Annotated in this window: 84 protein-coding genes and 1 pseudogene (2 of these 85 running past the window's edge); 51 read left to right on the top strand and 34 right to left on the bottom strand. The window is 71.6% G+C overall.

Translation table 11 applies throughout. The annotated features are described in order from the left end of the window. Both WMF11_RS29320 and WMF11_RS29315 read right to left on the bottom strand, forming a co-directional pair. Positions 1-539 carry the 5' portion of a hypothetical protein gene (locus tag WMF11_RS29320; RefSeq protein WP_437973039.1) on the bottom strand. Its footprint begins 292 nt before the window's first position, so the window shows 539 of its 831 coding nt (coding positions 1-539); its start codon is at positions 537-539; its stop codon lies beyond the left edge, outside the window. A gap of 651 nt (positions 540-1,190) precedes the next feature. Next, complete coding sequence (locus WMF11_RS29315; protein WP_437973038.1) at positions 1,191-2,264, bottom strand: GDSL-type esterase/lipase family protein; 1,074 nt, start codon at positions 2,262-2,264, stop codon at positions 1,191-1,193. A gap of 948 nt (positions 2,265-3,212) precedes the next feature. Between WMF11_RS29315 and WMF11_RS29310 the strand changes: the two genes are divergently transcribed. The 4 genes from WMF11_RS29310 to WMF11_RS29295 are packed head-to-tail and all read left to right on the top strand — an operon-like array spanning position 3,213 to position 7,148. Next, on the top strand, positions 3,213-3,944 hold the full coding sequence (locus WMF11_RS29310; RefSeq protein ID WP_437973037.1) for a sensor histidine kinase: 732 nt from the start codon (positions 3,213-3,215) through the stop codon (positions 3,942-3,944). Continuing rightward, positions 3,941-4,849 carry a hypothetical protein gene (locus tag WMF11_RS29305; RefSeq protein WP_437973036.1) on the top strand — a complete coding sequence of 303 codons (909 nt, stop codon included), beginning with the start codon at positions 3,941-3,943 and terminating at the stop codon, positions 4,847-4,849. The genes WMF11_RS29310 and WMF11_RS29305 overlap by 4 nt, the downstream gene beginning before the upstream one ends. After that, a complete protein-coding gene (locus WMF11_RS29300; RefSeq protein WP_437973035.1) occupies positions 4,846-6,381 on the top strand; it encodes a sensor histidine kinase in 1,536 nt (511 codons plus the stop codon). Before WMF11_RS29305 ends, WMF11_RS29300 begins: the two co-directional genes overlap by 4 nt. Positions 6,382-6,395: 14 nt before the next feature. Then, on the top strand, positions 6,396-7,148 hold the full coding sequence (locus tag WMF11_RS29295) for a response regulator (protein WP_437973034.1): 753 nt from the start codon (positions 6,396-6,398) through the stop codon (positions 7,146-7,148). Positions 7,149-7,172: 24 nt separating this feature from the next. On the opposite strand, the gene WMF11_RS29290 is transcribed toward WMF11_RS29295, so the two are convergent. From WMF11_RS29290 to WMF11_RS29280, 3 genes are all read right to left on the bottom strand, one after another. Next, positions 7,173-9,872, bottom strand: coding sequence for a protein kinase domain-containing protein (locus WMF11_RS29290; protein WP_437973033.1), 2,700 nt, complete (start codon positions 9,870-9,872; stop codon positions 7,173-7,175). A gap of 131 nt (positions 9,873-10,003) precedes the next feature. Next, the gene (locus tag WMF11_RS29285; protein ID WP_437973032.1) at positions 10,004-10,690 is read right to left on the bottom strand and encodes an N-acetyltransferase family protein; all 687 of its coding nucleotides are present in this window, start codon (positions 10,688-10,690) and stop codon (positions 10,004-10,006) included. Between the two features lie 109 nt (positions 10,691-10,799). Continuing rightward, positions 10,800-11,336, bottom strand: coding sequence for a GNAT family N-acetyltransferase (locus tag WMF11_RS29280; RefSeq protein ID WP_437973031.1), 537 nt, complete (start codon positions 11,334-11,336; stop codon positions 10,800-10,802). A gap of 280 nt (positions 11,337-11,616) precedes the next feature. On the opposite strand from WMF11_RS29280, the gene WMF11_RS29275 reads away from it, so the two are divergent. Next, positions 11,617-12,060: a hypothetical protein gene (locus WMF11_RS29275; protein ID WP_437973030.1), complete on the top strand. Its 444-nt coding sequence runs from the start codon at positions 11,617-11,619 to the stop codon at positions 12,058-12,060. A gap of 56 nt (positions 12,061-12,116) precedes the next feature. After that, positions 12,117-12,728, top strand: a complete 612-nt coding sequence (locus tag WMF11_RS29270; protein ID WP_437973029.1) for an antibiotic biosynthesis monooxygenase family protein — start codon at positions 12,117-12,119, stop codon at positions 12,726-12,728. An 84-nt stretch (positions 12,729-12,812) separates the two neighbouring features. On the opposite strand, the gene WMF11_RS29265 is transcribed toward WMF11_RS29270, so the two are convergent. Further along, positions 12,813-13,673 carry a PAS domain-containing protein gene (locus WMF11_RS29265; protein ID WP_437541770.1) on the bottom strand — a complete coding sequence of 287 codons (861 nt, stop codon included), beginning with the start codon at positions 13,671-13,673 and terminating at the stop codon, positions 12,813-12,815. Between the two features lie 747 nt (positions 13,674-14,420). Between WMF11_RS29265 and WMF11_RS29260 the strand changes: the two genes are divergently transcribed. From WMF11_RS29260 to WMF11_RS29200, 13 genes are all read left to right on the top strand, one after another. Next, positions 14,421-15,662 carry an enolase C-terminal domain-like protein gene (locus WMF11_RS29260; RefSeq protein ID WP_437902544.1) on the top strand — a complete coding sequence of 414 codons (1,242 nt, stop codon included), beginning with the start codon at positions 14,421-14,423 and terminating at the stop codon, positions 15,660-15,662. Beyond that, a complete protein-coding gene (locus tag WMF11_RS29255; protein WP_437973028.1) occupies positions 15,659-16,777 on the top strand; it encodes a hypothetical protein in 1,119 nt (372 codons plus the stop codon). The genes WMF11_RS29260 and WMF11_RS29255 overlap by 4 nt, the downstream gene beginning before the upstream one ends. After that, positions 16,774-17,547 carry an SDR family NAD(P)-dependent oxidoreductase gene (locus WMF11_RS29250; RefSeq protein WP_437902542.1) on the top strand — a complete coding sequence of 258 codons (774 nt, stop codon included), beginning with the start codon at positions 16,774-16,776 and terminating at the stop codon, positions 17,545-17,547. The genes WMF11_RS29255 and WMF11_RS29250 overlap by 4 nt, the downstream gene beginning before the upstream one ends. Continuing rightward, a complete protein-coding gene (locus tag WMF11_RS29245) occupies positions 17,544-19,208 on the top strand; it encodes an MFS transporter (protein WP_437973027.1) in 1,665 nt (554 codons plus the stop codon). Before WMF11_RS29250 ends, WMF11_RS29245 begins: the two co-directional genes overlap by 4 nt. Positions 19,209-19,317: 109 nt before the next feature. Next, the gene (locus WMF11_RS29240) at positions 19,318-20,415 is read left to right on the top strand and encodes a PfkB family carbohydrate kinase (RefSeq protein ID WP_437973026.1); all 1,098 of its coding nucleotides are present in this window, start codon (positions 19,318-19,320) and stop codon (positions 20,413-20,415) included. Next, the gene (locus tag WMF11_RS29235; RefSeq protein ID WP_437973025.1) at positions 20,412-21,053 is read left to right on the top strand and encodes a bifunctional 4-hydroxy-2-oxoglutarate aldolase/2-dehydro-3-deoxy-phosphogluconate aldolase; all 642 of its coding nucleotides are present in this window, start codon (positions 20,412-20,414) and stop codon (positions 21,051-21,053) included. The genes WMF11_RS29240 and WMF11_RS29235 overlap by 4 nt, the downstream gene beginning before the upstream one ends. A gap of 179 nt (positions 21,054-21,232) precedes the next feature. Then, positions 21,233-22,693, top strand: coding sequence for a hypothetical protein (locus WMF11_RS29230; RefSeq protein WP_437902538.1), 1,461 nt, complete (start codon positions 21,233-21,235; stop codon positions 22,691-22,693). Positions 22,694-22,898: 205 nt separating this feature from the next. Then, positions 22,899-23,693, top strand: a complete 795-nt coding sequence (locus WMF11_RS29225) for a mobilization protein (RefSeq protein ID WP_437902537.1) — start codon at positions 22,899-22,901, stop codon at positions 23,691-23,693. A gap of 81 nt (positions 23,694-23,774) precedes the next feature. Continuing rightward, positions 23,775-24,704 (top strand): type I pantothenate kinase, encoded by a 930-nt coding sequence (coaA, locus tag WMF11_RS29220; RefSeq protein ID WP_437902536.1) that lies wholly within the window; start codon positions 23,775-23,777, stop codon positions 24,702-24,704. Between the two features lie 119 nt (positions 24,705-24,823). Further along, a complete protein-coding gene (locus WMF11_RS29215; protein WP_437973024.1) occupies positions 24,824-25,678 on the top strand; it encodes a hypothetical protein in 855 nt (284 codons plus the stop codon). Between the two features lie 126 nt (positions 25,679-25,804). Then, on the top strand, positions 25,805-27,124 hold the full coding sequence (locus WMF11_RS29210) for a cytochrome P450 (RefSeq protein ID WP_437973023.1): 1,320 nt from the start codon (positions 25,805-25,807) through the stop codon (positions 27,122-27,124). Between the two features lie 473 nt (positions 27,125-27,597). Beyond that, the gene (locus WMF11_RS29205; RefSeq protein WP_437973022.1) at positions 27,598-28,047 is read left to right on the top strand and encodes a hypothetical protein; all 450 of its coding nucleotides are present in this window, start codon (positions 27,598-27,600) and stop codon (positions 28,045-28,047) included. A gap of 45 nt (positions 28,048-28,092) precedes the next feature. Continuing rightward, positions 28,093-28,680, top strand: coding sequence for a hypothetical protein (locus WMF11_RS29200; RefSeq protein ID WP_437973021.1), 588 nt, complete (start codon positions 28,093-28,095; stop codon positions 28,678-28,680). 65 nt (positions 28,681-28,745) lie between these two features. Here WMF11_RS29200 and WMF11_RS29195 read toward each other — a convergent pair whose 3' ends face one another. Further along, entirely contained in the window at positions 28,746-29,828 is a 1,083-nt protein-coding gene (locus WMF11_RS29195; protein WP_437902531.1) for an AraC family transcriptional regulator, read from the bottom strand. A 308-nt stretch (positions 29,829-30,136) separates the two neighbouring features. Here WMF11_RS29195 and dauA point away from each other — a divergent pair, with 308 nt between their 5' ends. Beyond that, positions 30,137-31,930 carry a C4-dicarboxylic acid transporter DauA gene (dauA, locus tag WMF11_RS29190; protein ID WP_437973020.1) on the top strand — a complete coding sequence of 598 codons (1,794 nt, stop codon included), beginning with the start codon at positions 30,137-30,139 and terminating at the stop codon, positions 31,928-31,930. 81 nt (positions 31,931-32,011) lie between these two features. Here dauA and WMF11_RS29185 read toward each other — a convergent pair whose 3' ends face one another. Further along, on the bottom strand, positions 32,012-33,274 hold the full coding sequence (locus tag WMF11_RS29185) for an RNA polymerase sigma factor (protein ID WP_437973019.1): 1,263 nt from the start codon (positions 33,272-33,274) through the stop codon (positions 32,012-32,014). After that, positions 33,274-33,666 carry a YciI family protein gene (locus WMF11_RS29180; protein WP_437902525.1) on the bottom strand — a complete coding sequence of 131 codons (393 nt, stop codon included), beginning with the start codon at positions 33,664-33,666 and terminating at the stop codon, positions 33,274-33,276. The genes WMF11_RS29185 and WMF11_RS29180 overlap by 1 nt, the downstream gene beginning before the upstream one ends. A gap of 511 nt (positions 33,667-34,177) precedes the next feature. Here WMF11_RS29180 and WMF11_RS29175 point away from each other — a divergent pair. Both WMF11_RS29175 and WMF11_RS29170 read left to right on the top strand, forming a co-directional pair. Next, positions 34,178-35,110 (top strand): DUF2935 domain-containing protein, encoded by a 933-nt coding sequence (locus tag WMF11_RS29175; protein ID WP_437541732.1) that lies wholly within the window; start codon positions 34,178-34,180, stop codon positions 35,108-35,110. A 163-nt stretch (positions 35,111-35,273) separates the two neighbouring features. Next, positions 35,274-35,639: a DUF4180 domain-containing protein gene (locus WMF11_RS29170; protein ID WP_437973018.1), complete on the top strand. Its 366-nt coding sequence runs from the start codon at positions 35,274-35,276 to the stop codon at positions 35,637-35,639. A gap of 228 nt (positions 35,640-35,867) precedes the next feature. Here the strand turns inward: WMF11_RS29170 and WMF11_RS29165 are convergent, their stop codons facing one another. After that, positions 35,868-36,068: a DUF6289 family protein gene (locus WMF11_RS29165; protein ID WP_437707920.1), complete on the bottom strand. Its 201-nt coding sequence runs from the start codon at positions 36,066-36,068 to the stop codon at positions 35,868-35,870. A 432-nt stretch (positions 36,069-36,500) separates the two neighbouring features. Between WMF11_RS29165 and WMF11_RS29160 the strand changes: the two genes are divergently transcribed. Next, entirely contained in the window at positions 36,501-40,388 is a 3,888-nt protein-coding gene (locus WMF11_RS29160; protein ID WP_437973017.1) for an ATP-binding protein, read from the top strand. Positions 40,389-40,444: 56 nt separating this feature from the next. Here the strand turns inward: WMF11_RS29160 and WMF11_RS29155 are convergent, their stop codons facing one another. The 3 genes from WMF11_RS29155 to WMF11_RS29145 form a co-directional block, all read right to left on the bottom strand. Next, on the bottom strand, positions 40,445-40,948 hold the full coding sequence (locus WMF11_RS29155) for an SRPBCC family protein (protein ID WP_437973016.1): 504 nt from the start codon (positions 40,946-40,948) through the stop codon (positions 40,445-40,447). A gap of 41 nt (positions 40,949-40,989) precedes the next feature. After that, on the bottom strand, positions 40,990-41,406 hold the full coding sequence (locus WMF11_RS29150) for a VOC family protein (protein WP_437902515.1): 417 nt from the start codon (positions 41,404-41,406) through the stop codon (positions 40,990-40,992). A 164-nt stretch (positions 41,407-41,570) separates the two neighbouring features. Next, on the bottom strand, positions 41,571-42,521 hold the full coding sequence (locus WMF11_RS29145) for a sigma-70 family RNA polymerase sigma factor (protein WP_437902513.1): 951 nt from the start codon (positions 42,519-42,521) through the stop codon (positions 41,571-41,573). Positions 42,522-42,647: 126 nt separating this feature from the next. Here WMF11_RS29145 and WMF11_RS29140 point away from each other — a divergent pair, with 126 nt between their 5' ends. After that, positions 42,648-44,249, top strand: coding sequence for a serine/threonine protein kinase (locus WMF11_RS29140; protein ID WP_437973015.1), 1,602 nt, complete (start codon positions 42,648-42,650; stop codon positions 44,247-44,249). Positions 44,250-44,378: 129 nt separating this feature from the next. Then, positions 44,379-45,362, top strand: coding sequence for a serine/threonine-protein kinase (locus tag WMF11_RS29135; RefSeq protein ID WP_437973014.1), 984 nt, complete (start codon positions 44,379-44,381; stop codon positions 45,360-45,362). A 49-nt stretch (positions 45,363-45,411) separates the two neighbouring features. Here WMF11_RS29135 and WMF11_RS29130 read toward each other — a convergent pair whose 3' ends face one another. Together WMF11_RS29130 and WMF11_RS29125 are read right to left on the bottom strand one after the other, a co-directional pair. Beyond that, complete coding sequence (locus tag WMF11_RS29130) at positions 45,412-46,452, bottom strand: serine/threonine-protein kinase (RefSeq protein WP_437973013.1); 1,041 nt, start codon at positions 46,450-46,452, stop codon at positions 45,412-45,414. Between the two features lie 535 nt (positions 46,453-46,987). Further along, on the bottom strand, positions 46,988-48,457 hold the full coding sequence (locus WMF11_RS29125; RefSeq protein WP_437973012.1) for a serine/threonine protein kinase: 1,470 nt from the start codon (positions 48,455-48,457) through the stop codon (positions 46,988-46,990). Between the two features lie 357 nt (positions 48,458-48,814). On the opposite strand from WMF11_RS29125, the gene WMF11_RS29120 reads away from it, so the two are divergent. The 7 genes from WMF11_RS29120 to WMF11_RS29090 all read left to right on the top strand — a co-directional run bounded on the left by WMF11_RS29120 (position 48,815) and on the right by WMF11_RS29090 (position 57,160). Further along, a complete protein-coding gene (locus WMF11_RS29120) occupies positions 48,815-50,140 on the top strand; it encodes a flavohemoglobin expression-modulating QEGLA motif protein (protein WP_437973011.1) in 1,326 nt (441 codons plus the stop codon). A 158-nt stretch (positions 50,141-50,298) separates the two neighbouring features. After that, positions 50,299-50,979, top strand: a complete 681-nt coding sequence (locus tag WMF11_RS29115; protein ID WP_437973010.1) for a hypothetical protein — start codon at positions 50,299-50,301, stop codon at positions 50,977-50,979. A 790-nt stretch (positions 50,980-51,769) separates the two neighbouring features. Next, positions 51,770-51,979 (top strand): hypothetical protein, encoded by a 210-nt coding sequence (locus tag WMF11_RS29110; RefSeq protein WP_437902505.1) that lies wholly within the window; start codon positions 51,770-51,772, stop codon positions 51,977-51,979. Between the two features lie 268 nt (positions 51,980-52,247). Further along, a complete protein-coding gene (locus WMF11_RS29105) occupies positions 52,248-52,982 on the top strand; it encodes a ferredoxin--NADP reductase (RefSeq protein WP_437902504.1) in 735 nt (244 codons plus the stop codon). A gap of 202 nt (positions 52,983-53,184) precedes the next feature. Continuing rightward, positions 53,185-55,890 carry a valine--tRNA ligase gene (gene valS / locus WMF11_RS29100; protein WP_437973009.1) on the top strand — a complete coding sequence of 902 codons (2,706 nt, stop codon included), beginning with the start codon at positions 53,185-53,187 and terminating at the stop codon, positions 55,888-55,890. A 209-nt stretch (positions 55,891-56,099) separates the two neighbouring features. Beyond that, the gene (locus tag WMF11_RS29095; RefSeq protein ID WP_437973008.1) at positions 56,100-56,846 is read left to right on the top strand and encodes a hypothetical protein; all 747 of its coding nucleotides are present in this window, start codon (positions 56,100-56,102) and stop codon (positions 56,844-56,846) included. Next, on the top strand, positions 56,819-57,160 hold the full coding sequence (locus WMF11_RS29090) for a hypothetical protein (RefSeq protein ID WP_437973007.1): 342 nt from the start codon (positions 56,819-56,821) through the stop codon (positions 57,158-57,160). Before WMF11_RS29095 ends, WMF11_RS29090 begins: the two co-directional genes overlap by 28 nt. 342 nt (positions 57,161-57,502) lie before the next feature. Here WMF11_RS29090 and WMF11_RS29085 read toward each other — a convergent pair whose 3' ends face one another. From WMF11_RS29085 to WMF11_RS29075, 3 genes are all read right to left on the bottom strand, one after another. Beyond that, a complete protein-coding gene (locus WMF11_RS29085; RefSeq protein WP_437973006.1) occupies positions 57,503-57,670 on the bottom strand; it encodes a hypothetical protein in 168 nt (55 codons plus the stop codon). 72 nt (positions 57,671-57,742) lie between these two features. Continuing rightward, positions 57,743-59,095, bottom strand: a complete 1,353-nt coding sequence (locus WMF11_RS29080) for a DUF2254 domain-containing protein (RefSeq protein WP_437973005.1) — start codon at positions 59,093-59,095, stop codon at positions 57,743-57,745. Positions 59,096-59,902: 807 nt separating this feature from the next. Continuing rightward, complete coding sequence (locus tag WMF11_RS29075; RefSeq protein WP_437973004.1) at positions 59,903-61,699, bottom strand: hypothetical protein; 1,797 nt, start codon at positions 61,697-61,699, stop codon at positions 59,903-59,905. Between the two features lie 809 nt (positions 61,700-62,508). On the opposite strand from WMF11_RS29075, the gene WMF11_RS29070 reads away from it, so the two are divergent. Beyond that, the gene (locus WMF11_RS29070) at positions 62,509-62,862 is read left to right on the top strand and encodes a hypothetical protein (protein WP_437973003.1); all 354 of its coding nucleotides are present in this window, start codon (positions 62,509-62,511) and stop codon (positions 62,860-62,862) included. Between the two features lie 112 nt (positions 62,863-62,974). Here WMF11_RS29070 and WMF11_RS29065 read toward each other — a convergent pair whose 3' ends face one another. Continuing rightward, a complete protein-coding gene (locus WMF11_RS29065) occupies positions 62,975-63,340 on the bottom strand; it encodes a hypothetical protein (protein ID WP_437979425.1) in 366 nt (121 codons plus the stop codon). A 20-nt stretch (positions 63,341-63,360) separates the two neighbouring features. Then, positions 63,361-63,866 (bottom strand): annotated as a pseudogene (locus WMF11_RS29060) (ATP-binding protein); the annotation flags it as partial. Positions 63,867-64,148: 282 nt separating this feature from the next. Here WMF11_RS29060 and WMF11_RS29055 point away from each other — a divergent pair. The 3 genes from WMF11_RS29055 to WMF11_RS29045 all read left to right on the top strand — a co-directional run bounded on the left by WMF11_RS29055 (position 64,149) and on the right by WMF11_RS29045 (position 71,688). After that, positions 64,149-64,646 carry a WD40 repeat domain-containing protein gene (locus tag WMF11_RS29055; protein ID WP_437973002.1) on the top strand — a complete coding sequence of 166 codons (498 nt, stop codon included), beginning with the start codon at positions 64,149-64,151 and terminating at the stop codon, positions 64,644-64,646. Next, complete coding sequence (locus WMF11_RS29050; RefSeq protein WP_437973001.1) at positions 64,595-67,558, top strand: caspase family protein; 2,964 nt, start codon at positions 64,595-64,597, stop codon at positions 67,556-67,558. Before WMF11_RS29055 ends, WMF11_RS29050 begins: the two co-directional genes overlap by 52 nt. Before the next feature lie 254 nt (positions 67,559-67,812). Next, positions 67,813-71,688, top strand: a complete 3,876-nt coding sequence (locus tag WMF11_RS29045; protein WP_437973000.1) for a protein kinase domain-containing protein — start codon at positions 67,813-67,815, stop codon at positions 71,686-71,688. 99 nt (positions 71,689-71,787) lie between these two features. On the opposite strand, the gene WMF11_RS29040 is transcribed toward WMF11_RS29045, so the two are convergent. Further along, positions 71,788-72,579, bottom strand: coding sequence for an OmpA family protein (locus tag WMF11_RS29040; RefSeq protein WP_012237759.1), 792 nt, complete (start codon positions 72,577-72,579; stop codon positions 71,788-71,790). An 835-nt stretch (positions 72,580-73,414) separates the two neighbouring features. Between WMF11_RS29040 and WMF11_RS29035 the strand changes: the two genes are divergently transcribed. The 3 genes from WMF11_RS29035 (at position 73,415) to alaS (ending at position 79,644) form a co-directional block, all read left to right on the top strand. Further along, positions 73,415-75,622 carry a TIGR04551 family protein gene (locus WMF11_RS29035; protein ID WP_437972999.1) on the top strand — a complete coding sequence of 736 codons (2,208 nt, stop codon included), beginning with the start codon at positions 73,415-73,417 and terminating at the stop codon, positions 75,620-75,622. Between the two features lie 264 nt (positions 75,623-75,886). Continuing rightward, on the top strand, positions 75,887-76,726 hold the full coding sequence (locus WMF11_RS29030) for a HEAT repeat domain-containing protein (protein ID WP_437972998.1): 840 nt from the start codon (positions 75,887-75,889) through the stop codon (positions 76,724-76,726). Between the two features lie 161 nt (positions 76,727-76,887). Further along, positions 76,888-79,644, top strand: a complete 2,757-nt coding sequence (gene alaS, locus WMF11_RS29025; RefSeq protein ID WP_437972997.1) for an alanine--tRNA ligase — start codon at positions 76,888-76,890, stop codon at positions 79,642-79,644. 33 nt (positions 79,645-79,677) lie between these two features. Here alaS and WMF11_RS29020 read toward each other — a convergent pair whose 3' ends face one another. Next, positions 79,678-80,070 carry a hypothetical protein gene (locus WMF11_RS29020; protein WP_437972996.1) on the bottom strand — a complete coding sequence of 131 codons (393 nt, stop codon included), beginning with the start codon at positions 80,068-80,070 and terminating at the stop codon, positions 79,678-79,680. Positions 80,071-80,944: 874 nt separating this feature from the next. On the opposite strand from WMF11_RS29020, the gene WMF11_RS29015 reads away from it, so the two are divergent. The 3 genes from WMF11_RS29015 (at position 80,945) to WMF11_RS29005 (ending at position 85,598) form a co-directional block, all read left to right on the top strand. Further along, positions 80,945-82,861, top strand: a complete 1,917-nt coding sequence (locus tag WMF11_RS29015) for an HTH domain-containing protein (RefSeq protein WP_437972995.1) — start codon at positions 80,945-80,947, stop codon at positions 82,859-82,861. Between the two features lie 197 nt (positions 82,862-83,058). Beyond that, positions 83,059-83,946, top strand: a complete 888-nt coding sequence (locus tag WMF11_RS29010) for a LolA family protein (RefSeq protein WP_437541669.1) — start codon at positions 83,059-83,061, stop codon at positions 83,944-83,946. Between the two features lie 161 nt (positions 83,947-84,107). Then, entirely contained in the window at positions 84,108-85,598 is a 1,491-nt protein-coding gene (locus WMF11_RS29005) for a serine/threonine-protein kinase (protein WP_437972994.1), read from the top strand. 30 nt (positions 85,599-85,628) lie between these two features. On the opposite strand, the gene WMF11_RS29000 is transcribed toward WMF11_RS29005, so the two are convergent. Both WMF11_RS29000 and WMF11_RS28995 read right to left on the bottom strand, forming a co-directional pair. After that, positions 85,629-86,423: a glycerophosphodiester phosphodiesterase gene (locus WMF11_RS29000; RefSeq protein ID WP_437972993.1), complete on the bottom strand. Its 795-nt coding sequence runs from the start codon at positions 86,421-86,423 to the stop codon at positions 85,629-85,631. Then, positions 86,420-87,424 carry a hypothetical protein gene (locus WMF11_RS28995; protein ID WP_437972992.1) on the bottom strand — a complete coding sequence of 335 codons (1,005 nt, stop codon included), beginning with the start codon at positions 87,422-87,424 and terminating at the stop codon, positions 86,420-86,422. Before WMF11_RS28995 ends, WMF11_RS29000 begins: the two co-directional genes overlap by 4 nt. A 79-nt stretch (positions 87,425-87,503) precedes the next feature. On the opposite strand from WMF11_RS28995, the gene WMF11_RS28990 reads away from it, so the two are divergent. The 5 genes from WMF11_RS28990 to WMF11_RS28970 all read left to right on the top strand — a co-directional run bounded on the left by WMF11_RS28990 (position 87,504) and on the right by WMF11_RS28970 (position 95,175). Further along, positions 87,504-88,253 (top strand): hypothetical protein, encoded by a 750-nt coding sequence (locus tag WMF11_RS28990; protein WP_437972991.1) that lies wholly within the window; start codon positions 87,504-87,506, stop codon positions 88,251-88,253. A 96-nt stretch (positions 88,254-88,349) separates the two neighbouring features. Beyond that, positions 88,350-89,321: a DNA-processing protein DprA gene (locus tag WMF11_RS28985; RefSeq protein WP_437972990.1), complete on the top strand. Its 972-nt coding sequence runs from the start codon at positions 88,350-88,352 to the stop codon at positions 89,319-89,321. Positions 89,322-89,448: 127 nt separating this feature from the next. Beyond that, a complete protein-coding gene (topA, locus tag WMF11_RS28980; protein ID WP_437972989.1) occupies positions 89,449-92,043 on the top strand; it encodes a type I DNA topoisomerase in 2,595 nt (864 codons plus the stop codon). A 34-nt stretch (positions 92,044-92,077) separates the two neighbouring features. Then, positions 92,078-93,529 carry a methylenetetrahydrofolate--tRNA-(uracil(54)-C(5))-methyltransferase (FADH(2)-oxidizing) TrmFO gene (trmFO, locus tag WMF11_RS28975; RefSeq protein WP_437972988.1) on the top strand — a complete coding sequence of 484 codons (1,452 nt, stop codon included), beginning with the start codon at positions 92,078-92,080 and terminating at the stop codon, positions 93,527-93,529. A 158-nt stretch (positions 93,530-93,687) separates the two neighbouring features. Further along, positions 93,688-95,175 carry a DUF2330 domain-containing protein gene (locus WMF11_RS28970; RefSeq protein ID WP_437972987.1) on the top strand — a complete coding sequence of 496 codons (1,488 nt, stop codon included), beginning with the start codon at positions 93,688-93,690 and terminating at the stop codon, positions 95,173-95,175. Between the two features lie 7 nt (positions 95,176-95,182). Here the strand turns inward: WMF11_RS28970 and WMF11_RS28965 are convergent, their stop codons facing one another. Then, the gene (locus tag WMF11_RS28965) at positions 95,183-95,668 is read right to left on the bottom strand and encodes a DUF421 domain-containing protein (RefSeq protein ID WP_437972986.1); all 486 of its coding nucleotides are present in this window, start codon (positions 95,666-95,668) and stop codon (positions 95,183-95,185) included. A gap of 7 nt (positions 95,669-95,675) precedes the next feature. Then, on the bottom strand, positions 95,676-96,155 hold the full coding sequence (locus WMF11_RS28960; RefSeq protein WP_437972985.1) for a hypothetical protein: 480 nt from the start codon (positions 96,153-96,155) through the stop codon (positions 95,676-95,678). 457 nt (positions 96,156-96,612) lie between these two features. Between WMF11_RS28960 and WMF11_RS28955 the strand changes: the two genes are divergently transcribed. Further along, on the top strand, positions 96,613-97,731 hold the full coding sequence (locus WMF11_RS28955) for a phospholipase D-like domain-containing protein (RefSeq protein WP_437972984.1): 1,119 nt from the start codon (positions 96,613-96,615) through the stop codon (positions 97,729-97,731). Positions 97,732-97,914: 183 nt separating this feature from the next. Here WMF11_RS28955 and WMF11_RS28950 read toward each other — a convergent pair whose 3' ends face one another. The 4 genes from WMF11_RS28950 to WMF11_RS28935 form a co-directional block, all read right to left on the bottom strand. Next, positions 97,915-99,819: a serine/threonine-protein kinase gene (locus WMF11_RS28950; protein WP_437972983.1), complete on the bottom strand. Its 1,905-nt coding sequence runs from the start codon at positions 99,817-99,819 to the stop codon at positions 97,915-97,917. Between the two features lie 184 nt (positions 99,820-100,003). Continuing rightward, on the bottom strand, positions 100,004-100,411 hold the full coding sequence (locus tag WMF11_RS28945) for a hypothetical protein (protein WP_437902480.1): 408 nt from the start codon (positions 100,409-100,411) through the stop codon (positions 100,004-100,006). A 384-nt stretch (positions 100,412-100,795) separates the two neighbouring features. Beyond that, positions 100,796-105,826, bottom strand: a complete 5,031-nt coding sequence (locus WMF11_RS28940) for a HAMP domain-containing protein (protein ID WP_437972982.1) — start codon at positions 105,824-105,826, stop codon at positions 100,796-100,798. A gap of 532 nt (positions 105,827-106,358) precedes the next feature. After that, complete coding sequence (locus WMF11_RS28935) at positions 106,359-106,955, bottom strand: hypothetical protein (protein WP_437902478.1); 597 nt, start codon at positions 106,953-106,955, stop codon at positions 106,359-106,361. A gap of 418 nt (positions 106,956-107,373) precedes the next feature. Between WMF11_RS28935 and WMF11_RS28930 the strand changes: the two genes are divergently transcribed. Together WMF11_RS28930 and WMF11_RS28925 are read left to right on the top strand one after the other, a co-directional pair. Next, complete coding sequence (locus WMF11_RS28930) at positions 107,374-108,555, top strand: mechanosensitive ion channel family protein (protein WP_437972981.1); 1,182 nt, start codon at positions 107,374-107,376, stop codon at positions 108,553-108,555. Positions 108,556-108,974: 419 nt separating this feature from the next. Next, on the top strand, positions 108,975-110,099 hold the full coding sequence (locus tag WMF11_RS28925) for a CBS domain-containing protein (protein WP_437972980.1): 1,125 nt from the start codon (positions 108,975-108,977) through the stop codon (positions 110,097-110,099). Positions 110,100-110,367: 268 nt separating this feature from the next. On the opposite strand, the gene WMF11_RS28920 is transcribed toward WMF11_RS28925, so the two are convergent. The 4 genes from WMF11_RS28920 to WMF11_RS28905 all read right to left on the bottom strand — a co-directional run bounded on the left by WMF11_RS28920 (position 110,368) and on the right by WMF11_RS28905 (position 115,024). Next, positions 110,368-110,916, bottom strand: coding sequence for a hypothetical protein (locus WMF11_RS28920; RefSeq protein ID WP_012237734.1), 549 nt, complete (start codon positions 110,914-110,916; stop codon positions 110,368-110,370). Between the two features lie 10 nt (positions 110,917-110,926). After that, a complete protein-coding gene (locus WMF11_RS28915) occupies positions 110,927-111,421 on the bottom strand; it encodes a YtxH domain-containing protein (RefSeq protein WP_437541630.1) in 495 nt (164 codons plus the stop codon). 358 nt (positions 111,422-111,779) lie between these two features. After that, on the bottom strand, positions 111,780-112,352 hold the full coding sequence (locus WMF11_RS28910) for an OmpA family protein (protein WP_437541628.1): 573 nt from the start codon (positions 112,350-112,352) through the stop codon (positions 111,780-111,782). Positions 112,353-112,480: 128 nt separating this feature from the next. Then, positions 112,481-115,024: a PAS domain S-box protein gene (locus WMF11_RS28905; RefSeq protein WP_437972979.1), complete on the bottom strand. Its 2,544-nt coding sequence runs from the start codon at positions 115,022-115,024 to the stop codon at positions 112,481-112,483. Between the two features lie 280 nt (positions 115,025-115,304). Here WMF11_RS28905 and WMF11_RS28900 point away from each other — a divergent pair, with 280 nt between their 5' ends. Next, positions 115,305-115,343, top strand: partial view of a hypothetical protein gene (locus WMF11_RS28900; RefSeq protein ID WP_437902473.1) — the start only. 468 nt of this gene lie beyond the right edge of the window; the window shows 39 of its 507 coding nt (coding positions 1-39); it begins with the start codon at positions 115,305-115,307; its stop codon lies beyond the right edge, outside the window.

The following is a 115,343-nucleotide window of genomic DNA, read 5'->3' as shown; positions in this document are numbered from 1 at the left end:
ATCTCCCAGGGTTCGGGGCCCTCGCTGCCCCGGAAAGGGGTTACGTCGCCGGGCATCATGGTGATGGCGTACGGGCCGTCTCCCGTGAGCTCCAGGTGGCCGCACTGGGCCTGGATCTTGGCATGGATGAGCGAATCCCCCAGCGGTCCCAGGGACCCTCGAAACCCGAGGAGCACCTGGCTCTCCGGGCACCGGTCCATGGCAGGGGTGGCCGTACCGGGGCTGCCGCGCAGCTCGGTGTAGGTCTGCTCCACGACGTCGACGCCTGTCGGCGCCGGGCACGGCTCCCCGTCGCACTCGCCGCCGCCGCCCGCGCCGCCCGCCTCACCGCCGCCGCCCGCGCCGCCTGCCTCACCGCCGCCGCCCGCCTCACCGCCGTCGCCGCCCGACCCGCCACCCCCATCGCCAGGCGGGGCGCCGCCTCCTCCGCTCGCGCCCACGCCGTCGAAGGTCAGGCTGCCGATACCCGAGATCGCGTTGCATCCGGCGAGGACAAGACCGGAGATCAACGCGGAGAGGCCGAGCAGATGGCGCGTCACCGAGATCAAGTACTCGATCCGCGGCCGGACCGGTAGCAGGTCGCCCGAATGCCGCTTGGCCCTCGATCGCGGTGGGCTCGGCCGCGACATCGACGCCTGTCCAGACCCGATGGTCACCCCATGTGCGCGGGCCGGCTCGCACGTCCGAGAATGACGACCGATGGAGCGCTGAAAGGCAACGGAGCCGAATAGGATTCGGTTCGATGATCCGACAGGTCTTCGGCGCCTCTCGTGGAAGCTCGGAGAGAAGGCGACGAGGAAGTTCTCCTTCGCGACCGTGAGCGCCGACGGTGCGATCGTCGCGACCTACGGCGTAGACTCCGTCGCCAGCGTCTTCGACGCGCGTACCGGCAAACGACTTCACGATCTGAGCGAGCGGCGCCAAGCTCCCGCAGGGCTCCAAACGCCCGTAGCAGCCTTTACTTCCGGCGATACACAGGCTGAATCATCCCCTCGAGTTTTTCGGAGAGATTCACGGGGAGGCGGGGAGACGGGGAGTGAAATCCCATGAATCTCCCCGTCTCCCCGCCTCCCTGTTCAATTTCTTTTTCTCGCTGAAGTGCCAACAACAAAAGGAGGGGATTCGTCAGGTTCCGAGGGGGCCCGCGCCGCGAGGGCGGCGCGGCTCTGGCCGGCGCGCGCCGGCGCGGATCACTCGAGGTACGCGGCCAGGCCGAGCTTCTGATCGCGGACGGCGCCGGCCATGACCTTCGCGATCTGCTCCGCGCCGGAGCGCGAGAAGTGGGTGTGATCATCGCAGAAGAACTCGCCTACGGGGCCGCTTGTCGTCGCGCTCACGTCGCCCCCGGGGACAGGGCAGAAGCCCAGGGTGTTGTAAAGCGCAATGCTGAGCTCGTGCAGGTCGATGACCGGCACGCCGTACTCCTTGCCCGCCTCGTGGGTCGCGGTCACGTAGCCGCCGCGCGTCCCCCGGGCCGTGCTCCCGTTGCAGGAGATCGCGCTCACGGGGGTCACGAACACGGGCTGGGCGCCTCGCTCCTCCGCGGCGCGGGCCATCATCCCGTAGCTCGACTTGAAGGCGTCGAGCCCCACGTGCCGATCGCACGTGCGCGAGCCGTCGTTGATGCCGAACTGGATGAACAGATAATCGCCCCGCTTCATGCCGTCGAGCATCTGGACCCACCTGGCCTGCAGCACGGGCTCGCCGCTCGCGTCGCGCGCGAGCTCGCACTCGCCCGCGCTATCCATGGTGGTCTGCACGTTGTAGAGCCACGTGCGCACGCTGCGGCCGCCGACGGCGCTGTTCACCACGGTGACCCGGTCGTCGAAGAGCGCCGCGAACTGGCCGCCCCAGCCCGCCGGGCAGGGGGTCTGTCCGTTGGCGACCGTGGAGTCCCCCGCGATCCAGATCGTGATGTCCTGCGGCGGCCCCGCGCCGCCCGCGCCGCCGTCGCCCGCGCCGCCGCTGCCGCTCGGCCCACCTGCAGATCCCGCCGAGCCTCCCGAGCCGGCGGGCGCGTCGCCCCCGGCCCCCGCGCCGCCCGTGGAGCCGGCCGAGATCGCGGTGCTGCCCGCGCTCGCGCTCGAGCTGCTCCCTTCCGGTTGCGAGCTCCCGCCGGCGCCGCCCGTCCCCCCGCCTCCGCCGGCGCCGCCCGGGGCCGCCTCCGGATCAGGGGAGCAGGCGGCGGTGAGCAGCGCGAGACAGCACACCCGGGCAAGCATCCGGCCGCGCGCGCGCACGGCCGATCGAACGTTCCAGTCCATGAACATGCCTTTCCTCCAGTCACGACACGAGCATCAGCCCATCCACGCCGGATGGCGCTGGCCCTTCGCCTCCCGGTCCCGCAGGCCGCCAGGGCACGCTCGGTCGAGGTGCCGGGCCGGCGGCACGACGGGCGCGCGCCGATGCGGGCGCAGGGCGCGCCGCGAGCGGCAAGGCAACGCCGGCGAGGCGAGCGGCGGGGATGACGGGGGGCGAGCACGGCTCGCGTCACTGTGTCGGGAACGGCTCCCAACCAATCACGGACAGGAGTTTTTTTTCGGATCTGCGTGCCGGGATGCGCTCCGGCGCACGCCCATCGCAAATTTGAAGCGGTGGCAGAATCGAGGTCGACGCGAGCGCCCGGCGCGAGCGCGCCCGCCTGTCCACCCAGCGCACCGACGCCACGCCCGTGGAGAGGAGACGCGCGGCGGTTCGTTCACGACACACGGCGATGTCCGGCGACGGATTGGCCAGCTGGCTTGGCGACCGAGGCCATCACGGTGATGCAGGGCAGGGCAGGGCAGCGGAGCGCAAGGAGCATGAGGGCGGAAGGTGGACGGAAATCCTTTGAACGGAGATGTGCTGTGGAGGGCATTACTATGCCGTTGACTGACACAAACTTTGTCACGTATGTTTATCAAGGGTGACGCTGATTGAGGGCTGGCGTCGCACCAGACGTGCAGACGTGCAGACGTGCAAACGTGACCAATGGCACGGATCGGCCAGGCGTGCTCCTGTGCGCCCGCGAGGCAGCGGCGCGAGGCTCGGGCGCGCGATGGCCCCAGGGGGACGGCGCTTGTGTCAGTGTCTTTAAGAACTCATTCCAGGCTCTCGCACGGTCGAGACGACGGCGGCGCCGGCGCGATGGTGCAGAGAAGGGTTCGAGTGCTCCTCGCTGGCGGCGACGGGCGAGCCGCGCCGCGCGCGAGGGCCGAGGAGCGAGGATCAGCATGAACAGCTGGGATCCCCTGGGTGCGGCGGAGCAGGCCGCGGTCGCGGACGAGATCCTGTCCGTCCTGCGTCACGACCTGCGCAACCGCTTTGCGATCGTCCGGAATGCGTCGTTCTACATCAAGCGGAAGGTCGCGCGCGACGCGGCCTACACGGCGGATCCGAGGATCGAGGAGTTCTTCGGGATCATCGACGAGGAGGTGGTCGCGGCGAGCGCGCGGCTCGAGGAGTCGGTCGACGCCGCGAGGCTCTTCACCCGCAGGAGCGTGTGCGTGAGCGCGGCGGGCTGCGTGCGCCGCGCGGCGGCGTGCGCGCGCATCGGCGCGTCCGGGGCCCGCATCGTCCTCTCGGCTCAGGACGGCGAGGTCGAGGCGGACCCGATCGAGCTCGCCGTCGCGGTGCGGTGCCTGATCGAGAGCGCCGTGGTGTCGACGCCCGAGGACGGCGTGGTCACGGTTCGGGGCACCTCGAGCGCCGCGCGGTACTGCATCGAGGTCACGGACGCGGCGATTGTCCCCTGCGAGGCGGACAGCGAGGCGATCCTGCGGCCGTTCACCACGACCAAGCCGGGGCACTCCGGCCTGGGGCTGAACATCGCGAGGCGGGTCGCCCGTCGCTACAGCGGGTCGCTCGCCGTCGAGCCTCGGGCGCACGGCTCGTCGGTCGTCATCGCGCTGCCGCTCGCCGCCGCGCCGGCGCTCCGCGACGCCGGATCGGAGCCGGCGCCGTGAGCGTGGGCGGTCCGCCCGCAGGGCGCGCGCCGGCGGCCCGGGAGCCAGCGGCCGGGCCGTCCGCGCGGCGGGCGCGCCCCCGGGCCTCGCTGGTCTCGCTCCTGGTCGCGTCGACGGCGGCCGCGCCCGCGGAGCCGGAGCGGACGGAGGCAGAGGACGAGGCGGCGCGGCCGCCGATCGAGGAGCTGTTCCTCGGCGAGACGGCCTTTCCGCAGGAGGCGCTCGAGCTGCAGATCACGAGCGCGCCGAGGTGGGAACGCGACGGGCGCCATGTCGGCTTCCGCATCCCGCTGCTGCTGGAGCTCGGGATCACCGATCGCCTGCAGCTCGGGGGAGAGCTCCCCCTGGAGCTCGCGCGCCAGGACAGCGGCGTCGTGGCCGGGCTCGGCTCTGTCGAGCTGGAGGCCCTGTACAACCTCGTCAACGAGCGGGGGCTCGGGCTCGCGCTGTCCGCGGGGCTCGGGGCCGGGTTCCCCGCCGGCGCGCGCGAGCTCGGCGCGCCGGGTTACGCGCTGGAGCCGTTCGTGAGCCTCGACAAGGCGATCGGGCGCGTGCACGTGGGCATCTCCGCGTCGGCCGAGATCCGGCTCCCGGCCGCCGGGAGCGACGCGCGCGAGGACATCGAGCTCAGCCCTGGCGCCTCGCTGGGTGTGATCCTGCCGCTCGGCGACGTGGTGCCGACCCTCGAGCTCGCCGCAGAGATCGAAGACACGACGTCGCTGCTCCTCGCGCCCGGCGTGCTCTGGCACCCGGCGCCCGGCCTGGAGCTCGGCGCCGCGCTCGAGCTCGGCCTCGCGGGGGAGGCCCCCGACGCCGGGCTCATGCTCCTCGTCACGAGGGAGATCGAGCTCGCGGGCGACGGCGACGACCACGTGAAGCACGCAAGCAGGAGCCGCTCCCCATGAGCATTCGAGCCACACTGGCCGCCATCTTCGGCGTCGCGCTCGCGGCGGTCCTCGTCGCCGGCGGCGCCTTCTACTTCGCCATCGCGGAGATGCTCGTCTTTCAGCGGCGCGCCGAGACGTCCTACGAGGACCTGAAGCTGCACGTCACCCTCGCCAGCCACGCCAGCCGCTACATGAACGAGGCGGTCAAGTCGGTGCTCCACGGCAGCGTCAGCGAGGAGCTCGCGAGCGCGGCCGAGGCCACGGTGCGCGATCTCGACGCCATCGAGGCGCGCAAGAGGGCGATGATCGCCGACGAGGAGATCAGGGAGAGCGACGAGGAATCGACGGAGGAGATCGAGCACATCCGCTTCATGCGAGAGAGCTTTGCGCGGATCGTCGAGGGCGTGGCGGCCACGACCCACGTCGAGCGCGAGCGCACGAACGAGCGACACGAGATGTTCGTGCGGCTCTCCGACCGCGAGTACAAGGCGGGGTTCCTCCCGCACCTCGGCGCGGCCGTGCACGACGCGGAGCGCGACGTGGCCAGGATCCTCGACGACGAGCGCCACCTCCGGGCGCGGGTGGCGTTGCTCGGCGCGGCGGCGACCGGCGGCGCGCTGCTCGTCCTCGTCGTGCTGCTCGGGCGGCTCCTCCGCTCGGTGGACCGCGGCTTCAACGCGCTGCTCGACGGCTCCCGGCGGATCGCCCAGGGGGATCTCGGGCTGCGCCTCTCGGTGCTCGATGAGCACGAGTTCGGCCGCATGAGCGCGGCGTTCAACGAGATGGCCTCCAGCCTCCGCGACGCCCAGGAGGCCAGGATGCGCATGGAGAAGCTCGCGGCGGTGGGGCAGCTCGCGGCGAGCGTCGGGCACGACCTGAGGAACCCGCTGGGCGCCGTCCGGAACGCGAACCATTACCTCAAGAAGCGCATCGCAGGGACCGAGCTCGGCGCGGAGCCCCGCGTGGCGCAGTTCCTCTCGATCATCGAGAAGGAGCTCGCCGCGTGCGCCAAGATCATCGGCAACCTGCTCGACTTCGCGCGCGAGCGGCGGCCGCGCTTCGCGGCGTGCGCGCTGAGGCCCCTCGTGGACGACGCCATCTCGGTCGTCGAGATCCCGCCGCGCGTGCGCGTCGACAACGACGTGCCGGACACGCTCCCCGTCGTGGAGATCGACAAGGACCAGTTCCGGCAGGTGCTCGTGAACCTGATCCAGAACGCGGCCGAGGCGATCCCGGCCGAGCGCGAGGGGCGCGTGCGCATCGCCGCGGAGCGGACGGGCGACGGGGTGACGCTCTCGGTCGCCGACGACGGGACGGGCATCTCCGAGGAGACGCTCGCGCGGATCTTCGAGCCGCTGTTCAGCACCAAGCTGAAGGGGACGGGCCTCGGCCTGGCGATCAGCGCCGGGATCGTGGAGCGGCACGGCGGCACGATCGAGGCGACGAGCTCGCTCGGCAACGGCACGACCTTCGTCGTGCGGCTGCCGGTGCGCGAGGAGCTTGAGGCCGCCGAGCCAGCGCTGACGCCGACCGGAACTCAGGGCGTATGACGGGGGGGCAAGCCATGCAGGTGCAGGAGGCCGCGCAGCGGGGCAAGCGGGTGCTCGTGATCGACGACGAGGAGGGCATGCGCATCACGCTCGCCGCCAGCCTCGAGCTCGAGGGCTACGAGGTGGTGGAGGCGAAAGACGGCATCCACGCGCTCGAGCTCGTCCGGCAGCAGGCGTTCACGCTGGTCATCAGCGACATCCGCATGCCCGGGCTCAACGGCGTCGAGACGTTCCGGGAGCTCAAGAGGATCCAGCCGGAGCTCACCGTCGTGCTGATGACCGCGTTCGCGCTCGAGCGGCTCATCGAGGAGGCGATCGCCGAGGGGGTGTACACGGTGATCCACAAGCCGTTCTCGATGGACCACCTCGCGCGCATCGTCGCTCGCGCGGTGGACTCGCCCGCCGTCCTCGTGGTGGACGACATCCCGAAGGTCGCCGACTCGATCGTGGCGGTGCTCCGGGCCGCGGGGCTGTCGGCCCTCGCCGTCCACGATGGGCGGGCCGCCGTCCAGTACGTCGTCGAGCGGGGCATCGACGTCTGCGTGCTCGATCTCGTCATGCCCGATCAGGACGGCGTGACGACGTGCGCGCAGATGCGGGGGCTGAAGAAGCGCGTCACGGTGATCGCCATGACCGGCCACGCGGTCCCGGAGATGGTCAGCGCGATCATGACCAAGGGCGGGTACGCGTGCCTGCACAAGCCGTTCGACGCGCGCGAGCTCATCCACACGATCGCCCGCGCACGCGGGGACGCGGCGCAGGGATGACGGCGACGTCGCGCCGGCGTCGGCTCAGGTAGCGCTCGGCCAGCTGGCCAGCTCGGCCGCGCGCAGGTGCTGCTCCGCGGCGCGCGCGGGGTCGTCGCCCCGCGCGAAGTGGTCGGCCAGCACCCTCGGATCCTGCTCGCCGGCCTCGAGCAGCCACTCGCCGGCGAGCCGGTGGCCGAGCGCCCGGTCGCGATCCGTCAGCATCGCGTAGGCCCCCTCCCGCAAGAGCGGGTGGCAGAAGGCGATCTCCTCCTCGCCCGCGAACCGGGAGCTCGGCCGGCGCTCGATGATCTCGCGCTCGACCAGCTCGTCCCACGCGTCGCGCTCGCTCGTCCCCGACGTCCCGGCGCCGAGCAACGCGCGCACGCCGCCCACCCAGGCGACCTCCCCGAAGACGCTCGCCGCCCGCAGCTGCCGCCGCGCTTCGGGCCCGAGCGCCGCGAGGCGCGCCTCCGCCATGCCCAGCACCGTCTCCGGCAGCGCGCCGCCGCGCCCTTCCGAAAGGGCGCGGATGAGCTCTTCGAGATAGAAGGCATTGCCCCCGGCCCGCTGGATGAGCGCGGAGATATCCCCGGGCGCGAGCTGCCTGCCCGCGCCGCCGAGCGCGCTCCGCACGAGCTGCTCGGCCGCGCGGGCAGGCAGCTCGCGCAACCGGAGCTCCGAGAGGCCCCGGTCGGCCCAGAGCCTCGGGAAGACCGCGTGAACCTCGGGCCGGGCGAAGGCGAGCACCGCGTACGGCCGGTCGCCGAGCTCCCGCAGCGCCCGGTCGAAGATCCCCATCGAGGGCGCGTCCCCCCAGTGGAGATCCTCGAGCACGACGAGCACGGGGCGCGCGGCCGTCACGGCGCGCGCGTAGTCGAGGTACGCGCGCTGGATCCCCTCGGCCATCAGCGCCGGATTGTGCCGCGCGGCCCGCAGCGCCGGCAGGCCCTCGTCGGGGAGGGCAGCGACGCCGAGCAGCTCGCCAAGGAACCCGCCCACCCGGAGCCCTTCCTCGCCCGAGAAGAGCGGCGCGAGGGCCTGCGCGAGCTTCCGTCGCCGCGCGTCGACGGCCTCGCCCGCGGCGATCCCGAGCGCGGCCCGCAGCGATCCGGCGAGCATCGCGAACGCGGCGCCCGTGCCGATGGAGTCGCCGCGGGCGACGCTCAGGCTCACGTCGGGGTGGCGCTGGCGCAGCACCTCGACGGCCTCGTGGCGCAGGCGCGATTTGCCCATGCCCGCCGCGGCGGTCACCAGCGCCACCGCGGCGCGCCGCTCGGCGAAGCTCTCGTCGACGAGGTCGAGCAGGTGGCGCAGCTCCCGCTCGCGCCCGACGTGGGGGCTCGGCTTGCCCAGGAGCTTGCGCGGCCCCTCGCCGATCTCGCGCTCGGCCTTGAGCCAGGAGAGCCCGCCCCGCTCCACGACCTCGAAGCGCACGTCGAGCAGGGCGCGCGTCACCGCGTCGATGTGGACCCCCTCGCGCCGGCTCTCCGCGCGGCCGGGCGCGGCGGCCTCGTCCAGCAGGGCGGCCGCCCTGTCCAGCACCTCGCTGAGCGGCGATCGACCCGCCGGCTCGCCCCACCCCGTCACCAGCACGACCGCCGCGCCGGGGAGCTGCGCGCAGATCTCGAGCGCGCAGCGCGCCACGAGCGCCGCCTGGTCGGTCGCGCCGCCCGCGCTCACCACGAGCGTCACCACCATCCCGTCGCCGAGCTCCTCCACCTGCGCGCTCAGCGGCATGGCCGCGCGGCGCACCACGGCGAGCGTGTTCGGCGGTGACGCGTGCAGATCGAGCGACTCTGTCGACTCGAAGAACGAGGCTTGCGCCGGCCGGACCGCCACCATCGAGACCAGACGCTTCTCGCCCGTGGTGATGACGGCGCCGGGAAGGGGGGCCGAGGACACCTTGCTCCTCGTCCAGGCGCCGAGCGTGTCCAGGGTGCGCGCCACGGCCGCGCCGTCCTCCGGCCGCGCCGAGGGATCCTTGGCCAGCATCTGCGCGACGAGCTCGTCGAGCGCGTGGGGCACGTCGGGCCGCAGCTCCCTCGCCCTCGGCGGCTCCTCCAGGAGCAGCTTCCACACGAGCGCCATCGGGTGTTGCTTGCGGAACGCCGGCTTCCCGGTGAGGCACTCGTAGAGCACGCATCCGAGCGAGAAGATGTCCGCGCGCGCGTCCAGGCTGTCCCGCTCGCCCCGCGCCTGCTCCGGGGCCATGTAGCCCAGCGTGCCCAGCACCGCCTCCGTCCGCGTCAGCCGCTTCGAGGCGTCGGCCAGCTGCGCGATGCCGAAGTCGAGGAGCTTGACCCGATCGAGCGCGCCTTCGACCAGGAAGAGGTTGCTGGGCTTGATGTCGCGGTGCACGATCCCGCGCGCGTGCGCCGCGCCGAGCGCGTCTGCCACCGTCCTCACGAGGGCGATCGACTCGTCGATGCGCAGCTCCTGCCGCGCCAGCCGATCCGAGAGGCTCTCGCCGGAGAGCCACTCCATCGCGAGGTACAGCTCCCCCGTCGGCGCCATGCCGTGCGTCGCGTAGCGCACGATGTGGGGGTGCTCCAGCCGGGAGAGCGTCTCTGCCTCGCGGAGAAAGCGCGCCTGCGCGCGCGCGTCCGCCGCCTTGCGCAGCAGCTTGACGGCGACCACCGTCCCGCTCGAGCGATCGAAGGCCCGGTAAACGGTGCCCATGCCTCCGGATCCGGCGATCTCCGCCAGCTCGAAGCGGCCGTCCAGCAGCCTGCCAGGCAGCATGCGCGTGAAGGATGCACTCTCATTGGAGCGTGAGGCAAGGCGGACGAACGGCGTGACCGTGCCGTGACGCCCGCGCGGGGTGCGAAGGCGAGCCCAGCCGGTCTGTCGGGAGGCAGGGTTGTCTCGATGCGTTATGTCGTCGGGTCGGCGCCCGATCCGCGCCGGACCTGCTCCAGCAGGAGCGGCATCGCGCCGGTGCCGGCCGCGAGGAGGCGCTCGTCGAGCGTGGCCAGGCCGCAGCGGTACTCATAGACCCTGAGGTGCGCCTCGTTGTGAAAATACCTGAGGTTCAGGCCGGGGCCCGTGGCGGCGTCGATATCCATGGCGACGATGCGGAACCCTGCTTTCAGCTTGGCGATGAGCACCGCGTTGTTGCCAGGGGCGTGCTCGCTGACCACGTAGTCGAAGCCGAGCTCTCGCGTGTACGCGAGGACCCGGCGGAGGAACTCCCGGTACAGGCCGCGCCGGCGGTAGTCGGGGTGAATGACCGAGTGCCACATCCGGTAGGTCTCCGCGTCCCGCTGGTGGCCCGAGAACATGGCCACGACCGCCTCGCCGTCGCGCACCGCCCAGAAGTCTGCGAGGCTGTGGGCTCCCTCCGACGCCGTGAGGCGGGCCCGGGCGCGCTCCCCCTCCTCGCCGGACAGCGCCTGGAGGTTGAAGAAGACCTCGGGCGGGAAATGGCGGAGCAGCTCGGCTTTGTGCAGCGCCCAGTAGGCCTCGCCGTCGGCGAGGCGCTCGAGCGGGTAGAGGCCTGCGAGCGGCTCGCCGAAGTGCTTCTGTCGAATCGGAACGACCCAGTCCCACGCGGTGCTCATGGATCGAGCCCTATCATGGCGGCTCGCTCCCCCCAAGAGGGCTGTTCGCGGAGGCGCTCAGTCCGTTCGAAGGCCCGATCGCGGCGTGGACCGCGTTGGACAGGAGCCGTTACGAAGCGCTGTCGCCGCGATCGAGGTCGAGCCGCATGGCGCAGCGCTGCGCCGGATCGAGGCCCTGGCGCGCCTCGTTCTCGAGGATCTGCGCGAGCCGCGGGGACGCCTCGGCCGGCGACAGCTCGCGGAAGCCCATGGAGGCGTAGAACGGCCCATTCCAGGGGACGGTCCGGAAGGTGGTCAGGGTCAGCGCCTTCAGCCTCGCGGCCCGCGCCCACGCGATGACGTGGGCGAGCAGGCGTCGCCCCAGCCCTTGCCCCTGGCGGTCGAGGACGACGTCGATCTCGCGGATGTGGAGCTCCTCCCCGGCCGCCTCGGCGCCCAGGAACGCGATCGGCTCGCCGGCGCCGTCGTCCATCACCCAGAGCGTCCCGGCCCGGAGCGCGCCGCGCCAGCCCTCCGCCGGCGTCACGTTCGCCAGGGCCTCGACGTCGAGGTCCGTTCCCCGGAACGCGTCGCTCGCCGAGCGCTCGATCTCGGGCAGGTGAGGCAGGTCGGACTCGACGGCAGGTCGGATGAACGTTGATGTCATCGGGGCTGCGCAGGCTAGAGCAACGATCCCGTTGAAGCCCGGAGAAATTTCACAGGGAGGCGAGGAGGCGGGGAGGAAGAAAAAATGAAACTCTTTCTCTTGCCGTCTCTCGCTCCCCGCCTCCTCGCCTCCCTGTGAAATTTCTGCTTTTTGGCCGTCGCGGACGAAAGAGCGGCGTCGATTGAACGTTCCGCGCGCGTCCGGGAACCGAGGTCCATCCAGTCACGCCGCGGCGCCCCCCACGGAGGGAGGCCCGAGGCGTGCTCGCAAGGAGTCACAGATGACGCTCGTCTCCTCGGCCCGCGCGGCGGCGCGGAGCTCCGCGCCGCGATCCGCCCGGCGCCGGCTCGTGAAGCCGCTGCTCGGCCTCACGGTCTTCGCGGCGCTCTTCGTCGTGCTCGCGTGGCGGCTCGACACGCCTTCTGTGGCCGCCGGGCCGCTCGACGCGGCGGCCGGGAACCCGCTCGGCCAGCTCTCCCGCGGCGCCGCCGACCGGGCGCCCATCGCCGGCCTGGTCGAGGAGCGACTTCCGGCCGGCTCGTACACCTATGTCGCCGTGCGCACCGGCGAGAGCCTCACATGGGCTGTCACCGTCGGCGACGCGCCGCCGCCCGGCACCCCGGTGCAGGTGCGGAGCATGGGTCGCAAGGCGAATTTCCACTCACGCCGCCTCGCGCGGACGTTCCCGGACCTCGTCTTCGGGATCGTCTCGCGCGCTGACTGAGCCCCCGACAACGGACAGAGCCTCCGGCAACGGACAGAGCAGAGAGGACCATGACCATGACGACACGTGGATTCGACCAGATGCCGAGCGCGACGATCGCGCGATCCTCGGGCGCGCTCGCCGCCGCCGTCATCGCGGCGCTCGGCGCGATCCTGTCGGGGTGCAGCTCCGATTCCGGCGGGAAGACGACCGACCCTCCCCTCCCGGAGTGCACGGGGGGCGTGCTCGAAGCCGATCTGGAAGCAGAGCCGCTGAGCGGGCCCGGCGTCGATCCGGAGACCGGGAAGCTCCGGCCGCCTCCGGAGGGGTCGTCGTACACGGTCAGCGCGACGTACGGGGTCCCACGGCCGGGCGACGCCGTGATGGAGCGATACGTGCCGATCTTCGGGGCGATCCAGGCGCAGCTCGCGTCGCAGCCCGGCCTCCTGGCCCTCCAGCTGGGCACGTCGCCGTCCTGCGGCTCCGGGCGCACGCTGGCCGTGTGGGCCTCGACCGACGCGATGTACGAGTTCGTCATGAGCCCGGCCCACCTCGCGGGGATCGACGCCGCGAACGAGCTGCTCGAGCCCACCTATGTCGTCACCCACTGGGAGACGGCCGAGGCCGATGGCATCACGCTGGCCGACTCGGTCCGTCGCATCCGGGCGCTCGACGCTCCGGCGCCATGAGCCGGCGCGGCGGCGGCCTCGCCCTGCGTTCTCCGGCGACGCCCGCGCCCGGCGACGCCTGCGCCGGCGGGGCATGCCCCGGGCTCAGCGGGCGGCCGCGCGCTGCGTGCTGAGGCGGCTCATCGCGTAGGCGAGCCCGCTCTGGAGCGTGCCTTGCGTGGTGATCCGGCCGAAGTCGATGCCCAGCCCGACGAGCGTCCTGGCGATCTCCGGGCCGATGCCCACCATCACGCTCCGGCAGCCGAGCAGCTCTGCCGCCTGCACGGCGCGCACCAGGTGGCGCGCCACGGCGGAGTCGATCACCGGCACGCCGGTGATGTCGAGGATCACGAACTCCGCGCGCCGCTGCCCGATGGCCGCGAGCAGGCTCTCCAGCGCCTGGGCCGCGCGCCGATCGCTCATCTCGCCGACCAGCGGGATGAGCAGGATCCCCTCCCAGACCTGGATGACCGGCATGGCCACCCGATCGAGCAGCTCGGCCTGCATCTGGATGATGGCGCGCTGCTCGCGGTTCTCGGCCGCCATCCGCTCGGCCTCCATGTGCCGCTGCTTCAGGTCGGTGATGTCCGTGATGAGCCCGCACAGGCCGACCACCTCCCCCTGCGCGTTCTTCATGGGGAACTTGCGGGTCCAGATCGTGCGCGCCACCCCGTCCGAGCCCGTGGCGCTCTCCTCGTTCTCGCTCGGCTCACCCGAGTTGAAGACGGCGTCGTCGTAGCTCCAGAAGACCTCGGCCTGCTCCTTCGGCCAGTAGTCCGGGTCGCTGCGGCCGATCAGATCGTCGTAGCGCTGCCCGATCAACCTGCAGAAGCCCGGGTTGCAGGCGATCCAGCGATGTTGCCGATCCTTGACGAAGATGGGATCCGGGATGGTGTCGATCACGAGCTGGAGCAGCCCGAAGGTCTTCCAGTCCGAGACGTCGATGCAGCGGAGTGTGAACGCCATTCAGCCAATCCCATCTCCCCCGACCCCGACCAGTCTCCCTTTATCAGCCATCGTGGATGGCCATGCAAGGGCAGAAATGCGGCGGATCACCGCGGAGACCGGGAGACGTGCGCCCCGCTTCAGGGAGCGCCTGAGTGTGCCTCGCCTTGCTAACTGCCGCTACATGATGAAGCGAGGGTTCGACGCGAACCGCGCGAACTCGATTTTACTTCGTCTGCCTCGTCTGCCTCGTCTGCCTCGTCTGCCTCGTCTGCCTCGTCTGCCTCGTCTGTTTCCGCGCTCGTCGCGCGCCGAGGGGCGACCCTGCCGGCGTCCTCTCGCGGGTCTCCTCGCCGGCAGCAAGCCGGAGGGGGGCGGCGACCTCCGCGCCCACCTCCCGCGCTTCACCGGCGAGAACCGAGAGAAGAACCCCGGCGTGGCTCCGGCGTGACAGCGCGGCGCGGCAGCGACCTCGGCGCGCCCTCCCGGAGGTCCCCCGCGGCGTCGTCGACGAGATCGAGCTCTCCGTCCAGATTCGACCGCGAGGCGTGATCACTCGGGCACCGTCCGGGAATTCATCGGGGCCGTACGGCAGGCCTCCGCGCAAGCAAGGCCTGCACCTAGAGAACTCACCACCTTGCCGATTCATTCCCCGTATTCTGCACGAAGAAGATCGAGCGAGGCGCGCCGAGGCAGGTGTCCCTGCTCCGGTGGGATGCCTTTGTTGAGGCACATTGGACCGCTGGGGCCCCTGGAGTCCCGTCCCGCATGAAAATCGTCGACATCCGCGCCACCACCGTCACCGTGCCGCTAGAAGCGCCCCTGCGTCACGCCAACGGCTGTCACTGGGGTCGCTTCGTGCGCACGATCGTCGAGATCGAGGCGGATAACGGGCTGATCGGCCTCGGTGAGATGGGCGGCGGCGGCGAGTCGGCCGAGGCCGTGTTCCGGGCGATGAAGGGCTACCTCGTCGGCCACGATCCCGCCCGCCTCGAGGAGATGCGGTTCAAGATCGCGAACCCGACGGCCTCTCTTTATAACAACCGCACCCAGGTCCTCGCCGCGCTGGAGTTCGCGTGCCTCGACCTGCTCGGACAGGCCTTCGGCGTGCCGGTCCACGATCTCCTCGGCGGCAAGCTGCAGGACGAGGTGCCGTTCGCGTCCTATCTCTTCTTCCGCTACCCGAACGCCGACGGGTCAGGCGAGGTGCGGACGCCAACGCAGCTCGTCGAGCAGGCGAAGGCGCTGAAGAAGACGCACGGGTTCACCTCGCACAAGCTCAAGGGCGGCGTGTTCCACCCGGACTACGAGCTCGAGTGTTACCGCGCGGTCGCCGCCGCCGTGGGCAAGGATCGCGTCCGCTTCGATCCGAACGCGGTCTGGTCGACGGAGCAGGGAATCCGCTTCGGGCAGGCGATCGAGGACCTGAACAACGACTACCTCGAGGACCCGGTCTTCGGCCTCCACGCGATGCGGCGCACCCGCGAGAAGGTGCGGATGCCGCTCGCGACGAACACCGTGGTCGTGGGCTTCGAGCAGCTCGCCGCGAACGTCCTCGACACGGCAGTGGACGTCATCCTTCTCGACACGACGTTCTGGGGCGGCATCCGGCCGTGCGTGAAGGCGGCGGGGATCTGCGAGACGTTCGGCCTCGGCGTCGCCGTCCACTCCTCGGGCGAGCTCGGCGTGCAGCTCGCGACGATGCTGCACCTCGGTGCCGTCATCCCGAACCTCTCGTTCGCCGCCGACGCGCACTATCACCACCTGCGCGACGACGTGATCCAGGGAGGCCCGCTCCCGTACCGGAACGGCCGTATCCGCGTCCCCGCCGGTCCCGGCCTGGGCGTCCGCCTCGATCGCGAGAAGCTCGCTCACTACGCCGAGGAGTACCGCCGGCTGGGCTCTTATCCGTACGACAAGGACCCGCTGCGGCCGGCCTGGTGCGCGACCGTGCCGAACGACCGCTGGGCCGATCCGAAGGACGACCGAATCCCCGAGGTGCCGAGATGACCCTCGCCGAGCGCGTGGCCGCGGCCGTCGACGCCGCGCCCATCATCGATCTTCACACCCACCTCTTCGCGCCCCAGTTCCCCGCGCTGAACCTCTGGGGCGTCGACGAGCTCCTCACGTACCATTACCTCGTCGCCGAGGCCCTGCGCGCCGAGCCGAAGGTCACGCCGGAGGCGTTCTTCGCGCTCGACAAGAAGGCGCAGGCCGATCTCGTGTGGGCATCGCTCTTCGTCCGCCGATCGCCGCTGTCCGAGGCCACCGCGGGCGTCGCGACGGTGCTCGCCGCGTTCGGGCTCGACCCCGCCGCGCCGGATCTTCGCGAGGCCCGCGCCTTCTTCGCCGAGCGCCGGGTCGAGGATCACCTCGAGGGCGTGCTGCGGCTCTCGGGCGTGAGCGCGCTCGCGATGACGAACGATCCGACCGACCCGGTGGAGCGCGCGATCTGGGACTCGGGCGTCACGCCCGATCCTCGGTTTTACACGGCGCTGCGCCTCGATCGGCTCATCCACACAAGCGATCTCGCGCCCGAGCTCGAGCGGTGGATCGCCCGCATGCGGCCGCGCTACCTGGCGATCTCGGTCAACGAGGTCTCCGCGCCGCCCCGGGCCGTGCTGGACGCGTGCCGCGATCACGGGCTGCCGTTCGCCATGATGATCGGCGTCCGGCGCGCGGTGAACCCCCGCCTCGGCGTGGCCGGCGACGGGGTGAGCACGGTCGACCTGACCCCGCTCGAGCGGCTCGCCGCGGAGAACCCCGACGTGCGCTTCCTCGTCACGACGCTCGCGCGCGAGAACACGCACCCTCTCTGCGTCGTGGCGCGCAAGTTCGCCAACGTCCTGCCGTTCGGCTGCTGGTGGTTCATGAACAACCCGAGCCTCATCGAGGAGACGACGATGATGCGCCTGGAGATGCTCGGGCCGACCTTCGTGCCGCAGCACTCCGACGCGCGCGTCCTCGATCAGCTGATCTACAAGTGGCGCCACTCGCGGCGGTCGATCGCTTCAGCGCTGACCCGGCGCTACGGGGCGATGCCCGTCCCGCCGACCGACGCGCAGATCGAGCGCGACGCGCAGGCGCTCCTCGGGGGCATCGCGAAGGACTGGCTGGGAGCATGACGAACCGTTTCGACATCTCGGGCCGCACGGCCGTCGTGGTCGGTGGCACCTCGGGTATCGGGCGCGCGATCGCCCTCGGCCTCGCCGAGGCGGGCGCCCACACCGTCGCCACGGGCACCCGCGCGGACCGCGTGCAGGCGGTCGCCGCCGAGATCCGCGAGCGGGGCGTCCGCTCGATCGAGGCGGCGTGCGACGTCAGCGATCGCGCGACGCTCGACGCCCTGCGCGACCGCGTGCTCGAGGCGTTCGGCGGCGTCGACATCCTCGTCAACTGCGCCGGTCGGACCTTCCGGAAGCCCACCGCCGAGGTGGGAGAGGCCGAGTGGGGCAGCTTGCTCGACACGAACGTCACTGGCATGCTGCGCGCCTGCCAGGCCTTTTATGGCCCGTTGAAGGACAGCGGCCGGGGCCGCATCGTCAACATCGCCTCGCTGTCGAGCTTCGTCGCGTTCCACGAGGTCGCGGCCTACGGAGCGTCGAAGGCGGCCGTGCTGGCGCTCACGCGGAGCCTCGGCGCCGAGTGGGCGAAGCACGGTATCCGGACGAACGCGCTCGTGCCTGGCGTGTTCGTGACGGACCTCAACCGCGCCCTGCTCAACGGTACGCCGCGCGGGCAGGAGCTGCTCGCTCGCACGCCCCTCGGCCGCTTCGGCGACACGCAGGAGCTGGTCGGAGCGGCCGTCTTTCTCTGCTCTGACGCGGTGAGCTTCATCACCGGTACGAGCATCACAGTCGACGGTGGATTCCTCGCCTCCGGGGTGAACCAATGACCGCAGCGTCTCCCGTGGCCCCGGCGACCGCGGGCGTGATGTCCCGCACGCGCTGGACCATCTGCGCGCTCCTCTTCTTCGCGACGACGATCAACTACCTCGATCGGCAGCTGTTCTCCCTGCTGATCCCGTTCTTCGAGAACGAGCTGCGCCTCGGGCCGACGGACCTCGCGCTCATCAACGTGAGCTTCCTGCTCTCCTACGGCTTCGGCATGGTGTTCGTCGGTCGCTGGATCGACCGCGTCGGGCCGCGCAAGGGGCTCAGCGCGACGTTCCTGCTCTGGAACATCGCCTCGGCCGGTCACGCCATCGTCGGCAGCTTCGCCGGCTTCGCCGGGATCCGCTTCCTGCTCGGGGTCGGCGAGGCCGGCAACTTCCCCGCCGCCGTCCGCACCGTGGCCGAGTGGTTCCCCAAGAAGGAGAGGGCGCTCGCGACCGGGCTGTTCAACTGCGGCTCCAACGTCGGCGCCATCCTGGCCCCGCTCCTGGCGGTGCGCATCGCGGAGGCGTACGGATGGCGGACCTGCTTCCTCATCCTGGGCGGCGTCGGCGTCGTGTGGATCTTCTTCTGGACGCGGCTCTACCGGCGGCCCGAGGAGCACCCGAAGGTGTCGCCCGAGGAACTCGCGCACATCCGCTCCGACCCGAAGGAGGCGACTGAGGCCCTCGGCGTCGGCGAGGTGTTCGGGATGCGGCCCGTCTACGCGGTCGCGGCGGCGAAGTTCTTCACCGACGCGCCGTGGTGGTTCTACCTCACCTGGCTACCGAAGTTCCTTGTCAGCGAGTTCAACCTGAAGCCGACCTTCATGGCCTACGCCATCCCGGTCGTGTTCCTCGTGGCGGACGGCGGCGCGATCGGCGGCGGCTGGCTGTCCTCCAGGCTCATCGCGAGCGGCCGCTCGGTCGGCACGGCGCGGAAGCTCGCGATGCTCGCGTGTGCGCTCTCCGCGGTGCCCGTCATGTCCGTCGGGCTCCTCGTCGATGTCCCGAGCGTCGCGGGCATCCCCACGATCTACGTCGCGGTCGCGATCCTGTCGCTCGCCGCGGCAGCGCACCAGGGCTGGAGCAGCAACCTCTACACGCTCGTCTCGGATGCCCTCCCGCGCCCGGCGATGGCCACGGTGGTCGGCGTCATGACCGCGTTCGGCGTCGCCGGCGGGGCGCTCTTCCAGATCTTCGTCGGCTGGGCGCTCACGGCCACGGGCTCGTACGCCCTGCCGTTCCTGCTCGCGGGGACGCTGTACCTCGTCGGCCTGCTCGCGCTGCACATCATCCTGCCGCGCGTCGAGCCGGTCGCGCCGAAGCGGCGCGTGCCGAACGCGGCGATCGTCGCCGGCGGCCTGGTGATGCTCGCCAGCATCGCGGGGCTGCAATTCGCCCTCAACCGTCCTGCGTACACCTCTGTCGACCAGTACCGGGCGACGCGGCCGGCCCAGCTGAAAGCGACGGGCGCGCCGGTCGAGGGCCCCGCCGCCCACGTGGGCTGGATGGACGCGCGCTGGTACCTCTGGCCGACGGCCGCGGGGACCAAGGCGGAGCTCGTCAAGTTCGACCGCGATGGGCGACCCATCGTCGAGGGGAAGGGCGCCGCCGCCAAGGGCTACACAGGCCCGTCCGCCGCGGAGGTCGAGTCGTCCCGCGCGCCAGGAGGCGATCGGTAATCACCTCCATCGGCCCGCCGCATCGCATCTCCGCGATGGCGGCGGCCCCTTGAACCCTGCTTGTCCAAGAGCTCGTCCGCCACGCGGCCTGTGCCACTGCAAGGTATCCATGTCCTTCACGCTCCGTGATCCTTCCACCTGCCGCTGGGATCTCGTGTCCCTCGGCGAGGTCATGCTGCGCCTCGATCCCGGCGACGGGCGGATCTCCACCGCCCGCAGCTTCCAGGCCTGGGAGGGGGGCGGCGAGTACAACGTCGCCCGCGGCATGCGCCGCTGTTTCCGGCTCAGGTCGGCCATCGTGACCGCCCTCGCGGACAACCCCGTCGGCCGCCTGCTCGAAGATCTGATGCTGCAGGGCGGCGTGGATCTCACGCACGTTCGCTGGGCGACGCACGACGGCGTGGGGCGCCTCGTGCGCAACGGCCTGAACTTCACCGAGCGGGGCTTCGGCATTCGCGGGGCGGTCGGCCTCTCGGACCGTGGTCACACGGCCGCGTCTCAGCTGAAGCCCGGCGAGATCGACTGGGATACGATCTTCGGCGCCCAGGGGGCGCGGTGGTTCCACACCGGCGGTATCTTCGCCGCGCTCTCCGAGAGCACGCCTTCCGTGGCGAAGGAGGCGATGGAGGCGGCCAGGCGGCACGGCGTCGTCGTCTCCTACGATCTCAACTACCGTCCGTCGCTCTGGAAGTCGATCGGTGGTCAGGCCCGCGCGCAGGAGGTCAATCGAGCGCTCGCGCCGTACGTCGATGTGATGCTGGGCAACGAGGAGGATTTCACGGCTGCCCTGGGCTTCGAGGTCGAGGGCGTCGGCGAGGGGCACGCCAACCTGCGCGTCGGCGCGTTCGAGAGCATGATCGAGCGCGTCATCGGGGTGTTTCCGAACATCCAGGCGGTGGCGACGACGCTCCGTGTGGCGACCTCGGCGACGCGCAACGACTGGAGCGCGGTGCTGTACCACGGCGGCCAGCTCTACAAGGCGCCCGAGCGCAAGGACCTGGAGATCTTCGATCGCGTGGGCGGCGGCGACTCGTTCGCCTCGGGGCTCATCTACGGCTTCTTGATGGGCAAGGGGCCGCAGTGGGCTGTCGATTGCGGCGCGGCGCACGGGGCGCTCGCGATGACGACGCCCGGCGACACGACGATGGCGACCCTCGATGAAGTGCTCAAGGCGATGAAGCTGGGCACGGCCCGGGTGGACCGATGAACAAGCAATTCGTGCTCGAGTGGATCGCGCGCGGGCGCATCGTCCCTGTGGTGCGCGCCGGCTCGGCCGACGAGGCGCTGCAGGCGGTCGAGGCCCTCCTCGAGGGGGGGATCGACGTGCTCGAGATCACGATGACCGTGCCCGGCGCGGTCGAGGTCGTGCGCGAGGTCGCCGCGCGCCACGGCGAGCGGGCGCTGGTCGGCGCGGGCACGGTGCTCGACGCCCGCACCGCCGAGGCCTGTGTGGAGGCCGGGGCGCGCTTCGTGGTCAGCCCTGCGCTCGACGAGGCGACCGTGAGGGCCTGCGTCGCGATGAACGTCGTCCACGCTCCCGGCGCGCTCACGCCCACCGAGGTCGTGGCGGCGCACCGCGCGGGCGGAGACGTCGTGAAGGTGTTCCCGTGCGACGCCCTCGGCGGCGCCTCGTACCTCAAGGCGCTCAAGGCGCCTCTGCCCCAACTCCCGCTCATGCCCACGGGCGGCGTGACGCTAGAGAACGTGGGCACCTTCTTCGCGGCGGGCGCGGTGGCGGTCGGCGTCGGCGGCAACCTCGTGGATCTCAAGCTCCTGCGCGACGGGCGGCGCGACGAGCTCGTCGCCCGCGCCCGCGCGTTCTGCGACGCGGGCCGCGCATCCTGAGGAATCGCGCAGGCGGCGCGAACGCCGTTTGACGCCTCGACGCCGGCCGCTCCGCCGGGGAGACGGCTGCGGCGCCCGGGCCGCGATCCGCGCGGTGCGACGTGAAGCTTTGTTGAACTCACCATCTGCGGCGTTTGCAGGGGATTCCTGGCGCCATGGATAACCCAGGGGCTTCGAACATGAATCAATCGAAGGTTGCGAACCTAGTCGGTGCGTCGATTTTCTTCGTGGCGGCGGTCGCGCACGCCCAGGCTCCCCCGCCGGCGCCGGACACGGCCGCTCCGCAGGCCGCTGCGCCGGCCCCGCCGGCGGACGCGCAGGCGCCGACCACGCCGCCTGCGGACGTGGCTGCTCCGGCGGCGCGGCCGGCGGAGGCCGTCAAGCCGGCCTCCAAGGATCCTGTTCCGGTGACCTCCAAGTGGAAGGCCACGATCTACGGGATGGCGGAGTTCGACATCATGCACGACACCACCGAGAGCTTCGGGGAGTCGGTGGGGGCCACGGTCATCCAGCGCGAGGACACCTACGCCGGCTCGCACGGCCGCACGCACTTCACGGCGCGGAACTCCAGGTTCGGCGTCAGGGTGAACGCGCCCGAGGTGTCCGGGATCAAGACAACGGCCGTGCTGGAGCTCGACTTCTTCGGCAATCAGCCGCCCACCGTCTCCGAGGCCTCGCTGGTGAGCAGCGGCACCTTCCGCCTGCGTCAGGCCCACATCAAGGTCGAGTCGGACTACGTCGATCTGCTGATTGGACAGGGCTATCACCTGTTCGGGTGGCAGCCGTTCTTCTTCCCGGCCACGACGTCCTTCTTCCCGGTGATGAACCAGGTCTTCGGGAGGATGCCGCAGCTGCGCGTCGGCCACAACTTCAAGTCGGACGCCGCCAACGTGGAGATCGCCGCTGCCGTCCTCAAGCCGCCGCAGCGCGACTCCGAGGTGCCGGACATGCAGGCGGGGTTGCGCATCGGCGTCAACGGCTGGAAGGGAATCCACACGCTCGGCGCCGGCGGGATGTTGCACGACCCGCTGTCGATCGGCGTCTCGGGCGTGTTCCGCCATCTCAGGGTCAACGAGCACTCCGCGACCCCGCGCGAGCTGCGCTCGGCCAACGGCTACGGGCTCTCGGTCGACGCGATGATCCCGATCATCCCGGCCAAGGCGCTGGACGACGCCGGGAACGCGCTGACGTTGACCGGCTCGTTCTTCTCGGGCACGGGCATCGCGGACATCGTCGGCGTCGCGAGCAACGTGCCGCACCCGCCGCTCCCCGAGGAGGGAGCTGTCTATACGCCGAACATCGACAACGGCCTCGTCGTGTACGACGCGAACAACAGGCTGAAGACGATCGGCTGGACGGGGTTCATGGTCGGGCTCCAGTACTATCTGCCGCCGTCGGGGCGCTTCTCCGTCTCCGGCAATTACACCCAGGGCTCGAACGACCGGGTGACCGAGGAGAACGGCTATGGCGCGCTCCGCACGGCCTACCACGAGTCGCGCTACATCGACGGCAACCTGTTCGCCGACATCACGCCGGCCATCCGCGCGGGCCTCTCGTTCCAGTACTCGGAGCAGACCTTCGCGGACGACGTGACCGCGACCAACGAGCGCATCAAGCTGTCCCTCTACAGCTTCTTCTGAGCGACGGCGCTGGGCGACCCAGGTCGCGTTGGATCCGCACGCTCTCGCGCGACGCCTTCGCGAGCCAGGTCGCGGAGGCGGTGCTCGTGCCGCTCGACCCCGATCGCGTCGCCTCGACGTCGCGCCACCGGCGCATAGCGACGGCGGAGCGCCATTGCAACGAATGGCTTGACTTCCGCGACATGGTGGCCGAAGGGGGAGGTGCATGAGTACTGTACATTTTGTGGGCGGCGAGAAAGGTGGCGTCGGCAAGAGCGTGGTCGCTCGGCTGCTGGCGCAGCTATTCATCGACCGAGCGCTTCCATTCGTGGCGCTCGATGCGGATCTGTCGCATGGCGCGCTCCGCCGTTACTACGCGGACTACACGCAGCGCGTGGATCTCGAGCAGCTCGATAGCGCCGATCAGATCCTGGACAGCGCGCTCGGCGGCGATCGCGCGGTCCTCGTCGACCTGCCTGCGCAGAGCCACCGGGCTCTCGAGCGCTGGATCGAGTCGACCGACGTCCTCAACTGCGCGCGGGAAATGGGCGTCCAGCTCGTGTCCTGGCACGTCACCGACGGCGGCTTCGATTCGGTGTCCCACCTCGAGCGGGTCCTCGCGGCGCCGGGCGACGGGCTGCAGCAACTCGTGGTGAAGAACCAAGGTCGCTCGAGGGACTTCAGTCAGCTCGACGCGTCACCCGCGTACCAACGCCTGCTCGAGCGCGGCGGGCAAACCGTGACATTGCCCGAGCTCGACGCGTCGGTGATGTACAAGATCGACCGTTTCGGTTCGAGCTTCTGGGCCGCCATCAACACGAGCGAGGGGCCGCAAGCGCTGTCCGTCCTGGAGCGTCGCCGCGCCAAGCTCTGGTTGGAACGCGCGCAGGCTGCGCTGGAGGCAGCGGGCAACTGGCGGCCGGCGACGGAGCACGCCTCTGCCGTGGTCGTGCCGCAACATCCCGAGTCGGCGCAACAGCAGCTCGAATCGGCCGCGAGCAGCGAGCGGGTCACGACCTGACCAAGGCGCCGGGGCTCGCTCCCGCGCGCGAGATTGCTTCGGATCGCACGCTCGGGAGCGTACACTCGGCTCCGACCCATCATGGACGCCGCCTCCACGACGTACGAGGTCTTCGCCGCTGCGCAGTGGGGTTGCCTGCGCGCGGCCACGCCGCTCACCCTCACCGAGGCCGACCTCGTGGTCTTGCGGGGCCTCAATGATCGGCTCTCGCTCGACGAGGTCGCGACGATCTACTTGCCGCTCTCGCGGCTGCTCAACCTGCACGTAGGCGCGGCGCAGGAGCTCCGCCGCGTGAAGGACACCTTCCTTGGCCGCCCCATCGCGCGGCGGCCTTTCGTGATCGGCATTGCCGGGTCGGTCGCGGTGGGCAAGAGCACGACCGCCCGGGTGCTGCAAGCGCTGCTCGCGCGATGGCCTGACCACCCGCGGGTGGACCTGGTGACCACCGACGGCTTCCTGTACCCCAACGCGGTGCTCGCCTCGCGCGGCGGCCTGCACCGCAAGGGGTTTCCCGAGAGCTACGATCTCGGGCGGCTGGTGAAGTTCCTCGCCGACCTCGAGGCGGGCGTCGAAGCGATCGACGTGCCGGTCTACTCGCACGCCACCTACGACGTGATCGACGGGAAGGTGCAGACCGTGAGGCAGCCCGACGTCGTGATCCTCGAGGGCCTGAACGTGCTGCAGGGCCCCGACCGTGCCGCGGCGATCGCCGTCAGCGACTTCTTCGACATCGGGATCTATGTCCACGCGGACGAGGCCGACATCGAGCGATGGTACATCGAGCGCTTCTTCGCGCTGCGGGCCACGGCCTTTCGTGACCCCTCCTCGTATTTCCACCGTTATGCGGCGATGGGGGACGACGAGGCGCGCGCCTTCGCGTTGCAGGTCTGGCGCACGATCAACGGTCCCAACCTGACCGAGAACATCCTGCCGACGAGGGCGCGCGCCGACGTCGTGCTGGAGAAGGGACCCGACCACGCCGTGCGCGCCGTGTGGCTCCGCCGGCTCTGATGTAGAGGTTCACGGCCGGCGCAGGGCGTCTGTCGTGTCCAGGTCCACGCGCTTTCCGTCGGTGGCGTCTTGACACCGCTGTCGACGACGACGGCCGTGAACTGTTGTATGCTGTCTTTATGGACTGGAAAGAGAGCTGTCGCTCCCGCCTCCGCGAGCACGTCGACCAGCACGGCGACATCGCTCCTCCATGGGAGCGCTTCCCCGACTACGAGCGCTACACGATCGGCTGGCGCATGGGCTCCGGTGAAGACTGGCTGGGGATGTGGGGCGTCTTTCTCGAACAGCTCGCGCCGGACCGCGAAACACGCGTCGCCTACCTGCGGCGCCACCCTCCGGCGCCGATCACCTGGGCAGAGGCCGTTCACAAGGTCTTGCACCCGACGGATGAACGGGCAGATGGCGAGGACGGCGACGAGGAGGACGGCGACGAGGAGGACCCGATCGCGGCGGCCTCCCGTCGATCGGCGCTCCTGGAGCAGGGGCTCATCGCGGTCGACGTCTCCTTCACCATCTGGCTCAGCCAGCAGAATGGCGTGCGTTGGCCGTGGGAATCGTACGAGACGCCCGAGAAGGCGGCCCGCTACAACACCCGCGAGCTCTGGTTCTGGTCGCGCCAGGTCGCCGAGCTCCGGAGACGCGACGGGTGGACGCCTCCCGCCGTACCGGAGGGTTGGCGAGCATGCGCGACCGCGCTCGCGAGCGGTGACGCAGGTCCGATCGCGCCTCGCGACGGGCTCCTTTCGCTGGCGCGACTGCTCTGCGCCGGGGACGTCAAGGCGCCCTGGCAGCTCGGCCTGGAGCTAGCCGACTTCGCCGACTCGTTCGAGGACGACATGGGTTATGTCGACGCGTTTCGCTTGTGGGGAATGTCCGCCTTCGACGACGCCCACCAGCTGCGTCGCTACCTTGAGGCCACCCGAGCGCCGCCGGGCTGGGAGGCCTGGATCGCGGAACAATTCCCCGTGGATTGAGCGGCGGAACCGGTCTGGCCGGCTCGACCTGGGCCCGCCGACCTGAGAGATCCCCTCATTGCGCTGTCACTTCAGCGGAAAATTGAACAGAGAGGCGGGAGGCCGGGAGACTGGTATCCTCCGCCGATGCTCACCTTACCGCCGGGGCCGCGCAGCCAGCTATGGAGCCTGATCGGCTATCTCCGGGACCCCATCGGCTGCATGGTGCCACTCGCGCGGAAGTACGGAGATCCCTTCTCGTTTCCTGGCAAACCCCCGATGGTGTGCACCGGGGATCCCGCGGGCATCAAGGCCATCTACACGGCGGAGACGGACTCGTTCGCCCCTCTGTCGAAGGACATGGCGGTGTTCCTCGGCCGCACCTCGCTTCTCCTGATCGACGGCGCCGAGCACCGCCGGCTGCGCAAGCTCATGATGCCGCCGTTCCATGGCGCGCGCATGCGTGCCTACGGCGAGGCGATATGCCGCCTGGCCGAGCGGCACACAGCGGGCTGGAGGCCGGATCAGCAGGTCATGGCGTACGAGGTCGCGCAGCAGATCTCGCTCGACGTGATTCTGCAGGCCGTCTTCGGCGTGAGCGAGCCGGCGCGCAAGGCAGGGCTCGCAGGCCTGCTGCTGGAGCTCATCAACGGGTTCTCTCCGCTCATCGTGCTCCTCCCATCGTTGCGGCGCCAGCTCGGTGGGGTCGGTCCCTTCGCGGCGTTCCTGCGGCGGCAGCGCCTCCTGCACGAGCAGCTCCGCACGCTCATCGCGGCGGCGCGCGCGGCCGGGCCACGCGAGGACATCCTGAGCCTGCTGGTCGAGGCGCGCGACGAAGACGGCCAGCCCATGACCGACGAGGAGGTCATGGATCAGCTGATCTTGCTGGTGATCGCCGGGCACGAGACAACGGCGATCTCGATCGCGTGGGCCCTCTATGCGTTGCACCGGCCCGAGAACGCCGCCGCCGTCGAGCGGCTTCGCGCCGAGCTGTGGGCGCTCGGGCCCGGCCCGGAGGCAGAGAAGCTCGACAAGCAGCCGTACCTCGACGCCGTATGCCACGAGACGCTGCGGCGCTTTCCGCTTGCGCCGGCGCCGAGCCCGCGAAGGCTGCTGCGTCCGCTTGAGCTGATGGGTTACACATTGCCAGCTGGCGTGGGTGTGAGCGTGGCCATCGGCGTCGCGCACTTCCGCGAGGACCTCTACCCGGAGCCACTGCGCTTCCGTCCCGAGCGTTTTCTCGAGCGCAAGTTCACGCCCTTCGAGTTCATGCCGTTCGGCGGCGGGGCGAGGCGCTGTCTTGGCGCGGCGCTGGCCGGCTATGAGATGCGGCTGGTGCTTGGCACGATCCTGCGGCGCTTCCGGCTGCGGCTCGCGTCGCTGCGACCCGACACAGGGAAGGTGCGCGCGGCCAACGTCGGGCCGGCGCACGGTGTGAGGATGATCGTCGAGGAGCGGCTGGCGTAGGTCCCCGGAGTGGACCGGGCGGCTCGGCCCCAACCTGGGTCGGGCCGGCCAACCTGCGGCTCGGCCCCAACCTGGGTCGGCGGCTCGGCCCCAACCTGGGTCGGGTCGGCCAACCTGCGGCTCGGCCCAACCTGGGTCGGCGGCTCGGCCCCAACCTGGGTCGGGGCTCGGCCAACCTGCGGCTCGGCCCCAACCTGGGTCGGCGGCTCGGCCCCATGGGTCGGCGGCTCGGCCCCAACCTGGGTCGGGCCGGCCAACCTGGGTCGGGCTGGGCAACCTGGGTCGGGTCGGCTGCCAACCTGGGTCGGGCTGGGCAACCTGGGTCGGGTCGGCCAGGGTCGGCCAACCTGGGTCGGGTCGGCCAGGGTCGGCCAACCTGGGTCGGGCCGGCGGCCGGCGGCGTGGCCGAGCGGGCCAACAACTTGGCCGTACGGGCAAAGGCCGGCGCCGGCCGCGGCGCGTAGCTTCCCGGCATGCTGCTCGCCGCGCATCGCACCTCGCGCTTCCTCCAGACCCGCGCCCTCGTGGCCGCTGCCCTGCTGCTCGGGCTCGTGGCCGCCGGCGGTTCGCTCGCAGTCCACGCCGCCGCGCATCCTGGGACGCACGCTGACCGGAACGTCGCCGGAGACGCTCCGCCCGGCAGCCCGCTCGGCGACCTATCGAGATCCCTCGGCGACCTGGCGCCCGTGGTCGGCGTCGTCGAGGAGCGGCTCGCGGCAGGCAGTTACACCTACCTCGCCGTGCGGCCGGACGGCGGCAGCCCGATGTGGGCCGTGACCCTGGGCGGCGGACAGCCGGTGGGCGCGCGCGTCTCGGTCAGGAGCTTCGGCCGGCGCACGGAGTTCGCGTCTCGCCGCCTGCAGCGGACCTTCCCCGTTCTCGTCTTCGGCGTGGTCTCGCCCGTGCGCGCGGACGAACGCTGATTCGCGCCCGACAACATCACCTTTTTTCCTGTCATGAGGTTCATCATGGTTCGAATTGACTTTTCCCTCTCTCGCGTCGCGCTTGTCCCGCTCCTCGTCGCGGTCGCCGCCTTCGTCCCGGCGTGCGGCGCGGACGACGGGACACCGAGCAACCCGGGCGGCGGCTCGGGCACGCAGACCGCCGCCTCCGAGTTCACGTGCACAGATGACGATCTGCAGAGCTCGCCGTTCGGCGGACCCGGGTTCGCGGACGGCGCGCTCACGGGCGCCGCGCAGGACTCCTATGTTGCCTCGTCGACCCTGCTCTGGATGAAGCCCGACGCGGCGGCGCAGCAGAGGTTCGGCGAGCTGATGGGGCCCATCCTCGCCCAGCTGCCTACGCAGGAAGGGCTGATCGGCTTCACGCTCGGAACCTCGGCGAAGTGCGGCTATGCGAGGACCATCACGGTGTGGAAGGACGAAGAGGCGATGGGGAAGTTCGTGATGTCGGACGCCCACCTCTCGGCGATGAGCGCGGCGAGCGCGGTCAGCGTCCACGGCGTCGTGACCCAGTGGACCGTCGGCGCGGGTGATCTCCCGATGTCGTGGGAAGCGGCGAGAGCGAAGGTCGCCGCCGCCGAGATATCGTACTGAGGCCGGGCGCGCTGTGGACGGCCGCGGCCCGAGGCCTCGGGCCAGGCGGGCCATCGCCCCGGCGGTCAGCCGTCGTCCGCCGCGCGGTCCACGCCCGCTGCGGCGCGGCGCCCCGGGGCGCCGCGCGCCTCCTCACGGAACCGGCCGGGCGTCCTCCCGGACCAGCGCTTGAAGGCCCGCGCGAAGGCCGTCACCTCCGAGAACCCCAGCAGAAAGGCGATCTCCGACATCGACGTGTCGCTCTCGCGGAGCAGCTCCTCGGCGGTCTGACGGCGCACGTCGCCGACGATCTGCCGCAGCGTCGTCCCCTCGTCCTCGAGGTGCCGCCGCAGCGTGCGCTCGCTCGTCCCGAGCCGCCGCGCGATGGCGGTCGCCGACGGCTCGCCCGAGGCGAGCAGGTGCGCGATGACGTCACGCACCCGATCGGACTTGGGCGACGCGTCGGCGACGCGACGGCGGCGCAGCTCCTCCGCGTGCTGGTGGAAGAACGCGCTCAGGGCCGGGTTCGCGTCGCGAGGCACGAGGTCCAGCAACGACGGTGGGAAGGCAAAGCCATCGCGGGGCGCGTCGAACTCGACAGGGCAGCGGAAGAAGTCCCGGTGCGCGGCGAGATCGCGCGGCGCGGGGTGGCGGAAGCTGACCCGGAGCGGCGAGAACTCGACGCCGGCGCACTGGCGGAAGCAACGGATGTACACCGCCAGGCTGTGCTCGGTCGCGACGCGCGCGCCCAGCGTGAAGCGGGGCGAGCGGTGCATCTCCGCGAACGGAGCGTCCCGGTCCGTCGTGGTATCGGTCACCCAGCGCGGTGTATCCTGCAGGAGCACCATGTAGCGGTCGACACGGTCGAGCGACTCACGGGCGCTCGCGCTCGTCATGACCGCGAAGCCCATGACGTGCATCTCCTCCATGCGCGTCCGCGCGGCGAGGCGGATGGGCGCCCCGGGATCGTCGAGCGCGCGTACCATGTGCGCCCACAGGGCGTCGAGCGACGTCACCGGTATGCGGCTGTCCGCGTCGGTCAGCGATTCGGCGGAGACGCCGGCGACCTCGAAAAGATCGCCGTGGCGGAGGCCGCGAGAGGCGGCATACGAGATCAGCCGGCCGACGATGGCCATGGACACCGTGGGCCGCGACGGGGAAGACGGCATGCCCGAGCGAGTCTATCACCCGCCGTGGACCGCGAGACGAGCGGGGTGAGCTGGGTGAGCACAGCGCTCGCCGAGCGCCCGTGATACGGCACGACGGCGACGGGCTCGACGACCGCGTCAAGTTGTCACTATGGCCATGACGCAATGAATTCATGGCGACAACCTGTCGTAAACACGGTTCGAGCCCGCGGTCCGCCATGAAACGGCGCGCATCGAGCGATCAACAGAGGACATCGTCGCGTGGCACCGATGTTGCTCAACACATCCGATGTTGCTCGACATCCACGAGCTTCGATGGAGGTGTGACGATGACGTTGAGGTCCGAGCGCGTCGCTGCAGCGATTGATCGGCCGGGCCAGGGCGGCGAAGCGCCCCGGCCGCCCACCTCGCAGCCTGCTCCGGCGCGGCGTCGGATCCCGGTGGCGTCGGCGCTCCGGCGCTGCCTTGGCAACGGGTACGGCCTCGGGGATCTCCAGGCCGACCTCCTGGCGGGCACCGTGGTCGGCGTCGTGGCGCTCCCTCTCTCCATGGCCCTCGCCATCGCGGTGGGGGCTCCTCCTCAGCACGGGCTCTACACGGCGATCGTGGCCGGCGCGCTGGTGGCGCTGCTGGGCGGCTGCAAGTTCCAGGTCACCGGCCCGACGGCGGCCTTCGTGGTGATCCTCGCGCCCATCGTGGCGGAGCACGGGCTGTCCGGGCTGATGACGGCGGGGCTCCTGGCCGGCGTGCTGCTCGTGATCATGGGGCTCGTGCGGCTCGGCCGGCTCATCGAATTCATCCCGTACCCGGTGACCACGGGCTTCACCGCCGGGATCGCCACCGTGATCGCGACGCTCCAGGTGAAGGACGTCCTGGGCCTCCAGGCCGGGCCGCTCCCGGAGCACTACACCGCCAAGGTGGCGGCCTTGTGGGCCGCGCGCGGGACGGCCGACCTCTTCGAGCTGGCGGTCGCCGCCTCGACGCTCGCCCTGCTCTTGCTCGTCCCCCGCGTCATCAAGAAGGTGCCGGCGCCCCTCATCGCCATCACCGCCGTGTCGCTCGCCGCGGTGGCCGTCGACGCGGTTTACCCCGCGTTCTCCGTGGCGACGATCGGCAGCCGCTTTCGCGTCACCGTCGGCGGCGTGGAGATCGCCGGGATCCCGTCGATCCTCCCGACGCCCTCGCTGCCGTGGGGCGATGGGCTCTCGCTCGAGCTCGTGAGGGAGCTGCTCCCCGCCGCCTTCGCGATCGCCATGCTCGGCGCCATCGAATCGCTGCTGTCGGCGGTCATCGCCGACGGCATGACAGGGACCAAGCACGATCCGGACTCCGAGCTCATCGGCCTCGGTATCGGGAACATCGTTGCGCCGATCTTCGGCGGCATCGCGGCGACAGGAGCGCTCGCGCGGACGGCCACGAACATCCGGGCTGGCGCGCGCTCTCCGATCGCGTCCGTGACGCACGCCGCCGTCGTCCTCCTGTCGATCCTCGTCTTCGCCCCGCTCGTGGCCTACGTCCCCATGGCGTCGCTGGCGGCGCTGCTGCTGCTCGTCGCGTGGAACATGTCCGAGCTCCACCATTTCATCCGTATCGTGAGGCTCGCGCCGAGGAGCGATGTGTTCGTGCTCCTGACCTGTTATGGGCTCACCGTCATCCTGGACATGGTGATCGCGGTGTCGGCCGGCGTGATCCTCGCCGCCGTCCTCTTCATGCGCCGGATGGCCGAGCTGACAGGGAGCCGGACGGTGCTGGACGCCGCCGGCGGTTCCAGCGAAGTCGAGCTCCCGAGGCGGGTCGCCCTCTACGAGATCAACGGCCCGCTGTTCTTCGGCGCCGCCCAGAAGGCGATGGCGGCGCTGCACGCCATCCGCGGGGACAGCTACGAGGTGATGATCCTCGACCTTGGCAAGGTGCCTATTATCGACAGCACGGGGTTCGTCGCCCTCGAGAACGCGCTCGACGGGCTCGCGCGGCGCCAGAAGGCGGTGATCCTGGCCGGTCCGTTGCCCAGGCCGCGCGAGATCTTCGACAAGGCGCGCCTCCAGGAGCGGGCGCAGCGCGTGTACGTCGCGGAGGATCTGGCGGCGGCGCTCCGCCTCGCCGGCGAGCTGGTGAACGGCTGAGCGCTCGCTGCCGGCAGGTCCGCGGCATCGCTCCTCTCTCGCCGGACACCTCTGCGGCCTCTGCGCGCGCCGCGCGGCTCGCTACTTCAGCGTGTCGCTCAGCCGGGCCGCCTGCGTCGCCAGGTAGCTCTGCTCCGGGATGCTCGTCGTGCGGCTGGCCGCGCGCCTGTAGTGCGCGATCGCCGCCGCGCGATCGCCGGCCCGCTCCAGCAGGTGCGCGCGGGCGGCGTCGAGGCGGTGGTGACCCGAGAGGCGCGCGTCGGCGTCGAGCGCGTCCAGCAGATCGAGCCCCGCCCGAGGGCCGTGCACCATGGCGGTCGCGATCGCGTGGCTCAGCGCCACCATCGGGTTGTCGGACATCCGCATCAGCACGCCGTACAGCGCCAGGATCTGCGGCCAGTCCGTGTCCTCGGCCCGCGCTGCCTCGTCGTGCACCGCCGCGATCGCGGCTTGCAGCTGGTAGGCGCCGATCGAGCCCCTGCACAGCGCCGCCGTGACGAGCGCGACGCCCTCGGCGATCGCCCGCTGATCCCACAGGCCCCGATCCTGCTCCGCGAGCGGGATCAGCTCGCCCAGAGGCCCGGTCCGCGCCGCGCGCCGCGCGTCGGTCAGGAGCATGAGCGCGAGGAGGCCCGCGACCTCGCCGTCGTCCGGGAGGAGCGCGTGCACGGCGCGCGTCAGGCGGATCGCCTCGCCCGACAGATCGTCGCGGTGCAGCGCGGGGCCGGAGCTCGAGGTGTAGCCCTCGTTGAAGATCAGGTAGAGCACGTGCAGGACGGCGCCGAGGCGCTCCGCGCGCGCCTCGGGCGTCGGCCGCTCGAACGGCACGCCGGACGCCTTGATGCTCTGCTTCGCCCGGCTGATCCGCTGCGCCATGGTCGCCTCCGGGACCAGGAACGCCCTTGCGATCTCGGCCGTCGTCAGGCCGCCCACGGCGCGCAGGGTCAGCGCGATCGCGGACGGCGTGGAGAGCGCGGGGTGGCAGCACATGAACAGCAAGGTGAGCGTGTCGTCCTCGAGCGCCGCCTCGTCGCTGTCGGCGGCGAGGGCGATCTGCAGCTCGGGCGGCACGAGGCTGACCACGATCGCCTCGCGGCGGCGGCGCGCCGCCTCGCTCCGGACGTGATCGGCGATGCGCCGCGACGCCACGTGGATCAGCCAGGCGCGCGGCTCGTCGGGCACGCCCTCGCGGGGCCACTGCGTGGCCGCCGCGATCAGCGCCTCCTGGACCGCGTCCTCGGCGGCGCCGAAATCTCGGAATCGCCGCATGACGGCGCCGAGCACCTGCGGCGCGAGATCGCGCAGCAGGCGCTCGGCCGTGGCGCCCTGGGACGGAGAGGTCACTAGAGATCGCTGGGCGGCGCGCTCATCACCTCGCGCACCTCGATCCCCATGTTGAGCGGCGCGCCGCCGGGGCCGGGCGCGGCGGACGCCTGCGCGGCGATCTCGTACGCGCGCTCGGGGCTCTCGACGTCCACGATCCAGTACCCGGCGAGGAACTCCTTGGTCTCCGGGAACACCCCGTCGGTGATCGGCGCGCCGTCCTTGCCGGCGCGCACGAGCTTGGCCTGGTCGGGCCCCGCCAGGCCCTCGGCCGCCACGAGCTCGCCCGACGCGCTGAGCTTCCTGTGGAAGCTCTTCATGAACGCGATGTGCGCCTGGAAGTCCTTCTGCTGCCAGTTGGCGACCTGGTACGGCCCCCCGCTCGGGGTGTTCATCATCAGGATGTACTTCATGATCGGCTCCTTCTCTTCGCTCTCGCCCCGGGATCGGGCGCGCGTTCGTGGGGTTGTCGGAGCCGAGGGCGGGTCCTCGACATCCCGGGCGACGATAGCGAAGAAATCCGAACCCCGACACGGCGGACGGCCGCGTGTAGGTACAGGTGCGTCTGCGGCGCCCGCGGGAGGTGTGCAGGTCTGTCGTCGCGAGCGTGTGTCCTCCGCGGTGTGATGTGTTCCGTGGTCGCAGATGGTCGGTAGAGGAGGGGGAATGTGTGTCATCTTCGCAGGCCGCCGATCGCAGGGCGGCCCATCACGGGCGGATTCCGCGGATGACGTCCGGCGCGCCCCCACGCGACCTCTCTGCCGACGAAGCGCTCGGGCGTGGTGATTCTGCGCGTCGCCGGCCGTCGTGATCGGTGAGGCGCGCGCAGGCGGACCGCCCTGCGAGTCGACTCCTTGGCTCAGGCGCGGGACATGCACCCTCGCGCTCCGATTCTCACGGATGCATGAACCTGGAGGAGCGTCGATGGAGAAGCGTGTTCCGCAAGGGAAACTTGGACGCCGGCAATTCGCCGGCGGCGCGATGGCCACCGCGGGTGTCTCGCTGCTCGCCACACCGAGCCTCGCGCTGCCCGACAAGAGCTACGCGGTGTGCGAGTCGATCGGGCCCCTCGCCCTCCCGGCAGGGGCCGCCTATACGCCCGGCATCTCCGTGGACCAGCGCTCGAGGAAGCCGGTCTTCCTGCCCGGGCCGGGCGCCGGCTATGCAGCGCACGCCGTCTCGGAGGTCCTCTTCTGGACGGACCAGCTGATGGAACATGCGTTGTTCATCACGCTGCTCATGCCCGGCGATCACCTCCGCGGGCCCCGGGACGAGGCGCGGCAGTACCAGAACCTCTTCGCCAGGCACTTCCTTGCGGCGCGCGACCGGGGGTATGGCGATTACGGGATCTCCTCGCTCCTCGCCTCGACGCGGTCGAGCGTCCAGCGCTTCATCGAGTACAAGCGCCGCATGCAGCGCGCGCAGGAGAGCGGCGCGCTCCGGAGCCTCGTCTGGCCGCTCTTCTTCGACCACATCGCGCGGGAGGCCGAGCGCTTCGTCGCCCGGCTCGATCGGCTCGCGTACGGCGACATCTCGCTCCAGAGCGACGAGGTCTCGGCGTTCTGGACGACGATCATGGCGGATCACCTCGAGTTCATCGCGCACCTGCTCGACCCGCAGGAGCGCGCGCTCATCGATCAGGCGACCGCGCGCGCCGGGCAGCTGTACCAGGCGCACGCGTTCCGCGTCGACAGCGGGCAGCTCGCGACGATGGCCGACGAGGTCATCGACTTCAAGTCGGCCGCGGAGCAGGGGATCGAGACGGGGCAGATCAAGAGCATCATCGATCCGGCGCTCGCCGATCACGTGCTCCGCGAGGCGGTGAGGTTCTCCGACGAGGTCAGGCGCGCGCAGTGACGAATGACGCCCTGGGCGCCGCGCGGCGGGGGCGAGCCTGGCCCCTGCTCCTGCGCGCCGCGCGATGCCTGTACAGCGGCCGCGCGTCGGGATACTCCTGGTCGCGGGTCGAGCGGAGCTCTCCGCCGAGCCCGCGGCGCAGAGGCCGTGTCGGAGGGATGCCATGGATCTGACGGTGGTCGACGAGGGGGGTGTGCAGTTCGTGGAAGGTCCGCCGGGCCACCGGCTCATGGCGAGCGTCCGCGACGTCGACCGCGTGATCGAGGCCTGTTTCTCGGGCGGCGTGCAGTGTGCGCTCCTCCACCCGGCGAACCTGACGGCGGCCTTCTTCGACCTCAGCTCAGGGGAGGCTGGGGAGATCCTGCAGAAGCTAAGAAACTACTGGATCCGGCTCGCGGTGGTGTGCCCCCCGGGGGCCGCTGATTTCAGCAGCCGGTTCGGGGAGGTGGTGGCCGAGGAGCGCCGCGGCCAGCATTTCGGCGTGTTCGAGGCGCGTGACGCCGCGATCGCGTGGCTCGGCCAGACGTAGCCATGGCGGCCTGGCCGACAGCGCCTCTTGCGCCATCGACGCTTGTTCATGCCGACCCGAAGCATCCCCCGAATCTTCGGGGAAATTCACAGGGAGGCGGGGAGACGGGGAGAAGATTCCAACCAATCTCCCCGTCTCCCCGCCTCCCTGTTCAATTCCTCTCGCAAGCTGAACGATCGTGGCCGGCGATCGCCATCGAGCCGGCCGTCCGTCACCGGCGCGCTTCCCTCAGCGAGGGGGCGGGGTGCAGGTGAAGCACCCGCCGCACTCGTAGTGCTGCGTCGTGGTGCCCCACGCGATCCGGTTGTTGCAGCAGTCGCGGCCGTACTGGCCGACGACGGTGGTGTAGCTCTCGTCGCTGTAATACGTGCAATTCCCCCCGGGCGCCGCCTCGCTCGAGGGGACCAGCAGGGCAGTGGTACCCAACATCGCTGCGCCTGCCGTCAGGGCAGCGAAGAAGTACCGAACGCGGGCAGCAGGGCTGAGACGACGCATGGACGCTCCTCTTGCAATGGGAGGCCAGTTTTGGCCTCCGAAGTTATGCGAGGCAGCTTAGACCGCTTGCTCGGCTCGAGCAAGCGGTCCAGCCGGAGTGTCCTTTGCGGAGCTCTGCAAAGTTTCATTCGGCCGTGGGAGGAGGCGAGCTCGTGAGCGCGGTTCACGAAGGCAAGAGAGGCATCCCGCCCCGAGGCCCGTGGAGTGATTGCGGTGTCAAGGAAATTCAGTCGCCCCGATGGGGCTGGGCCGGCAACTCGACGCGGTACGCATCGAGAACGGCGTTGAGACGAGCAGGCGATCGTACCCAAGGTGCAGCGCCGAGGATGGCTGGACTCGGCCGTGGTAGAAAAGCAGGTGTCCCCCATGACGAGGCAGCGCATCGGCCAGCGCGACAGCGTCGAGGAGCGAACCGGCGCGGACCGCGGCGAGGAAGCGAGCGCCGGGGCTGTGCCGGATCCGGCCTGCGGGGCCCTCTCGGGCGGCGGCGAGATGGGGGCGCTGATGCGCTCGATCGACTGGTCGCAGACGGCGCTGGGCCCGGTCGAGGCATGGCCCCAGTCGCTGCGGACGGCGCTGTCCATCTTGCTCTCGTCCGAACACCCCATGTTCCTCTGGTGGGGTCGGGAGCTCATTCAGTTTTACAACGACGCCTACCGCCCGATCCTCGGATCCACGAAGCACCCGGCCGCCTTGGGCCAGGCGGGCCCCGAGTGCTGGAAGGAGATCTGGGGGATCCTCGAGCCGATGATCGAGAAGGTCTTCGCGGGAGGGGCCACCTACGTCCGCGATGGCCTGCTCGTCGTCGATCGGCACGGCTTCATGGAGGAGTGCTACTTCAGCTACGGTCAGAGCCCCATCCGGGACGAGAGGGGCGCTGTCGCGGGCATCCTCGTCGCGTGCTCCGAGAGCACAGGCTACATCCTTGGACAGCGACGGCTGCAGGTCCTCGGGGCGCTGGCGGCGAGGGCGGCTGACGCCAGGAGCGTTCAGGACGTCTGTCGGGTGATGATGGAGACCCTGGCAGAGGCCGGGCGGGACGTGCCGTTCGCCCTGATCTATCTCGTGGACGACGACGGCTCGCCCGCCCGACTCGCAGGGACCGTCGGGCTCGACCCGAGGCACGCGGCGGCGCCGGCGGCGGTGGAGCTCGGCGCGGCGGCCGGCGCGGTGTGGCCGCTGCACCGCGCGCTGCGCGGGGACGTGGAGGTGGATCTGTCGGAGCTGCCCGCGCGCGTCGGCCCCCTCCCGGGGGGCCCGTGGCCGGACGCCGCTCGCCAGGCGGTGGTGCTGCCGCTCCCCCGCGCCGGCGCTGGAGGCCGCCCGGGCGGGTTTCTCGTCGCGGGCGCCAGCCCCCGGCTGGTGCTGGACGACGACTACCGCCGCTTCCTGCGGCTCCTGGCCGGCCACGGCGCGGCGGCCCTGCAGAACGCCCGGGCCAGCGAGGAGGAGCGGCGCAGGCTGGACGCGCTCGCGGAGCTCGACCGCGCCAAGACGGTGTTCTTCAGCAACATCAGCCACGAGTTCCGCACGCCGCTCACGCTGATCCTGGGCCCCGTCGAGGACGGCCTCTCGGACGCCGAGCACCCCTTGCCCGCGCCGCAGCGCGACCGCCTCGCGATCATCTACCGCAACAGCCTCCGGCTCCTCCGGCTCGTCAACACGCTGCTCGACTTCTCGCGCATCGAGGCGGGCCGCATCCGGGCCAGCTACCAGCCCACCGATCTCGGCTCCTTCACCGCGGAGCTCGCGAGCTCGTTCCGCTCGCTCATGGATCGGGCCGGCCTCGCCCTCACGGTGGAGTGCGCGCCCCTCTCCGAGCCGGCCTACGTCGACCGCGAGCTCTGGGAGAAGATCGTGCTCAACCTCATCTCGAACGCCTTCAAGTTCACCTTCTCGGGGGGCGTCCGGGTGACGCTGGAGGAGACCGGGGGGCGGATCGTCCTGTCGGTCGAGGACACGGGCACCGGCATTCCGGAGGAGGAGCTGCCGCGCGTGTTCGATCGGTTCTACCGCGTCGAGGGGGCCAGGGGCCGCAGCTACGAGGGCAGCGGCATCGGCCTCGCGCTCGTGCGAGAGCTCGCGAAGCTCCACGGCGGCAGCGTGGCCGTGGAGAGCCGCCTCGGCGCGGGCAGCCGCTTCTCGGTCGCGATCCCGCTCGGGAAGGCGCACCTGCCCGCGGATCGCATCGACCTCGCCCCCGCGCCGGCCGCGGAGGGGCGCGGCGCTGCGCCCTTCCTCGACGAGGCCGCGCAGTGGGAACGCGACGTGCGAGCGCCGGACGCCGTGCTGGCGGAGGAGCGCCCGGCCCCGAAGCGGCCGGGGCACATCCTCGTCGCGGACGACAACGCGGACATGCGCGACTATGTGCAGCGGCTGCTCCTCGCCGAGCGGTGGACGGTGGAGGCCGTGGCCGACGGTCAGGCCGCGCTGGAGAGCGCCCGCGCCCACGTCCCGGACCTCGTGCTCACCGACGTGATGATGCCGCGGCTCGACGGCTTCGGCCTGCTCAGGGCGCTGCGCGCCGACGAGCGCACCCGCGGCGTCGCCGTGATGATGCTCTCCGCGCGCGCGGGCGAGGAGGTGCGCGTCGACAGCCTCGGGGCCGGCGCCGACGACTTCCTCGTGAAGCCGTTCTCCGCGCGGGAGCTCCTCGCGCGGGTCCGCATCCACGTCGAGCTCGCGCGCCGGCGGCGGGAAGCCGAGGGGCAGCGCCAGTACCTGAACGACCTCTTCATGCAGGCCCCGGGGCCCATCGCGATCCTCCGCGGGCCGGAGCACGTCTTCGAGGTGGTCAATCCGCTCTACCAGCAGCTCGTCGGCGGACGAGCGCGCGTGGGCATGCCCATCCTGGACGCCCTGCCCGAGCTCGAGGGGCAATCCATCCCGGCTCTCCTGGACACCGTGTTCCGCACCGGCGAGCCCTTCGTGGGAAAGGAGCTCGCCGTGCGGCTCGACCGCCAGGGCACTGGCACGACGGAGGAGCGCTTCTTCAACTTCGTCTTCCAGCCGATGCGCGATCGCGACGGGGCGATCGAGGGCATCTTCGTGTTCGCCTTCGAGGTGACCGACCAGGTGAGCGCCCGCCGGCGCGTCGAGGCGCTCGTCGAGGCGCTGAGGCTCGCCGATCAGCGCAAGGACGAGTTCCTCGCGACGCTCGCGCACGAGCTCCGCAACCCCCTGGCCGCCATCAGCCTGTCGCTCACGCTGCTCGGCGATCTGACGGGCGAGGCGCCCAGATCGGCGCGCTACCGCGAGATCGCCCGGCGGCAGGTGGGCAACCTGGTGCGCCTGGTGGACGATCTGCTCGACGTGTCGCGCATCACGCGCGGCACGGTGGAGCTGCGCCTGGAGGACGTCGATCTCGCGGCGGCGGTGCGGAACGCCGCCGCCGCGGCGCGCGCGGCCGTGGAGGCGCGGCGCCACGCGCTCTCGGTCGAGGTCGGGCCGGGGGACTTCGGCATGCGGGCCGACGCCACGCGGCTGGAGCAGGTGGTCACGAACCTCCTGACGAACGCCGCGAAGTACACGCCGCCGGAGGGAGCCATCTCGGTGCGGCTGACCCGCGAGGCGCCGGGCGCCGCGCCCGAGGCCGTGCTGCGGGTGCGCGACACGGGCCGCGGCATCCCGGCGGCGATGCTCGAGAGGGTGTTCGAGCTCTTCACGCAGGTCGAGCAGACCATCGACCGCGGCACGGGCGGGCTCGGCCTCGGGCTCACGCTGGTGCGGCGGCTGGTGGAGATGCACGGCGGCAGCGTCGTCGCGGAGAGCGCCGGACCGGGCCAGGGCAGCGAGTTCATCGTGCGCCTTCCGCTCGGCCGGGGCGCGGCGCCGCCGCTCGCGCCCGGCGCCGAGCCGCCCGCCGCTCCGCAGCCGGGGGAGACCGCCGAGCGGCACCGGGTGCTCGTCGTGGAGGACGTGGAGGACGTGCGCCGGGTGATGAGCGAGTTCATCGAGGCGCTGGGGCACGAGGTGACGGTGGCGGTGGACGGCCTGGAGGGGGTGACGAAGCTCCTGGAGCTGCGCCCCGAGGTGGCCTTCATCGACATCGGTTTGCCGGGCATCGATGGCCACGAGGTCGCCCGCCGGGCGCGGGCCGCGCCCGGGGGCGGCGCGCTCTACCTGGTGGCGATCTCGGGCTACGGCGGACCCGAGGACCAGGCCAGGTCGAGGCAGGCCGGCTTCGACCTGCACCTCACGAAGCCCGTGGGCGGCGCGACGCTGCGGCAGGTGCTCGCCGAGCGGCGCGCGTGAGCGAGCGCGCGCGCGGGCTGGCAGCGCCGTGCCCGCTCACCGCCGGCCAACCGGGCTCATCGCTGCTGCAGCTTCGCGACCAGCGCTTCGAGGCGGTCGTAGCTGATGCCCGCGCCCTTGGGCATCCCGGACGCGAGGACCATGTCGCGCACTTCCGTCGACGGATAACGCACCGTGGCCGTGAGCCGCGTCTTCGTGCCCTCTTCGGTGTAGGTCGCCGTCACCACCGAGACGGTGTCCGGGAACTGCTCGAAGATCTCCGTGAACACGAGCCGGCTCGGCGCCGTGATCTCCTGGTTCTCGCCGTGGAAGGCGGCCTCGCCGCCCGGGTGGCGGTTCACGAAGCGCCACTTGCCGCCCGGCCGGAGGTCCATCTCGCAGACGGGCACCGAGTAGCCCTCGCCCAGACAGCCCCACCACCGCTTGATGTGCTCGGGCCTCGTCATCGCCTCGAACACGAGGTGCCTCGGCGCGTCGAACAGGCGCGTCATGCGGACCTCGTCCGCCGACGGCGTCGTGACCTGGAAGCTATCGCTGTTCGCTGTGCGGCTCTCGACCATGGCTCTCCTCCTTCTCCTTGGTTCCTTCGTCGACGCGCCGGCTACGATTGAATCGCCTCGGGGGCCATCCAGACCACCTCCCAGTGGTGACCATCGATGTCGTAGAAGCTCCAGCCGTACATGAAGCCGTGATCCTGCGGATCCATGGCGTGCGACCCGCCCGCCGCGATCGCCTTCTTCACGATCTCGTCGACCTCGGCCCGGCTGCTGCACGAGAGCGCGAACATCCCCTCCGTGTGCGTGCTCGTGTTGCAGATCTCCCTCTTCGTGAAGCCCTTGAAGAACGGCTCCGTGAGGAGCATCACGAAGGCTTCCTGGCTGACGATCATGCAGGCGGCGTTGCTGTCCGTGAACTGCGGGTTGAACTCGAAGCCGAGCTTCGCGAAGAACTCCATCGACCGCTTCAGGTCGCTGACGGCCAGGTTGACGAAGATCTTGCGAGCGCTGTTCGTTGTCATGGTCCTCTTCTCCTGTTCGAGCATGGACGCCGGGTGATGCCGGCCACGATCGCGGCCATGAGGGCCATCGCGCCGGAGTTCACCCCATAGACACCCGCCTGCGCCGGGACTCATCGGTCGACCGGAAAAAAAGATCGCCGCCCCGATGCGGCCGGGCGCGGGGGCTACGCGGGGAGCTCGAGCGGCAGGCCGAACCGCGGGAAGAGCGTCTCGGTGTCGAGGAAGGACGTCATGCTGGCGATGCGGTCCCCCGCGAGATCGAGCACGATGAGCGCCCAGGCCCGGTGGCCGCCCTCCGGCGCCGGGCGGTACTGGGCGAACGCCGGCGAGCCGCAGGCGGCCGTCGGCACGAGCCGCGACCCGCGGCAGCCCGCGCCCCGGCCCAGCAGCCACGCGCGGATGGCGTCGGGGCCGCGGAGCCAGAGGGTGAAAGGCGGCATCGACAGGGTAGCGTCCTCGTGCAGCAGCGCCGCGAGCCGGTCCACGTCGTACTGCTCGAAGGCGGTGACGTAGCGGTCGAGCAAGGCGGACTGCGGCTCCGGCAGCGTGGCGCGCATGTCGCCGAGATCGCGGCTCGCGAGCGTCGCCCGCGCGCGCTGGAGCGCGCTGTTGATCGCGGCGACCGAGGTGCTGAGGCTGTCGGCGACCTCCGCGGCGGACCACCCGAGCACCTCGGTGAGCAGGAGCGCGGCGCGCTGCTTCGGCGGCAGGTGCTGGAGCGCCGCGACGAACGCGAGGCGGATGCTCTGGCGGAGCACCACCCGCTCCGCGGCGTCGATGTCCGCCGGGAGGGCGTGCGCGTCGGGGACGGGCTCCAGCCAGTGCGTGCGCGGGCGCGTCTGGAGCTCGTCGTCCACGGTGCCGACAGGGCCTTCCTCGAGCGGGCGCGCCCGGCGCGCGCGATCGGCCCGCGCGTCGAGGCAGACGTTCGTCGCGATGCGGTACAGCCAGGTGCGCAGCGACGACCGCCCGTCGAACTTGTCGAGGCTCCGCCAGGCGCGCACCATGGTCTCCTGGACGGCGTCGTCGGCGTCGACAACGGAGCCGAGCATCCTGTAGCAGTGCCCGGTGAGCGCCGCGCGGTGTTCCTCGAGCTGGTCCACGCTCCCCGACATCGCGGCGACGGTACCATCGGCCTCCCGGCAGATCCACGGCCAATCGGCTAGGATGGGCGACCGTCAGGGCGGTGCTGGGGCGCCGCGAGCACTCCGTTCGGCGAATTAGCAAACCTGATAGCAGATATGGACGACCAGGAACTGCAGCGCAGAGTCGGCACCGTGTTGTGCGGGAAGTGGACGATCGAGCGGCTGCTCGGCTCGGGCGGCATGGCCGCTGTCTACGTCGGCGCGCACAAGATCGGGCGGCGAGATGCCATCAAGATCCTCCACCCCGAGATCGCGCGCATGCCCGAGCTGCGCGCGCGGTTCGATCAGGAAGCGCAGGCCGTCAATCGATTCGTCCATCCCGGCGCGGTGGAAATACGCGATATCGACACGACGGCGGACGGCTGCCCGTTCCTCGTCATGGAGCTGCTCGATGGTGAGTCGCTCGCCGGGTACGGAAGGCGCATGGGCAGGATGGACATGGCCGAGCTGCTGGCCATGGTGGACGGGCTGCTGGACGTGCTGGCAGCGGCCCATGCGCACGGCATCATCCACCGCGACATCAAGCCAGACAACCTGTTCCGCCTCCGCGACGGGCGCCTGAAAGTGCTCGATTTCGGCGTCGCCCGCGTCAGGCAGGCCGCGGCCGACTACGTTCGGACGCGCACGGGAACGACGCTCGGCACGGTCGCCTACATGCCGCCGGAGCAAGTCAGGGGCGACGAGATCGATGCGCGTGCCGACCTGTTCGCGGTCGGAGCGACGATGTTTCGTCTGATCACGAAGCGGCGCATCCATGACGCGAGCTCTGACACCGATCTGGTCGTCAAGATGGCCACGCTGCCCGCGCCGCCGCTCGCGAGCGTCGCTCCGGAGACCCCGCAGTGGGTGTGTGCCGTCGTCGATCGCGCGCTCGCGTTCGATCGAGGCGAGCGCTACCCGAGCGCGACGGTCATGCAGCAGGACGTGCGCGCGGTCCTGGCCGGTCAACCGCCCGCTTTTGCTCTCCGGTTCGGCGCGGCCGGGCCTCCCGCCCCCGCGGCGGATCCGCTCAGCACCGCCACGACGGTGTGGAGGCCACACGGGCTCGCCCCCTCACCGGCGGCATCGGCGTTCACCCAGGCGACGCAGTGGACGGCGACCACGGTACGTGGACGGAGGCTGCGATGGGCCGTGCTGGCGTTCCCGCTGCTCGCCGCAGGCGTGCTCGCCGCCGTGGTTCTCCGCGCGGTGAACGTCGAGCCCGACGCGAGATCGCCGGGGGCGACCGGCGCGCAGCGACCGGGGGCCTCACCGCCCGCCAAGGTTCCCGGCGGTCCGGCGGCGGATCGCCTGCTGGCAAAGGCTCCGGATCCCGGCCCCGAGAAGAAGGGCGACACGAGAGCTCGCCTCCCTGGCCCATCGAGCCGCGGCCCCGAGGAAGGGCGCGGCGCGTCGCAGCGGGCCAGCTGTATGCAGACAAACGACTGCGATCACGTGTGCGATGAACCGTGCCAGATTGCTTGTCAGGACGGGAGCGTCTGCGACATCGGGGCGCGCCGAGACGCGCTGGTCAACTGCATGGGATCGGGGATGCACAAGATCTGGTGCGAAGGCGATTGCTCGGTCAATTGCATGACGAGCGCTCCCTGTCTGGTGTACTGCACGCCTGGCTCTGATTGCGTCATCGGCACGTGTCTCGGGCAGATAGAAGCCTGTCCTGGCAACGTCATGGCGTGCGGGGCCCCATGCCCCGACTGATCATCGCGTCGCGCTGCGGGGTCGTGCGTGACGGCGTCTGGACGAGCTCAGCGTGGTGTAGACAATGGTCCACAGTCGAGTGAGCTCGTTGCAGCTGGTGACCTTTCGCGATCGCTCCTGGTGAACGGGATGGTACCATCCGCCCGTTCGATGGACGACGAGGAGCTCGCAGCGCGGCGTATCGGCACCCAGATCGGAACCTGGACGGTGGAGCGCGTGCTCGGTTTCGGCGGGATGGCGAGCGTCTTCCTTGGCCGGCGCGCTGACGGCCAGGTCGCGGCGCTGAAGGTCCTGCACCCGTCGCTGAGCCAGATCGAGGAGCTCCGGAAGCGCTTCCTGCGCGAGGGCCCGATCGGCAGCGCCCTGGCGGCTGTCGGCCCGCTCTGCGAGGGGCTGCCGCTCGTGCTGGAGTCGGGCGTCGCGGACGACGGCGCCGCATACCTTGCGATGGAGGTGCTCGAGGGCGAGACGGTCTTCGACCACATGGCCCGGGTGGGGACGCTCGCGGTGGGCTATGTGCTGGCGCTCGCCGAGCGGGTCCTCGATGTGCTGGTCGTGGCGCACGCGCACGGCGTCGTTCACCGGGACATCAAGCCCGAGAACCTGCATATCGGGAGCGATGGGCGGGTGAAGGTGCTCGATTTCGGGATCGCCCGCGTGCTCGATCCGCTCCCTTTCGGGATGGGGGAGCTGCCGGAGAAGACGGCCACGAAGACGGGCGTGGCGCTCGGCACGTGCGAGTACATGGCGCCGGAGCAGGCGAGGGGGATGGTCCGCGACATCGACGGCCGGACCGACGTCTTCGGCCTGGGCGCCACGATGTTTCGGCTGCTCTCCGGTCGCTCGATCCACGGCCACATGGCCGAGGCGCGCCTGCTCATCGCCGCGGCGACGGCGCGGGCGCCGTCGCTCGCGCAGTGCGCGCCGGACGTGCCCTCGGAGGTGTGCGACGTCGTGGATCGTGCCCTCGCGTTCGACAAGGTCGAGCGTTACCCGGACGCGGCGACGATGCGCGCCGACGTCCGCGCGGTGCGGGCGGGCCGCCTGCCGCCCTACGTCGTGGCCGTCGAGGAAGGGCGGATCCCGGCGGGGGCCCCGCTTCCCCGTCGCTGAGGGAGCCCACCTCGCGAAGGGCGCACTGCGTGGCCGTGTTGAGTCTCTGTCAGCTGAGCAGGATGGCGATCAAGAGCGCGACGCTGAGCAAGAGCGATACGACGATGGACGCAATGAGCCACGGCCGCATCGCCGGCGAGCTCCACCTGGACGCGAGCGATGTCGCGCTCGTCTGGTGCCCCGGAGCACCGGGCTGCATCGCAACGGTGGGCTCGATCTGCCTCGGCGCGTTCTCCATCGCCGCAATGGCCCCGTCGATGGCCGCGATCACGTTCGTAGCCGTCGGATAGCGCTGGATCGGGTCTCGCTGGACGAGCCGCATCACGAGCGCCTCCACGTCGGGGCGGAACCCTGCTCCCGGAGCACGCTGGCGGAGCGGGGGCGCATCCTCGAGGAGCCGCTTCCGGAAGGAAGATTGGCCGTCGCTCGCGTCGAACGGGCTTCTCCCGGACAGCATTTCGTACAAGATGATTCCAAGCGCATAAAGATCTGCGCGAGCATCGACGGCATCCATGCCGCGCACGGCCTCCGGCGCGAGATAACTGAGCGTGCCGAGGACCTGGTCGGCGGCGGTGAGATCCTGGCCTTTGCGCGCGGCCTCGCGGCTCTCCGTGGACAGGAGCTCCACGTTCACCTTGGCGAGGCCGAAATCGATGAGCTTCACCTGATCATGGGCGCCGAGCAGGATGTTCTGCGGCTTCACATCGCGGTGCACGATCCCCTTCGCGTGCACCGCCTCCAGGGCAGACGCGATCTGCCGCGCGATGTGGAGCGCGCGTCGCGCGGGGAGCGGCGCCGAGGCGATCACGTCCTGGAGCGGGGTCCCCTCGACATACTCGAGGACGAGAAAATGCGACCGATCCGCGAGCTGACCGAAGTCGCTTGCCGAGACCACGTTCGGATGCTGGATATGCGCCCCCGCGATCGCCTCGCGCTCGAACCGCGCCACCATCTGGGGGAGGTTCCGGGCGCCCGGCTGGAGGACTTTGATCGCGACCTGCTTGCGGAGGTGCACCTGCTCGCCGCGGTACACGGCTCCCATGCCGCCCTCCCCGATGAGCTCGTGGACGCGGTACCGCTCCGAGATCAAGCTCCCGATCAGCGCTGGCGCTCTGTCGTCTGAGCGCACCAACGTGGGTGCGTCGTCCGACCACGGCCGCGCCGAAGTCTCGATTTCTTCCACCAGCGCCGAGCTCGTGAGCTCAACGACGGATGCATCGCGTTGTTTCCCGAGCATCGGCACCGTGACGTCGTCGGTGCTCGAGCGCCCCTTGGGTGGGATTGTCCCCGGCATGCCGAGGACTGTACACGCACAGAGGCGCTGAGAGCGGAGGAAGCGCGCCGCCGTCCGAGTGGACATCCTGCTCAGTCCACCCTCCAGACGGAAAAGCTGTGCAGTTCCGCGATGTTCGTGGATCTGGCTCCGTACGCCGACGTTAGCCTACAAGGATGTCCACAGCGCATCGAACCGCAGCTCGCTGGTCGCCGCCCGCATCGCCGGAACCTCCAGCCCCGCCCCGAAGGCGCGATGAAGACATCGGGGGCGGGCGATCGAAGAGCTGGGCGGCTGCGTGCTCTCCGGCACACCGGCACGGTACAAGACAAGGCCGCCGCTGCTCACAAAGCTATTGCCATTGAAGCTCGGAGGGGTGGTAGGCTTTGAGGCCGTCAATCGGGATGGGCCCATCAGGGGTGCCGCTGCACACTTTGACGCCCTCGTCATTCGTGCGTACGGGATAGGCGTGTTTCAGCTTCGACGTGACGCAAAATGGATATTTGCCGTCTTTGACGAGGAGGCGATACTTGCCGTCGGAGGCGGGCCGGCGCGTCGACGGGGGCCCAGCGGTCGAGGATGGCGGGGATGGCGGGGACGGCGTGCTGGTGGTGGAAGACGCGGCCATCGTGCGAGAGCTGCCGCTCTCGTTGTCCTCTTGCGATGTCTCATCGTTCGCGTTCTCACGGGTGTCGTCGGCGGAGTCTCGCGAACGAACAACCAAGAAGACGGCGGCGAGGCAAACGGCGACAGCAAACGAGCCAATCACTGCAATGATCAAGAAGGGCGAATTCGAGCTCGCTCGTGGGCTGGTGGCAGCGGATTGAGGCGGCACGGGTACGACCATCGGCGCCTGCATCGCTTGGCCGGCGGCAGGAGCGGCCATCGTCGGGGCATCGACGCTGATTGGAGACGACACGTCGGTCCGGATCGACACTGGGGCTGGCGCGTGAGGGGCAGCATGGGTGGCCAGAGCTCGCTCGATGTCTTCGCGCATGGCGCGGGCCGTTGGATAGCGACGCGATGGATCGAAGGCGAGCGCGCGATCGACGATGGCGCAGACCTCTGGGCTGACAGAGGGGGCAACGGTGCGCAGGGCCGGCGCGGGCTGCGTCGCCATCTTGATGAGGAGCTCGCTTTCCATGGAGCCCTCGTGCACATGGCGTTTCGTCAGGACTCGAAACATCGTCGCGCCAACGGCGAAGACGTCGGCCCGCCCATCGATCTGGCCGCCAGTGAGCTGTTCGGGCGACATGTAGGGTATCGTCCCGAGCATCGCGCCGGTGCGTGTATGAACATTGGAGCCGCCCTGTTGCATTCGAGCGATCCCGAAGTCGAGGACCTTGACGCCGCCTGAAGAGGTCAAGAACAGATTGTCAGGCTTGATGTCTCGATGGACGATGCCGAGCCCGTGCGCGACATCGAGCACGTCGAGCACGGTCGAGATGGCGCGGAGCAGCTCGCGCTCCTCGATGCCGCCGGAGCTGTGGGCGCGCTTGCCGAGCGATTCACCGTCGAGCAGCTCCATCACCAGGAACGGCGAGCCATCCTCGCTCGTGTCGATGTCGAGGACATTGACGGCTGCGGGGTGACCGAGCTGGTTTACCGCGAGCGCCTCTTGCTCGAACCTGGCTCGAAGCTCCTTCGAGACCGCGATTTCCGGGTGGAGGATCTTGATCGCGCAGCGCCGGCCGATCCTGTGTGTCGCCTCGTAAACCGCAGCCATCCCGCCGACGCCGATGAGCGAATCGATGCGCCATTTGCCCCGGAGGACCGTTCCGATGCGTGCTGTGCAGTGTGCCAGCTGGGGATCATCATTCATCGAGGTTCAGGCTCCAATGTATCCCGGATGCGAGGAGCCGAACAACATGCTCGGCGTGGCCACGGGGAGCGCCGGCGCACGCCCTCGCGCTTGCCTCCCCGGCACAGGCCTGCTGGTTGCCGACAGCACGTTGCTGGAGGCCTCCGGGGCGCTTCGGCATGCGACCGCTGCGCACGGGCGATCTCAGCAGCGCCCGCGGGCGGGATCGCGGCGGTTCGCCTCCGCGACATCGTCCCGCCAGGGATCGCTGGCGCGCGGAGTTGGGCGCGCTCGCGATCCTGCCCCGGGTCCGCGTCCGAGCCGCAAGCGCTGCGCCGGCGGCTTTCCGCGCTCCGCGGTTCGCGCGAGCATGCGGCCATGAGCATCGACCGCGCCGTGCTGGAGCAGCTCGATCGGGTCGGCGCCCGCCTCTCCGAGGGCAAGGCGCTCCGGCTGCTCGACGACATCGCCTGGCCTCGCGAGGTCGAGGAGCGCTTCTTCGCCGCCGGCGAGGATCACCTCCCCGAGGTCGAGCACCGCGTCGATCGTGACGGGCTCGCGCGGCGCATCGCCGAGCTGCGTGAGCTCCTCGGCTCGATCGACGGCGACGCGCCCGTGCTCGACTGGCTGAGGGACAACGTCCGCGCGCAGATCCAGGCCGCGGAGCTGCTCGAGGCGGCGGGGACCCGCGAGTTCGCCGAGCGGTCGCGGGCGCTCTACGGCGGCGCGCGCTCGCGGTTCTTCGGCGGCGAGGTCCGCAACATCGACCTCGCCGAGCACCTCACCGCGCGCCTGCGCGTCCACGGCTGGGACGAGGCCAGCGATCCCGACGAGGAGCCGCTCGACGCCGGCGCGCTCCGGGAGCTGCTCGCCGCCCGCGTCGCCGCGCGGACGCCGCCGCTCGACATCGAGATCGTGCTCGACCCGCGGATCACGGCCAAGGTGGTGGCCGGCATGAGCCGCGTCCGCATCCGCCCGGAGGCCACGTTCGCGTCCTGGGAGGCCGAGGGGCTGTGGCACCACGAGGTGGAGACGCACGCGCTCACCGCGCACAACGGCGCGGCGCAGCCGCGGTGCGCGTTCCTGCGGTCGGGCGGCCCCCGCACAACGCGCACGCAGGAGGGGCTCGCCATCTTCGCCGAGCTGTACAGCCGCTCGCTCTCCATCGGCCGCCTCACCCGGCTCGCCGAGCGGGTGCGGCTCGTGGACATGGCCGAGCAGGGCGCGAGCTTCCTCGATCTCTACCGGTACCTGCGCGAGCGCGGCGCCGGGCGCCGCGACGCCTATTTCGACGCCCAGCGCGTCTGCCGCGGCGGGCTCGTCGAGGGCGGCGCGCCCTTCACGAAGGACGCCTGTTACCTGGCCGGCCTGCTCGAGGTCTACGCCTTCCTGGCCGCGGTCCTGCGCGGCGGCCTGCGCGACGAGGTGGAGCTGCTCGTCTGCGGCCGGATCGCGCTCGACGACATCGCGGTGCTGGCGGAGCTGCGCGCGGCCGGCGTGCTGGAGCGGCCGCGCTACCTGCCGGGCTGGCTGCGCGCCTGGCAGACGTTGCTGCCCTATTTCGCGTTCACCTCGTTCATGGATGGCATCGACCTCGGCCCGGTGGAGCGGCACTTCCAGGAGCTGCTCCGCGTGGCCGCCGAGGCGCGGCCGGTCGGGGCCGGGGAGGGGAGCAAGCGCCGCGGCCGGCCGCGGGAGGGGTGAGCGCGCCGCGATCGCGGTCGCAGGCCGGGCGAGCGGGACGTGGCGGATGTCTCTGCGCCACGGTTGAGGTATGCCGCTCGTCGATGGGACGAGTCCATTCCCCTTTCGCGCATCCCTTCGCGCCCCCGGCGCGCGCGTCTTCCACTTCCGCGGCCGCGGTGCGCCGCCGCCTCGTCGCGTGGGCGCTCGCGCTTGCCGGCGCGGTGCTCGCGTCGAGCGCGGCCGCGCAGGCGCCGGCGGAGGGCGCGGAGCGCACGCCGCCCCCGCAGCTCGCGCCCTCCGCGCCCCCTGCCGCGCCGGCCGCGGAGGAGCTCCCGCCGCAGGCCATGTGGGAGGCGACGGTCGCTGCGTACGAAGCGAGGATCAAGGCGCTCAAGTACGAGGCGGACACCATCCACGATTTTGTTGAAGACGAAGACATGCGAGACGCCCACGGGCGCCAGATCGAGCTGGAGATCGAGGCGACGAAGAGAGAGCTCCGCAACTTCATGGAGCGGACGACCGAGCGGAACAGCACGGTCATGATGGTCTCGGGGATCGTCCTCGCGAGCCTCGGAGCAGCCGCCCTCGTCACCGGCGCCGTGCTGATCACCGCGAACCACGACGAGGCCGCCGCGAAGCACCGTGACACGTACACGGTGGCCGTGGCGACGGCGGTCGGGGGCGCGGCCGCGGTCGGCGTCGGCCTGCCGCTCTACGTGATCGGCAAGAAGCGGGTGCTGCGGAGAGGGCTCGATATGCGCGGGCTGGCCGCTGCGCGCCTCCTCGTCGGTCCGGGCGCCGTCGGCGCGTCGCCTGGAGCGGTCCCCCTCGGCGTGGGGCTGCGCATCGCGTTCTGAGCGGTGGCTCGGCGCGCCCGTGCGAGCTCCTGTGGCTCGTGAGGTGGAGGAGAAGCGGAAGCCGAATCGGAAGCAAAAGAGGACACGAACGCTCCGCGAGCACAGCGCGAGATCACCACGCGTACAGCTCTCCTCCATAGACGCAGAAAGTGCTGGGCGATCTCTGGCTCCGGTGCTAGCGTTGCCTTCGACGCGTCGCCCGCGTCAATCATGGACACTTTCGTCTGATACCACCGCTCCGTCACGCGGCCCCGAAGGGGAAGCGCCTGTTGCCCAGGTAGGCACGGCGCCCTTCTGTTGCCGCGCGTGAGCAGCCACGACAGCCGCCCGCGGAACCCCGCGCGAGCGTGGTCGTGTGCTCGTGGGGACGGAGCGTGGCCAAGCTGCGAACGAGTCCGATGCGCTGGAGGTCGTTGACCTCGCGGTCGCAGGCCCTCGCTCGCTGGCCGCTCGCGCGAAGCACCGAGCCGGATGGTTCGTGGCGCGGCGGGCCGACTCGCCATCTCTCCTGACGGCGAGGCGCTGATGCGCCTCACCAGGGGGCGTGTGGTGATGCGGACCGCCCTGCCCCGGCGATGCGTGGAGGTGCGTCCATCGCGCGAGAGCGCCAGTCGAGCGGCCTTTGGGCGGCGTCCGGGGCCAGCGTCCGTCGCGGCATCGATCTGTCTACGTGTCTGCAATCCGGGGTCCTACGATGAATGGAGGGTGTATGAGAGCTGGTTCTTCGAAGGGTTCGTTCAGCCTTGGTGCTCTTTCTGCCGTGGTGATGAGTGATCGAATGGAGGATTCCATGACCGAGCGACCCGTGCATCTCCCCGAGCCCGCCCTGCAGCTCGGCTCGGCCAAGACGCCCGAGCGGCGCCCGCCGCAGACGGGGCATGTCCCCGCGCCGAAGCCCGCGCACCGGGAGCCCCGCCCGCCGAGCAAGCTCCCGAACCAGGATCGCTCCCGGCCGGCGCTGAACATCCCGCAGCGCCGCCGCATGGGCGTGCAGCGGTAGATCCGCTGCCGCTCAACATCCCGCAGCGCCGCCGCATGGGCGTGCAGCGGTAGATCCGCTGCCGCTCCGGCGCCGGAGCGCCGCGAACGGGCGGCGGCCCGGCCGTGCGCGCCGGCGGCGTGGAGCCGGAAGGCCTAGACTTCCGCGACTCCACGCCGTCCGGCTGCGCCATGGCGGCTCCGATCGTGATTGGGCCAGGGCGAGGGCTGCGGTAAGACCTCGCCACCCGCGCGGCCCGGGCAGCCTGTGGCCGCGCAGAGGCCCGATCATGATCCAAGCCGAACCGTTCGAAGCCCGCCTCGTCGCCGTCCGGCCTCTCAGCCCCTTCGTGCGAGAGCTCTCGTTCGAGCGCGCTGACGGCAGGGCGTTCCTGTTCGAGGCCGGGCAATGGGTCAACCTCATCCTCCCGCTCCCGGGCGGTGAGGTGAAGCGCGCCTACTCGATCGCCTCTGCCCCCGACGGTTCGCCTCGCTTCGATCTGGCGGTCACCCGCGTGGAGGGCGGGGCCGGCTCGGAGTACCTGCACCGGCTGGAGCCCGGCGCGACGCTCCGCGCCGTCGGCCCGCACGGGCTCTTCACGCGCGATCCCGGGAGCCCTGCGCCCTCGCTGTTCGTCGCCACCGGCACCGGCGTCACGCCGCTCCGGAGCATGCTGCGCGCGTCGCTGCGCGCCGGGGCGGCCGCGCACCTGTGGATCCTGTTCGGCGCGCGCTTCGAGGAGGACATCATCTACCGCGACGAGCTCGAGGCGCTCGCGCGCGGCTCGGACCGGATCCGCTACGAGATCACGCTCTCGCGCGGCGGCCCGTCCTGGTCGGGCCGCCGCGGCTACGTGCAGGCGCACGTGCCTGAGCTCTACAGGGAGCTGGCCGGGGCGAGCGGGGATCCGGCCCCGCATGTCTTCATCTGCGGCCTCGATCGGATGGTCTCGTCCGTGCGCGAGCTCGCCCGCGGCGAGCTCGGCGTCCCCCGCAAGCACGTCCACGTCGAGCGCTACGACTGAGCCGCCGTCCCGGCGAGCGCATCCGCGTCGAGCGCCGCGACGGAGCCGCCGGCCTCTCCAGGACGGAGCCGCCGATCTCTGGCGGACGCGAGCGCGGATCGCCCTCCGGTGACGCGGCGCGCCTTGAGCGTTACCCTGGGTACGACGTAGGATGCGCGCCCCCGCGGGCGGTACCTGCGGGGTCAGTTCTGCAGGTGATCACGTGACGACCAAGAAGACGTTCCGCACCATCGATCCAGCGACGCTCCCGAAGCATTTCGACTCGCCCGTCGCCGAGCAGCGCCTGGCCGACGCGTGGGAGGCCGACGGGACGTACCGTTATGACCCCTCGCGCCCCCGCGAGGAGACCTTCGTGGTCGACACGCCTCCGCCGACCGCCTCGGGCTCGCTGCACATCGGCCACGTCTTCAGCTACACGCACACGGACGTCATCGTCCGGCAGCGCCGGATGCTCGGCTTCAACATCTTCTATCCCATGGGCTGGGACGACAACGGCCTGCCCACCGAGCGGCGCGTGCAGAACTATTTCCACGTCCGCACGGACGTGCGCACGCCGTACGAGCGCGGCCTCTCGCTGCCGCAGGCGGCGCCGGAGGCGCTCAAGAAGGAGCAGCCGCGCATCGTGTCGCGGCCGAACTTCATCGAGCTCTGCCACAAGGTCACGCGCGAGGACGAGCAGGTCTTCAAGGCGCTCTTCCGCCGGGTGGGCCTCTCGGTCGACTGGCAGTACGAGTATGCCACCATCGATGATCACTGCCGCAGGACGGCGCAGCTGTCGTTCCTGGATCTGCACGAGAAGGGTCACCTCTACTCGGTCTTCGCGCCCACGATGTGGGACGTCGATTTCCAGACCGCTGTCGCCCAGGCGGAGGTCGAGGATCGCCCGCAGTCCGGCGCGTTCCACGACATCGCGTTCGCGGTGGAGGGCACGGGCGAGCAGCTCGTGATCGCCACGACGCGCCCGGAGCTCTTGGCGGCCTGCGTCGGCGTGACGGCGCACCCCGAGGATCCGCGGTATCAGCACCTCTTCGGCAAGACGGCGCTCACGCCGATCTTCCGCGCGCCGGTGCCCATCTTCCCGAGCACGCTCGTGGATCGCGAGAAGGGCACGGGCATCCTGATGGTCTGCACCTTCGGCGACGCGACGGACGTGATCTGGTGGCGGGAGCAGAAGCTCCCTCTCCGGCAGATGCTCGGCAAGAACGGCCGACTCCTCCCGGTGACGTTCGGGGAGGGCGACTTTCAGAGCCGCGATCCGGCCGCCGCGAACGCGGCGTATGCCCCGCTCCAGGGCAAGGGGGTGAAGCAGGCGCGCACGGCCGTCGTCGAGCTCCTCCGCCGCGAGGAGCACGCGGCGGTGGTGGGCACGGGCCCGGCGCTGCGGGGCGAGCCGAAGCCGATCGAGCGGGCAGTGAAGTTCTTCGAGAAGGGTGATCAGCCGCTCGAGTTCGTGCCCACGCGGCAGTGGTTCGTCCGGCTCTCCGACAAGAAGGAAAAGCTCCTCGAGTTCGGCGACAAGATCGAGTGGCACCCGGATTTCATGCGCCTCAGGTACCGCAACTGGACCGAGGGGCTCCAGGGCGACTGGTGCATCAGCCGCCAGCGGTATTTCGGCGTGCAGTTCCCCGTCTGGTATCCGCTCGACGCCGAGGGCAACCCGGATCACGGTAGGCCGCTGCTCGCGACGCGCGAGGTGCTCCCGGTCGATCCGACGGTCGACGTGCCGCCCGGGTACGACGCGTCCCAGCGGGACAAGCCGGGCGGCTTCACGGCGGAGTCCGACGTGTTCGACACGTGGTTCACGAGCTCGCTCACGCCGCAGATCAGCTCGCACTGGGGGCTCGACGAGGGGCGCCACGCGCGGCTGTTCCCGGCCGATCTGCGCCCGCAGGCGCATGACATCATCCGTACGTGGGCGTTCTACACGATCGCGAAGGCGATGCTGCACGAGGCGTCGGTGCCGTGGCGTCACGTCGCGATCTCGGGGTGGATCCTCGACCCGGATCGCAAGAAGATGTCGAAGAGCAAGGGCAATGTCGTGACGCCGATGCACCTGCTCGACAACTACTCGTCGGACGCGGTCCGCTACTGGTCGGCGAGCGCGCGGCTCGGCACGGACACGGCCTTTGACGAGAAGGTGCTGAAGATCGGCAAGCGCCTCGTCACGAAGATCTGGAATGCGGGCAAGTACGTGCTCAGCCAGTCTGCGGAGGTCCATCCGATCTCCGAGGAGCTGGATCGGGCGTTCTTGTACAAGCTGTCGGCGGTGGTGGCGGACGCGACGCGCTCGTTCGAGGCGCAGGAGTTCGCGGCGGCGCTCGAGCGGACGGAGGATTTCTTCTGGCGCTGGTTCACCGACGCTTACCTGGAGCTGGCCAAGGCGCGGGCGCGCGGCGAGGGCGGCGCCGGTGATGCGGCGCGGGGCTCGGCGGTGGCAGCGCTGCGGCTCGGGCTCTCGGTGCTGCTGCGGCTGTTCGCGCCGGTGCTCCCGTACATCACCGACGAGGTCTGGGCCTGGGTGTACGCGGAGGAGACGGGGCAGCGGTCGATCCACCGGGCGAAGTGGCCGGCGGCGGGGGACTTCGCGGAGGTCGCGGCGCCGGCGGACGCGGGGCTCCTGGAGCTGGCGGCCGCGGCGATGGCGGCGGTCAACAAGCGGAAGAGCGAGCTCGGCGCGAGCGTGGGGCGCGTGGTGACGGATCTGGCGTTCGGCGCGAACGCGGCGACGCTCGCGCGGCTGAAGCCGGCGCTGGGGGACGTGCTCGCGGCGGTGCGGGCAGGGGGGGCGCACGAGCTCGTGGAGCGGGCGGAGCTCGCGGACGGTGAAGTCCAGGTGGTGCGCTGCGAGCTGGAGGTGGTGGCGGCGCCGGCGGCGGCCGGGGCAGGGGAGGCGGCGGCCACGGAGTAGCACGGCATCGAGATCGGCCCGGCCCTCGCGGAGGGAGCACGCCGCGCGGCGCGCGCACGGGCTGAACTCGCCTGAGACGTCCTGTGCCCGTCGCGCGGAGCGCGCCAGACACAGGACGTTAGTTGGGCTCAGACAACAGCCCGTGCGCACGCCGCGCGGCGTGCTCCCTCCGCGAGGGCCTACGGCCTCTCGAGCGCCTCGTGGCCCGGATGCTGTCGAAAGAAGCGGGGCAGCGGCCGCGCGACGGCACCGCTGTCGCCGAGGAGCTCGCAACCTTGGCGCACGGGGCGCTCCCCGGCGGAGGGGGCGAGACCGCCGAGCCGCCCGCGCCGAGCGTAGAGATCACGACGGCGGAGCGTCGGGTTATCTGCGTCATCCTGGCCGCTGATGGCAGCGCGGAGACGGACGCGACGCTCTCGGAGGCCGAGGGCGCCGCTCGCACAGAGGCGCTGCGGGACATCGCCGCGCGTCACGGCGGGCGCCTCGAACTCCTTCAGTCGCAGTGGCTGCTCATCGCGCTGTCCGGCGCCGAGGCCCCGACCGATCTCGCCGCGCGTGCGGCCCATTGCGCGTTCGCGCTGCGGGTTGAGCTCGGCGGTGTGCCCATGTCCATCGCCACGGGGATGGCCGAGGTCGCCGGGCGGCTGCCGGTCGGCGCGCTGATCGACCGCGTCGTACAGCTCTTCCCGCAGCGCGCTCGCTTGCCAGAGTCGGGCATCCGGCTCGACGGCGCGACGGCAGGCCTGCTCGCCAGATCCTTCGATATAGCGCAGGCGGACGAAGGAGCCTGGCTCCGCGGCCCGAAGGAGGAGCCGGACACCGTCCCCCGGCTCCTCGGCAAGCCGACGCCCTGCGTGGGCCGCGAGCGCGAGCTTTTGCAGCTCGCGGCGGAGTGGCGCCATTGCGTGGACGAGCCCACGCGAGCGCCGTGGTCGTCGTCGGCGCCTCCGGGCTAGGCAAGTCGCGCCCCGCCTGGGAGTTCCTCCGTGAGAGGAGCGAGGCCGCCGAGGTCTGGATCGGGAGGGCCGACCCCATGGCCGCCGGCTCCGCGTTCGGCCTCCTCGCCCAGGCGCTCCGCCGCGCCATGGGCATCCTCGACGGCGAGCCGCTGGAGGTGCGGCGGCGCAAGGTGCTCGCTCGGGTGGAGCGGCTCGGCGAGCTCGGGGCCAAGGCCCACACGTCGCGGCGTTCCTCGGCGAGCTGGTGGAGGCACCCTTCCCCGGCGAGGGCGATGTGCAGCTCCAGGCGGCGCGCCAGAGCCCCGTGCTGATGGGGGACCGCCTCCGCGAGGCGTTCGAGGATTTCATTCAGGCCGAGTGCCAACGGCCGTGGCCGAGGGCAGGGGTGAGGGCATGCCCGAGACGGCGCTGGCGATGGTGCAGGCGCGGCTCGGGGCGCTGGGCGTCGAGGAGCGCCGCGTGTTGCGCGCGGCGAGCGTCCTTGGCGAGACGTTCTGCAAGGGTGAAACGATTCGGAGACGCAGAAACAAACCTGAATGGTTCCGGAAAGTTGACTGCTGTGCCCGGCAGCTGCGCGGCAAGCGCGGGGAGGCCGGGGGGACTGTACGGGGCCGTGGGCGCGCGCCCGTGCCGATGGTGGCGGTCGCGGGTCGTCAAGGGCGCGGGTTCGCCTCGCTCCGCCTGGGGCACGCGCTGCTGCGGGCGCACGCGCAGATGATCCTGCGCGACAGCGCGAGGGGGAGCGCCTCGCCGTCGCTGAACGTGCTGGAGGGCGGCCTGCCCTGGACCGTCACCGACGTCGCGGCGAAGCGGGAGGTCATCCTCGCGGGCATGGGAGCCCGGGTGCGCCGTGATCCGCGCCCCGGTCGCGCGGCGTCACACGCCAGCGCGGCTCAGCCCCGGCCAGCAGGCGAATCGCCCGCCTCTCCCCCGAGCCGGCGGAGCAGGCCGATCACCTGCTCGTCGACGAGTGCCCGGTCGTGCGAGGAGGCGATGGTCCGCTGGGCCACCTCTGCGACCAGGGCCGCGTGGCGCGCGAGCGCTCGCCGGTCCCGCTCCCGCGAAGCGCAGCCGGAGACAGCCTCGACCGCGCAGAGCAGCCGCGTCAGGACCGTCGTGTTCCCGGCGGCGTTCCGGCGGATCTCGCCGAACGCGACGTCGAGCAACGCTTCGAACGTGACCACCTGCGCGATGACGCGCAGCTCGCCACGATCGAGCCGGTAAGGCGACACAGGCCTCCTGCCCGCCGCCCGCGCGAGGATCGCCGAGAGGTAGTCGACGCAGGTCACGGCGGTCGTGGTGTCATTGATGCCGGGAGAGAGCGCCTTCAGCGCCACGTCGACGATCTGCTGGACACCGAAGCTCGGGTCCTGGTCCGCGGTCCGGTGCCCGTCGATCACGTAGAGATCACCCATCACGCGCGCTGTGTCCTCCACCGATCGTCCCCCTGCCCCCTCCCCGCCTGCGACGGAGACGAGCGGCGCCCCCTTGATGACGAACTCGCCGATGCCCTTCTCCATCCGGACGACCGTGCGCCGCGCGCAGGCGAAGCGGAAGAGCCCCGCCTCGTCCACGCGCTGTATGTACCCCGTATCGTGCGCCGGCACGGGGCGCCAGCGCGCGTCCGGGAGCTCCGGCGCGGGCTCGTCGCAGTCCTCGCCGGGGCGCTCGCTCATCGCCTCGGGGAACAGGTGCTCGATCGTCCGGATCGCCTCGCGGCTGACCGCGCCGACGATGTTCGAGGCCTGGATTGAGCTCGCGACGTGATGGATGAAGAAGACCAGGAACGCGACCCCCACGAGGGCGAGCAGCACGCCGAGCAGGACGGCGATCGAGGGCACGAAGACCAGGCCGTTGCTCCCGCGGATGGTGCGGAGCACGACGATGCAGTAGGCGAAGATGCCCACGAACACGCCGAGCACGACCTGGTTGGTCCGGTTGCCCATGAAATTGCGCAGGATGCGCGGCGTGTACTGGGCCGACGCCTGCGCGAGCGCGGCGATCGTGATCGAGAAGGTGACGCCGGCGACCGTCATCATCGAGCCGGCGATGGTCGACAGCATCGCGCGGGACCCCTCGGCGCCGGTCCCGAACAGGCGGGGGTAGGAGCGGAGCAGCTCGTCGCTCACGCGCGTGTCCACCTCGATGGCGAGCACCGCCAGCCCGATCGCCGCGAGCACGATGAGCGACGGGACGAACCAGAGGCTCACGCGGAGCTCGCTCCAGAGCTGCCGCAGCCGGATCATCGCGCTGTCCTGTGCGCGCGCGAGGACGGCGCGCGGCCGCGAGTGCAGGGCGCGGGGCGCCGGCCCCAGCAGGCGGCGACGACGCCTGCGGCGCTCACGGCGAGACGCGAGTCAGCGAGGTCGACCTTCTTCACGTCACCGAGGGCGAGTCTGCGAACTGTCGGTCCTGCTGCTCGGCGCCGCCGGACGCGGCGAGCGCGAGGCGCCCCGCACGTGATTCCCGAGTGAACACACGCGGATGCTACACCCCCGCCGTCGTGGCGCGAGGGCCGAAGTGACGCTCGGCCGGGGCGCCCGGCAGCCTGGAGCGGCGCGCGGATCCGCTGGACGGGTGCGCCCGGCTTGCGACCCAGGACGCGGACCCCATCCCGAGCACCCCGCGAAGCGTGTCTGGCACCCGGCGCCCCGGGAGAAGGAAGTCCAAAGGACCGGAAGGTCGGACACGGCGTCGCACCAGGCCAGAGCGGCACCCTGTGGGGTCCTGGACGGAACGGGTCGTGGGAGAGTGACTGAACCGTCGCACCGAGCGCACGGCTACGGCGGTGACGATAACGGATCGGAGTAGCGCGGCTGTGCGCCCCGAGCCTGACGCTGCGGTGCCCGAGGCGTAGGACCTGCATGTTGTTGACGCTTCCGGTAGATGATGGGTGGGAGCCGCTTTTCGCCCACGCAGGATGATGGCTCGCTGATGCGCGCGATGGCCGTCGCCCGTCCATCCGGTGCCCGGAGCCCCTGCCGGAGGCATTGCGACATCGGTGCCGGATGGCCGAAGGCTCCCGCGATGCGCCTCGCTCCTGCGTTATCGGATCATCGTCCGGTGATCGCGTCAACGCGTCGAGCGAGCCAGTCTTCGCCCGGAGAGGCGATGACGTGGAGCTGATCACCCTGGATCGAGAGGCCGGCCGAGAGCTGTCCGGTGGTCACGAGGAAAGCGCCCGCGCGGCCATCACTGTCCGTCTGGAAGGCGCCCCTCGCTTCGATGTCCCCGCTCTCGAAGCGCACCTCGTCGAGCAGGAGCTGCGGCGGGCGGCGGACGAGCGCGGAGCTCAGAGCGAAGGGGCGCCGGTCGAGGATCTCGAGCGTCCAGCGCAGCGTCCCTGTCACGCCGAGGAGGTCGAGGAGCGCGCCGGCGTCCGCGCCCCCTGCAGAGATGGATCCATGGAGGGACGCGCCGTCGCGGATCGAGAGGGCGCCGCCGTCGATCCGGAGCGTTCCCTGCATCGTCGCGTGCGGGCGATCCCGGCCATGGCCCGTCTCGAGAGGAGAGACCACGACGCTGACGGCCTCGAGGATCCCGGCCTTGATCTGGGCGGTGCCTGCGCGAAGCTCCAGCTCCTCCAGGTCGAAGCGCGCCTTCGCACCGCCGGCGAGGGTCGCGGCGCCCGCGCGCCAGAAGCCCCTGGCCGCGCTCGCCCGCAGCGCGCCGCTGCGGGTCCAGGGCGTCGTGAGATCGGCGCTCAGGGTCTCTAGCTCGACGTGGACCCCTTCCACGGACTCGTGCGCGCCTTGCGCATCGGGAGGCTGCTGGCGGAGCTCCGGGACGGAGACCTCGAGCTTCAGCAGCGGTTGCTCGGCCGATGTCCTGCTCGCGGTCATGACGAGCCCGGCAGGCAGCAGATTCGTCGCTTTGTCCGAAAGCCTGACGCTGAGCGGGCCCGCCACGACCCTGACCTCGCTTCCCTGGGCGATGACGCCGTGGTCGAGCGAGATCCCTGCCTTCAGCGATCCTTGCCCCCCCTCGACCGTGGCGGCCTCGAGCGGCAGGAGCGCCTCCAAGGAAACGAGCTCGCCCGCGAGTTCAACGCGGCCGCCCGCGGCACGGAGGGGATCGCGGGCGTCGGCATCGGTGAACCCGGCACCGAGCGCGCTGGCATCGGTCGGATGGATCCGGGCATCAACGCGCCCGTGGACGGCCCTCGCCACCAGGCGTGCGTCGCGATGGATCTCTCCATCGACGATATCCAGCTCGCCGGCATCCACCTCCAGCGTGGCGGAGCTGGCGGCGAGCCGCGCGGAGCGCGCCGACATGGCGCCTACGAGGCGATAGGGGCCGACGCCGATCGCGCGCGCGCCGACCTCGATGTCCTCGATCAGGAGCGCCCGCTCGCGCCTGCCGCCGGGCGCCGCCGGCCTTCCGGGCGGCGGCAGCGCGGCGCGCACGAGCGGGACGACGGCTCCTGTCATGACCTCGGACGCACGCACCAGCTCCGCGCGGAGGCCGCCGAGCTCGACTTCCATGCCGCCCCCACGCAGGTGTTTGATATGCACCCGGCCTCCGACGAGGTCGACCAGATCGACGCGAAGATCGGCCTCGGTCAGGCGGACCGTCCACGCCGCGCCGTGGCGCCCCGTGAGCCGGAGCCCCTCGACGTGGAGTTGGGTCGGGTACAGCGTGTAGGCGGAGGCGACCTGCGCTGTCACGCCCATGCTCCGGGCGAGCGAGCGTATCCCCGGCACGAGCGAGAGGTTCGCGACGACAAGGTAAATCCCCGCCAGCGCGATGAACGCGAGGACGAGCCGGGCGAGCACGGGGCCGAGCCGGCCGGTCCCCGGCGCATTCGAGTCGCGCGTCCCGCGGTGGGCTCTGGTGCCGATAGCGTTCATGGTGCGCTCCATGGCCGGTCGCGTCCGCCATCGGGCATCGCTGCGGTGTCCGGCTCATCCTGTCGTCAGCTTGTCAGCAAACGCGGCGCCACGCCGAACCGCTCGCCCCGGCCGCTGCGACGGTCGTCGGCCAGCAACGTGGGTGGCGTCCCGGAACGTTTCGGGCTTGCAGCCTGCGTGACGCCCCTTCTACGACGTTGCCCGCGCATCGCCGGCCGACCTCTGCGGGTGCTGTGGTAGCCTCCCCGCGTGGTGCGTGCGGCTCGTCCTGGAGAACGGTGGTCATGCCCTGAGCAAGCTCGTGAACCTTCCAGAGGTGCCCGCCGTGGGCGCTGTCGTCGAGGCTGCCTACATCCAACTCATGAAGGCCGATGGGTGGGAGGTCGCAGAGGAGGACGTCATGAGCTGGCGCCGCTATCGGATCAGGCGTCGACGACACGTCGGTCCCATCGCTCAAAATTGAGCACCAGAGAGGGCCGGCTCCGGCAGCTCCGCGGGCTGCACGAGCTCTATGTGCTCGTGGCCGACCTGCACATCACGCTGCTACCCGACCGACGTCGGCCCGATGACGGCAGCGGACGACGGGGACCGCGGGCTGCTCTGCTTCTCGACGGTGACGAGGAGCTCGAAGTTGGCATGCGGCACCGGGCGAGGACGTCGTTCAGGCCCGCAAGGAGGCGCAGGAAGAAATCGCGCGCATCCAGCGCGAGGCGGATCAGAAGCTCGCCGAAGCTCGGCGCGAGGCCGAGGAGAAGATCGCCGCGGCCAAGAGAGACGCGAGGGAGGAGCGGGCCGAAGCGCGCGAGGATGTGGCCGAGGAGCTCCGGGAGCTCCAGCAGGCGCTCAAGAGCGCGCGGCACGACACGAAAGAGGAGTACATCGAGTACGCTCGCAAGCGGGCTCGACTCCTGGAGCTGCGGGCGGCGGAGCTGAAGGCGCGGGCTCCCACCTTGCCCGCGGCCCACCGGGGCACCGTGGACCAGGCGCTGCAAGAGATCGACGCGAAGCACCGCGAGGTGATCGGCGCTCTGAACGAGCTCGGCAAGGACACGAAGCAGCCCTGGAGCTCGGCGAGGGGTGAGATCGACAGGAAGCTGAGCGAGCTTGAGCAACGCGTCGATGCGGCCGGCGGCGCCGCGAAGGCGACGCCGCCCGCCAGGTGAGCGCCACGCAGCGTCAAGCCTGGGGGCGGTCTCGGGCGGAAAGGGGATTTGCGGGACGGGCCAGCCGTGAGCGCCGCGTCGAGGAGCGCGAGCTCCGTCGCAGCGCGCAAGCTCATCCTGCTCCTCGTCGGAAGGGGCTCCCCGAGCCCTGGTGGCGGCGCCCCCTGCTGACCCGGACGTCCGAGAGGCGCTCGGCGAGTTCGCGGCCCCAGGCGTACCGGCCGGCGTGCTCGGCGACGCGGCGCGCGGACTGGGGCAAGCGCTGTGCGAGCTCGTCCACCTGCGCCGCGAGCGAGGGGGCGATGAGCCAGACGCCCGCCGTGACAACGACGGCGAGCGCGGCGACGGTGGCGACCAGCGCCCAGCCGCTCGAGAGGGGGGTACGGCGGCTCAGCCAGTCCCCGATGCCGCGGAGGAAGACGGCCAAGAGGATCCCCGCGAAGACCAGGGCGACCACGTCGAACACGGCCCGGAGCACCCAGAAGAGCAGCCCGACCGGGGGGTCAACGCGTGCTCGCGGCGCGTGCGCTCGGCGATGGGAGGCTGTCCCGAGCGCTGGTCGAGGAGGATGAGCCACCCGCGCTGGAGCCTCAGCCCCGCGAGGTACTCGTCCAGCGGGGTAAGCCCTTCGCCAAGGGGATCCGGGCGGCCGTCTCGCCAGACCTTGAGCTCGATGGCGAGCGTCTCACCCGGATACTGAACGCGGAGATCCATCCTCCCCGGCCGATGGCGTACTCGCGCTCGATGGTGCCGCCGCGGTTCACGACGCGGTGGAGGAAGGGCATGACCACGAGGTGCGGCGCGATCTCGTGGTAGGGCGCCGCGCCGAGGAGCGGCTCGCCGTGCTGGCGCCAGAAGGCGAGAAAGGCGTCGAGCAGGCGGTCGACGTCGAGGCGGCCGTCCTGGGTGAGCCACGTGGCCTTGATCTGAGGGAGAGACGCCCGGATCGGGAACGCGAGCTCGCGGACGATGACCTCGCGGTAGATGGGGTTGGCGGTGTCGAGCGTACGCAGCGAGGTCGTCTTGCCGATCTGCCGCGGCGCGTGCAGGACGAAGTAGGTCTTGCGATCGACGAGGTCGCGCACCGCGGGCAAGCGCTCCTCGGCAGGGAGCATGTCGTGATCGGCCGGGTTGCAGGGACCTGCGGTGTCGAACCAGCGGGGCATCGCGGAGGTGAGCCTAGCGGAGGTGAGCCTAAAGGGCGGTGGCGCCGGGGGGGCCAGCGCGGCGACGTCCGCTGCGTTCGCCCGGCGGCGGCGAAGCTCGATGCGATAGGATGCGTGGCAATGTCGAACGGGCGATTCGGAAGCGGCGCGGCGGGGCTGGGCGCAATCGCCGTGGCGGCAGCGATCGTGGGCTGCGGCAGCGCGCCGCCGGCGCCACAGCAGCAGCAGCAGGCGGCCGCTCCTCCGGAGGTCTGGCCGCCGCCGGGGGCGCGGCTGGCGAAGCCCGAGGGGCACCTCGCGAAGGTCAACTGCCTGGCGTTCTCGCCGGACGGTCGGCAAATCGTGTCCGGAGGCGAGGATGGGGTGCTGCTCGTCTGGGATGTGGCGACCGGCCAGGTCGTCCAGCGGCTGGAGGGGCACGGCGGATGGGTTCGTGGCTGTGCGTTCCTGCCCGACGGGCGCGGGGTGGTGAGCGGCGGCTGGGGCGGCGAGGTCTTCGTCTGGGACCGCAAGAGCGGCGGCGGCTCGGAGCCCTGCGCCCGACCGATCCCGTCAATTCGCTCAGCGTGCGACCGGATGGAGGCGAGCTCCTCGTCGGTACGCTCTCCGGAAGGGTGAGGGCCTGGGAGCTGGGCTCGGGCGCAGCCACCCTCGAGCAGGACGCGCTGGCACGCCGTGGCGAGAGCAGCGCCGTGTGGGCCACGGGCTACCTCGACGACGGGCGCGCCTTCGCGGGCGGGAACGCCGGTGTCGTGGTGTGGAAGGGGCAACAGGCCGTGACAGCCCAGTACGACGCCGCGAGCGCGGCGGCGTTGCCCGGCGGCCTCCTTGCGCTCGGCGGTGAAGGCGAGGTGATGCTGTTTCGGCCCGGCCGCGCGCTCGAGCGACTCGGCCCGCAGGAACGCTGGGTGTACGCGCTCGCCCTCAGCCCGCGGCGCGATCTGCTCCTCGCCGGAGACGATGCGGGCAACGCTCGCCTCTTCCGGCTCGCCGACAGGTCGCTCCGGTGCGAGCTGAAGCGGTCGGGAAGCCTCTTCGCCGCTGCGTTCGACCCCTCAGGGACGTGGTTCGCGGTGGCCGGCGACGATGGCTCGGTCGCGCTGGCCCGGGTCGCGGACTGCACGGGCGCGGATCGCCAGCTCGCCGTGCGGCAGCTGGGGAGCCCGCAGCGGCGGATGCGCAGCGTGGCGGCGGGGCAAACGGTGCTCGTCGGCGACGGCGCCGGCAACGTCAGCACGTGGTCGACGGCCACATGGTCGCTCTTGAACCGGTGGACCGCACACGCGGGCGAGGTGACCGCGCTGGCCGCGTTGCCCGACGGCGGCTGGGCCTCGGGAGGCCTCGACAACGCAGTCGTCGCGATGTCCGGCGTCTCCAGCGCTTCCCCTCGGGGGATTGGCGAGCTGCGAAGTTTTCCCTGGGCGATCCGCCCGAGCCCTGATGGCATGTCCGTCCTGTCGGCCGATGGCGCGGGGGATCTGACGCGCTTGCCGCTGGGCAAAGGGGAGCGGTCCACGCTCCTCTCCGGGGAGCAGGAGCTTTATGCTCTCGCCGTGGCTCCCGTGCGCCCCGAGGTGGTTGTCGCCGGCAGGATCGGAGGTGTGCGCCGGGTGAGCCTTCTCCAGGAAGACCGGAACGCATCCTGGCCAGAGGCGGTAAAGCCTCGAGAAAGCGTGAACGCGCTGGCCTACAGCCCCGATGGCCGCTGGCTCGGCGAAGCTGGCACCGACGGCACCGTGGCGCTTCGTGACGCCGAGACCGGCGACGTCCTGCCCCGCCGCTTCGAAGGGCTGAAGGGCCAGGTCTCCTCCCTGGTCCTCACGCCCGAGCACCTCTGGGCCGGCGGTGCCGACGAAGTGCTCGCCCGCTGGTCGATTCACGCCGATGCCGCCGCAGCGCCGCTCCGCATCGAGGAGCACGCGCCCATCCACTCCCTCGCCGCCACGCCCGACGGCAAGCACCTCATCGCCGCCCTCGGCCACGGCCGCGTCTCGGTGCGCGCGCTCCCGTCGGGCGACCTCGTCGCCCACCTCCTCCCGCTCGGCGACGGCAGCTGGGCCACGGCGTTCGCCGACGGCCGCTTCATCAGCTCCGGCAGCGGCGCCGCCCTCGGCCTGCGCTTCGAGGACCCCGCCACCCGCATGGTCACGACGCTCGGCGGGCTCCCCCACCTCGGCGTCAGCCCTCCGTCGGCGACGCGCACCGCCGAGGGGCACGTCCTCGTCCGGGCCACCGTCTTCTCCCCGCGCGGCGTCCCCCGCGTGCGCCTCGACGGCCGCTGGGACGTGCGCGGCGTGACCCCGAGCCCGACCGCCCTGTCCGCGTACGAGGTCGAGCTCCTCCTCGGCGATCGGTCCACGGCGCCCCACCGCCTCGACGTGCTCGGCCCCGGCGGCGAGAGCGCCCGCGCCGACATCCGGCCCGAGCCCGACCTCCGCGCCGGCGCGCTCCGCCCGCGCGCCCTGCTGATCGGCAACGCCGCGTACCGCGCCCCGGGCGTCAAGCGCCTCCCGGGCGCGCTCGCCGACGTGGACGCGATGCGCCGCGCCCTGCAGCGCAGCGACGGCTGGGCCCTCGACGACGACCGCATCCAGGCCTCCACGGACCTCGACGCGGCCAGCCTGGAGGCGACCGTGACCGGTTTTCTCGCCGGCGCCGCCGAGGGGGAGACGCTGCTCGTCTACTTCGCCGGTCACGGCTTCGACCAGCGCGGCGAGGGCTTCCTCCTGCCCATCGATTACGACCCCGCCAGGCCCGCCGATCCTCGCAACGCGCTGCCCGCCGCGCGTCTCTTTCAGGCCATCGCCGCCTCGAAGGCGGGACGCGTGCTGGTCATCCTCGACGCGGGCCGCGCCGGCGCCTTCTCGCTGCCCGAGGATCTCGGGGTAGAGCACGACCGCAGCGAGCGCATCGGCGTCGTCACCGCGGCCAGCGCCGGCAGCGACGCCGCCGAGACGCCACGCGGGGGCGTGTTCACGCAGGCGCTCGCCGGGGCCTGGACCGACCCGGCGGCCGTGGATCCCGAGCGCGAGGCGGTCACGCTCGGCCTGGCGTTCAACCGGGCGCAGGGCCGCACCTACGCGCAGCGCCCGCGCCTCTTCGGCGGGCTCGATAAGCTGCCGCTCGCGTGGCCGCTGCGCGGGGCCGCCGAGGCGCCCGAGGTGATGACGAGCGAGGAGGCCGCCGCCTCGGGCACCACGCTCGCGCGCGTGAAGGCGACGGTCGTCGGGACAAGGCAGCTCACCGCGCTCGGGCGCCGGATCGACGGGACCCTGGAGGTCGAGATCGCCTTTGGCCAAGATACGGAGTCCGTGCGCATCGGCGTGTACGCTGTCGACAGGGCGCCTCCGGCGGCGCGGCCCGAGGTGTTCGCGCCGGGGCCATGGAAGGGCGGCCAGGTCCAGCGCCTCCGTGTGCCGCTCGAGGATCACGAGCCCGGCGAGTACCGCGTCGAGGTCGAGCCTTGCCGGCCGGGAACGGCGTGCGGACACGAGCCTGCCTCGACATTCCGGATCCGACTCGGCGGTTGAGATCGCGCCGCGCGCTGCCCTGCGCGGCGGGCCAGGTGCTCGGTGCCCGGGCACCGGAACGCGCTGTCGTCGCGAATGTCCCCGGGCGCCCGAGCACCAGAGCGCGTTGGGGTCGCTCTGCGATCCAGGCGCCCGAGATAGGCCACACGCCGGGGCGATCGTGGTGTAAATTACATTTAGCTCCCGACAGGGCACCGTGATCCTGCGGGTGAGGGCCGTCGCTGGAGGCCCGTGTGAACGACATCGCAGACGCAATGCGCGATTTGGACGTGGTCGAGGATCGGTTCGAGATCGAGCGGTTCGCCGGATCCGGCGGGATGGGGGACGTCTATCGCGCGCGGGACCGGCGGTCGGGGGAGGCGGTCGCGCTGAAGGTGCTCCAAGGCGCGAGCGCGGGCGATCTGCGCCGGTTCGCGCGGGAGGCGAAGGCGCTCGTCACGCTCCGGCTGCCAGGGGTCGTGCGGTACGTGGCGCACGGGACGACGGGCGCAGGACAGCCGTACCTGGCGATGGAGTGGCTGGAGGGCGTGACGCTGGAGCAGAGGCTCGCTCAAGGACCGCTCTCGATGGCGGAGAGCGTGACGCTGGCGGCGCAGGTGGCGACGACGCTGGGCGGGGTCCACCAGCAGGGCATCGTCCACCGCGACCTGAAGCCGAGCAACCTGATGCTGGTGGGCGGCGCGGTCGAGCGAGCGACGCTGCTCGACTTCGGCATCGCGCGCGAGCTCTGGCTCACGCAGAGCCTGACGGCGCCCGGAGCGATCCTCGGGACGGCCGGGTACATGGCCCCCGAGCAGGCGAGCGGCGAGGCGCCGGTGGACGCCCGGGCGGATGTGTTCGCGCTCGGGTGCGTCCTGTTCGAGTGCCTCGCGGGGCGCCGGCCGTTCCTGGGCGACAACCTGCTGTCGCTCCTCGTGAAGGTCGTGCTGGAGGAGGCGCCGCGGCTCGGGGAGCTGCGCGACGGCATCCCCGAGCCGCTCGAGCGCCTCGTGGCCCGGATGCTGTCGAAGTCGGCGGAGCACCGGCCGCGCGACGGCGCCGCCGTCGCGGCGGAGCTGGCCGTCTTCGCCCGCGAGGGGCTCGCCGCGGGAGGGAGCGCGGTCGCGGCGCCGCGCGCGCCCGGCGAGGAGATCACGACGTCGGAGCGGCGGGTCATGTGCGTCATCCTGGCCGCCCATGGCAGCGAGGAGACCGGCGCGACGCTGGCGGAGGCCGACGGGGTCGCGCAGGCCCAGGCGCTGCGGGACATCGCGGCGCGCCACGGGGGGAGGCTCGATGTTCTGCAGTCGAAGTGGCTGCTCATCGCGCTGTCGGGGGCCGAGTCTCCGACGGACCTCGCGGTGCGAGCGGCCCATTGCGCGCTCGCGCTGCGGACGGTGGTTGGCGGCGTGCCCATGTCGGTCGCGACGGGGCTGGCGGAGATCGAGGGGAGGCTGCCTGTCGGTGAGCTGGTCGATCGGGTGGCCCAGCTGATCGTGGGGCGCGACGGCCTGCCGTCCGGGGGTATCCGGCTCGACAGCGCGACGGCGAGCCTGCTCGCGAGCCGCTTCGATACGGCGCGGGGGCCCGAAGGATGCTGGCTGCGCGGCCGGAAGGAGGAGCCGGACACGGTGCCGAGGCTGCTCGGGAAGCCGACGCCGTGCGTGGGGCGCGAGCGAGAGCTCTCGCAGCTCGCGGCCGAGTGGCGCCATTGCGTGGACGAGCCCGCCGCGAGCGCGGTTGTCGTCGTGGGGGCCGCGGGCATGGGCAAGTCGCGCCTCGCCTGGGAGTTCCTGCGCGTCATCGAGGAGCAGCGCGAGGCCGCCGAGGTCTGGATCGGCAGGGCCGATCCGATGGCGGCCGGCTCGGCGTTCGGCTTGCTCGCCCAGGCGCTCCGCCGCGCCATGGGGCTGCTCGACGGCGAGGCGCTGGAGGTGCGGCGGAGCAAGGTGCTGGCGCGGGTAGAACGGCTCGACGGGCTCGGGAGCAAGGGGCCGCACGTGGCGGCGTTCCTCGGCGAGCTGGTGGGGGCGCCGTTCCCTGACGAGGGCGATGTGCAGCTGCAGGCGGCGCGTCAGAGCCCGGTGCTGATGGGCGACCGCATCCGCCAGGCGTTCGAGGACTTCGTTCGGGCCGAGTGCGAGCGGCAGCCGGTGCTGCTGGTGCTGGAGGATCTGCACTGGGGCGACCTGCCGACGGTGCGGCTGATCGACGCGGCGCTCCAGCACGCGAGGGACCTGCCGCTGCTGGTGCTGGCGCTGGCGCGCCCCGAGGTGGAGGAGCTGTTTCCGGGGCTCTGGCGCCAGCGGGTCGGGCTCCGGCTGCGGCTCGCGGCGCTGCCCCGGCGCGCGAGCGAGCGGCTGGTGCGGGACGTCCTGGGCGACGGCGTGAGCGCGGCGCAGGTGGACGAGCTGCTGGCGCGGGCCGAGGGCAACGCGTTCGTGCTGGAGGAGCAGATCCGCGCGGTGGCCGAGGGGCGGGGCGAGGGGATGCCGGAGACGGCGCTGGCGATGGTGCAGGCGCGGCTGGAGGCGCTGGGCGTGGAGGAGCGGCGGGTGCTGCGCGCGGCGAGCGTGTTCGGCGAGACGTCGTGGGAAGGTGCCATCGCGGCCCTGGTGGGCGGGGCGCCGGTGGCACAGCCGCTCGCGGAGCTGGGGCGGCGGGAGCTGCTGGTGCGGCGGCGCGAGGCGCGGGTCGCGGGCGAGGTGGAATACGAGTTCCGGCACGCGCTGGTGCGGGAGGCGGCCTACGGCATGCTGACCGAGCGCGACCGCCGCGTCGGGCACGGCCTTGCGGGCGACTGGCTGGCCCGCGGTGGCGGTGCGGACGCGACGGTGCTGGCGGAGCACTTCGAGCTCGGCGGCGCGCCGGCGCGGGCGGCGGAGGCGTACCTGCGCGCGGCGGAGGAGGCGCTCCGCGGCGGCGATCTCGACGCGGCGATCGCGCGGGCCGACCGGGGTCTCGGCTGCGGCGCGGCCGGGGACGCCGCCGGCAGGCTCCGCTGGGTCCAGGCGGAGGCTCATGTGTGGCGCGGCGATCTCGCGCTCTCCGCGGAGCGGGGGAGCGAGGCGCTGGGCCTGGTGGAGCGCGGCTCGGCCACGTGGTTCTCGGCCATCATCCCCCTGGTATGGGCCACGTCCAAGCTGGGTCGGCTGGACGAGGTCGAACGCTGGATGAACGAGGCGGTGGGCGTGGCCGCCTCCGGCGACGCGCAGAGCGCGAAGCTCCGCTGCCTGTCCACGGGCGCAAACGCGCTGGCGCTTGGGGGGCGGTACGCCGAAGGCGCCGCGTTGCTCGATGTGGTGCAGCGCGCCCTCGCGAGCGCGGAGACGAGGGATATCGAGGTGGTCGCGCACCTCCACGACGCGCGCGCGGCCTATGAGATGTGCAGAGGCGACCTGGGCTCCTGTGCCGGCAGCCAGGAAGCCGCGCTGCTCGCCTTCGAGCAGGCTGGCGATCATCGCAACGCGCTCAGCGCCCGGACGAGCCTGGGCGTCGTGTGCATGGAGCTCGGCGACTTCGAGACGGCCCTGTCGATGCTGCGGGTAGCGATGGAGGCGGCCGACCGGATGCACCTGGACGAGCTGAAGGTCTCTGGGCAGGCCAACCTCGCGCAGGTCCTCGGGTACCGTGGTCAGCTCGCCGAGGGGCGGGCCCTCGCCGAGGAGGCGGTCGCGTCGAGCCAGGGAACCGGCATGGTGCGCACGGAGCTCTTCGCTCGCTGCTACCTGGCGAAGATCGTCCTCGCCATGGGCGATTTCGAGGCCGCCGAGCGCGAGGCGCGCGCCGCCATCGCGCTCTTCGAGAGCGCGCCGACCCTGGGTGTGCAGGCATTTTCCATCCTCGCTCGCGTGCTGCTCGGGCGCGGGCGCACCGACGAGGGGATGCGTGCTGCGGCCGAGGCGAGCGCGCGGCTCTCGGAGTTCGGCACGCTGGAAGAGGGCGAGTCGCTCGTCCGCCTGACCTATGCAGAGGCGCTCGCCGCGAGCGGGAGGCGCGCCGAGGCCGAGGCAGCGATCGCGTCGGCCAGGACGGCGCTGCTCGCGCGCGCCGAGCAGCTCAGCGATCCGGCCTGGCGCGAGCGCTTCCTCCGCGACGTGCCGGACAACGCCCGCACGCTCGAGCTCGCGCGGCAGTGGCTCGGCGGCTGAGCCCCTCGCGCTGCTCGCGGATCGAACGAGGCTGGTGAGCCCGTGGCGCACGAAGCGGCGCACCGCCGTCGGCGCCGCGGGCCCCTCGCTTGCCGGCGCTTACTTCGTGGCCAGCTTCGTCAGGTCGAGCATTTCGTCGACGTCCGGCAGGACGATCAGGTCGCACCGGCGGTTCTTCTGCTTGCCGGCCGGCGTGTTGTTGCTCGCGATGGGGTCCGTGTCCGCGAACCCGGCCGCGCTCCAGTGCCTCGTCGGCAGCTGGCCCTCCTTGCCGATCAGGAACAGCAGCACGGCCCGGGCGCGCATCAGCGACAGCCCCCAGTTGTCCTGGAACGGGCCGCTCTTGTAGGGCTGGCTGTCGGTGTGCCCGGCGACCTGGTAGTCGCGGTCCACGAGCGACTTGTCGCCCCGGATGACGTCCGAGATCTTCTTCAGGATCTGCTGGCCGTCCTTGCTCAGCGTGTCCTTGCCCGAGTCGAACAGGACGTCTCCGGGCAGCGAGATGACCATCCGGTTCCTGCGGACCTGGACCTCCAGGCCGAGCTTGACGAGCTCCTCGAGCTTCTTCCGGAGCAGGTCGAACCGCGCCTGGATCGCCTCGAGCTGCTTCGCGCGCGCCTTGTACTCGGCCAGCGCCTTCTCGCGGTCCTCCAGCGTCGAGCTCATCTTCGAGATGTCGGCGCCCTGGTCCGCGAGCTTCTTCTCGAGCTCCTCGACGCGCTGCTTCGCGTCGGCGAGCTCCTTCTCGAGCTCGGCCTCCCTCTTCTGGCTCCGGTTCTGGAGCTGGTTGTACTTGTCGAGCTGCGACTTCCACTCCTGCTCGGAGTGGCCGCAGCCCGCGGCGAGCAGCGACGACAGCGCGAGGGGTAGTGCAATGAGTGTCCGGTTCATGAGCGCTTTCTCCATGGCTCCGTCGGCGGGAGCGGGATGCTGCGGGCGAGAGCGTCGCTCAGCTCGGGCGAGAGATCCAGAGGGGAGGACGGCGAGATCCCCCCGTCCGCGCGGCCGTGCGCTGCAGGTGAGGCGGGATCGGGGCTCCGGCGGCGCAGGTGAGAGCGGCGGCGGCGCGGCCGGCGACGGCGCTGGCGCGAGCGGGGACGCCGGCGGCGGCGCAGCCGCGGGCGTTGCTGGTGCGTCTTGGCTTCGTCAGCGCGTTGCCCACCCCGACCGAGGTTGAGGCGGACCTGGCGGACCCGACCGAGGTTGAGGCGGACCCGACCGAGGTTGAGGCCCCGACCGAGGTTGAGGCGGACCGGTGGACCCGACCGAGGTTGAGGCGGACCCGACCGAGGTTGAGGCGGACCCGACCGAGGTTGGGCCGGCCCCGCCACCCTGACTGAGGTTGAGGAGGCCCCGCTAGCCGTCCCTGCCAGCCGACCGGGGTTGGGGTGGCCCCGCTAGCAGGTGGACCCGACCGAGGTTGAGGCGGACCCGACCGAGGTTGGGCCGGCCCCGCCACCCTGACTGAGGTTGAGGAGGCCCCGCTAGCCGTCCCTGCCAGCCGACCGGGGTTGGGGTGGCCGGGGTTGGGGTGGCCGGGGGGCCCCTGCTCCGATGCGTCCCGGGTGTGCATCCGTGACCGGGTTCCAGGGCATGGGGCCGAGCGGTGCCTTGACCACACAGGCCGGGCGTGAGACATCGGCCCCCGGCCTCCGGGCCACCGAGAGCTCGGATCTTCAACCTCTTCCTGCGCGCGGGGCGAAAACGCGCGAACGAAACCAAGCAGATGCCCATCTCGTCGCGGTCTCCGGGTACGTCGTGCCGCCCTGGCACCCCTCGCCGTCGCCTCCGGTCGGGCCTCGCGCTCGCGCTCGTGCTGGGCGCGTCTTCCGCGTCCGCCCAGCCGGCACGCCGGCCGGCCCAGCCCGCCGCGCCGGCCCAGCCCGGCGCAGCGCAGTCCGGCGCAGCGCAGCCCGCCGCACCGGCCCAGCCCGCCGCAGCGCCGCCCGCCGCAGCGCCGCCCGCCGCGCCGGCCCAGCCCGGCGCGACGCCTGCGCAGCCCGGCGCCGCGCCGGCCGGCGCCGACACGCCCGAACCCCCGGCGGCGCGCCAGCCGCTCCTGCCGCCGGCCGACACGGCCGCTCCCTCCACGCCACAGCCGGCCACGCCGGCGGCCTCGGAGGCGCCCGCAGCGGCTGCGGCGGCCGAGCAGCCCGAGCGGCAGGCGATCCAGGCGGAGATCGGCGCCCGGCCCAGCGAGGTCTACGCCGAGGACTGGTGGTCTCACGCGCGACCGACGTTCGAGTTCCACGGCTACTACCGGCTCCGCTGGGAGCTCTTCAACAGCTTCGCCCTCGGCCGCATCGGCCTCCGCGATGAGGCGCTCTGGCCGCAGCCGGCCGACAACTCCTACAAGGGGAACGCGGTCTCGCTCTGCAACCCGAGCGAGACCACGAGCGGCGGCACCCGGTCGTTCGACTCGTGCAAGAACGACACCCAGGCCGGCGCGAACATGCGGTTCCGCCTCAATCCCGAGCTGCACATCAGCGACAACCTGCGCATCCTCACTCAGGTCGATCTCCTCGACAACGTGGTGCTCGGCTCGACCCCGGACGGCTACGCCAACCAGCCGGCGGCGGGCGGCGGCTACCAGGTCGCCCGCCGGGGCGGCTACTCGCCGCTCGGGGCCTTCTCCAGCACCCAGTGGGCGCCCAGCGCCGGCGTCAACTCGACGAAGGACTCCATCTCCGTCAAGCGGATCTGGGGAGAGTACATGACCCCCGTCGGTCTCCTCCGCTTCGGCCGCATGCCGAACCACTGGGGCCTCGGGATGGTGGCGAACAGCGGTGACGGGTACGACTCAGACTACCAGTCGACCGTCGACCGGCTGATGTTCGTCACGGGCATCAAGAAATACGACATCTACTTCGCCGGCGCGTGGGACTGGGCCAACGAGGGCGCGACGAGCGCGTCGATCCAGGACCTCGAGGGCCAGCCGTACGACCTCGCCCAGTCCGATGACGTCGATCAGTACGTGTTCGTCGCCGTCCGCCGCAAGAATCCCGAGCTCCAGAAGCTCGAGCTCGCCCGCGGCAACATGGTCATGAACGGCGGTGTCTACTTCGCTTACCGGCAGCAGACGCTGGCGAACGACGTCACCGCCGGCGACACCACCACCACCGCCCCGTCCGCGGCGCTCGGCCAGAGCGCCGACAACGTCGCTGCGGGGTACGTGCATCGGGGTGCGGAGATGATCATCCCCGACGTGTGGTTCCAGCTCCTTTACAAGAAGTTCCGCTTCGAGCTCGAGGCGGCGATGATCTACGGATCGCTCGATCTGCGCGGGCAGAACGAGAGCGATTATGCGAACGTCATCTCGCCGAAGGACACCGGCTGGGGCGTCCGGCAGTTCGGGCTCGCCACGCAGGCCGAGCTCACCGAGATGGAGGGCCGGCTGCGCGTCCACTTCGGCTTCGGGTACGCGACCGGCGACGACGACGCGCCCGCCCTCGAGCCGCGGGGGACGCAGCTCGGGGCCATGGATCCCCAGAGCTCGACCGATCGCACCTACTCGACATTCCGCTTCCACCCCGATTACCGGGTCGACCAGATCCTCTTCAGGAACATCCTCTCTCGGGTCCAGGGCGCGTATTATTTCCGCCCTGGCGTCGACTGGGACTTCGCCCGCGACAAGAACGGCCAGCGCGCCGGCCTCGGCGCCGCGGCCATCTGGAGCCGCGCCTCCGAGTTCCTCCAGGCTCCCGGCAACTCCCGGGATCTCGGCATCGAGCTGAACGCGCAGCTGTACTTCCAGTCGAAGGACGGGACGCTCAACGACGACCCCGACAAGATGGGCGGCTTCTACACGGCGGTGCAGTACGGCGTGCTGTTTCCTCTCGGCGGGCTCGGCCAGCTCAGGGGTGAAGACGCGGTCCAGAAGATCGATCTCGAGACCGCACAGACGGTGCGCTGGTATCTCGGTATCCTCTTCTGAGCCCGAACCCGCCCAGCGCTCAGCCAGCCTCGCGCGCCGCCGTGTGTCTGGAAATGAGCGCTCGGGGCGGCGAAGCGGCGCGAAACGGCGACGTCGTCGCTCTCGTCATGAGTCCTGCATGAGCCATCCGGGGCCAAACAGCCCTTGATCTCGCGACCGTCCTGGCCAAGGATAGGATTGTCTGGACGCCAGGCGCGTCGCGATACTTCCCTGGTTCACCGAGGAGAGCGGGTGGCGCGAGCCGCCGTTCTCCGGAGGGACGTGATGGTTCGTCGTCTCTTCATTGCGATGTTCTTGGCGGCGTCGATGGTGCTCGGGTCGACCGCCCTGTCCGTCGCCCAGGACGCAGACACGTCCGCTTTCCGCGACATCGCGGTCGGCAAGGACTATCGGCTCCGTGTCGCGGCGGCGCTGTCGCTCAGCAGGTCGAAGAGCCCCGGCGCGCGGCCTGCCCTCGAGAAGGCGCTCAGGGATCCGCACCCGGCGGTGCGCGCGTCGGCCGCGGCGGCGCTCGGCGCGCTGGGCAACCCCGCGGCGGTCCCGGCGCTCAGGGCGGCGCTCAACCTCGAGCCTGCCCCCAACCTGAAGCGCCCGATCCAGGCCGCCATCGAGAAGCTGTCGCGCTCGTCGTCCAAGGCGCGCTTCCTGGTCAGCCTGGGCAAGTTCGAGAACCGCTCCGGCGTGAAGGACGCGAAGCTCGGACCGCAGCTCAAGCAGCAGACGCGCAACCGCGTGGCGCAGTTCGCCGACATCGAGATCGTGGCCGACGGCACGGACCTGGCTGCGGAAGGCAAGAGCCGCAAGCTGCCGGCCTTCACGCTGGACGGCTCGGTCACGCACCTGAGCAAGCGCCATGGGGCGGACGGGGTCGGCTTTGCCGCCAAGGTCGAGTACGTGATCCGCGAGATGCCGAGCCAGACGCTGAAGGGCTCGATGACCGGCTCGGCCCAGGCGCTCGGCGAGGCGAAGCGCGCCCAGGGCTTGAGGGAGCTCGCCCAGCTGCAGAGCGACGCTGTCGCGGGCGCGATCGAGAGCGCGCTCCAGAGGGCACCGCTCGCCCTCGAGGCCGCCTCCGGCAGCAGCGTCGTCGCCTCCGGCCGCTGACCCGGCGGTCCGGCCTCGCCGGCGTGGGCCGGCGCGCGCCGGCTCGCGCACCGGCCCGGCGCAAACCGGCCCGGCGCGCGCGTCTTCCGCGGCGGGCGCCGCGGGCGCGCGTCGAGCAGGCGGAAGCCGCTCTCCGGTCGTGCTAGACCGCGCGTCCTCCTATGTCCATCGCAACGCCTGCCAGCTCCGACCTGCTCCGCCGCACATTCCTCGAGTTCTTCGCCCAGCGCGGGCACGAGATCGTCCCGAGCGCGCCGCTCGTGCCCCAGAACGACCCGACGCTGATGTTCGTGAACGCGGGCATGGTGCAGTTCAAGGACGTCTTCACGGGCAAGGACAGGCGCCCGTACCAGCGCGCCGCCTCGAGCCAGAAGTGCATCCGGATCAGCGGCAAGCACAACGATCTCGAGAACGTCGGCGTCACCGCGCGCCACCAGACGTTCTTCGAGATGCTCGGCAATTTCAGCTTTGGCGACTACTTCAAGGAAGACGCGATCGCCTTCGCCTGGGAGCTCCTGACGAAGGTCTACGATATCTCGCCGTCGCGGCTCGTTGTCACCATCTACAACGGCGAGGGGGGCTTCCCGGCCGACGACGAGGCCGCGGCGATCTGGCGCAAGGTCACGGGCTTCGGCGACGACCGGATCCTCCGGCTCGGCCTGGCCGACAACTTCTGGACGATGGGTGACGTCGGCCCGTGCGGCCCCTGCTCGGAGATCCACTTCTTCCACGGGAAGGAGCCCGACGTCGCGCGCTTCGGCGAGGAGCCGCGCATCGATGGCACCGGCTGGACCGAGATCTGGAACAACGTGTTCATGCAGTACGAGCGCGCCGAGAAGGACGGCCCGCTCGTGCCCCTGCCGGCGCCGAGCATCGACACCGGCATGGGCCTGGAGCGGCTCGCGAGCGTGCTCCAGGGCGTGACGTCGAACTACGACACGGACCTGCTCCGCGGGCTCGTCGACAAGGCCGCCGAGCTCAGCGGCAAGCCGTACACGGGGGGCAGCGCCGACGACGACGTGTCGATGCGGGTCATCGCGGATCACGCGCGGACGGCCGCGTTCCTGATGGCCGAGGGGGTGATGCCCGAGAAGCAGCGGCGCGAGTACGTGCTCCGCCGGGTGATGCGCCGCGCGATCCGCCACGGGCACCGGCTCGGGATCGAGCGGCCGTTCCTGCATGAGGTCGCGCTCGAGGTGGTCCGCCGGATGGGCGAGACGTACCCGGAGCTCCGCGACCGGCGAGAGCTCATCGCCCGCGTCACCGAGGACGAGGAGGTCCGCTTCCGCTCCACGCTGAAGCGCGGGATGAAGATCCTCGACGAGCGCTTCGACGAGATGCGCTCGTCCGGCGAGCGGACGCTCCCGGCCGCCGCCGCGGCCGATCTCTACACCACCTACGGCTTCCCGCTCGATCTGACCCAGGTCATCTCCGCCGAGTCGAACTTCGGCGTCGACGTCCAGGGGGCCGAGGCGATCATCAAGGGCGCCGGCGAGGCGGACGGCCCGATCGATCCGACCGCCGCGGTGGACCCCGCGCACCGCGAGGCCCGCGCCAAGCTCGCGCAGCCGGTGGTGTTCACGGGCTACGAGCACGAGGAGGGCGACAGCGAGATCGTCGCGATCGTCCGGGTCGAGGTCCAGGGCGAAGGCGACCGGGCGCGCAAAGTCCGTGCGCTGGTCGAGCGCGCGGAGGCGGGGGCGACGGTCGAGATCGTCGTGCGCGAGACGCCGTTCTACGCCGAGTCGGGCGGCCAGGTCGGCGACGTCGGCGAGGCGACGGCGGACGGGGCGCGCGTCGAGGTGAAGGACACGCAGAAGCCGCTCGCCGGGCTGGTCGTGCACGAGGGCGTGGTCAGCGAGGGGGCGCTCGCCGTGGGGCAGCGCGTCCACCTGGCGGTGGACCACGCGGCGCGGTCGGCGACGCGGCGCAACCACTCGGCCACGCACGTCCTGCACTGGGCGCTGCGCAAGGTGCTCGGCGAGCACGCGCAGCAGAAGGGCTCGCGGGTCGGCCCGGACGTCCTCCGCTTCGACTTCACGCACAACCGGCCCCTCACCCGCGAGGAGATCTCGCGGATCGAGGATCTGGTGAACGAGAAGGTCCTGACGAACGCGAAGGTGACGACCGAGATCCTGCAGATGGACGAGGCGCGGCGGCGGGGCGCGATGGCGATCTTCGAGGAGAAGTACGGCGACACGGTGCGGATGCTCACGATGACGCCCGAGGTGGTGGAGCTCTGCGGCGGCACGCACGCGTGCGCGCTGGGGGACATCGGGCTGTTCAAGATCACGAGCGAGGGCGGCGTGGCCGCGGGCGTGCGGCGGATCCTCGCGTCGACGGGGCTGAACGCGCTCGCGTACGCGCGGGGCGTCGAGGCCGAGCTCGCCCGGGCGCGCCAGGTCGCGAAGGCGCAGGGCGGCGATCTCGCCGAGAAGATCGGGAAGATCGTGGCGCACGAGCGGGAGCTCGAGAAGAAGGTCGCCGAGCTCGAGCGCCGGATCCTGGAGGGGGCGGGCCCCGCGCAGGGCGGCGGCGGCGGTGGCGGCATCGACGCGATGCTGGACGGCGCCCGGGACATCGGCGGGATCAAGGTGCTCGCGCGCCGGGTGCCGGACGGCACCAACCCGGGCGCTCTGCGCGATCTCGCGGAGAAGCTGCGCGACAAGCTCGGCGATCGTTCGGCGGTGCTGCTGGGCGCGGCCGTGGGCGACAAGGCGCAGCTCGCCGTGATGCTCTCGAAGGCGGCCACCGAGCGGCTCAAGGCCGGCGAGCTCATCAAGCCGATCGCCCGCATCGTGGGCGGCTCCGGCGGCGGCCGCCCGGACATGGCGCAGGCCGGCGGGACCGACGTGGCGCAGCTCGACGCGGCGATCGCGGCGCTCTACGCCGAGGTCGAGCGGGCGCTCGCGTCGTAGCGCGCGCTGCCTGCGCCCTGCCGGGACAGTCGTTCAGGCGTCACGCCACTTGGTGCGGGCGAGCGGGAGCAGCTTCGCGGCTTTCCCGCCCCGCGCGGGGCGCGCCGGCAGCCGCGCTGGCTCGCCCGGCGCGGCCACCCGGGGCCGCGCGCCGCGGGCGTGAGCGCCGATGGTCGCGCGAACGATCGGCGGCAGGAACACGGACTCCAGATCGACGCGCGCGAGCGCGGCCGCGACCGTGGCGATGCGATCCGGCAGCGACGCGTTGGCGTCGACCAGGATGATCCGCCGGCCGAGCACCGTGCAGAGCCCGCCCCGCGGATTGCGCGCGTCCGACAGGTGCGGATCGAACGCTTCCATCCTGACGGCGATGCCGACCTTGTCCGCCGCCAGGGTGAGCTCGTCGAGCAACCGCGAAAGCTCCACCCACCCAGCGTAACCCTCCTGTCCGGCAGATGGCAAAGCGCAAAAGCGCTGTTGCCCGCGCCGCGCCGCGCCACCGCTGGCCGGGCGAGCCGCGGCCGTGACGACCGCCTGACGATCGCGGCGCGCCGTCCGGGAGCGCCCGTCCGCGCCCGGTTACACGCGGTTACCTGTCGTTGTGCATGATTACGCGCGGTTACGCATGATTGCGCACGGTTACGCACGATTACGCGTGGTCATGTACGGTGAGGCCCGGTCCGTCCGGCGCGCTCCGGTCAATCGCTTCCTCCATCATCGCATAGCGCTCCTCGGCCGCGCGGTGGTGGTGCCGTCGTGCGGCGATGGGTTGAGTCGAGGGAGAGCCTTCGACTCCTGGACTCCCGGACATCTCGACGCACTCGACACCTCAACAGATCGACGCATCAACTCCGCTTCTCCCTCGATCTTCTCCCGTGCTCCGGACTGGCCGACATCCGCTCACGAGCCACATCGATGCTCGTCCAGGGGCCCGCGCGCGCCGTTGGTTGACTGCGCGCCGAGCGTTCATCGTTCATCCAGCCTGCCGCTTCCGGCCGCCGCGCGCTCGCCTCGGCGCGGCGCCCGGTCGATCCGGGCATCGCGCCGCCCGCCCCCAGGTTCCGTGCCCTAGAGGTCGGTCAGCGGCTTCTCCTGAGCCGGATCGCGCGTCCCGTTGACCGCCGTTTCCGAGCGTGCTACGAGCAGGCCGTTCCGCGCGTCGTGGTCGAGTGGGAGCGAATGTGCGTTTCCCGGCTGCGGTGGGGTATCCCGCGCGCTTCGTCAGCCACTTTGGACGGGGCGGCCGCGATGGGGACGACGAGGGCGCCCGCCGGGCGGCGCGCCCGAAGGGCGAACAAAGATGACGTTCACGGATGCAGCCGCCGAGGTGCTTCGCCTCATCGGTAGACCGCTTCACTATAAAGAGATTACCGATATCGCGATCGAGAAGAACCTCCTTAGCCACGTTGGAAAGAGCCCAGAGGTGACGATGGGCGCCCGCCTGGCGGCGACGTTGAAGAAGGACACGGCGGACAACCCCCTGGTGCGCGTGAAGCCGGGCGTGTTCGCGCTGCGCGAGTGGGACGAGAAGACCATCAAGTCCGGGCTCGACGGCAAGAAGGCGAAGCGCGGCGGAAAGCCCGAGGCGGCCAAGGCGCGCAAGGACGAGGAGCAGCCGACCCTGTTCGACGCGGGCGCCGACGACGACGCGGTGGAGGAGAGCGATCTTGGCGCTCCCGCGGAGCTCGAGGCGGAGAGCGGCGCGGTCGAGGTCGAGGGCGGAGCCGCGGACGCGGCGGCGCAGGCCGCGCCTGCGATCGACGATGAGGACGAGGACGACGAGAAGGTCGCGGCCGGCGCGACGAGCGCGGCCGGGCTGAACGGCGTGGAGATCGCGGCAGCGCGCGAGCCCGTACCGCCGCCGACGCCGTCGTCCCCGCGCGCCGCGAGCACGTACATCGACGAGGAAGAGGGCGAGCTCGACGACGCGGAGCCGCCGGGCCCGGACGAGGCGATGCGGGCCGAGGCCGTCGCCGGCGCCGCGGAGCTCTTCGACGAAGAGGACGACGACGATCAGCCGATCCTCGGCGGCGACGACCGCGCGACGCCCGGCTCGTCGGGCGAGCAGGGCGAGGGCCGTCGCCGCCGCCGCCGTCGCCGCCGTGGCCGCGGGACCGCGGAGGCCAACCCGAGCACCGGTGGGCTGCCTTCCTACGTCGCGACGCCGGTGTTCGAGGCGCGGCGCGAGAACGGCCGCGAGCCGCCGCGCTCCGACCGGACCGAGCGCTTCGATCGTCCCGACCGGGGCGAGCGCACCGACCGGGTCGAGCGCACCGACCGGGGCGAGCGCACCGACCGGGTCGAGCGCACCGACCGGGCCGAGCGCATCGATCGAGCGGACCGCCCCGACAGCTTCGGCGCCGAGCCCGTCTACCGCGGTCCGCAGGTCATCGAGCTCACGGGCGGCGAAGGGCACGCGCTCGACGACCTCGCCGGCCGTGATCTCGCCGATGCGGTCGCCGGCATCCTCTCGACCTTCGATCGGAACGCGGGCGCGGTCTCGCTCCGGCAGATCGCCGAGACGGCGCAGCGCCGCGGCCGCCTCGCCGGCGACGTGCAGCTCGTGCAGTCCCAGGTCGCGGCCGCCGTGCGCGCCGACAACGCGCGCCGCACCGCCGCGGGGCAGCGGCCCCGCTTCCGCTTCGCCGGCGGCAGGATCGCGCTGACGGACTGGCTGCTGCCGGGCGACCTGGCGCGGCTGGAGCAGGAGGCGCTCGCGGCGGTGGAGCGCTACCGCGACGCCGCGCGGCGCGCCTTCGTGCGCAAGCTCTCCGAGCTCCCGGGCCATGCCTTCGTCGAGATCTGCGTCCTCGCCCTCGAGCGCATCGGCATCGGCCAGCTGCGCGCGGTGCGCCGCGCCGGGGCGCCGGGCGGCGAGAGCCACTTCTCCGGCGCGCTCCGCACGGCGGGTGACGAGATCAAGATCGCGCTGGTCATCCGGCGGGACGGCCGCGAGGTCGGCCGCGAGCGGGTCACCGAGCTGCGCGGCTCGCTCCACCACTACGGCCCCGCGACCGCCGGTTGGATCCTGACCGCCGGTCAGATGCTCTCCGGCGCGCGCGAAGAGGCCGCGATCGTGGGGACCGCGCCCATCTCCCTCTTCGATGGGCTCGCGGTGGCCCGCCTCTGCGAGGACAACGACGTCGCCGTCCTCCGCGCCCGCCTCCCGGTCGCGATCCCCGACGTCGATCTGCTCGAGGCGCTCCGGGCGTCCTGATCCCGCTCGCGCGCGTCCGGCCGGGGGCTCGCTCCGGGCCGGACGCGCGGCTCTCCCGCCGCCGTCTCCTGGGCCCTCGGCCCTCCCTCGACAACCCTCCTCCACGGCCGCGCCGCTCGCGCCGCTCCGGCGGTGTACGGGCTCGGCGCCGCTTCCGCGGTTGACGGGCTCGGCGATCCTTGCCAGCGTCCGCGCCCATGCGCCATCGCGCGATCGCCTGGGCCGCGTCCCTCGCCGTGCTCGTGACCGGCTGTGCCTCCGTGGATCCGCCCGCGTCCCGGTTCCCGACCGCCGACGCGGCGCTCGACCGGATGAAGGCCTCCTATGCCTGCGTGAACGGCGTCCAGGGCACCGCCAAGGTCGACCATTTCTCGCGCCAGGGGCGGCTCCGCGGGGACATGTACATCCTCGCGGTCAATCCGGATCGGGTGCGCTTCGACGTGGTGAGCCCGTTCGGCGCGACGCTCTTCACGCTCACGTCGAATGGCACCCAGTTCCAGATGCTCGATGTCGGGGAGAAGCAGCTCCTGCACGGGCCCGCGAGCGCGTGCAACCTGGCGCGGCTCACCCGGGTGCCCATCCCCGGGCACGCCCTCGTCTCGCTGCTCCGCGGCGAGGCGCCGGTGCTCGCTCACGAGCCGCGCGGCGCCTCGATCGCCTGGGACGGCGACGGGTTCTACCGTGTGCTGATCCAGGGCTCCCGCGACGCCGTGGAGGAGATCCACCTCGAGCCGCACCCCCGCGACTTTCTCGCGCCGTGGAGCCAGCAGCGCCTGCGCGTCCGCGAGGTCCGTGTCGCCCAGCGCGGGACAGACCTCTATCACGTGGAGCTGAGCCATCACGAGGCCATCCGCACCGCGCCGCCGCGCGTCGATCCGGAGGGGATCGACGATCCGATCCCGCCGAGCGGCGGCGCCTGCCTGGCCGAGATCCCCCGCTCGATCCGCATGCGGGTGCCCAACACCGAGGACGACGTGATCTTTCAGTACAAGGAGGCGAAGTGGAATCCGCCCCTCATCTCGGGGGCGTTCACGCAGCCGGTCCCGGGCGGCGTCGTCCGCCGTCATGTCGACTGCCAGGACTAAGGTGCTCTGAGCAGGCGCGCTCAGGCGGCTCCTGAAAGGACAAAGGCCATCGTGGCTGGCGCCCGCCGGCGTACGGCAGCGCTCGCCTGATGGCGTGGACGCCGCTCGCTCGAACGTCTAGACAGACGCAATCCACCTCGCCGTGGCGGGAGGAGTCGGCGATGGACGCTGAGCCGGGAACGATCGTCGGCGACAAATACCGCCTGGAGGGGCCGCTCTCGCGGGGCGGGATGGGCTCGGTGTGGCTGGCCCGGCACCTCCAGCTGGGGGCGCCGGCGGCGATCAAGTTCATGGATCCGGAGCACGCGGCCTCGCCGGAGTTCCGCGCGCGCTTCTACCGCGAGGCGCGGACCGCGGCGAACCTCGGTAGCCCGCACGTCGTGAGCGTGCAGGACTACGGGATCTGGGGGGCTGTCCCGTACCTCGTCATGGAGCTGCTCCGGGGCGAGGATCTCAGCCGTCGCCTGAGGCGCGTCCGCCGCCTCTCCCTCGCCGAGGCGGCGCGCATCGCGATCCAGACCGGCAAGGCGCTGCGCCGCGCGCACGAGTCCGGGCTCGTCCACCGCGATCTCAAGCCTGGCAACCTGTTCCTCTCTCGCGTCGACGAGGACGAGGAGATCGTCAAGATCCTCGACTTCGGCATCGCCAAGCAGCTCACCGGCAAGCTCCTCACCGACGAGACCACGAGGACCGGCGAGCTCCTGGGCTCGCCGTTCTACATGAGCCCGGAGCAGGCGCGCGGCGACAGGAACCTCGACGCGCGGAGCGACCTGTGGTCGCTCGGGGTGATCCTCTTCCGCGCGGTCACGGGCAAGCTCCCGTTCGAGGGCGACGTGCTCGGCGCGGTCCTGTCGCGCATCCTCTGCGAGCCGATCCCGCTCGCGACGCACCTCGCGCCCGACGTGCCGGCCGATCTCGACGTCTTCTTCCTGCGCGCCCTCTCGCGCGACAGAGCCCAGCGGTTCCAGTCGGCGCAGGAGATGGTGCACGCCTTCGTCGTCGCGATGGGCGATCCGGGCATCCCGCTGCCCGTGCCCTCGGCGCCGGCGCCGGCGCCCGTGACGTTGCGGCCGGCGCCTGTGACGTCGCGCACGGGGACGCTGCTCGGGCTGTCTCCGGGCGGCACCGGCGACTTGGAGGGCTCGGGGGAGCTCGCCCCGCTCTCCCGACCCGGGGACCAGGGCCCGCGCCCGCGGCAGGACACGCTCGCCTCGCTGGCCGATCCGTCCCAGCCCGGCACGCTGACGGCGGCAGCGGCCGGCGAGGTGCGCGTGGACCGAAGGCCTCACGCGAGCGCGACGCTCCGCTGGCTCGTGGCGTGCGGCGCGCTGTCCGCGATCAGCGCGACGGTCGCGGTCACGGCGCTGCGGCCCGTCGGCGTGGAGGGCGCCGCGCCCTACCACGTGGCCGCGCCGATCGAGCCCGAGAGCGTGAGCTCGGCTGCGCCGACCCTGCAGGTGGTCCGCGCATCGACGCCTGTGATGGCACGCTTGCCCCTGGCCGAGGACGTGCCCGCCGCGGACGCCGCGCTGCTCGCGGCCACGGCGGAGCCGGCGGCGTCCGCCGAGCGAAAGGCCCCGCCGGCTCCGTCGGCCCCGCGCCGGAGCCCGCGCCGGTCGCGCGAGATCATCGATCCCTGGCAGCGAAGGTAGCGCGCGGCCGCGCCGGTCCGACGAAGCCGGCTACGCGAGCGCGTCGCGGATGCGGCGCGGCGCGTCCGTGATGAGCCCGTCGACGCCGAGCGCCGCGAGGTCCTGCGCTTCCCGCGGGTCGTTCACGGTCCACACGTTGATCACGCGGCCTTGCCGCTTCAGGAGCGCGATGCGCTCGGGGGACGCGATCGTCCGCTCGATGTGCGCGGCGAGCGCACCGAGCGCCGGCGCGAGGCGCACGGCCGCGTCGTGGTAGCGGCTCCGGTGCACGAGGAGCGCGCGCGGGACGGCCGGCACCAGGGCGCCGAGGGAGGCGATCATGACCGGATCGAACGACGAGACGAGCAAGGCGTGGCGCGGATCCCAGGCGCGCACGAGCCGCGCGGTCGCGAGCACGACGGCGGTGCGATCGGGCACGTCCCGCTTCATCTCGATGTTGACGGCGAGCCGCCGGCCGCGCGCGAACGCGAGCACCTCGGACAGGAGCGGCACCCGGTCGCCGCGGAGGTCGACCCGCCGGAGCTCGTCCCAGGGGAGCGCCGCGGCGGCGCGCGGGTCCGCGCCCTCGGTCACCCGCGCGAGGTCCGGGTCGTGCAGCGCCACGAGCTCGCCCGAGCCGCACAGCCGCACGTCGAGCTCGATCCCGTCGGCCCCCTGCGCCGCGGCTTCCTCGAAGGCGGCGAGGGTGTTCTCCGCGGGGGCGCCCTCGCCGCGCACGCCCCGGTGCCCGAAGAGGAGCGGCGCGCGCGTGGCCCGCGCGCGTGATGACGCTGCCCGCCCCGCCTCGCGCGCACTCCTGCGGAAGCGCTGCTCGGCCCAGGTCACCGCGCGGGCTCCCCGTCGAGCTCCTCGGCGACGGCGCGGGCCGCCTCGCGCGCGCGCTCGAGCGCGGAGAGCGGGAAGGACGCCGCGCCGACCGCCGGGTGCCCGCCCCCCTCGTAGCGGCGGCAGATGGGGGCGATGTCGCGATCGCGGGGGACGCCGCACCACGGGTTGTAGCCGACCGAGAGCTTGTAGTGCTGCTTCTGCCGGGAGAGCGTGACCGAGTACACGCAGTCCGGGTACATCGCGTACGTCATGAACTTGCCGACCGCCTCGAGCGGCGCGTCGGAGAGGTCGACGAGCACCACGCGGCCGAGCTTCCGCGCGCCGCGCTCGATGCGCGTGACGAACGTCTGCCGCGAGATGGAGAGGGGACGCCAGAGCTCCTGGATGTCCGCCTCGCGCGCCACCTCGCTCACGGGCCGCTCGACGAGCCGGGGCACCACCGAGGCGAGGAACGGCCCGTCCCCGTGGTGCTCCACCACGGAGGCGAGCTGCATGATCGGCTCCTCCCGGCTCACGGCGGCCTCGGCCGAGGGGAAGCGCGCGGTGTCGATGAGGTCGGCCCACCGGATGAGCTCATCGGCGCCGGACATCTCGACGCCGAAGTGATCGCGCGCGACGTCCGCGATGAGCTTCGTGCACGAGCCGTAGGCGGCGTCGTAGAAGACCTGAGGCGCGTCGCCCGCGACCTTCGCGCGCGACGCGCCGGCGAGCGCCGCGTCGCGCTCCTCGTCCGAGCCGAACCCGGTGACGTGGTGGTCGAAATACCACGTCAGCTTCTTCGTCGGCGTGTAGCGGAAGTCGAGGATCGCGTTCTCGTCGCCGTCGAGCCACGAAGGCGGGATCATCGTCATGCCCGGGCCGTACCCGCAGGAGCGGTACCGCAGCGCGAGCGGCTCGCCCGGGCGGAGCGCCTGCATCAGGCGGGTGAACAGCGCCGCGCTCGCCATGCCGTCGAAGCAGTGACCATGCGTCGCGACGACGATGTCCCTGGGTTTCATCGGGCGACTGGGTAGCACGACCCACGGCCGGCCGCTCGCAGGCCGAGCGCGGCGCGGCCGTTCTGGTAGGCTCCGCGCGATGCGGCGCGCTCTCGCTCTCGTCGAACTGCATCCGTTCGGGCCGGCGCGCCGCCTGCTCGCTACGTCGCTCGCGCTCGCAGTGTCGGCTTGCGGCGGAGGCCGCGCCGAGGTCCTGCGCCCCAGCCCGCCGCCTCCGCCGGCCTCCTCGCCCCCGCCCGACGTGCCGCGGAACCCGCCGCCTCCGCGCGACGCGCCCGAGCTGGACCCGGAGGCGTCGCGCCTGTTCCTGAGCCGCGCGGCAGAGCAGCGGCCCGCGGCGAGCGCGCCGGTGCCGCGCGTGACGGCGCTCGCGCTCGCCAACACCGCGCGCGGGGAGGCGAGGGGCATGGCGCCCCTCGGCGACGTCGTGTCGCTCGCGATCGCGGAGGGGGAGAGCGCCGCGATCCCCGTGCGCGTCCCGCGCGGTGTCGACGAGTGCGCGGTGTTCATCGCGCAGGGCGGGCTCGGCGTGATCGAGGTCGATCTCTTCGTCACGAAGGGCGCGCCGCCCGCGCTCGAGATCGTCGCCCAGGACGCGGACCGCGGGCCGGTCGCGGTGATCGGCGGCCGGGGAGCGTGCCTCTCGGCGCCCGGCGCCGCGCCGCTCGCCGTGGAGCTCCACGCGCAGGTGCGGCGCGGCGCGGGCGTCGTGCTCGTCCAGGGCTTCCGGGGCGCGCGCCCGGCCCCGGCGCCCGGCGCCGCGCCGCCCGGCGCGACCCCGCCTGACACGGCGCCGCCGAGCGCCGCGCCTCGCGTGCCGCCCCGATAGCGCGGCGACCGCGCCGGGCGCGGGCGGCCGCGCGCTCCTCGTGCTGCGGTCCTCATTTCGCGCAACTCGTCCCGGGCGTCGGTCGACACGCCGCGTATGGCGTCGATCGAGATCCAGCCCGCAGATCCCTCCTACCCCGCGCAGCTCTGGGCCCTCGTTACGGAGACCGAGGCCGCGCCGCCGACGCTCTATCTCCGCGGCGCGCTCCCGGCGTGCCCGGGCGTCGCGATCGTCGGGACGCGCGCCGCGAGCGACGAGGCCCTCCGGTTCACCCGCGCGCTCGCCGCGGCGCTCGGCGAGGCGGGCTTCTCGATCTGGTCGGGCGGGGCGCGCGGCGTCGACGCGGCCGCGCACGAGGGCGCGCTCGACGCGCGCGCGCCGACGGTCGTCGTCGGCGGCGGAGGCCACGCGCACCCGTACCCGCGCGAGCACGCGGCGCTGTTCGCGCGCGTCCTCGCCGCGGGCGGCGCGCTGCTCGCGCGCGTCCCCGACGACACGCCGCCGCTGCCGGCGCTGTTCCTCCAGCGCAACGCGGTCCTCGCCGCGCTCACGCTCGCGACCGTCGTGGTCGAGGCGGGGGTCGAGAGCGGCGCCCGCTCCGCCGCCGCGGCGGCCCGCCGCCTCGGCCGCCACCTCTGCGTCGTCCCCCACGCCCCGTGGAGCCCGCGCGGCGTGGGCTGCGCGCTGGAGCTCGTCTCCGGCGCGCGCCCCATCACGCGCGCGGCCGACGTCATCGACGTCCTCGGGGGGCAGGCGCCGCCGCCCCGCCGGCGGGCGCGGCGCTCGGCGCGCAACAGGCCGGCCGGCGGGGGCACGCTCCCGCTCCCGGAGGCCGCCTTCGGGGCGCGGACGGGCGTTTTGCCCGAGGAAAATGGGCCACCTCCGTCGATGAGCGCGGCCGAACGCGCGGTCCTCGACGCCCTGGACGCCCGGCCGGCGCACGTGGATGAGGTCTGCGAGAGGACGGGGCTTCCGCCCAGACGCGCCGTGGAGGCACTCTTGACGTTGACGCTCCAGGCCGTAGTAGTAGAGGGGCCCGCCGGGTTGTTTCGGCGGGCTCTTCGTTGAAGGGGCGCGCCGGCTCACCCTGCCCAGTGCGGTTTCGGGTGGCAGCCTCCTCGCGGGGGGGCCTCCCTCGCACCGAAGGGCGCCCTTCAATCCTCACAAGCCCGATCTCGTTGCTCAGAAGGTGGTGATGGCCAAGACGCTCGTCATCGTGGAGTCGCCGGCGAAGGCGAAGACCATCAAGAAATATCTCGGCAACGGGTACGAGGTGTTCGCCTCGAAGGGGCACGTCAAGGACCTGCCCAAGAAGCAGAACGCCGTCGACGTGCAGAACGATTTTGCCGAGACCTACGAGGTCATCGAGGGCAAGGAGAAGGTCCTGGAGGAGCTGAAGTCCGCCGCGAAGAAGGCGGACGAGGTGCTCCTGGCGACCGACCCCGATCGCGAAGGGGAGGCGATCGCGTTCCACATCTCGGAGGAGATCAAGAACCCGAGGCTGAAGGTGGCGCGGGTCGAGTTCCACGAGATCACGAAGAAGGGGGTCGACCACGGCGTCCACAACCCCCGCAAGCTCGACGAGAACCTGTACGACGCGCAGCGGGCGCGGCGCGTGCTCGACCGCATCGTCGGCTACGACGTCTCGGCGCTCGTGTGGTCGAAGCTCGCGTTCGGCCTCTCGGCGGGGCGGGTGCAGTCGGTCGCGCTGCGGCTCATCGTGGACCGCGAGCGCGAGGTCGAGGCGTTCGTCCCGGAGGAGTACTGGAACATCGCGGTCGGCCTCGGCGCGGCGAGCCCGCCGCAGCGCGCCCCGTTCGTCGCGAAGCTGGCCTCCGCCGACGGCAAGAAGCTCGAGGTGACGAACGGCGAGGTCGCCGGGAAGGTGCGCGCCGATCTCGAGACCGCCCGCTACAAGGTGGCGAAGGTCGTGCGGCGCGAGCAGAAGCGCAACCCGCCCGCGCCGTACACCACCTCGAAGCTCCAGCAGGACGCGACGAACTACCTGCACTTCGGCGCCAAGCGGACGATGCAGATCGCCCAGGCGCTCTACGAGGGCATCGACCTCAAGCGCGATGGCGGTCCGGTCGGCCTCATCACGTACATGCGTACCGACTCGACGCGCGTCAGCGACGACGCGATCGCCGAGGTGCGCGGCGTGGTCGCGAAGCGGTACGGCAAGGAGTTCGTCCCCGAGCGCCCGAACGTCTACAAGTCGAAGAAGAACGCGCAGGACGCACACGAGGCGATCCGGCCGACGAGCGTCGAGATCCACCCGGACTCGATCAAGAAGCACCTCAAGGACGAGCAGTACAAGCTGTACAAGCTCATCTGGAACCGCTTCGTCGCCTCGCAGATGACCCCGGCGGTGTACGACCGCACGACGGTCGAGATCGACGTCGCGCCGACGGTCGCGGCGCCCGCGTACCGGAGCTACCTCGCCCGGGCGACCGGGCGGATCCTCAAGTTCGCCGGCTGGCTGCAGGTGACGGAGGGCCAGCAGGAGTTCGCGGGCGAGGAGGAGAGCGCAGGCGCCGCTGCGGACGGCGGCGCCGCCGCGCCGGCGCCCGAGGCGACCGCCGCCGAGGCGGAGCGCGCGGCGCCGGGGCCGTCGGCCGAGGAGGACTCGGAGGCGCTCCTGCCGGACATGAAGGAGGGCGAGGCGCTCGCCGTGTCGCCCCCGGGCGTCATCACCGACCAGAAATTCACGCAGCCGCCGCCCCGCTACAACGAGGGCTCGCTCGTGCGTGAGCTGGAGAAGCGCGGCATCGGCCGCCCGTCGACGTACGCCGAGATCATCAGCAAGGTGCAGCAGCGCGCGTACGTCGAGAAGCGGGACGGCGGCGCGTTCCAGCCGACGCTCCTCGGGAAGTTCGTGGTCGACGGCCTCGTCCGGTCGAACCTCGACATCATGGATCCGAACTTCACGGCGCAGATGGAGGAGGAGCTCGACGCCGTCGGCGCCGGCAGCCTGAAGCGCGAGCAGCTGCTCAAGACCTTCTACAAGAAGTTCAGGGAGCAGCTCGACAAGTCGAAGAAGCTCGCGCCGTGGAAGCCCGAGGCCGAGAAGACCGACATCGTCTGCGACGAGTGCGGGTCGATGATGCTCAAGAAGTGGGGCAAGAACGGCTGGTTCTTGAGCTGCGAGCGCTACCCGAAGTGCAAGGCGACGCGCGACCTGTCCGACGCGCGGGGGACCGCCGCCGTCCGCGAGACCGACATCTCGTGCGACAAGTGCGGGAAGCCGATGATCATCAAGACGGGCCGCTTCGGCGACTTCCTGTCGTGCACGGGGTACCCGGCCTGCAAGAACACGCGCCCGGTTCCGCTCGGCGTCGCGTGCCCGAGCTGCGGCGGCGATCTCATCGAGATCCGGCCGCGCAAGAAGGGCGGGCGCACCTTCTACGGCTGCTCCAACTGGAACGCCGAGCAGAAGTGCGAGTTCAAGCTCTGGCAGAAGCCGGTGCCGGTCCCGTGCCCGCAGTGCGGCGCGAAGTTCGTCACCCGCACCGGCGGCAAGAAGGCGATGCTCGTCTGCGCGACGAAGGACTGCGGCTTCAAGCAGGAGATCGTCGAGGGGGAAGGGGAGGACGGCGCCGCCGACGGCGCCGCCACCCCGGACGCCGCGGCGGCCGTCGCGAGCGCCGCCCCGGCGCCGGCCGCCCGGCCCGCGCCGGCGGAGCCCACGCCAGCCGGCCGGCCCGAGGCCGCGCCGCACGGCGCTGGCGCGGCCCCGGGGGCCGCCGAAAAGCCCGCGCGGGCCGTGCGCGCCCGCCGCACGGCGAGCTAAGAAGCCCGCGAGACCCCCCACCCTGGTGAGCTGTATGAACGGAGCGGAGAGCCCGCACGACGTCGTCGTCGTCGGAGGCGGCCTGGCCGGTTGCGAGGCGGCGTACCAGCTCGCGCAGCGCGGGCTGCGCGTGCGCCTCGTCGAGATGAAGCCTCACAAGCGTACGCCCGCGCAGACGAGCGATCGGATGGCCGAGCTCGTGTGCTCGAACTCGCTGCGCGGCGCCGCGCTGAGCAACGCGGTGGGGCTCCTCAAGGAGGAGCTCCGGCGCGTGGGCTCGCTCGCCTTGCGGTGCGCCGACGAGACCTCGGTGCCGGCCGGTGGCGCGCTGGCGGTCGACCGCGAGCGGTTCGCCGAGGCGATGACGCGGGCGATCGAGGCCCACCCCCGGATCACCGTCGAGCACCGGGAGGTGACCGAGATCCCCGCCGAGCGGCCCGTGATCCTCGCGACGGGGCCGCTCACCTCCGACGCCCTCGCGGCGAGCCTCGCCGCGGCCGTCGGTGCCGAGCACCTCGCCTACTACGACGCGATCGCGCCGATCGTCAGCGCCGACTCGATCGACTGGTCGCGCGTGTGGAAGCAGTCGCGCTACGGCAAGGGGGGCGCGGTCCGCGGCGACCGGGCCGCGCAGCGGGAGCCAACCGCGCAGCCGGACCGGGCCGCGCAGCGGGAGCAAACCGCGCCGCCGGAGGACGCGGCCGAGCGCCGCGACGACGCCGAGGCCGGCGACGAGGCGTACGTGAACTGCCCCTTCGACGAGGCGCAGTACAAGGCGTTCGTCCAGGCCCTCGTCGCGTCGGAGAAGGTGGAGGCCCGCGCCTTCGAGGAGGTGCGTTACTTCGAGGGGTGCCTGCCCTGCGAGGTGATGGCGGCGCGCGGCGAGCAGACGCTCGCGTTCGGGCCGATGAAGCCGGTGGGGCTCACCGATCCGCGCACAGGCCGGCGCCCCTACGCGGTGCTCCAGCTGCGCCCGGAGGACGAGGCGGCGACGGCGTACAACCTGGTCGGCTTCCAGACGCGCATGAAGTACGCCGAGCAGCTGCGGGTGTTCCGGATGGTGCCCGGCCTCGAGGAGGCCGAGTTCCTCCGCACGGGCTCCGTGCACCGCAACACCTTCGTCGACGCTCCGGCGCTCCTCGGCCCCGCGATGGAGCTCCGCGCGCTGCCGGGCGTGCACCTGGCCGGCCAGATCGCGGGCGTCGAGGGCTACGTGGAGAGCGCCGCGGCGGGGTTCGTGTGCGCGATCCTCCTCGCGCAGCAGCTGCGGAACGAGCCGCTCCGGCCGCCGCCGCCCACGACGGCGCTCGGCGGCATCCTCACGCACCTCGGCCGGAAGCAGCCCACGTATCAGCCGTCCAACATCACCTGGGCGCACATCGCGCCGCTCGATGCGGCGCACGGCAAGCTGCGCAAGCGCGCCCGCTACGAGGTGATGGCCGAGCGCGCCCTCCGCGACCTCGACGCGTGGTGGGCCGCGGGCTGACGGCGGCTCGCCGCGCTCCCGCATGGCGCGCGGCGCGCCAATCGTGCGCGGGCTGCCCGCAGCGCGCTGGCTTGGATAGCCTGGCGGTGGTGCGCCGCGCGCCGCCCGCGCGCTCCCGAGAGCCCGCCCGCGCGGACCCGCGCCCATGGAGGTAGCCGATGAAACTTCGCTTGTTTGCGCTCCTTGCGCTCGCCGTTCCTTCCGCGACGCTCCTGTCGCCGCGCGAGGCGCTCGCCTGCGGCGGGTGCTTCGCCCCGCCCACCGAGACGACGGTCGTCAACGCGCACCGGATGGTGCTCTCCGTGTCGCCCGTCCAGTCGGTGCTCTGGGATCAGATCCAGTACTCGGGCGATCCGAGCGCGTTCGGGTGGGTGCTCCCGGTGAAGCGCGGGGCGATCCTCGAGGAAGGGTCGAATGCCTGGTTCGAGACGCTCGACGCGGCCACGTCGGTGCGCATCACCGCGCCGAGCTCCACCTGCGCCCGGAGCGGCGGGGGCTGCGGCGCGAGCCTCGCCTCCGCGGACGCGGCGGGGAGGGCGTTCGGCGGCGATGACGTCGTGGTGCTTCACCGCGGCACCGTCGGTCCGTACGAGACCGTGACGCTCGCGACCGACACGCCCGGCGTGCTGAACGCGTGGTTCGACAAGAACGGCTTCAACGTCGACGAGTCGACGCAGCCGATCATCGACGCCTATGTCGACGAGGGCTTCGACTTCATCGCCATCAGGCTCCAGCCGGGCAAGGACGTGAAGGAGATGACGCCGGTGCGGGTCGTCACGCCGGGGGCGAACGCCGCGCTCCCGCTCCGGATGGTCGCCGCCGGGACGGGCGCGAACGTCGCGATCACCCTCTTCACCATCAGCGAGGCGCGGCTCGCCCCCGAGGGGTTCGCGGCCGCGGCCGTCCCCATCGACCTCCTCGCGTGGGACTTCGCCTCGCAGGAGTCGAACTACGGCGTGCTCCGCGAGAAGGCGATCGCGGCGGCCGACGGCGGCCGCGCGTTCCTCACCCCCTACGCGCAGCAGGGCTCGCTGTTCTCGCCCGTGTCGAGCCCCGCGGCGCCGTTCGGCGTGCGCTACACGACGAGCGGCTCGACCACCCCGGTCGACACGATCGCCGCCGCGTTCGCCCAGCAGGGGCTCGCCAACGGCGAGACCGGCGAGGTCCAGGACTCCGCGTGCGCCGTGCGCTTCGCCGAGATCGCGACCGAGAGCCGCGCCGTGGCGAACCCGTGCCCGGCCGGCGTCCCGCTGTCCCATCCGAGCTGCGGGGAGGTCGCCGCCGACCAGATTGACGCGCGCGAGCTCGCGTGCGGGGCGCTCGACGACCTCGCGATCGCGATGGTCGGCCTGCACCCGAAGGACGTCTGGCTGACGCGTCTCGAGGCGAACCTGCCGCGCGCCGCGCTCGACACGGACCTCGTCCTGAGCCCCGCGCCGCAGGAGCGGGTCGACAACTGGCTGCGCGCCCGCGTCAGCGTCCACGCCGACGTGCTCTGCGGCGCGGCGAGCCCGGTCCTCGACGGCGACCGCCCCTCGCGGACCCGCGGGCAGGGCACGCTCGTGGGCATGACGCTCGGCGCCCTCGCCCTCGCGGCGGCGCTCGCCCGACGCGGCGCGCGCCGCCTCGCCTCCCGCCCGGCCTGACCGGCGCTCAGACGCCTTCGTCCCGCGTCCTGGCCCGGGCGACGGGCAGGGCGTGGCCCTGCTCCGGGACGATGGTGAGGGCGCCGTCCGCCTCCAGGATGGCCCATCGCACCTGGGAGAGGCGCTCCAGCCCGCTCTTGTGCATCTCGGACAGGATCTCCTCCGGCTGGATCCGCTCGCGATTGCACGCCTCCTCCAGGATACGGCCCTTCGCGACCAGCACCGTGGGCGAGCCGTCGATGACCTCGGACGCCTTCGGGAAGAGGTGCGTCAGGACGGACGTCAGGAACACGAGCACGAGGACGGTGGACACGCCCGCGAGCGCGTTCGCGAGCGACGCCTCGCGGACGAGGGCCTGCGAGACGATCTCGGGGATCAGCATGAGGGTGACGAGCTCGAACGGCGACATCGAGCTGAGCTCGCGCTTGCCGAGCACGCGGAACGCGGCGGCGAGGAACACATAGACGACGGCGACGCGGGCGACGGTCTCCATGGTGATCTCAGGGGAAGATGAACGTGCGGAGCGGCACGTGGACGCCGCGCTCCCCGCCGCACGACAGGGTCGCGTTGCCCGAGGCGAGCCAGCTGCGCTCGCCGCGGAGCTCGATGTCGATCCGGCGGCGCTCGCCGGGCGCGAGGTCGCCCAGCGCGAAGCGCCCGAACGCCGCCTCTGCAGGCGTGGTGTGGTGCTCCTCGAAGCTGTCCAGGTACGCCTCGTCGATCGTGAGCGCGGCCCCCCGGCAGGGCTCGCCCGCCGTGTTCTCCACGTCGAGCGTGACCCGCTCCATGTCGCGGAAGCGCATCCGCTCGGGGTAGGCGACGCGGAGGGTGAGCCCCTGCGCCGTCGCCTCGCGCGTCTGCAGCGCGTGCATGAACAAGGCGCTCGCGGCCACGCAGGCGAGCGCGAGCGCGCCGATCGCGTGCAGGGGATCCAGGGCGAGCCGGCGCCGCAGGGGCGGCGCGGACGGCGGTGTGGGCACGGGTTCGGACGGCGCCCGGCGCGACCTGGTGCGCGTCCGGGCGGGCCGAGGAGCGGAGAGCTCGCGGGTGGCGGGGATCATCGCGCCCACGCCGTTCAAGACTGGTGCCGCGCCAGCTCGCGCACGCGCGGTCCGCTCGCGAGGCGGCCGCTGCGCCGGAGAGGCCGCTTGCCCCGCAGGCACCGCGGACGGCGCCGTGAGCGTGGCGCTTTGCCACGTGGTGAGCCTCCCGTTGCTGACATCCCTGCGCGATCGCGCCTTGGCGATGTGGCACACGGGCTGCTTGAGCCACGGCGGTGAGCGCGCGGGCCGCTGTGGCAATCGAGCTGCAACCGCCCGGCGTTCGGGACTCGACATGACCTGCTCGGCGCCGACGTTTCCAGGCTCCAGGGCGGACTCCAGCACCGCTCGCGCTGCGGCAGGGGGCGCTCTCCACACGACGCGCCTCCTCCCCGGGATGAAATGGGTGCTCGAGTCGCTCCTCGATGACATCGCGCTCGCCCGGGAGCGGATATGGATCTCGACGTACATCTACCGCAACGATCTCATGGGTCGTCGCTTCGCCGACGCCTTCGCGAGCGCCGCGCGGCGCGGCGTGGATGTCCGGCTCCTGTACGACGCGCTCGGCAGCCACACGACGCCGGCGGCGTTCTTCGAGGACATGAGGGCCCGCGGCATCCGCGCCCGCGCCTACAGGCCGCTCAGCGCCGTCCTCCGCGGGGGCGCCCTGTTCCCGCGGGAGCACTCGCGCATCGTCGTGATCGACGGCGCCGGGTACGTCGGCGGCGCTGCGTGGGCCGACGAGTGGCTGCCGCGCGACGAGGGCGGCGACGGCTGGCACGAGGTCTGTAGCCGGGTGATGGGGCCCTGCGTGACCGACATGGCGCGGGCGTTCGAGTGCCGCTGGATGCTCGCCAACGAGGCCGCGGGGCGCTCCTTCGATTGCTGGACGGGCGGCGTCTACGACGACGTGGAGTTCATCACCGACGCGCTCACGCCGCCCGCGGTCATCTACGAGCGCCACCTCGCGCGGGTGCGCGCGGCGAGGCGGCGGGTGTGGATCGAGAACGCGTACTTCTGCCCTCCGCGCGGGCTCGAGCGCGAGCTCATCGACGCCGCGCGCCGCGGGATCGACGTGAAGATCATCGTGCCGCGCGACTCCGACCTTCCGGCCATCCGCCACGCGAGCCTCGCGCGGTACCCGTCATGGCTGGAGAACGGGCTCCAGATCCACGAGTTCCTCCCGTCGATGCTCCACGCGAAGTTCGCGGTGATCGACGACGACTGGGCGACGGTGGGGACCTTCAACGCGAACTCGACGAGCCTGAGGTGGGTGAGCGAGGCGAACCTCATCGTCAAGCAACCCGCCTTCGTGAGGGACGCGGCCCGCCTGTTCGAGCAGGACCTCGGGCGGAGCGAGGCTGTGCGCCTCGACAACCTGCCCCGGCAGGGCCCCTTCGCGCAGGCGCGCAACGCGCTGTGGAGCTTCGGCCTCGACCTGGTGGAGCCTCGCCATGCGGGCGCGCTCCCCGAGGCCGAGCGTGAGGGCGGGTTCCTGCAAGCGCTCGGCGTCTAGAACACCTATCACGTTGAAACCCGGAGAATTTTCACAGGGAGGCGGGGGGAGGAAGAAAGAATGAATTTCTTTCTCTTGCCGTCTCTCGCTCCCCGCCTCCCCGTCTCCCTGTGAATTTCCTGCTTTTCTCGTGGTTTCAACCCGTGTCGCTCTAGCCCGCCCGCCGGGCCGGCGTCCGGGCCGCTACGGCGCCGCTGGAGCGCTCGAGGAGCCCTCCGCTGCGCCGGCATCCGCGGCCGGCGGCGCCTCGTCGGCGGTCGCCGGACGATGGACGCCCTGCTCCTTCTCGGCCGCCCCGGCGTCATCGTAGACCTCCACGGCGCTCGGGGGCGCCTCGGCGGCCGGCGGGCAGGCCGCTTCCCCGCCTTCCTGGCCTCCGCCAGCCGGACAGGCGGCGCTCCCTGGCGCCTGCGCCGAGCTGGCGGAGACCGGCTGCGCAGACGAGGCCGGCGCCTCCGGGCCCGGGCTGGACCCGGACGAGCCGGGCGGCGGGCTCGCCGCTGGCGCCGGCGGCTTCCCGGTCGCGGCGGGCGCGTTCGCCGCCGGCGCCGCGACCGCAGCCCGCGCGGCGGCCGCGACCGGCGCCTGAGGCGCGGAGACCGCGGCCTTCACCGCGCGCGCCGGGCGCGATGTCGTGGGTTCGACCGGCGGCGCCGCGCTCCCCTGCGCCACGCCGTCCGGAAGGGAGCTCGCCACGAGCGGTGGCTGCGCCGGAGACGGCGCCGCGGCGACCATCGCCACGGGCTGGACCAGCGGCGCCGGCATCGACTCGCCCGCGCGACCCGCCGTGCCCAGCGCGACGCTCCACACCGCCGCTCCCGCCAGGGCCACGAGCCCGGCCGCCGCGACGGCGCGGAGCGGAAAGCGCTCCCGCCACGACGACCGCGGCGACGGAGACGCCGCCCCCGGCAGATTCACCATCGCGGTCGCCTCGGACCACGCGCGCTCCCCGCTCTCCTCGATCCCCTTGCGCTCCACCGCCCCCGGCGCGCCGTGACCCGCCGCAGCCGCCGCCCCCGGCGCCCTCGGCGCGGCCGTCATGGGCACCTGCAGCTCCAGGGAGTCGTCCGCGCGGCGCGAGTGCAGCGTCGGCGCGGAGCTCACCGCGTTCAGCCGCGGCGACGGCGACGGGATCTGGCTGGCCCGCTCGTCCAGCCATTGCGCGCGGAGCGACGCGCCGCACACGTCCTCCGAGACTCCCCTCGAGACAAGCCACGTCGCGAGCGCGCTGCCCAGCTCGCGCATGCTCCCCCAGCGATCCGCCGGATCCTTGCGCAGCCCGCGCTCGATGATCGACCACAGCGCCGGATCCGAGCCGCACCGCTCGACGAGCGAGCGCACCGGATCCTGGACGATCGCGCGCAGCGTCCCGAACCCCTGCTCCCCGGCATACGGGGTCTCGCCCGCGATCGCCTCGTACAGCATCGTGCAGAGCGCCCAGATGTCCGCGCGATGATCGATGTGGCCTTGCCCGAGCGCCTGCTCCGGCGGCATGTACTGCGGAGTCCCGATCACGGCCGCGCCCGTCGATCCGGACTCGGGCTCGGTCCACGTCACCTTCGCGATCCCGAAATCGACGACCTTGGGCCTTATCCGCCCGTCGCCCTGATTCGCGAGCATCACGTTGTCCGGCTTGAGATCCCGGTGAACGACGCCCCGCTCGTGGGCCGCGTGCATCGCGCTCGCGACCGGCAGCAGGATCGCCAGCGCCACCTCGGGAGCGAGCCGGCGCTCGCGGCAGAGCACGTCCCGGAGGGCCTCGCCCTCCAGGAGCTCCATCACGATGTACGGGGTGCCGCCCGCGGTCTTGCCGAGATCGAAGACACGCACGATCCCGGGGTGGCTGAGCTTCGCCGCGGCCCGCGCCTCACGCAGCAGGCGCTCGGCGATCGCGGGAGAGCGCATCTCCGGCCGCAGCACCTTGATGGCCACATTGGCCTCGAGCGCCGTGTTCGTGGCGACCCAGACAGACCCCATCGCGCCCTCTCCCGCTTTGCGGAGGAGCTGGTACTTCTCGCCCACCACCGTGTCGACCTCGAAGCATTCCCCTGAGGTGTGCTCGAACGCCTGGGTCATGTTGCTCGACATGCGCTCTCCTGCCGTCTGCTCCGGCCATCCGCCGCTCGCCACGCGACGGCACGCGCCGAGTCTGGAGCATCGCGTGTGCCAGGCGATCCGCTCGGGGAGCTCCTGAACGCCTGCACGGGCGCGTCAGCGGCAGCGCGCCTCAGCGAGGCAAGTTGCCACGTGCCTTCCGCCTTCCGGCGACCGCTCAGATGAAGCTGTCGTAAGGGCGCCGCTGCGAGCTCTCGCTCCGGACGTCCTCGGCGCCGGCGTACTCGAGGATCAATTCCAGGATCTCTGCGTCTCGCTCGGAGGAAGCATTTACGCCCACGAGGATCGCGCCTTGTCGTAGGCCGCTGTCATAGATGCTCGCCCGGTGCTCGGGAATGCCGGCGCTGACGAGCGCGTCGACGAGCCCGCCGGCCGCGCCGCCCGCGCCAGCTCCGGCGAGCGCGGCCTCGATGGGCCCCGCCGCCACGAGCCCCAGGTCAGGGAACGCCACGCTCGCGCCGAGCACCACGAGCGAAGTCGAGGCTGCCCCCGCCGCCCCGCCGACGTCCGCCGCCGCGCCGGCGGTTCCGTCCACGGCGCGCTGGTCGGACCCCGCATCGCTCATGACAAGGCTGATGGCGTCACGCGTGTATCCACAGCTCATCACGCGCTCAACCGACCTTTCGGCGTCCGACCGTGTCCTGACGAGACCGGTCACCAGCTTTGGCCTCACCTACAGCTCCTTTCCCGATGAACGTCCTCTCGCGCGCGCCCTGCCTGTATTCTGGAAACCCACATCGTCACAGCAGGCGACAGCAGGCAGCATGCCAAAGGAAAATGCGGGAAATGCTCGGTACTCTGCGCAGTCGATCGCCCGTGTGCCGCGCAAGAGCTTGCGCAGGTGCGCCACACTGAGGCGTCGTTGCAGCGCAGACGAAACCGCCGGGCGTGCTCGGGGGTGATCGCGGGTGTTGTGTGGAGAGCGGCGGTGACGGGAGATGAAGCGAGCTCAGCGATGCAGCCAGATGCGGAGCTGCGCCAGCAGCTGCTCCGTGTCGACCGGCTTCGAGGTGTAGTCGGTCGCGCCCGCCTCCAGGCACTTCTCCCGGTCGCCTTTCATCGCCCTCGCCGTGACGGCGATGATCGGCAGCGTCTGGAATGCCGGCTGTTTGCGGATTGCGCGGATCGTGTCGTATCCGTCCATCTCCGGCATCATGATGTCCATGAGCACGACGTCGATGCCGCTCGTGCTCGCCAGGCGCTCGATGGCGGCCTTCCCCGTGTCGGCGGTGAGGGTGCTCATCCCGTAGCTCTCGAGGACGGTCTTCAGCGCATAGATGTTGCGGAAATCGTCGTCGACGATCAGCGCACACTTGCCGGCGAGCGCGGCGGCCGACTCGTGGAGCTGCTCCACGATGAGCCGCGCCGGCTCCGGCAGATCCGAGACCCGGCGGTGCAGCGCGAGCGTAACCTCGTCGATCAGGCGCTCTCTCGACTGGACATGCTTCACAGGCAGCTTCTGCGCCAGCCGGGAGAGCTGCGCCTCGTCGTCCCCGGCGACGCCGGCCGGCGCGACCACGATGGCCGTGAGATCGACGAAGCGCCCTGCGCGATCGAGGCGCTCGATGAGCTCGAGGCCGGGCATGTCCGGCAGGTGCAGGTCGAGCACGATCGCGTCGAACGCCTCGCGATCGAGCGCGTCGAGCGCCTCCTGGGCCGTCGTCGCGCTGGCGACCGTGACCTCCTCGTCCCCGAGCAGCTCGGTCACCGGGGCGAAGGAGGCCTCGTCCGGCGCAACGACGAGCAGCCGGCGCAGCGGCGAGCCGATCAGCCCGGCGAGCCGCGCGAACGCCTCGTCGAGCGCCGTCCTGCTGCTGAGCGGCTTGTTGAGCAGGCCCACCGCGCCCATCCGCCGCGCGCGGCTCCGCTCCTCCTCCGTCTCTGTCGTGATCACCTGGACCGGGATGTGCCGCGCCGAGAGGTCGCGCTTCAGGCAGTCGAGCACGCGCCACCCGTCGACGTCCGGCATGTTGATGTCCAGCGTGATCGCCGCGGGCTGGATCTCTCGCACCAGCGAGAGCGCCGTCGCGCTGCGGAGCGCGACGACCGCCTTGAATCCGTGCTCCCGCGCGACATCCACGAGGAAGCGCGCGAACACGGTGTCGTTCTCCACGATCAGGATCGCGCGGTCGCCGGGGCGGACGTTCTCGCTGTCGTCGATGATCTGGACGTCCGCGCTCGCGGACGTGCGATCCGACGGCCGGCTGCTGTGGACGGCATCATCGATGGACGGCGGCGCGTCGAGGACGTGAGTCGGCTGCCGCCGCGTCGCCCGCACGGGCCGGAAGGTGCGCGGCAAGTAGAGCGTGAACGTGCTGCCGCGGCCCGGCGCGCTGACCAGCGTGAGATCGCCGCCGAGCATCCCCGCGATCTCCCGGCTGATCGCGAGCCCGAGCCCTGTGCCGCCGTACTTGCGGCTCGTGCTGCCGTCCGCCTGCTGGAACGCCTCGAAGACGATCTGCTGCTTGTCCGGGGCGATCCCGATCCCTGTGTCATGGACGGAGAGCGCGATCACCACATCGGACCGGCTGAGCACTTCGTTCTCACGGCTCCAGCCGCTGCGGGCCACTGTCACCTCCAGGACCACCTTGCCGCGCTCGGTGAACTTGAAGGCGTTGGAGAGCAGGTTCTTGAGCACCTGCTGCAGCCGCTTCGCGTCGGTGAACATCGACGTCGGCAGCGTCGACGAGAAGGAGAGCTCGAAATCGAGCTTCTTGGCCTCGGCGACGTGCCGGAACGTGCGACGCACGTAGTCCGAGAGGTCCGTGAAGCTGATCTCTCCGACGTCGACGACGACGGTGCCCGACTCGATCTTCGTGAGATCGAGGATGTCGTTGATGAGCCCCAGGAGATCGGTGCCTGACGCGTGGATCGTCTTCGCGTACTCGACCTGCCTCGCCGTGAGGTTCTGGTCGTTGTTCCTGGAGAGCTGGTCCGACAGGATGAGGAGGCTGTTCAGCGGGGTCCTGAGCTCATGGGACATGTTCGCCATGAACTCCGACTTGTACTTGGAGGTGAGGGCGAGCTGGCGCGCCTTCTCCTCCAGGGCCTGGCGGGCCTGCTCGACCTCGTGGTTCTTCCGCTCGACCTCCACGTTCTGCTCCGCCAGGAGCCGCGCCTTCTCGCCGAGCGCGGCGTTCGTCTCCTGGAGCTCCTCCTGCTGGCTCTGGAGCTCGCGCGCCAGCGACTGGGACTGCTTGAGCAGGTCCTCGGTGCGCATGTTGGCCTCGATCGTGTTGAGCACGATGCCGATCGACTCGGTGAGCTGGTCGAGGAACGCCTGGTGGGTCGGGCTGAAGCGCTCGAGCGACGCGAGCTCGATGACGGCCTTCACCTGCCCCTCGAAGAGCACGGGCATCACGATGATGTTGACCGGGGGCGCGTCGCCGAGGCCGCTCGTGATCGTGATGTAGTCGTGGGGCGCGTTGACGAGGAGGATCTTCTCCTTCTCGAGCGCGCACTGCCCGACGAGCCCCTCGCCCAGCTTGAACTGGTTGTCGACGTGCTTGCGCTCCTTGAACGCGTAGCTCGCGAGCAGCTTCAGGACGGGCTCCTCGCGGGCGGCATCCATGATGTAAAAGACGCCCTGCTGCGCCGTGACGACGGTGGCCAGCTCGGACAGGATCCTCCGGCCGACGGTGAGGAGATCCTTCTGCCCCTGGAGCATGCGCGAGAACTTGGCGAGGTTGCTCTTGAGCCAGTCCGTCTCGCTGTTCTTCAGCGTCGTGTCCTTGAGGTTCCGGATCATCTCATTGATGTTGTCCTTCAGCGCGGCGACCTCGCCCTGCGCCTCGACCTTGATGGACCGGGTGAGATCGCCCTTGGTCACGGCGGTGGCGACCTCGGCGATCGCGCGCACCTGCGTGGTGAGGTTCGCCGCGAGCTGGTTCACGTTGTCGGTGAGGTCCTTCCACGTGCCGGCCGCGCCGGGCACGCTCGCCTGCCCGCCGAGCTTGCCCTCGACGCCGACCTCGCGCGCCACCGTCGTCACCTGATCCGCGAACGTCGCGAGCGTCTCGATCATGCCGTTGATCGTGTCCGCGAGCGCGGCGATCTCCCCCTTGGCGTCGACGACCAGCTTGCGCTTGAGATCGCCGTTGGCGACAGCGGTCACGACCTTGGCGATGCCGCGCACCTGGTTCGTCAGGTTGCCGGCCATCGAGTTCACGTTGTCGGTGAGGTCCTTCCAGGTGCCTGCGACGCCGCGGACGTCGGCCTGCCCGCCGAGCTTTCCCTCGGTGCCGACCTCGCGGGCGACGCGGGTGACCTCGGAGGCGAAGGAGCGGAGCTGATCGACCATCGTGTTGATGGTGTTCTTGAGCTCCAGGATCTCGCCTTTCACGTCGACCGTGATCTTCTCGGAGAGATCGCCGTTGGCGACGGCGGTGGTGACGGCGGCGATGTTGCGCACCTGGGAGGTGAGATTGCCGGCCATCGAGTTGACAGAGTCGGTGAGGTCCTTCCAGGTGCCTGCGACGCCGCGGACGTCGGCCTGCCCGCCGAGCTTGCCCTCGGTGCCGACCTCGCGGGCGACGCGGGTGACCTCGGAGGCGAAGGAGTTGAGCTGGTCGACCATCGTGTTGATGGTGTTCTTGAGCTCGAGGATCTCGCCCTTGACGTCGACGGTGATCTTCTTCGAGAGATCGCCCTTGGCGACGGCGGTTGTGACGGTCGCGATGTTGCGCACCTGGGCCGTGAGGTTCGACGCCATCGAGTTGACGGAGTCGGTGAGGTCCTTCCAGGTGCCTGCGACGCCGCGCACGTCGGCCTGCCCGCCGAGCTTGCCCTCGGTGCCGACCTCGCGGGCGACGCGGGTGACCTCGGAGGCGAAGGAGTTGAGCTGGTCGACCATCGTGTTGATGGTGTTCTTGAGCTCGAGGATCTCGCCCTTGACGTCGACGGTGATCTTCTTCGAGAGATCGCCGTTGGCGACGGCGGTCGTGACGGCGGCGATGTTGCGCACCTGGGAGGTGAGGTTGCCGGCCATCGAGTTGACGGAGTCGGTGAGGTCCTTCCAGGTGCCTGCGACGCCGCGGACGTCGGCCTGCCCGCCGAGCTTTCCCTCGGTGCCGACCTCGCGGGCGACGCGGGTGACCTCGGAGGCGAAGGAGCGGAGCTGATCGACCATCGTGTTGATGGTGTCCTTGAGCTCGAGGATCTCGCCCTTCACGTCGACGGTGATCTTCTTCGAGAGATCGCCCGTGGCGACGGCGGTCGTGACGGCGGCGATGTTGCGCACCTGGGAGGTGAGGTTGCCTGCCATCGAGTTGACGGAGTCGGTGAGGTCCTTCCAGCTGCCGGCGACGCCGCGGACGTCGGCCTGCCCGCCGAGCTTTCCCTCGGTGCCGACCTCGCGGGCGACGCGGATGACCTCGGAGGCGAAGGAGCCGAGCTGCTCGACCATCGTGTTGACGGTCTTGGCGGTCCGGAGGAACTCGCCGTCGAGCGGCCTGCCGTCCACCTCGAGGGCCATCGTCTGCGAGAGATCGCCCTTGGCCACGGCGCCGATGACGCGCGCCGTCTCGGCGGTGGGGTGGACGAGATCGCCGATCAGCGCGTTGATGCACGCGATCTCGTCGGCCCAGGCGCCGCTCACCTCGCCGATGAAGGCGCGCTGGGAGAGCTTGCCCTCCTTGCCCACCGCGCGGCTCAGGCGGTCGAGCTCCTTCGCGAGCTTCTCGTTGCGCTCGACGACATCGTTGAACGTATCGGCGATCTTCCCGTCGAGCCCGAGCCAGTGGACGGGCAGCCGCACCGAGAAATCGCCCTTCTTCAGGCCCGTCAGCGACATCAGAAGCGTCCGCCGGTCGAGCTCGTCGCTCTCGAGCGGCGCGGCGGCCTGGGGGCGCTCGGCCGGGCGGGCCTTCCTCGCGCGCGCGGCGCCGTGCTGCAGCCCATCCCCGGACGCGGCCTTCTTGCTCTTGCCATTGCCGGCTCTCGCCTTGCGGGCCGCCTTGTCGAGGTCGCTTCGCTGCTCCATGCCGCTGTTCTCCTGGTCCCGCCTGCGGACAGGACCGATCGGTCACCAAGGAAAATGAGCGCGCCCCCGGGGCGCGGAGGGGCCCAGGGGGGCTGGAGGCCGTCGGACCCCGTGCCCCGGCGCGATCCCAGGGCGCCGCGCGAGAGGACGGCAGGAGGACAGGCCCTCTCGCCTGCACGGCGGTCTCATCGGTCGAGGCTGCGCTGGGGCTCCGCGCGACGCTCCCCGCCGCCGAGGAGCGGGGCCCTCGCTGAAAGGCCGCGAGGCGGCCGTCGGGGTCCCCTCGGGTTCAGGCTTCATGGCACGTCGGCCATGCGCTTCTGCTCCCACCGCGCAGCAGCATGGGCTCGTCTTACTAGCAGGCGCTCAGCCGGGCAAGCTTCGCGCCACGCGCAGCACGCAGCGCGCGCGTGCGGCGCGCAAGGCGCGCGTGTCCGCGGCGCGCGGTCGGCCGAGCGCGCGCCTGAAACCGCGGCGGGACACCGCGGGAAGGGGCCGCTGCGCCGGCGCGGCGGCCCTCCGAGCCGGCGCCTCAGGCCACGTCGGATTTGGGCGAGCGGCGCCTCGTCGGGAGATCGCTCGGCTTGTTGCGCGGCGTGATGATGCTGTAACGCCCTGCCTCGCCCACCCTCTCGTGGACGCCCGACTCCATGGCATCTCTCGCGGTCCTGAGCGGCGGCAGCCATCGCGACACGTTCGCGAGGCACGAGGTGCGCTCGGGAAAGGGAGAGTGACGGGGGGGCGGCCTCTCCGTCGCTCCGCGCAGCGGCCGCTCCGAAGCCGCGTCGTGCGGCCGCTCTTCGGCGGCGTCATGCGGCCGCTCCGGTGGCCCGTCAACCGGCCGCTCCACGGCGGTGTCGTACGGCCGCTCCGCGGCGGCGTCGCACGGCCGCTCCGGGGTCGCGCTGTGCGTCCGCTCCGAGGGGGACCCGTGCGGCGGTGCGAACGGGGCGGCGCTCTGCGCAGGGAGCGTGCCGGAGGACGCGCGCCGCTTCGCGGTCGTCGCGGCGATCCGGTGCCGGAGATCCTCGACGTGCTTCGCGAGCCGCTCGGTCTCCTGCGTGAGCCGCGTGAAATCCTCCTCGGTGAGCCGAGTGAAATCATCGACCTGGCTTCTGCGCTCTGACATAAACGATCCTTTGCCGCGTCTCGTCAGCCGATCTCGACGCCCCGTCGGCTCCGCTGCACCTCCGCTTGCGTCTGCACGCCGCATGCCGCGCCGCTCGGGTCGGTCGCACGCACCCGGCGGGGTCGAGCGACGCTGGCGCGGATCGCCCCAACGGGGCGCGCCTGCCTCCATCCGTCCTCGCGATCTCTTGTCGGCGAGCGGCGGGGATCTGGCTGGACACGCGGGGGAGGGTTCGGCGGCACGCCCTGTGCCGTGGGGACGCCGCACACACGATAGATGAGCCCGGCGCGCCTCGCCCGGTCACAGCCCTCTCCGCCGCTCTCCAGAGCGCGGCGGGGAGGCCCGTGTCCCTGGGGCTCCAGGCCACGGAGGCGCGCGCGGCGCTGGTGCGCTGGTGCGCTGGTGAAGGAGTGGACGCATGCAGAACTCGAACTTTGAATCGCTCGGCGCCCGGCTGGGGATCCCGGGGGATGGCGTGTGGCCGTGGGTGATCGTCGCGGCGAGCGTTCCGGTCGGCTTCGGGCTCGCTCGGATCGCCGCGAGCGTCTTCCGGCGCGCCGGTCTGGTCGTCGCGCGACGGACCGCGACGCCGTGGGACGAAAAGACACTCGACGCGGCAATCGGCCCCGTGACCCTTTGTCTCGGGGTCGTCCTGACAGCGGGCCTCGCCAAGCTCACGCCGCTCGGCCAGGGCCTCGTGACCGATCTGCGGGCGCTCCTCTCGGCGCTGTTCATCGGCGGGGTGGCGTGGCTCCTACTGCGCATCGTGGGGATCCTCACGGAGGTGCTGGACGCGCGCGCCCTGCGTCACCTGGAGGAGGGGAGCGAGTCGTCCCGCGGGCTCCGCACCCAGGCGCGCGTGCTCGAGCGGGTCGCGCGGGTGCTCATCGTGATCGTGGCGAGCGCGCTCGTGCTCCTGAACTTCGAGGCGGTGAGGAACGTCGGCGTCTCGTTGCTGGCGTCGGCCGGCATCGCGGGCGTCGTGCTCGGCCTCGCGGCGCAGAAGCCGGTCGGCGCGATCCTGTCGGGCCTCCACATCCTGTTCACCCGCCCCATCGACCTCGGCGACAAGGTCGTGGTGGACGGCGAGTTCGGGACGATCGAGGAGATCCGGCTGACCCACGTGGTCGTGAAGATCTGGGACGAGCGGCGGCTCATCGTCCCGACGGCAAGGCTCCTTGACCAGTCGTTTCAGAACTGGACGAAGCACGGGGCGGAGAAGCTGGGCACCGTCGAGATCTACGTGGATTACCGGACCCCGGTGGACGCCCTGAGGCGGCATTTCGAGTCGATCCTCCCGAGCAGCGAGCTCTGGGACGAGCGCGCGAAGGCCGTTCAGGTCACGAAGGTGACAGAGCGTACGATCGAGGTGCGTTTGCTCGTCTCGGCGCGCGATCCTGGGCAGCTGTTCGATCTGCGGTGCTGGCTTCGCGAGGAGATGCTCCGCTGGGTCCAGGAGCAGGAGGGCGGCGCGTACCTGCCGCAGGAGCGTTTGACCCGGAGCGCCTCTCTCTCGGAAGCGGCAGAGGGTCGTGGTCCGGCCTCGGGCCGCGCGCGCCGGGCTGGAGCGGGCGACAGGCTGCCCGATGTGGCGCCGTGACGGTGGGCGCCCACCATGTAGCGGAACGCCACACCGCGGCATTCAGGCGACGTGCGATGAGCCCGGCGCATCCGCTGCGCGCCTCGGGAGTGTTGGAGGCCGGTCCAGACCCTGCCGCAGGCGCCCCGACGCGATGACGACACGATGACGACCAGCGCCGCGGAATAGCCCTTCAGGCCAGTCGCGCCCTGCGTGATCGCCAGGAATGGCTCCGCGCGCCGCCCCCCTCGCAAGCGAGGCGCAGGAAAACGGCACATGATTTGCAGTAAAATCAGAAAGATCTGGGACAAGTGCCCGTCAGCCGAGCGGTCGATCGCGCGACGAGGTGTTCGCCACGCCCCGGGGAGGAGGCAGTGGCACGTCGGAACTGCGCCTCGCGCCATGTGCAGGTGCCTGCGGGAACCCAGGAGCAAGACACCATGAAGTCGGTCATCAGGATCACGCGGCTCGGCGGTGTTGATGTATTTGCGCATGCGGCGTTCGGCCTGCTGCTCCCGATCGGGGCGCTCCAGTGGGGAGCGCGGCATGGGTGGAGCGGCGCGCTCTTCGGCTGCGCGCTGGGCGCGGCGCTGCTCGGGTGCGTGGCGCTGCAGGCGCTCGTGCGTGGGATCGTGGCGAGGCAGCTCGGGCTGAGGCTGCGGGAGATCCTGCTCTCGCCGCTCGGCCCGATCGTCAGCCGCTCGCGTCCTGCTGTGGGACGGGCGCAGGGCCGCGCGCTCGGCCTCGCGGCGAACGTGGCCTTTGCGGTGCTCTTCGTTCTGGCCGTCGAGGCCCAGCACGGGGTGGGCGAGCTCGGGTGGATCTCGGTCCTTCAGGCCGCCGAAGCGCCCTCGCGCGAGGCCGCGAGCGTGTGGATCGCCAGCGCGAACCTGGGGATCGCCCTGCTCGGCCTGCTGCCGGCGTTGCCGCTCGAGGGGGGGCGCGCGCTGCGCGAGGCGCTCTCGCCGCTCACCGGCGCCTGGCTCGCGACGTCGATGACGGCTGCGCTCGGGCAAGCGGCGGCGGCGGTGCTGTTCTTCATGGGCCTGTTCGGCGGTCAGCTCGTCGTGGCCGCGCTGTCGGCGCTCCTCTTCGTCGAGGCGCGGCGGGAATGGAGCGCGGCGCAGGCGGTGATGGCGCCCGCGGCGCCGCCCGAAGAGCCTCCGAGCGAGGGCAGGGCGATCCAGCTGTGGCCTGGCGAGCTCGTGGGCGACGCCGCGCGGCGGATCCTCGCGAGCCAGGAGCCGGACTTCCCGGTCGTCTACGAGGACCGCGTGATCGGGGTCGTGACGCGCACGGACGTCATGCGCGCGCTGGCCGCCGGCCGGGAGGGGTCGTTCGTCGCATGGATCATGCGCTGCGACGTGCCCCGGGTGGCAGCGGACGTGTCGCTCGACGAGGTGGGGCGGCAGATGATCGAGAAGAACACGCCGGTGGTCGCCGTCTTCGACGGAGAGAGCTACCTCGGGCTCGTCAAGCACTCGGACATCGCGGGCGCGCTCACGCGCGGGGGCGGGGGTCGGCTCGGGAGGATCCACCTGGCTCCTCAGGTCGGCTCGGCATAACCGCGTTAACCAATTCGCGCGGCGTCCTCCCACCTCCGAACGTTTACGTGGTCGTCAGAGAAAGCCGAGGACGCCAAGAGACGCCAAGAGACGCCAAGAGACGCCAAGAAAACAATAAAATTTTGGCGTCTTCTGGCGTCTCTTGGCGTCTTCTGGCGTCTCAACTTCTCGCCGTTTCCGTAGCGTGGTTCCGGACCCAACGACGCTCGAGCGAAGCGCCCCGCCAACCCGGAGAGGGGGGCGGGGCGCTTGTCGGGAACCGCGAAGCTCAATCGCCTCGAACGAAATTGAGCTTGAAGGAGACCACGAGCACGAGCGCGTCCTGACTGATGCGGCGCTTGCCCCAGGCGACCCCGATGTGCAGCCCCTCGATCGGATCGAGGTTGGAGGGGAGCCCCACGGTGTGCGTGAGCGTCTTTGTGAAGTTCCACTCAGGCCGCTTGTTCGCGAGCGCCGCGTTGACCGCCTTCATGACGGTGTGGTCGAGGATCGAGGGGATGCCCCGGATGTCCGCCTCCTCGAGCTCGACGTTGAACGCCAGGACACTCCCCTTGTTCCTCTCGATGATCTCGGGGCAAATCAGCACCTTGAGCTCATCGAGCCGGATGGTGGGGTTGACGCCCGCGATGGACCACTGGAGCTCCGCCGGGCAGGTGACCCGCAAGCCCAGGTCGTCGGCCAGGGCAATCTCGGTCGCCTTGCCCAGGTACAGCCAGCGATCGGTCGTCTCGTCGTCGTCCAGGTGGATCTTCACCGGGAGGAACTCGCCCAGGATCTGCGCGAGATCCTCCCGCGTGATGATGGCTTCGAGCCACACAGCCAGCGCCTCAGCTCAGGTGATGGCCGCTCTCGCCGCCGTGGGACAGCCCAGCTCCCTCGATGCCGTAATGCGAGTTCGCAGAGCTCGCGTCGGACGGCGCGACCGCGCCCTTCACCGCGTCGACCGCGCTGCCGACCTTGTCCTGGACCTTGCGCTCGGCCTGCGTCGCCTGGCGCTTCAGGCCGTCGAGGCGGGTCAGGAGCTCGCGGCGCAGCGCCTCGCCCGACGTCGGCGAGAGCAGCAGGGCCACGCCCGCGCCCACCGCGAGGCCGGCGCCGAAGAGGCCGAGCGCCGTGAGCGGGCTCCGCTTGCGCGACAGCCCGACCCAGCCGAGCACGTCGTCGAAGCCGAGCGCCCCGACCGTGGCGGCGACGCCGGCGACCGCCTTCGCGACGTCGAACGCCGTCGTCCTGGCCGCCGTCGCGGCGACGCCCGCGCCAGTCGCCGCCGACTCAACCACACCCTTCGCAGTCCCCACCGCGTTGTTCATTCGGTTCGTCATGGCTCTTGTCTCCTCGTGACGGACACGACATCCGCCGGTTCGTGTCAGGAAACCATTGCAGGGCCCGGACCAACCGAGAGCTTGCGCCCGGAGCGCCTGTCCCCGGGGCCGCGGAGCGCCGCCGTGGCGCCTGCGTGACGAAACGCCACAGCTGTCGTGACGCGCCTCGGGCGCAACACGCGCCGTGACTCACGCGCCGGTGAACCAAGGGCCGCGGCGCGCGGCGCCGTCGCCAACGGAAGAGGTGGGACTGGAGGAGGAGAGCCGCCCTGCGGAGAGGGAGAGAGCCAGCTGCAGCGCCGCTCCGGCAGGGCTCCGGGCCGCGTCCGCCGGGCGGGCGGGCGGGCGAGCGCGCGCGTCACCGGGGGGCATGGGCGACGCCGATCAGCGCGACGTCGACCCTGCGATCATAGCCATAGGAGTACATCGGTTGAGCTCCGACCGCCCCGGCGGCGCCCGTCGCGCGCGTCGTGATGTGATCCGCGGGGATGCCCTCCTTCACGAGGATCTCCTTCACCCGCGCGGCGCGGCGGAGCGAGAGATCCTGGTTGTACGCCTGGGTGCCGCGCGGATCGGCGCGGCCGACGAGCTCTATCCTCGCGCCCTTCAGGCTCGATGAGAGCAGGCAGTCGACGAGCGCCCGGAGCTCCGCGTGCTCCTGCGGGAGCGGCTCGGAGGAGTCGAAGGCGAAGCTCGTCTTGGGAAGGCGGCAGACATCGGCGATGTCGGCCCCGAGGGTGAGGCCGATGAACCGATCTTCTCCTTCCCTGAGATCGGGCCATTCGACCTTGTAGACTCCATCCGGGCCCGGGTTCGGCAACCTCGGCTCGGGCCGAGCCTGCTCCGGGGGAGGTGCCGCGGCGCACGCGGTGAACAGCGAGAGCGCAAGCGCGCCCAGGCAGAGCCTGGGCAGGTTGGACATCGACAGCATGTGAACCCTCCTTTCGAGGTCGGCCGCGATGAGCCGCCTCGTGTTCGGAGGAGGTCGTTCAAGCTCCGTGCCTGTCCGGCGATCGAGGCGCGTCGCCGCGCGCCACGCCCCGCGCTCGAGGCGGCTCGTCAGGGGGATGAAGGCTCTCTGGCCTCGAGCTTGGGCCAGGTGAACCGGAAGGTGGCGCCGGCGCCGACGGCGGACTCGACCCAGGCGCGCCCGCCCTTGTTCTGGACGATCTTCTGCACGACCGACAGGCCAATGCCGGTGCCCTCGACCTTGTCACGCGCCTTCAGCGTCTGAAAGATGCCCCAGATGCGGTCGTGGTACTCGGGCGCGATGCCCGCCCCGTTGTCGGAGACCGAGAACTCCCAGAACGGCCCGGCGTCGCGCGCGCTGATCCGGACCTCCGGATTGGCGCCCCCGGCGTGCTTCAGCGCGTTGCCGATCAGGTTCAGGAACGTCTGCTGGAGCGGCGCGCGCTCCGTGACGAGGACGGGCATGTCGGGGGCGATCTCCACGAGCGTCTCCGGCGGGGGCGCGAGCAGCTCGATGATCTCCCGGAGGAGCTTGCCGACGTCGATCGCCTCGGGCTTCTCGCGGGCGCGGCCCGCCCGCGAGTAGCTCAGGATCCCGTCGATGAGGTTCTCGAGCCGGTGGACGCGCCCGCGCAGCAGATCGAGCTGCTTGCGGCTCTCGGACGTCATCTTGTCGTTCAGGTCCTCCTCGATCCACTGCGAGAGGTTGGCGATGCCCCTGAGCGGCGCCTTGAGGTCGTGGCTCGTGACGTACGCGAACTGATCGAGCTCCTTGTTGCTGCGCTCCAGCGCCTGGACGAGCCGCTGCCGCTCCTCCTCGGCGCGCTTCTGATCGTCGATGTCCGTGTACGTGCCGAACCAGCGGACGATGCGGCCCGACCCGTCGCGCGCGGCGACCGCCCGGCCGATGAACCAGCGGTACACGCCGTCCGCGCGCCGGAGCCGGCACTGGCTCTCGTACGGCTCGCCCGTGCGGAGCGCCTCCCGGAAGGCCTCGATCGCCCGCTCGTGCTCGTCGGCGTGGATGATCCGGCTCCAGCCCTCGCCGCCGGTGTCCCCCGCAGTGAGCCCCGTGTAGTCGTACCAGCGCCGGTTGAAGTACTCGTGGTGGCCGTCCGGGCGGTTCGTCCACACGAGCTGCGGCATCGTCTCGGCGAGCAGCCGGAACTGCGCCTCGCTGTGCTTCAGCTCCTCCGCGAGGGTCTCGACCTCCTTGCGCACGGTGACCTCGCGCTCGAAGAGGAGGGCGTTGTCGACGCTGAGGGCGGCGCGCCGGGCGAGCTCCTCGGCGAACTGCACGTCGACCTTCGTGTAGTGCCGGCCCGACTCGGCGTGCGCGAGCGTGATCGCGCCGAGGACGCGGCCGCGCGCCGCCAGCGGTACGACGAGGTACGACCGGAGGCCGAGCTCGCGCGCCATCCGGAGGTGCTGCTCGTCCCGCGCGTTCTCGACGAGCAGGGAGTCCGGGATCTCGGAGGCCCACTCGACCTCGCCCGTCCGGAGCACCTTCGGCACACCGCGGCTCGCCGCGGGATCGACAGGATAGCTCTGCTCGATCTGGCGGACGAGCTCCACCTTCTGGGGATCAGTGTGCTGGACGGCGACGCGCTGGATCGCGCCGTCCTGGCCCTGGATGTCCACGGCGCACCAGTCGGCGAGCAGCGGGACGACGAGCCGGGCGAGCTGCCCGAGCGTCTCGCGGAAATCGAGCGAGGACGACAGGATCTCGCCCGCGCCGGCGAGGAGGCTGACGTTGGCCTCGGCGCGCTTGCGCTCGCTGATGTCGAGCACGTAGGTGAGGTTGCGACGCTGCGTCTCGATGCGGGCGGACCCGACGAGGACCGCCACGCGCTTGCCGTCCTTGCGGATGTACTCCTTCTCGAACTGCCTCGTGACGCCGTGGAGGCTCAGCTCGTTGACCGCGTCGTGGTGGACATGCTCGTACTCCGGCGGGGAGAGCTCCTGCCAGCTGAGCAGCCCCGCCTTCAGGTCCTCGCGGGTGTAGCCGATCATCGAGAGGAAGCAGTCGTTCGCCTCGATGACGCGCCCCTCGTAGTCGCTGAAGAGCAGGCCCATCATGCTGGTGTCCATGATGCGCCGGAACACCTCGTCGCTCGCCTGGCGCTCCAGCTGGCGGAGCGCGGCCTCCTGCCGCTTGATCTGCTCGGCCCTCCGGTGCAGCTCGACGAAGACCGCCACCTTGGCGCGGAGGATGTCGGGATTGAACGGCTTGAGTACGTAGTCGACCGCGCCCTCGCGGTAGCCGCGATACCGTCGGTCCTCGTCCTCCGGCAGCCCCGAGATGAAGATAATCGGCGTGTGCCTCGCCCGATCGAGCCCCCTCACGCGGGCGGCCGTCTCGAAGCCGTCGATTCCGCGCATCTTCACGTCCATGAGGATCAGCGCGAACTCCTCGCGGTGGAGGTGTTCCAGCGCCTCCTCGCCGGATTGCGCGGTGACGAGCCGCTGGCGCAGCGGATCGAGCACGGCCTCGAGGGCGAGGAGGTTCGCGCGGTGATCGTCGACGAGCAGGATGCTCGCCACCGGCTCGGACGGAGCGGAGGGGAGGGGAGCGCCCGGCTGGACCGAGGACTTCACCTGAAGCGGGCTCAGCCCTGGCTTTCGGTCGGGCATGACGAAGACGGTTAACGGCGCCCGGACCTTCTGGCAAGCGAAAGCGGCGCTCGCGCGGCGAGGGCCATTCTCCTGCTCGAAGCGGGCATCTCCGGCTCGCCGCGGCGCCTCCAGCGCGCAGCGACGAGGCCGCGCTGGATCGGGCTCCGCGCGCCACGCTGTGGCGATCCGTCACGCGCGCCGAACGGAGCGGACCGTCGTGGATGCGGCGCCGCGACGCCGCGGCCGGCAGCGCGCGGCTGGCATGGGGCCTGCTGGACGTGCCGCAGAGGGAGCGCGTATGCGATTCGGACTCAAGCTGGCTTCATTCGTGGGAGCG

The sequence above is a fragment of the Sorangium sp. So ce295 genome (assembly GCF_051527405.1).
Taxonomy (GTDB): domain Bacteria; phylum Myxococcota_A; class Polyangia; order Polyangiales; family Polyangiaceae; genus Sorangium; species Sorangium cellulosum_B.
Note: the sequence above shows the minus strand (reverse complement) of the source record. Positions and strands in the feature narration are given on the sequence as shown.

Bases quoted from the DNA above. Each gene is read 5' to 3' on its own strand.
- WMF11_RS29315 (WP_437973038.1), bottom strand. From the start codon at position 2,264: ATGGACTGGAACGTTCGATCGGCCGTGCGCGCGCGCGGCCGGATGCTT.
- WMF11_RS29310 (WP_437973037.1), top strand. From the start codon at position 3,213: ATGAACAGCTGGGATCCCCTGGGTGCGGCGGAGCAGGCCGCGGTCGCG.
- WMF11_RS29300 (WP_437973035.1), top strand. From the start codon at position 4,846: ATGAGCATTCGAGCCACACTGGCCGCCATCTTCGGCGTCGCGCTCGCG.
- WMF11_RS29295 (WP_437973034.1), top strand. From the start codon at position 6,396: ATGCAGGTGCAGGAGGCCGCGCAGCGGGGCAAGCGGGTGCTCGTGATC.
- WMF11_RS29290 (WP_437973033.1), bottom strand. From the start codon at position 9,872: ATGCTGCCTGGCAGGCTGCTGGACGGCCGCTTCGAGCTGGCGGAGATC.
- WMF11_RS29285 (WP_437973032.1), bottom strand. From the start codon at position 10,690: ATGAGCACCGCGTGGGACTGGGTCGTTCCGATTCGACAGAAGCACTTC.
- WMF11_RS29280 (WP_437973031.1), bottom strand. From the start codon at position 11,336: ATGACATCAACGTTCATCCGACCTGCCGTCGAGTCCGACCTGCCTCAC.
- WMF11_RS29275 (WP_437973030.1), top strand. From the start codon at position 11,617: ATGACGCTCGTCTCCTCGGCCCGCGCGGCGGCGCGGAGCTCCGCGCCG.
- WMF11_RS29270 (WP_437973029.1), top strand. From the start codon at position 12,117: ATGACGACACGTGGATTCGACCAGATGCCGAGCGCGACGATCGCGCGA.
- WMF11_RS29265 (WP_437541770.1), bottom strand. From the start codon at position 13,673: ATGGCGTTCACACTCCGCTGCATCGACGTCTCGGACTGGAAGACCTTC.
- WMF11_RS29260 (WP_437902544.1), top strand. From the start codon at position 14,421: ATGAAAATCGTCGACATCCGCGCCACCACCGTCACCGTGCCGCTAGAA.
- WMF11_RS29255 (WP_437973028.1), top strand. From the start codon at position 15,659: ATGACCCTCGCCGAGCGCGTGGCCGCGGCCGTCGACGCCGCGCCCATC.
- WMF11_RS29250 (WP_437902542.1), top strand. From the start codon at position 16,774: ATGACGAACCGTTTCGACATCTCGGGCCGCACGGCCGTCGTGGTCGGT.
- WMF11_RS29245 (WP_437973027.1), top strand. From the start codon at position 17,544: ATGACCGCAGCGTCTCCCGTGGCCCCGGCGACCGCGGGCGTGATGTCC.
- WMF11_RS29240 (WP_437973026.1), top strand. From the start codon at position 19,318: ATGTCCTTCACGCTCCGTGATCCTTCCACCTGCCGCTGGGATCTCGTG.
- WMF11_RS29235 (WP_437973025.1), top strand. From the start codon at position 20,412: ATGAACAAGCAATTCGTGCTCGAGTGGATCGCGCGCGGGCGCATCGTC.
- WMF11_RS29230 (WP_437902538.1), top strand. From the start codon at position 21,233: ATGAATCAATCGAAGGTTGCGAACCTAGTCGGTGCGTCGATTTTCTTC.
- WMF11_RS29225 (WP_437902537.1), top strand. From the start codon at position 22,899: ATGAGTACTGTACATTTTGTGGGCGGCGAGAAAGGTGGCGTCGGCAAG.
- coaA (WP_437902536.1), top strand. From the start codon at position 23,775: ATGGACGCCGCCTCCACGACGTACGAGGTCTTCGCCGCTGCGCAGTGG.
- WMF11_RS29215 (WP_437973024.1), top strand. From the start codon at position 24,824: ATGGACTGGAAAGAGAGCTGTCGCTCCCGCCTCCGCGAGCACGTCGAC.
- WMF11_RS29210 (WP_437973023.1), top strand. From the start codon at position 25,805: ATGCTCACCTTACCGCCGGGGCCGCGCAGCCAGCTATGGAGCCTGATC.
- WMF11_RS29205 (WP_437973022.1), top strand. From the start codon at position 27,598: ATGCTGCTCGCCGCGCATCGCACCTCGCGCTTCCTCCAGACCCGCGCC.
- WMF11_RS29200 (WP_437973021.1), top strand. From the start codon at position 28,093: ATGGTTCGAATTGACTTTTCCCTCTCTCGCGTCGCGCTTGTCCCGCTC.
- WMF11_RS29195 (WP_437902531.1), bottom strand. From the start codon at position 29,828: ATGCCGTCTTCCCCGTCGCGGCCCACGGTGTCCATGGCCATCGTCGGC.
- dauA (WP_437973020.1), top strand. From the start codon at position 30,137: ATGACGTTGAGGTCCGAGCGCGTCGCTGCAGCGATTGATCGGCCGGGC.
- WMF11_RS29180 (WP_437902525.1), bottom strand. From the start codon at position 33,666: ATGAAGTACATCCTGATGATGAACACCCCGAGCGGGGGGCCGTACCAG.
- WMF11_RS29175 (WP_437541732.1), top strand. From the start codon at position 34,178: ATGGAGAAGCGTGTTCCGCAAGGGAAACTTGGACGCCGGCAATTCGCC.
- WMF11_RS29170 (WP_437973018.1), top strand. From the start codon at position 35,274: ATGGATCTGACGGTGGTCGACGAGGGGGGTGTGCAGTTCGTGGAAGGT.
- WMF11_RS29165 (WP_437707920.1), bottom strand. From the start codon at position 36,068: ATGTTGGGTACCACTGCCCTGCTGGTCCCCTCGAGCGAGGCGGCGCCC.
- WMF11_RS29160 (WP_437973017.1), top strand. From the start codon at position 36,501: ATGACGAGGCAGCGCATCGGCCAGCGCGACAGCGTCGAGGAGCGAACC.
- WMF11_RS29155 (WP_437973016.1), bottom strand. From the start codon at position 40,948: ATGGTCGAGAGCCGCACAGCGAACAGCGATAGCTTCCAGGTCACGACG.
- WMF11_RS29150 (WP_437902515.1), bottom strand. From the start codon at position 41,406: ATGACAACGAACAGCGCTCGCAAGATCTTCGTCAACCTGGCCGTCAGC.
- WMF11_RS29145 (WP_437902513.1), bottom strand. From the start codon at position 42,521: ATGTCGGGGAGCGTGGACCAGCTCGAGGAACACCGCGCGGCGCTCACC.
- WMF11_RS29140 (WP_437973015.1), top strand. From the start codon at position 42,648: ATGGACGACCAGGAACTGCAGCGCAGAGTCGGCACCGTGTTGTGCGGG.
- WMF11_RS29135 (WP_437973014.1), top strand. From the start codon at position 44,379: ATGGTACCATCCGCCCGTTCGATGGACGACGAGGAGCTCGCAGCGCGG.
- WMF11_RS29125 (WP_437973012.1), bottom strand. From the start codon at position 48,457: ATGAATGATGATCCCCAGCTGGCACACTGCACAGCACGCATCGGAACG.
- WMF11_RS29120 (WP_437973011.1), top strand. From the start codon at position 48,815: ATGAGCATCGACCGCGCCGTGCTGGAGCAGCTCGATCGGGTCGGCGCC.
- WMF11_RS29110 (WP_437902505.1), top strand. From the start codon at position 51,770: ATGACCGAGCGACCCGTGCATCTCCCCGAGCCCGCCCTGCAGCTCGGC.
- WMF11_RS29105 (WP_437902504.1), top strand. From the start codon at position 52,248: ATGATCCAAGCCGAACCGTTCGAAGCCCGCCTCGTCGCCGTCCGGCCT.
- WMF11_RS29095 (WP_437973008.1), top strand. From the start codon at position 56,100: ATGCTGTCGAAAGAAGCGGGGCAGCGGCCGCGCGACGGCACCGCTGTC.
- WMF11_RS29085 (WP_437973006.1), bottom strand. From the start codon at position 57,670: ATGACCTCCCGCTTCGCCGCGACGTCGGTGACGGTCCAGGGCAGGCCG.
- WMF11_RS29080 (WP_437973005.1), bottom strand. From the start codon at position 59,095: ATGATCCGGCTGCGGCAGCTCTGGAGCGAGCTCCGCGTGAGCCTCTGG.
- WMF11_RS29075 (WP_437973004.1), bottom strand. From the start codon at position 61,699: ATGAACGCTATCGGCACCAGAGCCCACCGCGGGACGCGCGACTCGAAT.
- WMF11_RS29055 (WP_437973002.1), top strand. From the start codon at position 64,149: ATGTCGAACGGGCGATTCGGAAGCGGCGCGGCGGGGCTGGGCGCAATC.
- WMF11_RS29045 (WP_437973000.1), top strand. From the start codon at position 67,813: ATGCGCGATTTGGACGTGGTCGAGGATCGGTTCGAGATCGAGCGGTTC.
- WMF11_RS29040 (WP_012237759.1), bottom strand. From the start codon at position 72,579: ATGAACCGGACACTCATTGCACTACCCCTCGCGCTGTCGTCGCTGCTC.
- WMF11_RS29035 (WP_437972999.1), top strand. From the start codon at position 73,415: ATGCCCATCTCGTCGCGGTCTCCGGGTACGTCGTGCCGCCCTGGCACC.
- WMF11_RS29030 (WP_437972998.1), top strand. From the start codon at position 75,887: ATGGTTCGTCGTCTCTTCATTGCGATGTTCTTGGCGGCGTCGATGGTG.
- alaS (WP_437972997.1), top strand. From the start codon at position 76,888: ATGTCCATCGCAACGCCTGCCAGCTCCGACCTGCTCCGCCGCACATTC.
- WMF11_RS29015 (WP_437972995.1), top strand. From the start codon at position 80,945: ATGACGTTCACGGATGCAGCCGCCGAGGTGCTTCGCCTCATCGGTAGA.
- WMF11_RS29010 (WP_437541669.1), top strand. From the start codon at position 83,059: ATGCGCCATCGCGCGATCGCCTGGGCCGCGTCCCTCGCCGTGCTCGTG.
- WMF11_RS29005 (WP_437972994.1), top strand. From the start codon at position 84,108: ATGGACGCTGAGCCGGGAACGATCGTCGGCGACAAATACCGCCTGGAG.
- WMF11_RS28995 (WP_437972992.1), bottom strand. From the start codon at position 87,424: ATGAAACCCAGGGACATCGTCGTCGCGACGCATGGTCACTGCTTCGAC.
- WMF11_RS28990 (WP_437972991.1), top strand. From the start codon at position 87,504: ATGCGGCGCGCTCTCGCTCTCGTCGAACTGCATCCGTTCGGGCCGGCG.
- WMF11_RS28985 (WP_437972990.1), top strand. From the start codon at position 88,350: ATGGCGTCGATCGAGATCCAGCCCGCAGATCCCTCCTACCCCGCGCAG.
- topA (WP_437972989.1), top strand. From the start codon at position 89,449: ATGGCCAAGACGCTCGTCATCGTGGAGTCGCCGGCGAAGGCGAAGACC.
- trmFO (WP_437972988.1), top strand. From the start codon at position 92,078: ATGAACGGAGCGGAGAGCCCGCACGACGTCGTCGTCGTCGGAGGCGGC.
- WMF11_RS28970 (WP_437972987.1), top strand. From the start codon at position 93,688: ATGAAACTTCGCTTGTTTGCGCTCCTTGCGCTCGCCGTTCCTTCCGCG.
- WMF11_RS28965 (WP_437972986.1), bottom strand. From the start codon at position 95,668: ATGGAGACCGTCGCCCGCGTCGCCGTCGTCTATGTGTTCCTCGCCGCC.
- WMF11_RS28955 (WP_437972984.1), top strand. From the start codon at position 96,613: ATGAAATGGGTGCTCGAGTCGCTCCTCGATGACATCGCGCTCGCCCGG.
- WMF11_RS28950 (WP_437972983.1), bottom strand. From the start codon at position 99,819: ATGTCGAGCAACATGACCCAGGCGTTCGAGCACACCTCAGGGGAATGC.
- WMF11_RS28945 (WP_437902480.1), bottom strand. From the start codon at position 100,411: ATGAGCGATGCGGGGTCCGACCAGCGCGCCGTGGACGGAACCGCCGGC.
- WMF11_RS28940 (WP_437972982.1), bottom strand. From the start codon at position 105,826: ATGGAGCAGCGAAGCGACCTCGACAAGGCGGCCCGCAAGGCGAGAGCC.
- WMF11_RS28935 (WP_437902478.1), bottom strand. From the start codon at position 106,955: ATGTCAGAGCGCAGAAGCCAGGTCGATGATTTCACTCGGCTCACCGAG.
- WMF11_RS28930 (WP_437972981.1), top strand. From the start codon at position 107,374: ATGCAGAACTCGAACTTTGAATCGCTCGGCGCCCGGCTGGGGATCCCG.
- WMF11_RS28925 (WP_437972980.1), top strand. From the start codon at position 108,975: ATGAAGTCGGTCATCAGGATCACGCGGCTCGGCGGTGTTGATGTATTT.
- WMF11_RS28915 (WP_437541630.1), bottom strand. From the start codon at position 111,421: ATGACGAACCGAATGAACAACGCGGTGGGGACTGCGAAGGGTGTGGTT.
- WMF11_RS28910 (WP_437541628.1), bottom strand. From the start codon at position 112,352: ATGCTGTCGATGTCCAACCTGCCCAGGCTCTGCCTGGGCGCGCTTGCG.
- WMF11_RS28905 (WP_437972979.1), bottom strand. From the start codon at position 115,024: ATGCCCGACCGAAAGCCAGGGCTGAGCCCGCTTCAGGTGAAGTCCTCG.